Here is a 108925-nt window from a genome sequence, read left to right as displayed (position 1 = left end):
GCCGTGTGCCATGATGATGCCGCGGCAGATCGACAGGCCGATGCCCATGCCGTCCGGCTTGGTCGTCACAAAGGGCTGGAACAGCCGCTCAAGAACAGTCTCCGGAACGCCCGGCCCTGTGTCGGAGACCGTGAAGCGGACCATATCGCCGTCGTCCTCCGCCACGGCGATATGGAGCGCTCTTTTCGGCGCATCCCCCATGGCGTCGATCGCGTTGCGGATCAGGTTTAGGGCGACCTGCTGGACCTGCACCTTGTCGACGATGACGGGGCCGGTGTTCCGGTCAAAGGCGAGATCGACCCGCATCCCCTGGTCCTTGGCGCCCACGAGGGCGAGGGCGCTCGCCTCCTCCATGAGTTTCACGGGGTCCGCCAGCACATGCTCGGTCTCGCCCTTGGCGACGAACTCCCGCAGGCGCTTGATGATGTCGCCGGCCCGCAGGGCTTGATCTCCGGCGGCGGACAAGGCGTTCCGCACCTTGTCCAGGTCCGGCTTCGGCGAGGCGAGCAGGGTCGTTGACCCCATGGTGTAGGAGGCGATGGCGGACAGGGGCTGATTCAGCTCGTGAGCGAGGGCGGTGGCCATCTCCCCCATGGCGGTGAGCCGGGAGACATGGACCAACTCGGACTGCAACTCCTGAAGCCGCCGCTCCTGCGCCCGCCGTTCGGTCAGGTCCCGGACGAATCCGGTGAAGAAGCGGCCGGTTCCGATCCGCGCCTCGCCGACCGCCAATTCCATCGGGAAGGTGGAGCCGTCCTTGCGCTGACCGACGATGATGCGGCCGAGGCCGATGATGCGACGTTCCCCCGTGGTCTGGTAGCGGCTGAGGTAATCATCGTGCTCGTGGCGGTAGGGTTCAGGCATCAGAAGACTGACGTTCCGGCCGATCGCTTCCTCGGCGCTCCAGCCGAACAGGCGCATGGCCGTCGGGCTGAACGACTGCATGATCCCGGCCTCGTCGATGACGATCATGGCCTCCGGCACGGTCTCCAGAATGGATTGCAGTTGCGCCTGCCGGCTTTCGGCCTCGCGGGCGCCTCGCCACAGTCGCTCCCCCACCACTGCGATCGCCGGCCCCATGACGAGGAAGACCAAGGCCTCGATCCGGTTGGCGGGGCCGAGCCAGAAAGCCTCACCCAGGACCAGGACGCTCCCGAGCAGGCACAAGCCTGCGGCCAGTAGCGCCGGGCCTCGTCCGCCCAAGGCGGCCGCCGCGAGCATCACCGGGACGTTGAGCAGCAGGAAGCTTCGGTCATTGAAGACCGGATCAGCCAGTAGACGCAGGAGCAGGGCGATCAGGGCGCCGAAGACCGCCACCGCATAGCCCCAGCGGCCCGGGGTGTGACGCAGGATCGACGACTGAATCTGCAACACCCCTTCCCGTGCTCCACGTCTTGGGGGCGATATAGCACGTTTAGCGGCACGGCGGTTCAGAATGCGGCGCTGGCGGCCAGGCTCGTAGGCCGCACGACGTTGAAACGGCGCGCGCCAGCGAAACGGATCAAGCCCTCTGATTGGAACCGGCTCAGCATGCGTGAGACGGTTTCGATGGTCAGGCCGAGGTAGTCGGCCATGTCCTGCCGGCTCATCGGCAGGATCGCCGCGTCGCCCGAGCACCGCGCCTGGACGTCCAGAAGGAAGCGGGCCACCTTCTCGGCGGCAGTGGTCCGGCCAAGCAGCAGCATGTGAGACTGCGCCCGAGCCAGCTCCGACCCCGCCGCCGCCCACATCAGCCGGTCGACCTGGACGTCACGGCCGGACGCCGGGGAGCTTCGACGGATCATGGCGATTTCACAAGACGTGAGGGCTTCCGCCGAGAACCGGTGCGCCGACGACAACTCCAGGCCGAAAACTTCGCCTTCGTAGTAGAAGTCGCCGATCTGGCGGCGTCCATCTGCCAGCAGGTGTGAGGTCCGCACCGCGCCGCGGATCACGCGGTAGATCAGGTCGGCGTCTTCGTCCTGGGCGTAAATTTCCTTGCCCTCGGCGAAACTCATCCGAGCCGCGCCGATCCAGGCGTCGTGGCCGATCGAACGGGCGGAGGCGAAGCTTTCAGCGGCGCTCATCGTCTGGTTCTCCCTGTCTGACCCGATCTGAGTAGAGAGCCGCCAATCTGCGCGACATTCAGGAGCGGCCCCTAAGGGTCGGTACGGAGGCGATCGAAACGCCCCGCCTTGAGCGAGATCAAGGCCGCCGCCCGTCGGTGGGGCATGGTTGGATCATGACCCAGTCCCTCCACATCGCCGTCATCGCCGCCCATCCTCGCCGCCGCAGCTTCACATTGGCGATGGCGACCGCCTTTGCGGACGCGTGCCGCGCCGACGGGGCGGTCGTGGAGGTGCGCGACCTCTATCGCCTGGGCTTCGATCCGCGAATGCGCGCGCGGGAGATGCCGGACCATCCCGGTTACGCGCCTCGGGCGGATGTCGTGCGCGAGCGCCAGGCGATCGGCGACGCCAATGTTTTCGCCCTGTTCTATCCGCTCTGGTTCAATGCGCCGCCGGCTATGCTGAAGGGCTATGTGGATCGCGTCTTCGGGATGGGCTTTGGCTATTCGCCGATCCAGCGCGGCGGCAATCAACCTCTGCTGGTCGGGCGCAAGCTTGTCAGCTTCACCTCTTCCGGCGCGCCTCAGGACTGGGTGGAGCGCAGCGGTGCCTGGGCCGCCATGCATAAGCAGTTCGATGAGCATCTCTCGCTCATGACCGGCCTGGAGATCGCGGATCGTCACAACTTCGGCGCCATCGGGCCAGGACTGGCTCCCGTACGGTTTAAGGAATGTTGCGCCGAGGTCGACCGCCGCGCCCGCCGACTAATGGCCAGCCACACACCGATCGCCTAGGTTCTGCGCACCCTGGGGCCCTGTTGACCTCCATCAAGTCGCGCCTTCGCTCGAAGTGGCATTGTCCGAACATGCCCGGAAAGGGTCCGCCTGGTCTCAAGCGTCATGTCCTCTCCCTTAGCAGCCTCTGACGTCGCGATCGCCTTCGACATCCAGGGTCTGACCAAGGTCTACGAGACCGAGGCCGGGGCCGTGCATGCGCTGCGCGGCGTCGATTTCCAGATCCGCGAAGGCGAGACCCTGGTGCTGATCGGTCCCTCGGGTTCGGGAAAATCGACTCTGCTCAACATCCTCGGGGGTCTGGATCGTGCGACGGCGGGCTCGGCGAAATTCAGGACCTTCGAGCTGACGGGCGCGTCCGACGCGGCGTTGACCCGCTACCGACGGGCGTCCGTGGGTTTCATATTTCAGTTCTTCAACCTCGTGCCGAGCCTGACGGCTCGGGAGAATGTGGCCCTGATTACCGAAATCGCGATCGACCCGATGTCTCCGGAAGAGGCGCTGGAGCGGGTGGGGCTGGCCGATCGGATGGATCATTTCCCGGCGCAGCTGTCCGGGGGGCAGCAGCAACGCGTGGCGGTGGCCCGCGCCATCGCAAAACGGCCGCAGCTGCTGTTTTGCGACGAGCCGACCGGTTCGCTCGACAGCGAGAGCGGGATCCAGGTCCTGGAAGCCATCGCGGAAGTGACCGCCGCCGTGGGAGCCACCACCCTGATCGTGTCGCACAACGCCGCCATCGCGGACATGGCCGACCGGGTCGTCAAGTTCCGGGATGGACAGATCGCCGAGACGATCCGGAACAGCCGCAAGATCGCGCCGCGGGAGATGCGCTGGTGAAACCTTCGTCGCTGGATCGCAAGCTCCTGCGCGACCTCTGGCGCATGCGGCTGCAGGTGCTCGCCATCGCCCTGCTGATCACATGCGGGGTTTCGGTCGCCGTCATGAGTTTCTCGGCCCAGGAGGCGCTGGTCGTCGCCCAGGGCCGCTACTATGAGACGACCCGGTTTGCGGACGTCTTCGCCCGCGTCAAGCGCGCGCCCCTGGCCGCCGCCCGGGAACTGGCGACCATCGACGGCGTCGTCGCGGTGGACGCCCGCGCGGTGAACTACGGCCTGATGCAGATCCCGGGGCTGACGCGTCCGGCCACGGCCCAATTGATCTCTCTTCCGGACGATCCGCGGCAGGCGCTGAACAAGCTGGTCCTGATCCAGGGCCGGTATCCCGAGCCCGGGCGGACCGACGAGGCCCTGGCGCTCAAGACCTTTCTCGACGCCGCGCACATTCAGATGGGCGAACGGGTGACCATGGTCATCGACGGTCGCCAGGTCGCCTTCAAGGTGGTCGGCGCAGCCCTGTCGCCGGAGTTCGTCTATGTGCCCGGTCCCGCCTCCATGATGCCGGACGAAGCGCACCAGGGCGTGTTCTGGGCGCCGAGGACCACGGTCGAGAAGGTGACGGGCCTGGGCGGCGCCTTCGCCATGGTCTCGCTCAAGCTTGCGGCGGGCGCGCGCGAGGCGGCCGTTCTGGCGGCGGTCGACCGCATTCTCTCTCCCTATGGAGGGGTTCCGGCGGTGGGGCGCGCCGACCAGGTCTCGAACCGGTTCCAGCAGGATCGCATCGACCGGTTCGGCATTGTCGCCTGGGTCATTCCGCCGGTGTTTCTACTGGTGGCGGCGGCTTTGGTGCAGATGGTTCTGGGGCGTCTGGTGCAGAGCGAGCGCGAACAGATCGGCCTGCTGAAAGCCTTTGGTTACGGCGACATCGACGCGGCGGCCGTCTATCTGAAGATGGCTGCGCTGATCGGCGTGGTCGGAGCGATCGGGGGCGGACTTCTGGGCGCCTGGATGGGCCGGGTCATCACCGAGCTTCTGGCGCAGTACATGCGCTTTCCGCGCCTCGACCTGCAGTTTTCCTGGCAGGCCTTTCTTGTGGCCTCGGTCTTCTCCGTCGCGGCCGCCCTGGGCGGATCGCTGTTCGCCGCCAGGCGCGCCGCCCGCCTCGAACCGGCGGTGGCCATGCGCCCGCCGGCCCCGGCGGCCTATCGCAAAGGTTTCCTTGAACGGATTCCGTTGTGGGAGCGGCTGGACCAGTCCAGCCGGATGATCGTCCGCAATCTCGAGCGTTTTCCGACCCGGGCCGTGTCGACGCTGCTGGGCCTGGCGGTGAGCCTGGCTCTGCTGGTCGGTTCGCAATTCATGTTCGGCAGCCTCAACGAGGTGATCGACCAGGCCTATTTCCGGGCGCGCCACTGGACGGACGCCGTGGCCTTCGCCGAGAACCGAGGCGTGGTCGCGGTGGCGGAGGTTCGACGCCTGCCGGGCGTGGTCGCGGCCGAAGGCGAGCGCTACGCCGCCGCGCGCATCCGCGCCCACGGTCGCGAGGAACAGGGGTACGTCGCCGGCCTTGAGCCGGACGCGGTGCTCTCCCTGCCCATCGACGCGGATGATCACCGCGTGCCCTTCAAGGGGCGGGGCTTGATCCTTTCAGAATCGCTGGCGGGGCGTATGGGCGTCAAGCCGGGCGACCTGGTGGAACTCGAGGTCAGCGAGGGCCGGCGTCCCCGGGTGGTGCTGCCGGTTACGGGGACCACGCGGGACTACGCGGGCTTCTCCACCTATATGGACCGCCGGGCGCTCGGCCAGATCATGGGCGAGGGAGACCTGGTCAATCTGGTGACCCTCCAGGTCGCGAGCGACCGTCGCGCCGAATTCTACCGCTCCGTCGTGGGCGCGCCCGCGATCGTGGGCGCCGCGTCACGCGCGGATACGGTCGAGGCGTATCGGACCAATTTCATGCGCATCCTGAACGACGAGATGACCTTCTTCGCGGGCTTCGCCGCCGCCATCGCTTTCGGAGTCGCCTATAATGTCGCCCGGATCGCGCTCGCCGATCGCAGCCGTGATCTGGCCACCCTGCGGGTTCTCGGCCTCGACCAGTCGGAATGCGCCTACATCCTGCTGGGTGAGCTCTTCCTGTTGGCCCTTGTGGCCATGCCTCTCGGCGTCATTGGCGGCGTGGCGCTCGCCAGGACGCTCGTCGCGGCCTTTGCGGAGCAGGAGATGCAACTTCCGATGATCATCACCGCGCACGGCTACGGCGTCGCCGTCTGCGTCTATTTCGCCGCCGTCCTGGCCGCCGCCGTTCTCGTCGGTCAGCGTATCTGGCGCCTTGACCTTGTCGCCGCCCTCAAGACCCGGGAGTAATCATGGCCGCAAAACGCAACACACGCTGGATCGTCATGGGGGGGCTGGCGCTCGCGGCCGCGGCGATTCTGGCGGTCCTGTTCGCGCCCCGTCCGGTCACGGTGGAGGCTGCCGCCGTGCATCGCGGGCCGATCGCGGAAACCGTCTCGGACCAGGGGTGGGCGCGTGTACGTCAGGCCTATGTCGTGTCGGCCCCGGTCAGTGGTCATCTGACCCGGCTGCCGCTTGAGGTGGGCGACGCCGTGATCGCGGGGCGCACGGTCGTGGCGACCCTGCGCCCCGCGCGTTCTGCCTTTCTCGATCCACGCATGCGCGCCCAGGCCGAGGCCTCCATTTCAGCTGCGCGCGCGATGCTGGCCCAGGCCGAGGCGCAGCGCCTTCAGTTCAGGGCCGAGGCTGACCGGGCGGCGAGGGCGCAGGCGCGGCTGGAGCCGCTGGCGGCGCAGGGCGTCGTCTCACGCCAGGGTCTGGAGAACGCCCAGGCGGCGGCCACATCCGCGCGCGAGGCGCTTCGGGCGGGTGACGCGGCGGTTCTCGCCCGGCGCGCGGATGTGGCGGCGGCCCAGGCGGTTTTGACCGGTCCCGAAGCAGCGGGCGCCGGCCTGATCCCCATCACGTCCCCGACATCTGGCGTGGTGACGGCCCTGCTGCAGCAGAGCGAGCGCGACGTCGCCGCCGGCACGCCGCTGGTGGAGGTGGGGGCGACCGCAGGGCTGGAAGCGCAGATCGAATTCCTGTCCCAGGACGCCGTCAGGATCCGGCCGGGCGACCGGGCCGAGATTTATGACTGGGGCGGCGCCGCAGACCTTCCCGCCGAGGTGCGGCTGGTCGAGCCGCAGGCCTTCACAAAGATATCTGCTCTGGGGATCGAGGAGCAGCGGACGCGGGTCATGCTGCGTTTCACTGGTCCTGAATCCGGCCGCGCGGGGCTCGCGCCCGGCTATCGCGTCTGGGGACGGGTGTTCCTGCACGAAACCCCGTCGGCGGTGATCGCCCCGGCCGGTGCGCTGGTGCGCGACAGCGGAGGATGGGCCGTGTTCCGGATTGAGCAGGGCAGGGCGCGTTTGCGTCCGGTCAAGGTCGGGGCGATCACGGACCGGGACGCGGAAATTCTGGAGGGCGCAGCCGACGGCGATTCGTTGGTGGTCTTTCCTTCGGACCAGGTGCGGGACGGCGTCCGGGTGAAGACCCGGCGCGCGGGGTGACGTCCGTCCGAGCTTCGTCGGCCGCACAGCGACGCCATTCCGAACGATGTCAGGGTCGGATACGGGTGCCCGATGCGCCGGCCAGGAGGCCGTCGATGTCGTCCAGCGTCCCGATCAGGGCGGGCCGCCCGGTCTGAAGCGCAAAGCCGCACGCGGCGCGCACCTTGGGCGCCATCGAGCCCTCGGCGAAGTCGCGGCCCAGCAGGTCTTCCGCCCGGGCGTCCCGAACCGCTCGCGCATGGGGCCGCCCCCAGTCGAGGTAGACCGCATCGACATCGGTGAGGATCAGCAGTTCGTCGGCGTCCAGCCGCGCGGCCAGCAGGGCCGCCGCCAGATCCTTGTCGATCACGGCCTCGACGCCATGGCGGGACCCGTCCGGGGCGTCGGCGACCGGAACGCCGCCGCCGCCGGCGCAGACGGTGATCACGCCGGCCCCCACCAACCGGGCGATGGTCGCCGCCTCGGCGATCTCGAGCGGCGTGGGCGAGGCGACGACGCGCCGCAGTCCGGAGCCGTCGGGCGCGAAGGTCCAGCCCCGCGCCGCGCCCAACGCCTTGGCCACGTCCGACGCATAGACCGGGCCGATCGGCTTGGTCGGCCGAAGAAAGGCGGAATCGGCGGAATCCACCCGCGTCTGGGTCAGCACCACGGCGACCTCGCGGGCGGGAAGGGCGTTGCGCAGCGCCTGGGCGATGACATAGCCGACCATGCCCTGGGATTCCGCTCCCAGCACGTCGAGCGGCCAGCCAGGGGCCGCCTCATAGGCTTCCGCCTCCAGCGCCAGGAGGCCGATCTGGGGACCGTTGCCGTGGACCAGGGCGATCTCGTGACCGTCGCACGCCCGGCCCAGCCCCGGGGCGGCCGCCGCCATGGTGCGCCGTTGATTTTCGGCCGACAGCGGCTCGCCCCGGCGCAACAGGGCGTTGCCGCCCACGGCGATCACGCGCCGCATGTCACCGGGGCCGACTTGCGGCGCGCTCGCGCGCCCCCAGCGGTTCCTGCTGGGTGATGCAATGGATGTTGCCCCCGCCCAACAGGATCTCCCGCGCAGGCACGGAGAGGATTCGCCGGTTCGGGAACAGTCGGGCCAATGTCTCCATTGCGGGGGCGTCCTGCGGATCACCGAAGGCAGGCGCGACCACCACCGCGTTGGCGATGTAGAAATTCACATAGGAGGCCGCCATCCGGTCGCCGGGCTCGCGCGGCAGGGTGCCGGCCACCTTGTCGACGCCGGCGGCCTCTTCAGCGGTGATCAGCACCGGCGCCGGTTGGTGCAGCTTGTGCACCTGCAGAGGACGCCCGCGGGCGTCGCGATAACCGGCCAGGCGCTCCAGCGCCGCGGCCGAGCGGGCGTACTGCGGGTCGGCGCGGTCGTCCGTCCAGGTCAGCACCACCTCGCCCGGAGCGACGAAGCGGCACATGTTGTCGACGTGGCCGTCGGTTTCGTCGAGATAGACGCCGTGCTCCAGCCACAGCACGGTTTCGACGCCGAGGTAGTCGCGCAGCGACTGCTCGATCTCCTCACGGGTCTTGCCGGGATTGCGGTTGGGGTTCAGCAGACACTCCTCGGTCGCGAGCACCGTTCCTTCGCCGTCGACGTCGATCGAGCCGCCCTCCAGCACGAAGTCCGGGGCGTAGCGATCGTCGCGCTCAAGTTCGATGACCTTCTCGCCGACGAGATCGTCCTGGTCCCATGGGAAGTAGAGGCCGTCGGTCAGCCCGCCCCAGGCGTTGAATTTCCAGTCGACGCCGCGCACCACGCCCTGGTCGTTGACGACGAAGGTCGGGCCGCAGTCCCGGATCCAGCTGTCGTTGCTGGTCATTTCCACGACCCGCACGGTCGGCGCGAGCAGGGCGCGCGCGATCACATACTGGGCGGGCGAGACGCAGACCGTCACCGGCTCGCCTTCGGCGATCGCGGCCGCCACCGCAGCGAAGGCGTGCTGGGCCGGCTTTGCGCCGCCCCGCCAGTTGTCCGACCGTTCGGGCCACATCATCCAGCAACCGATATGGGGCTCCCATTCGGCGGGCATTCGGAACCCGTCGGCGCGGGGCGTGGTGTCGAGAACCTCAGACATGGCGGACCTTTTCGGAAACGAGAGGGTGGGTTCAGCGGACCGGGCCGGGGGGGGGGCGGTCCGCGCCGGTTGGCCTTCATCACGCCGATGACGATCTCGCCGAGCCCCAGGATCAGCAGCACGCCGGTCAGGATCGGGCCGGTCTTGCGCCAATCCACCGGCTGTCCTGGAACCCAGAGGAAGAAGAAGATCGCCTGAACGATGAACAGGGTGCAGACCAGCGCCATGACGCTGGCCCCGATCGCGCCCCCGGGAACCCGGTAGGGACGGGGCGTCTCCGCGTCGCGGGCTCGGAGACGCAGGAAGGCGGGGAACAGGACCAGATAGGGCAGCAGGAAGATGACCGAGCTGAAGGCGAACAGCGACCAGAACAGGTCCTCGGCGCTGCTGGCGAAGACGCCATAGACGACGATCACGAAGGTCGAGACCAGGCCGGTGAGGAGATAGGCTCCGACCGGGGTCTGGTTGGACTTACGCAGCCGCCCGAACACCGCCGGCAGTTCGCCGTCGGCCGCTGCGGCCTGGGCGGTGCGGTTGGCGCCCATGGACCAGGTGACCAGATTGGCCAGGATGGTGAACACCGCCCCGACGCCGATGAGGGGGATGATCACGTCCAGCCCCGGAGCGCCGGCCATCAGCGACCTCAGGGTGTCGAGCAGGCCTTCGATCAGGCCGATGTCCTTGACGGGCAGGGCCACGAGAATGCCGAAGGTCGCCAGCAGGTAGAAGCCCGAGATCAGCAGGCCGGCCGTGATGACCGCGATCGGCACGTCGCGGGCGGGGTTGCGCATCTCTTCGCCGGCCCCCGAGACCAGTTCGAAGCCCATGAAATTGTAGACAATGACCGGAAGGAAGGCGAGACCGGCGCCCCATTGCGGGATCAGGCTCGGCCAGGACAGGTCGTTGGCCGGTCCCCGGGTGGTCAGGACGTAGATCCCCGCACCGCCGATCAGCAGCATGATGGCGGCCTTGATGACCGCCCCCAGATTGGGCACCCATTTGGCCGTCGCCAGGCTGGTGACGCCGATCAGGACGGTCAGCCAGGTGGCCCCGATCCCGATGCCGATCTTGCCCCACAGGCTCATCTCGACGCCGGTGATCTGGGCGATCAGTCCGGCCATCAGGATGTATCCCGACGGCATCCACAGGGCGACGTTGACCCAGTAGTACCAGGTCGTGCGCGCCGCCCAGCGATCGCCGAAGGCGCGCCGGATCCATTGCTGGATGCCGCCCTCGCCGGGATAGGCCGCCCCCAGTTCAGCGGTGATCAGGCCGTAGGGGATGAAGAACAGCAGGAAGGTGATCACCCACCACGACAGGGCCGAGGGGCCGATCGCCGCCGATGCGGCCAGGGTGTCGATCACCAGGATGGCGCAGACGGTGAACAGGGTGACGTCGAACAGGCCCATGACGCGCTTGAAGCGCGGGCGCGGCGTGGCGGAAACAGCGTCAGACATGGCGGTCGACCTCCGACAGGACAGCCGGCGAAGCCGGCTCGGTGAGGGGATGGTGCTTGAGAAACTCTGCAATGCGCCCGGCATGCCAATGCGAGCGCGCGGCCGACCGCGGCTTCAGGCGCGGGGCGACGAAGGCGGCGAGAATGGCCTTTTCCGCGTGCAGCCGGTTCTCGGACTGGTCGTAGATGATCGAGCGAGGGCCATCCATCACGGCGTCCGTCACCTCGACGCCTCGCGAGGCGGGCAGGCAGTGCATGAATTTGGCGTGCGCCGGGGCATGGGCCAGCAAGGCCTCATTGATTTGGTACCGGGGCATGAAGGCGGCGGTGCGCTCAGGGATTTCGGCCTCCTGGCCGACCCACCACCACAGGTCTGTATAGACGAAATCCGCCCCGGCCACGGCGGCCTGCGGATCCTCGGTGGCCGTGAAGGAGCCGCCGGACGCAGCGCAGTTGGCCCGGGCGATCGCCTGCCACGCCTCGGGGGCCTGGTAGCGGGCGGGCGCGCAATGGGTGAAGTTCAGGCCCAGCCGGGTGCAGATCATCATCAGCGACGAGCAGACATTGGTCGCGTCGCCGATGAAGGCGACCCGCAAATCCTCGAGCCGTTTCCCGTCCGGACTGTGCTCGATCATGGTGAAGACGTCGCACAGCACCTGGGTAGGGTGATTGTAGTCGGTCAGGCCGTTGATCACCGGGACGGTCGCCCAGCGCGCCAGTTCGGTCACCGTGGCGTGTTTCAGGGTCCGCGCCTCGATGGCGTCGACCATCCGGCTCATCACCCGGGCGGTGTCCTTGATGCTCTCGCGAACGCCGAGGTGAATCTCCCCGGGCTTCAGATAGAGGGCGTGCCCGCCGAGCCGCGTCATGGCGACCTCGAACGAGATACGGGTTCGGGTCGAAGGCTCCTCGAAGATCATCCCGAGGGAGGCCCCCGCCAGCAGAGGCGGCAAGCCTCCCTGTTTGTCGGCGGCCTTGAGCAGGCCGGTCAGCTCCAGCAGCGACCGGAGCTCGGTGCTCGTGAAATCTTGCGTGTCGATGAAATGACGCATCGTCCTGTCCCGCGCTTCGAGCCCTGGATACTAGGGGCAAGGTCGGTAGACGATCTGATCCAGATCAAGTCGGTGATCATCGCTCGCTGTCGGCTCGTCAAAGGCAGTAGGTCGTGACCACCGTCGGCAACAGCGTCCAGACCGCCGCGATCAGTCCCACCCAGGCTGTGGCGCGACTGACGAAGCGCACGAACGGCGAGGGCGAACTGAAGCGCGCGGCGTGAAGGGCCAGGATCAGACCCACCTGCAGCAGCACCGCCAGCCCATAGGCGCCCCCCATCAGCAGGCGCGGGACGGAGACCAGGCCGAAAGCCGACCCGCCGATCCCGTGTCCGCAGATCAGCCCGTGCAGGCCGTACACAGCGCTGAAGCTGGCCAGCCAGACCAGGGGCGCGACCAGGATGCGCAGGATATCCCTCACGCCAGCAATCCCGGAAGATGGGCGACGACGAGGATCAGCGTCGAGGCGCCGGCCAGGTAGTCGACCCAAAGGGTCACCACCGGGAATTCGGCCTGACGGCTGGGCGAGGTGAAGCCCCTGACGACGCGGGCGGTGAGGAAGGCGGCCATCAGGGCCGCCAGGACGGCGTGAAACAGGGCGTAGGATCCGAGCACCAGGAGCGTCGCTCCATAGGCGTGGTCGCCGGGCGTCGGGGCCCGCAGGACCACCCCACCCGCCGCCGCCCCGACCCCCAGGGCGGCGACGAAGGTCAGGCCCAGCCAAGGCCGGGCGTCCTGGCCCTTTCGATTGGCCCGCGCGGCGCGTCGGATAGCCACCACGCCAAGCCCGGCCCCGATGAGGCCCAGCGCCAGCTCCGGCGCCGACGACGTCAACCAGGCGGGCGGCGGCCAGGACGGGGCGACCGTCCACAGGAAGGCGAAGCCGAACAGCAGCGAGCCGAAGAAGGTCGCATTGGCGGTCAGCAGGAGGGCCGACCCCCACCAGCTGGGCGAACGTCTGACCTGGGTGGCGTTGGGCAGCATCAGGCCGCGACCGATCGACCGAGGGGGCAGATCGGTCGTGCGTCCCAGCGACCAGGCCCAGCGCCACGTCAGGATCGTCACCCCGACCACCGCCAGCGGAACCGTCCAGTAGAACTTCAGCAACAGGGAGACGAAGAACACCCCGGTGACCGCCGCCATCAGGATCGGCAGGCGGGTGTTGGTCGGGTAGATGATGTGAAAGTCCGGCTTGCCGGTCGCGACCTCGACCGTCAGGCTTTCGCGCCACCCCCGTTCGGGTTCCGAGAGATAGCCTTCACCGCGCGCAAGGCGGAGCGTCAGCCCGGGATCGTCGGCGAGCGGCTGACGGCTGTCGACATGGGGCAGGCTGGCGAAATTATACGCCGGCGGCGGCGTCATCATCGCCCACTCCAGGGTTCCGGCCTGCCACGGATCGCGGCGGCTGCGGCGCGCGGTGAAGGCGTGCAGGACCAGGTCGACGATCACCATGGCGATGCCGATGGCCAGCACGAAACTGCCGATCGACGAGATCAGGTTGACGGTCGTCCAGCCGTCCTCCGGCAGATAGGTCGAGATCCGCCGCCGCTGGCCCAGCAGACCGACCCAGTGCATGGCCAGGAAGGTGACATGGAAGCCGATGAAGACGAGGGCGAAGGCCAGCTCGCCCAGCCGGAAGAACCGCGCACGGCCGCTGACGTGGGGCATCCAGTAGTAGAGCCCGGCCAGGATCGGAAAGACGAAGCCGCCGAACAGGACGTAGTGAAGGTGGGCTGTGATGAAGGCGGTGTCGTGCGCCTGCCAGTCGAACGGCACCACCGCCACCATGACCCCGGTCAGCCCCCCGATCACGAAGGTGAAGAAGAAGCCGAGCAGGTGAAGCATCGGCATGCGCAGGCTGGGCCTGCCCTTCCACATGGTCCCGATCCAGGCGAACAGCTGAACGCCGGTCGGCACCGCGACCAGGGTCGAGGCCGCCGAGAAGAAGGCCAGCCCCATATGCGGGATGCCGGTCGTAAACATGTGGTGGACCCATATCCCGAACGACAGGAAGGCCAGCCCCGTGGCCGAGGCCACGATCCAGCCGTAGCCCAGCAGGGTCGTGCGGCACATGACCGGCAGGATGGTCGAGATCACCCCCGCCGCCGGCAGGAAGATGATGTAGACCTCCGGGTGACCGAACAGCCAGAACAGGTGCTGCCACAACAGGCTGTCGCCGCCGAACTCGGCCTGGAAGAAGGGGAGGCCGAAGGCCCGTTCCAGCTCCAGCAGGATCGAGCCCAGGATCAGCGGCGGAAAGCCGGTCAGAATCATCAGGGCGGTGACCAGGGCGTACCAGGCGAAGATCGGCATCTTGTCCAGCGACATGCCGGGGGCGCGGTATTTGAGGATCGAGACGGTGATCTCGACCGCCGCCGCAATGGCCGAAATCTCGACGAAGGTGATGCCGATCAGCCAGAAATCCGTGTTGATGCCCGGCGAGTAGATCGGTCCGGTCAGCGGGGGATACATGAACCACCCGCCGTCCGGCGCGATGCCCAGCACCATCGACACCAGCAGCATCGTCCCGCCGAAGACATAGCACCAGAAGCCGTAGGCGGAGAGGCGGGGGAAGGCGAGATCGCGCGTGCCCAGCATCTTGGGCAGCAGATACATCGCCAGTCCCTCGAACGTCGGGATGGCGAACAGGAACATCATGATGGTCCCGTGCATGGTGAAGATCTGGTTGTAGATCTCCGGCCCGGCGAAGGCCGAGTGGGGCGTCGCCAGCTGGGCTCGGATCAGCATGGCGAGCACGCCGCCGACCAGGAAGAAGAAGAAGGACACGGCCAGGAACATCCGGCCGAGGTCGGTGTGGTTGACGGTCGAGAACAGGCCGCGAGCGCCGGGTTCGGACGACCAGATTTCGGTCAGGCGGCGGTGGCGCTGGAGCGTGTTCATGGCGTGCCGCTTCGGACGAAGCGCTCCCAGGAGGCGGGGTCGTGGGCGACCACGGTGAAGGCGAAATCGTCGTAGCCGACGCCGCTGAACTCGGCGCTTCGGCCGGCATAGACGCCGGGGGCGTCGGCCTCGATGCGCAGGATGTTAACATGGCCGGGAATGGCGTCGATCTTGCCGGCCAGGCGCGGCGCCCAGAAGCTGTGGATCACGTCCGTCGACGTGATCGCGACATCGACGGGCCGCCCGGCGGGAATGTGCAGCACATGGTCGGTCCTCAGCCCCGCAACATCGGCGTAGCTGAAGGCCCAGGCGGACCGGCGGGCCTCGGCGCCGACGCGGACGACATCAGCGCCCTGCCTGGGCAGCAATCGCTCCCCCGCCGCCAGCCCATAGGCGAGAAGGGCCAGCAGCACGACGACCGGAAAGGCTATGCCCAGCTTGATCACCCACAGGCGCTCGTGCCGCGTCTCGTCAACGGGGCCGCGCGCCCGGAACGCCAGCGCGACCAGGGCCATCACCAGGGCGAAGATGGCGACGGCCCCCACCAGCATCACCCACCAGATCTGGGCGATGGTGCGGGCGGCGGGGCCGGCCGGATCGACGGTCGACAGCGCCCCCTCGCAACCCGCCAGCGCCAGCGCCGTTGTCAGAACCACCATGGAACGCGGCAGGGACGGGATATGACGGACAAGATCGAAGAGGAAGCCGAGGCCCTGATCGACCCGATTGCGGCCGCGCCCGGATTTTCCGCGACCGAGTCGCGCGTCGCGGTTTTCGGTCACCCGATCCATGCGATGAGCGTCGCCTTCCCCGTGGCCCTGACCTTCTGCACCCTGGGTGCGGACGCCCTGTACTGGTGGACGGGCGACGGCTTCTGGGCCCGGGCCGCCCTGTGGTCCGCCGGCACGGGTTTTCTGTTCGGCATGTTGGCGGGCGTTTCCGGCACGGCTGAACTTCTGATGGTGTCGGGCATCCGGGCGCGGGCTCCGGCCTGGACCCATTTCATCATCGCGGTGACCCTGCTGGCGCTGCTCGGGGCGAACTGGGGGCATCGTCTCTATGGATATGAGACGGCCGTTTTGCCTTACGGCATCCTGCTCTCGGCCCTGTGTGTCGGGGTGGTGGCGGTAACGGGCTGGCATGGCGGCAAACTCGTCTTCGACTATCGACTGGGCGTGTCGAACAAGAGCTGACCGCTCCGGGGTTCCGTCAGCCAGTCCGGCAGGACGACCCAGGCCAGCGTCGGCTTGGCCAACACCAGGGTGAGGATCATCAACATCGGCAAGAGAACCAGGGCGATCGGGATATAGGGCCGGGGCGGGGTGTGTTCGTCAGGGGCTTCGCCGATCCGCGCGAGGGTGTGGCCGATCCAGCCATGGGCCATCACCAGCATCGCGACGAACGCCAGTTTGGCGAACAGCCACGGCACATAGACCTCGCGCAGGAAGATCAGCCAGGTGCCGGCGATCACGGCGATGACGGCCGCCGGCGTGACGCACATCGTATAGGTCAGGTGCGAGGCGTTCCGGACGACGCGATAGTCTTCAATCGAGATGTTCGGGTCATGGCGCGTCAACATCAACGGCAGGGCCAGCAGCCCTCCGCACCAGATCACCAGGGCGACGATATGGGCCGCCTTGAACAGCGGAACGGCGGGTGCGAGCCAGTCGATCATGCGCGCGTCGCCTTCAGTCGCGACCAGCCCTGGCGCGCGATCCAGATGGTTGCGATCGCGTAGGGTATCCCCGCCGGCGCCCACATGATCAGCCCTCCCAGGGCCTGATCCTCCAGCGGGGTCATGCCCCAGGCCAGGGGCGCGAATCTGTGCGCCGCATAGAGGGACGTCGGGGCGAAGGTCAGCAGGGCGCCGAGCAGCCCCATCTGGGCGAAGGCGGCGATCACAAACCCGAGGCGATCCACAGGCGCGCCGTCCCCGGCCAGGACCGCCCGCCAGAACAGCATCGCGCTGCCGAGCAGCGAGATTTGCATCACCCAATAGACTGGGATGTTGGTCAGGGCGGCGTCATAGGCTGCGGGAATGTGCCAGATCCAGAGGACGGCGGTCGAGACCACGAAGGGAATCACGATCCCCCCCGGCCGTGGCGCCGGGACCGCCAAGGCCAGAAGCGGTGCGGCGACGGCGATGAGCAGGACGTGGTGCACGACCCGCGCTGAAAACAGGGCCGCCGACAGGGCGCAGAGCGGAGAGACGAAGGCGATCGCCAACACCGCCACGCCGGCCAGTCCGGCCCGGTCGCGCCGCAGGCCCACGCCCAGCGCGAACAGCGCGGCGAGAAGAATCGGGTCCAGATTCCAGCTCGTGGCGAGTTCGCCGGGAAGCGGCGCAGGACCGCAGTAAGTGGCGTGCATTCAGGGCGTTTCCCTGCGATTGATGAGTGTCGTGCGTCCGTGGCCCCGGCATGTCTTCGCGGCCGTCAGATACCTAAGCCGTATCGGACAAGGATGTTCCGACCTGAGTGTTTCGGCGCGATCGGTGTCTCGCCACCCTTCAGGGCTCGGCTATGGTCAAAACCATACCGCGTGGTCGCCCGTGCCTTCCCGACTGAAACGCCGTGAAAGCGCACCCGTTCGATATCGGTCTGTGATCCGCCGCGCCCTCAAGGCGCCACCTGCAAAACTGCAGGGCCAAGTCGTGAAGAGATGGTGCCGGTTGCAGGAATCGAACCCGCGACATCCAGTTTACAAAACTGGCGCTCTACCAACTGAGCTAAACCGGCCCCGGTCTTGAGGACTGGCTGGCCTTATGCGGACGGATTCACGCCTGTGCAAGACGGATCCGCCACGCTCAGGCCAGTTCTGCGGCGATCCGGTCGGCCAGGGGCCTCAAGGCGGCGGCTTCGGCCATGGGCGCGTGGCCGTGTCCCTTCATCGGCCGGTCGGCCCAGCGGGGGATGATGTGGAAATGCAGGTGGAAGACGGTCTGGCCGCCGGCGTCGCCGTTGAACTGCATCACGGCGATCCCGTCGGGCTTCAGCGCCCTTTCGACCGCCACGGCCGTGCGTTGCAGGGCGGCCGTCAGCCGGGCCAGGATGTCCGGCTCGACCTCCAGCAGGTTCCGCGCCTGCGACTGTTTGGCGATGATCAGGACATGGCCTTCCGACTGGGGAAACACGTCCATGAAGGCCAGGACGTGGTCGTCCTCCCACACCTTCACCGAGGGGATCTCGCCGCGCAGGATCTTGGCGAAGATGTTGTCGGGGTCGTATTCGCCGTGAAGGCTCATGGCCGGTCTCCGTATCGTGTCGCGGTCTGGATCAGCGCCCTGATTAGCAGCCGGGGCGGGCGAGGGGGAGCCTTTGCCGGCATGCCGCGTTATGGTGACGCTTCCACATCATTGAGGACAACATGATCCGTTTCATCATCCAGGCCGTCGTCACCATGGCCGGCCTGTGGCTGTCGGCCCAGATCGTGCCGGGCGTCGACTTCACCAATAACGGCTCGCTGATCGCGGCGGCGATCATTCTGGGCCTGGTCAACGCGATCGTGCGGCCGATCATGGTGGTGCTGACCTTCCCGATCACGGTCGTCACCCTGGGTCTGTTCCTGCTGATCGTGAACGCGGCGATGATCGGCTTGACCGCCCTGTTCCTGAACGGCTTCGCCGTGGACGGCCTGTGGGCGGGAATCGGGGCGGCCATCGTCACCGGCGTGGTCAGCTGGATCGCCGGCGCCTTTATCGGCGGTGACGAAAAGCGCGGCTAAAGTCGGGAAAAGGCGCGACCTTCCGCGTCGAACAGATGGGCCTGGTCGGCGGGGACGTGCAGGGTCAGCGATTCGCCGACCCTGGCCGGAGCCCCGCCCGCCAGCTGGACCGTCAGGGTGTCCTGCGACGCCGGATGTTTCAGATGGGCCATGGTCGTCGCCCCCAGGGGCTCGACGAACAGGACCTCGGCGGTCAGCCCGTCGCCCTCGGCCGACAGGCTCAGATGTTCGGGCCGGACGCCCAGGGTGATGCGGTCGCCGGCCTTGGCCGAGGCGGCGTCCACCGCCACGCGGATCGTCTCGCCTGCCGTCGTCCGCACCGTGGCCCCGGCGGCCGAGGCGGCGACCACCTCGCCCGCCAGCAGGTTCATGCGCGGACTGCCGATGAAGCCGGCGACGAACAGATTGGCCGGGCGCTGGTACAGGTCCATCGGCGCCCCGACCTGTTCGATCCGGCCGCCGTTCAGCACCACGATCCGGTCGGCCAGGGTCATGGCCTCGACCTGGTCGTGGGTCACATAGATCATCGTCGTCTTCAGTTCGGCGTGCAGGCGCGCGAATTCGTAGCGCATCCGAACCCGCAGGGCGGCGTCCAGGTTCGACAGGGGCTCGTCGAACAGGAAGACGTCGGGTTCGCGCACGATGGCGCGGCCGATGGCGACGCGCTGGCGCTGTCCGCCGGACATGGCCTTGGGCTTGCGGTCCAGATAGTCGGTGATGCTCAGGGCTTCGGCGGCGGCGCGTACGCGGCGATCGATCTCGGCTCTGTCCGTCTTGGCCAGTTTCAGCCCGAAGGCCATGTTTTCATAGGCCGTCATGTGCGGATACAGGGCGTAGGACTGGAACACCATGGCGATGCCCCGGTCGGACGGCGACAGGTCGTTGACCACCCGGTCGCCGATGGAGACCTGGCCCGTCGTCGCCTCTTCCAGCCCGGCGATGGTGCGCAACAGGGTGGATTTGCCGCAGCCGGACGGGCCGACGAAGACCACGAACTCGCCGTCGGCGATCTCCAGATCGACGCCCTTCAGCACCTCGACGGCGCCGAACGCCTTCTTCACGTCGACCAGACGGACGTTCGCCATGCTTCTTTCCTGAACTGCTTCCATTTTTCTCTACCGTAACCGGTTACATCGCCGGATCAAAGGCTCGCGATATTCCAGAGCGTATGCAGAACCGATAATTTGCAAATCTGCAAAATTGCTCTTTCGCAAAATACACGCCCTCGCTAGAAGCCGCCGTCACGGTTTTGGGGAGCACAGACATGGCGCGGCGTAAAATCCTGATGGCGACGGCTTCGGTCGCCTGGCTGGCGGGCGTCTGTGCGGTTCAGGCGCAGGAGGGGCCGTCTCGCGTGGACGATATCGTCGTCACCGGATCGCGCATCGCCGGCGGCGACCGGATCGCGCCGGTCGAGACTTTGGAGCGGAACGTCATCGCGGCCTCCGGCGTCGCCGACGCTTCGCAACTGGTCCGCCTGATCACCGCCAACTCGGGCTCCGAGGCCCAGGTGGATCAGCTGAATCAGCCGCAGAGCTCCGGCACGGCCCAGTTCAATCTGCGCAATCTCGGCCTGGGTTCGACCCTGGTCCTGGTCGACGGCCAGCGCTGGACGACCAGCGCCGTGGTGGTGACCGACGGCTCGGCCTTCGTCGACATCAACTCGCTCGTTCCCATGATCGCCTTGCAGCGGGTCGAGGTGGCCAGGGACGGCGCCTCGGCCGTCTATGGCTCGGACGCCGTGGCCGGGGTGGTCAACTTCATCACCCGTTACAATGTGGCGGAGCCCGAGATCAGCGCCAAATACGCCGTGGCCGACGGATCGGAAGAGAGCGTGATCCAGGCCATCGGCGGTTTTGCGCTGCTGGGCGGCGACCTGACCCTGGCGGCCTCGCATTTCCACCGGTCGGCGCTCAGCACCGACGAGCGCGACTTCACCCAGGCGGACCGTTACGGCCGCGCGTCCTGGACCGCCGTGACCAGCTACGGTCAGCCGGGCTCCTATTACCGGCCCGGCACGGGGGGCTATGCGCCGGACCCGGCCTGCGACAATCCCGCCTTCGACGCCGCCTATCGCAACAGCGCCGGCGACGCCTTCTGCCGCCTCGACTATTCCGACTTCTTCGACCTGACGCCGGAGGAGACGCGCACCCAGGTCTTCGCCGACTATCGCCGTCCGGTCGGGGACATGAGCCTGTCGCTTCAGGCGGCCTGGTCGACCTCCGAAACCCGCGCCCGCCAGACGCCGTCGCTGCCCATCCTGGCTCAGTCCCTGACCGTGCCGGCCTCGCACCCCGACAATCCGTTCGGCGAGGACGTCCTGTTCCGGGGCCGGCTTCTGGGCGCAGAGGCCGGGGCTTCGACCGCCGTGTTCGAGTATGAGACCTGGCGCCTGGCCGCCGGTCTGGACGGTGACTTCGCCGGCGGCTGGACCTGGAGCCTGGCCGCGACCGCCAGCCGCCAGCATGTCGCCTATGACAAGCCGGACGTGATCGGCAGCGCGCTGCGGAACGCCCTGAATGGTCTGGGCGGCGCCGGCTGCGATGCGGCGACGGGGGCGCCGGGCGTCGGCGCCTGTCAGTATTTCAATCCCTTCGGCAGCGCCTATCTCGGGACCGGCACGGCCAACAGCGCCGAACTGATCGACAGCCTGATCGGCTCCACCGGTCTGCGCGGCGCGTCCAGCCTGATCACGGCCGACGCCTCGACCGGCGGTCAGGCCCTGGCTTGGGCCGGGGGGCGGGTCGATGTGGCCCTGGGCGCCCAGTATCGCCGCAGCGTTTTCCGTCACGACTGGAGCGATCTGGTCAACGCCGGCGAACTGCTGACCGCCGGGTTTTCGCCGGACTTCGAGGGCGACCAGCAAACCCTGGCCGGCTTCGCCGAGGCCCGAATCCATCTGGGCGACCGGATCGAGGCGCAACTGGCCGGGCGTTACGAATCCTATGACGGCGATCAGGGGCGGTTCAGCCCCAAGGCGGCGGTCCGCTGGGACGTGACCGACGCCCTGGCGCTGCGCGCCTCGTGGGGGCAAGGGTTCCGCGCCCCGTCCGTCTACGCCCAGTCCGGCGCCCAGGCCTCTCAGCCGTCGGTGTTCGATCGGGGGGCGTTCGTCTTCGTCAACACCCTGACCTCGGGCGACGCCGACCTGAAACCCGAAAAGTCCGAGAGCCTGACCTTCGGCGCCCTGTGGCGTCCGATCGAGGGGCTGGAACTGGGCCTGGACGCCTGGCGCTTCGACTATGCCGACCAGGTGGTCAAGGAATCGGCCCAGGCGATCATCGATCAGGCGGCGGCCGATACGGCGGCGGGCCGCACCGGCACGGACGCCCAGTCGCGCATCACCCGTTCGGCCGGCGGCGCCTTGACCTTCGTCCAGCTCTATTTCGTCAACGCCTCTTCCATCGAGACGCAGGGGATCGACCTGGCGGCGCGTTACGGTCGCGATCTGTGGGGCGGTCGGGCCTCGGCCTCGGCGACCTGGACCTATGTGGACCGTTACGACATCCGGCTCAGCGACGGCGCGGCCCAGGTGTCGGGCGTGGGCTCGACCAATCTGAACAATATCGGCCGGTCCCTGCCGCGCAATCGCGGCGAGTTCGCCCTGTCCTGGAGCGGCGGCGGTCATGCCCTGACCGGCCTGGTCCACTACACAGCCGGTTATCGTAATGACCGCAGCGGGATCAACGACACCACCATCGCCAGCCAGACCACCGTCGATCTGCTCTACACCCGCACGCTCGGCCTCGATCTCGACTTGGCCCTGGGCTTGGTCAATCTGGCGGACAAGGCGCCGCCTCTGGCCCAGTACGCCTTCGGCTACGACCCGGTCGTCGCCGATCCGCGTGGACGGGTGTTCAGCCTGGGGCTGACAAAACGATTCTGATCAGGGCGCGGGAGTCAGGCGGCCAGCGTGTGGGCGGGCGGCAGGGCGGCGCTCATCGCCTCGATCAGCATATGGATGTCCAGCGGCTTGGCGACGAAGCCGTCCAGACCGGCCTCACGGCCTTGTTCCCGCACCGACGCGGAGACGTCGCCGGACAACAGGATCAGGGGCGTGCGCCGGCCGGGCGTCTCTTCGGCGCGAATCCGGCGCGCGGCCTCGAAGCCGTCGCAGAGCGGCATGCGCAGGTCCAGCAGCACCAGATCATAGGCGCCCTCACGCCAGGCGGCCACGGCCTGGTCGCCGTTTTCGACCACCGTCAGCTCGACGCCCAGACTGGGCAGGATGGCGGACAGAACCTGGCGATTCACGGCGTTGTCGTCGGCCGCCAGGACGTGCAGGTCGGCCAGGCTTCTCGCGCTCTCGGGCTCGGTCGTGGCCGAACGCCCGCGTTGCAGCGGAAGCTCCAGGGTGAAGCAGGAGCCCTGACCGACCGCGCTGGTCACGGTGATGTCGCCCCCCATCATCCGCGCCAGCGAGCGCGAGATCGCCAGGCCCAGGCCGGTGCCGCCGTGCGTATGCGCGGTTTCGGCGCTGGCCTGCGCATAGGGTGAGAACAGGCGGCCCAGGGTGGCTTCATTCATGCCCATGCCGCTGTCACGCACGGCGATCCGAAGCAGGCCTGCGCTCGGGACGTCGACGGACAAGGCCACTTCGCCCTGATCGGTGAACTTCACGGCGTTCGAGATCAGATTGGCCAGGATCTGGCCGATCCGCACCTTGTCCCCGATCCAGTCGCCCGCCGCTTCGGGCGCGATGTCGATCCGCAGCGGCACGCCCTTCTTGCGCGCCGTCTCGCCGAAGGCGGTCTCCATGCGCGCGAGCAGACGCGTCAGGTCGAAATCGGCCTCCAGCAACTCCAGGCGTCCTGCCTCGATCTTCGACGCGTCCAGCAGATCGTTGAGCAGGGCCGTCAGGGTTTCTCCCGATTCAAGCGCGACCTCGAGCCGTTCCTTCTGGGTCGCCGCCATCGGCTCGGCCGCCATGGCCTGCAACATGCCCAGCATGCCGTTCAGCGGCGTGCGGATCTCGTGGCTGACGACGGCCAGGGTTCGCGTCTTGGCCTTGGCGAAGGCCACGGCTTCGCGTTCACGTCGCGCCGAGGCGCGGACGGCCCAAAGACCCAGGCTCGTCCCGAACCCCAGCGCCGCCAGGCCGACACCGCCGACGACGATCCGTGCGGTCGTATAGGCGCGATCACGCGCCTCCTCGCTTTCCTGGGCCGCCAAGGCCTCCTCCGCACGAAGATCGTCCAGCAATTGGCGCACCTCGCCCATCGCGACTCGACCACGCTCCGCCAGGGCGGGATCGGCGATCTGGCTTTGGGGGCGGGCCAGCTGAGGGCTTGCATAGACGGAACGCCAGCGGTTGAGCCCCTCACGCAGGGCGTCCAGTCGGGCTGTCTGCTGCGGACTGTCGCTCGACAGACGGTAGAGGGTCTGCAGTTCTTCGCTGAACTTCGCCTGGCCTGCAAAATAGGGTTCGAGCGCAGCCGGTTCGCCCCTGCTTTCTCCGTATCCCCTGATGCCGGTTTCCTGATCCAGGCTGGACGCCAGAAGATCGGCCGCCGCGGTTTCGACGACCCGGGTGTGGTGAACCGCGCGGTCTGCGGCCTCTATGGTGGACAGGTTCCCGAACACCACGACGATCATGGCGGCCATCATCGCCGTCATCGTCGCCATCATGGAGACTGCGGACAGCGCCGCCCTGGTCCTCATCAAGGCCAGGACACGTTTTGAAGCGGCGCGGATCGACATGGGAAACCGTGTTCTGGCGGGGCGATGAGTATTGGGTTCCCGCTCATGAACAGCGGGTTTCCAAGCTTGTCAGGAGGACTATCTACAGGCACAGCGGCCGCCCCAAGGAAAAGGACCGCCCATGACCGTCGTCCTCTACGGCATTCCCAACTGCGACACCGTCAAGAAGGCCCGCGTCTGGCTGGACCAGCACGGCGTCGAATATGTCTTTCATGACTACAAGAAGGCTGGCGTCGACCCGGTCCAACTGGGCCAGTGGATCGACGACCACGGCTGGGAGACGGTGTTGAATCGCGCCGGCACGACCTTCAGGAAACTGCCCGAGGCCGACCGGGCGGACATTGATCGGGACAAGGCCGTCGCCCTGATGACGGCCCAGCCCTCGATGATCAAGCGGCCGGTTCTGGATCTGGGGGACCGGCGCCTGGTCGGCTTCAAGCCCGAAGCCTACGCCGCCGTCTTTGAATAGGGGCGGGGGCCGTCAGTCTTCGACGTCGGTCGCCGGGCGGTCGTGTCCGTCGGCGCTTTCCGTGACCCAGCGGCCGTCGGAGGTTTCGTATTCGATGGCGGCGTTCTCGTCCGGCACCTTCTGTTCGCGCGCGGCCCGGACCGCAGCGGCCTTGGCGGCCTCGTGGGTGGCGAAGGTCTCGGAATAGGTGCCTCCGGACTGGTAGGCCCACCCGCCGTCGTGCTCGACGATGCGATAGGTGACGTGGGCCATGGGAATCTCCTTCAGGGGGTCAGGCCATGACGTTAGCCCGAACCCGTTGTCGCGTCATGGGCTTCGCTTCGCGACCTTACAAAGATTTCACGTCGGGCCGCGCATCCGTACGCGCATCCCACAGCCTCTTGTGATCAGAAGGCCGCCACATCAGGCTGTCGCATCGGATCAAGAGAGAGTTCATCATGGGCGCTACACCCGTCTTCATCGTCTTCATCGTCTTCACCGCGATCGTCGCCGTGATTGTCGGGCCATCGTTCCTGAAAAATCGGGAGCGCCGCGAGATGCAACTGACGGTAAGGCACGCGGTCGACAAGGGCCAGACCCTTCCGCCCGAGTTGATCGACGCCATGACCAAGGACGTGCAGAAAGGGCTGCCGTCGCGCAGCAAGGACATCCGCAAGGGCGTGCTCAGCCTGGCGAGCGGCGTGGGTATCGCCGGATTTGCGTTCACGGTCGGCGGGTTCACCAGTCAATGGGGCGGAAATGGCGAGGGGCCTCTGCTGGGTCTGGCCTGCATCCCCGTCGCTATCGGCATCGCCTTCATCATCCTGGGCTTGTTCAACCCGAACAAAGACTGACGTCCGCCGGAAGGGGGGAACGTCATGATCAAACCACTCAGAGATCTCCACGACGTCGAGCTGGCCGCCCAGGCGGCGGCCGGCGGACGGCGGGAGTATGGCGAACTGGTCCGTCGGCACGGGTCGGCGGTCCGGGGCCTGCTCCGCCGCATGGGCGCGGCGCCGTCCCTGGCCGACGACGTGGCCCAGGACGCCTTCCTGCAAGGCTTCCAGCGCTGCTCGGAGTTCCGGGGGCAGGGGACTTTCGCCGGTTGGATCAAGAAGATCGCCGCGCGCCTTTATCTGAAGCGCGTCGCGCGCGAGGCCCGCTATGTCGCGGAAGTCGAGGCGGACGAGGCCGACGTCGTGGTCGATCACGCCGGCTTCATGGACCTGGACGAAGCGATGAAGACGCTCAACGAAACCGAACGGGTCTGCGTCTCCCTGTGCCACGGCGCAGGAATGTCCCACCCCGAAATCGCGGCGGCCATGAATTTGCCGCTCGGCACGGTGAAGTCTCATGTCAAACGTGGTCTGGATAAACTCCGCGCCCGGCTTCAGCCGGCGCAGGCATCAGGCGGGAGGTCGACCCATGTCGGCTGATGAATTCGATCCGATGATCGAGCGGCTGTTCGCGCAGAGCCCGCGACTGGCCGACGAGGGCCTGTTTCTGGCGACCGTCCAGGCCAGTATGGAGAAACGGTCGCGCTGGCGCACCCTGGCCCTGACGGGGGCCGGCCTGGTCGGCGGCGTCCTGGCGGTGCGCGAGGGGGTGAATTTCAACTTCTCTGCAGACGGAGAGACGACTCTGACGCAGGGCGTGCGGACGGCGGCGGCGACGGCTCAGGGCGCGGCCCAATCTGGGCTGGAGGGCTTGGGTGTCGGATCGTTCGATCTGATGGACGGGTCGGGCATGATGGCCTTCTGGATCGTGGCTGGAGCCCTCGTCGCCGTGCTGGCGGCGGGCCTGGTGAAACTGTCTCAGGACGTGTGAGGGTGACTTGCGGGATCGCGGGGCTTATCTGACCCGACTTGAAGTCAGGAGCCTCTCGATGTCCGTTCACACCCAGGAGACGATCAAGCGCGTCTCCGTGCCTGATATCGCTGGCCGCAAGGGCGGCGAGCCCATCGTCTGCCTGACCGCCTATGACGCGCCGATGGCGGGCCTGCTGGATCCGCACTGCGATGTTCTGCTGGTCGGCGACAGCCTGGGCATGGCGGTGCATGGCCTGCCGAACACCGTGGGCGTGACGCTGGAGATGATGATCCTGCACGGCCAGGCGGTGGTGCGGGGATCGCGTCGGGCCCTGGTCGTCGTCGACATGCCCTTCGGCTCGTATGAGGGCGGCAAGGAAGCCGCCTATGACAACTGCGTGCGCGTCATGAAGGAAACCGGCGCCCAGGCGGTCAAGCTGGAGACCAGCGTCGAACTGGCCGAGATCGTCGCCTTCCTTGTCAAGCGCGGCATCCCGGTCATGGGTCATGTCGGGCTGCGTCCCCAGGCGATTCTGGCCGAGGGCGGTTTCAAGGCCAAGGGCCGCACCGATTTCGAGCGGGACCGTGTCATGGCGGAAGCCCGGGCCACGGCCGAGGCCGGCGCCTTCTGCATCGTCATCGAGGGCGTGGCCGAATCGCTGGCGCGCGAGATCACCGAGAGCATCGACGTCCCCACCATCGGCATCGGCGCCTCGGCCGCCTGCGACGGCCAGGTTCTGGTGGTCAACGACATGCTGGGACTGTTCGACTGGACCCCGAAATTCGTGCGCAAATACGCGGATCTGCGCACCGAGATCGACCGCGCGGCGGCCGCTTTCGCCAATGATGTGAAAACCCGCCGTTTTCCTGCCGAAGTCGAGACCTACTTCTCGAAAAAGCCGGCTTCGCAGTAACGGGCTACGTTGCGGCGGCAAGGGCGAACCTCTAGGGTCCGCGCCGGTTTGCTTTTAGCGATTTTGGGGCGACGTTTCAGTGGTTGATGTCTTCGAGCAGGTCGAGGAGGAGCTTCGCTCCGACCGGTACAAGCGCCTGGCCCGCACCTGGCTGCCCGTCGTGGGCGTCATTCTGGTGGTCGCCCTGGTCGCCGCCCTGGGCTGGTGGGGCTGGGACAGCCTGAATTCGAGCAAGGCCGCCAAGGGCGCCGAGGCCTATGATCGCGGCATGGAGGCCCTGCGCGCCGAAAAGCCCGCCGAGGCCCGTCTCGCCTTCGAGGAGACGGTCAAGGAAGGCAACGACGCCTACAAGGTCCTGGCCCTGCAGCAGCAGGCCGGCCTGGCCGTGACCGCCGACAAGATCCCTGACGCCGTCCGCCTGTTCGACCAGGCCGCCAAGACCTCCAGCGATCCGATCCTGTCGGACCCGGCGGCGTTCAAGGCGGCCCTGCTGATCATGGACACGGCGCCCTTGGCCGATATCGAGGCTCGCCTGACGCCCCTGGCCGAAGACAAGCGCCCGCTGCACGCCTTCGCCCAGGAAGCCCTGGCCCTGGCCCGCCTGCAACACGGCAAGACCAAGGAGGCCCGCGAGGCCTTCGTCCTGCTGCAACTGGGACAGGACGTGCCTGATGATGTTCGTCAGCGCGCCAACATTGCTGTCGCCACGATCGACGCCGGCACGGCGGGGGCGCTCAAGAGCATCGCCGATGCGGCCAAGAACGCGGCTCCGCCGGCCGCCGGCGCCGCCAATGCGCCCACTCCCATCGCCCCGGCCCAACAGTGACGACCCCCTACAGGACGCCCAAGATGAACCGAGTTCTGAAAGTCGCGCTGATCTGCGGCGTCGCCGCCACCATGGCCTCATGCGGCACGGTCAGCCGTAACCTGCCGTTCGGCCTGGGCAAGAAGGACGACGCCAAGGCGACCGCCTCGGCCGGCGAACGCATCTCGGTGCTCGAGTTCGAACAGCAGCTGGCGCCGTCGGCCGCCCTGTCCGGCCGCGACTACTTCCTGCCGGGACCCCAGGCCGCCACGGCCTGGACCCAGCCGGGCGGGACGTCGGAAAACCTGGTCGAACACGTCATCGCGGCCCCCAATTTCCAGATCGCCTGGAAGCGCAGCGTGGGCGAGGGCTCGGCCCGCGTCGGCAATGTCATGGCGCCCATCGTCGCCGCCGACGGCAAGATCTTCGTGCTGGACGGCGAATCGACCGTCTCGGCCGTCTCGGCCGACAGCGGCGACATCCTGTGGAAGGTCAACGTCAAGGACGCCGAGCGTGACCGCAGCGGCGGCTTCGGCGGCGGCGTCGCCTTCGCCGGCGGCAAGGTCTTCGTCTCGTCCGGCTATCGCTCGGTGACGGCCCTGGACGCCGCCACCGGCGCCGTGGTCTGGACCCAGCAGGTCGATTCCCCGATCCACGGCGCCCCGACGGTCGTCGGCGCCCACGTCTTCGTCGTCGATGTGGACAGCCAGCTGTTCGCCTTCGACGTCAACAGCGGCGCCCAGGACTGGACCTATCGCGGCATCGCCGAGCCGGCGCGCGTCATGCGCGCCTCCAGCCCGGCCGTGACCGGAAACACCGTCATCGCGCCGTTCTCGTCGGGCCAGCTGGTCGCGCTCAGCGCCCTGAACGGTCAGCCGCTGTGGGAACAGACCCTGTCGCGCACCAGCCGCACCAGCGCCCTGTCGGAAGTCCGCGACGTCGCCGGCCGCCCCGTCATCAGCCGGGGCATGGTATATGGCGTCAGCCATTCGGGCGTTCTTTCGGCCCTGGACCTGCGCTCGGGTCAGCCCAAGTGGCAGCTGCCGGTCACCGGCGTGAACGCCCCCCTGCCGGTGGGCGACGTGGTCTTCATCGTCTCCACCTCGGGCGAGCTGATCACCGCCAATCGCGACACGGGCCAGATCTACTGGACCCGCGAACTGAACGAGGGGCGCAAGCGCAAGGTCGGCGGGTTCCTCAACTTCGGCCGTCGGACCATCTATCCCCAATGGTCGGGTCCGTTGCTGGCTTCCAACCGCCTGGTGATGGTCAACTCCTACGGCGAGGCCGTGGCCTTTGATCCCAAGACGGGCGTCGCCCAGACGACGCTGAAACTGGGCGCCCCCGCCTATATCGCCCCCGCCGCCTACAACGGCGCCCTGTACGTGCTGACCGACAACGGCCAGCTGATCTGCATTCGCTGACTCTTCAGCCCGAATTAAGCTAGAAAGCCGAAATGGCTCTGAAGGTCGCGATTGTCGGCCGCCCCAATGTGGGCAAATCGACACTGTTCAACCGCCTCGTCGGCAAGCGCCTCGCGCTTGTCGATGATCGCCCCGGCGTGACCCGGGACCGGCGCTACGCCGACGGCAATATCGGCGACATGGATCTGACGCTGATCGATACGGCCGGCTACGAGGATGTCACCGACGACAGCCTGGAAGCCCGGATGCGCGAGCAGACCGAGGCCGCGCTGGAAGACGCCGAACTGGTCATGTTCATGATGGACGCCCGCGAAGGCGTCACCTCGCTGGACCGGATCTTCGCCGAGCGCCTGCGCAAGGTGCACAAGCCGATCATCCTGCTGGCCAACAAGTCCGAGAGCCGCGAGAGCGGCGGCGGCGTCGGCGAGGCGCACGCCCTGGGCTTCGGCGAACCCGTCGCCATCTCGGCCGAGCACGGCGAGGGCATGGCCGACCTGTACAAGGCCATCCGCACGGCGTCCGAAGACATCTTCATCGAAGAGATCGACGAGCCGGACAAGCCGATCCGCATCGCCGTGATCGGTCGTCCCAACGCCGGCAAGTCCACCCTGATCAACCGTCTGATCGGCGACGACCGCCTGCTGACCGGACCGGAAGCGGGCATCACCCGCGATTCCATCTCGGTCGACTGGACGTTCGAGGGCAAGAACATCCGGCTGGTCGATACGGCCGGCATGCGTCGCAAGGCGCGGGTGCAGGAGAAGCTGGAGAAGCTGTCGGTCGCCGACACCATCCGCGCCATCACCTTCGCCGAAGTCGTCATCCTGATGATGGACAAGGACGACGCCTTCGACACCCAGGACCTGCAGCTGGCGGACCTGGTCGAGCGCGAAGGCCGCGCCCTGGTCTATGTCGCGTCCAAATGGGATCTGGAAGACGAGCCCCAGGCCCGCATGGCCAAGCTGAAGGGCATGGCCGAGGACAAGCTGCCGCAACTGAAGGGCTCGCCCTTCGTGGCCCTGTCCTCGCACTCGGGCCGGGGCGTCGAACGCCTGATGCCGGCCGTGCTCCAGGCCTATGACACCTGGTCGGTCAAGGTGAAGACCAAGGACCTGAACACCTGGCTGTCCATGGCCACCCAGCGGCACCCGCCGCCCGCCGTGGACGGCAAGCGGATCAAGCCGAAATACATCGCCCAGACCAAGGCCCGTCCTCCCACCTTCGTGCTGATGGCCAACCGCGCCGAGTCGATGCCCGAGCATTACAAGCGCTATCTGGTCAACTCGATCCGCGAGAGCTTCGACCTGCCGGGCACGCCGATCCGGCTGAACGTCAAGTCCAGCGGCGTGAACCCCTATGCCGAGGGCGGCGCCAAGTCCGGGCCGGAACGCTACAAGGGCGACGCCAAGACCGCGCCGCGCCGGATCAAGAAGGCCGAGAAGGAAGAGGCCCTGTCCAAGCTGCCCGGCAAGGCGCTGGAGCAGAAGAAGACCCGCAAGGCCCAGCCCAAGGTCCTGGGCGGGCTGAAGTCCAGCGCGTCCAAGAAGGCCGGATCGTCGGTGGCGGTCCAGAAGGGCGCCCGCGGCGGCGCCCGCCAGGTCTCGCGCTCGGGCCGCATCCGCACCGGCCAAAAGGGCGGCGCCAAGAAGTGAGCCTGTGATGCAGGTCGCGCCCGTCCTTCCCGACCGGCCGACCTCGCGCTGGCTGATTCTGGACGGGCAGGGGCGGGTGCTGCTGTTCCGCTTCGTCTACGCCGATGGACCGATCGCGGGCACGGCCTTCTGGGCCACGCCCGGCGGCGGCTGCGAACCGGGCGAGACCTATGCCGACGCCGCGCGTCGCGAACTGTTCGAGGAAACCGGCCTTATCGTCGCTGATCCCGGGCCGGAAGTCGCCCGCCGCGTCGTCGATTTCCGCCTGCCCGACGGCCGCCTGTCCCACGTGGACCAGCGCTTCTTCCTGCTGCGCACCGAACCCTTCGACCCCTCGCCGACCGGCTGGACCGAGGAGGAACGTCGCGTCCTGATCGAGCATCGCTGGTGGACGACGGCCCAGATCACGGCGTCGGAAGATACGATCTGGCCGGACGATCTGCCCGAAATTCTATCGACGCTCTAACCATCCGTCCACAGCATTCGCGAGCGAGTTTCGCTTGCATTTAAACTTCTTGCCACGGCCTAAAAACCGGCGCTTGGATTTTCGCTCTACTGGAGCGATTTATGACAACCACCCCGATTTTCGATCTTCAAGCGGTTCAAAAGGTGCGCAAGGGCGCCGTCCTGATCGCCCTGCTGGCGCTGGTCGGCCTGACCATGGTGTCACAGTCCGCTTCCGGCCTGGACAGCCCCATGCACGAAGGGATCGAGGCCGTGGGTCTGGCCGCCATCGTCTTCGCCATTGTCGGTCGCGCCTGGTGTTCGCTCTATATCGGCGGGCGCAAGAAGGCCGAGATCGTGTCGCGCGGCCCGTATTCGATCAGCCGCAATCCGCTCTACATCTTCAGCTTCTTCGGCGCCTTCGGCATCGGCGCCCAGAGCGGCAGCCTGACCCTGGCGGTGCTGTTCACCCTCGCGTCCCTGGCGGTCTTCTATCTGACCGTTCGCCGCGAAGAGGCCTGGCTGGGCGCGACCTTCGGCGCCGCCTACGCCGCCTACAAGGCCCGCACGCCGCGCTTCCTGCCCAATTTCGCCCTGTGGCGTGACGAGGCCGAACTGTCGATCCGCCCGTCCTTCTTCCTGACCACCATCCGCGACGGCCTGGTCTTCCTTCTGGCCATCCCCCTGTTCGAAGCCATCGACCTGGCCCAGGCCGAAGGCTGGCTGAAGGTGCTGGCGCACCTGCCCTAGGCGGCTCGGATCCCGGCCAAACCCTCGACCGCCAGGGTCTCGCGCATCCGCGCCGCGTCCCGGCCGGGCGGCAGACCGAACTGGCGGGCGTATTCGCGGCTGAACTGGGACGGGCTGTCGTAGCCGACCGCGAAACCCGTCTCCGCCGCCCCGTCGGCGCCGCTCAGCAGGCGGGCGCGGGCTTGTTGCAGCCGCACCTGCTTTTGGAACTGCAACGGGCTCATGGTCGTCACCGTCCGGAAATGCCGGTGGAAGGTCGACCGGCTCATCCCGGCCAGGTCTGACAGGGCCTCCAGCCGCATCGGCTCGGCGTAGTGGGCGCGGATCCAGTTGATGGCGCGGCTGACGCCCGACAGGCGGCTTTCGGCCGAGCCGATCTGGCGCACCGTCGCGGCGTGGCGGCTGTGAAGCAGCCGCCACACCAGTTCCCGCTCGATCATCGGCGTCATCACCGCGATCTCGTGCGGCCGGTCCAGCAGACGCAGCAGGCGCGCCATCGGTTCCAGAAGTTCGTCCTCCAGCTGTGTCACATGGATGCCCGACGGCGGTGACGGGTCCGAGGCGGCGGGGGCGCCGATCTCCACCATCAGGCTGGCGATCGTCGCCGGGTTCAGGTCGAAGCTCAGGGCGCGGTACGGCGCTTCGATGATGCTGCCGCAGACCGGCAGTTCCGCCGACACCACCAGGCAGTCGCCGGCCCGATAGGAAAAGACGGTCTCGCCGAGGATCGTCTGTTTGCCGCCGGACACCACCAGGCACAGCATGGGTTCATAGCCGACCGACACCATCCGCGTCGGCGCGTCGCTGCCATACAGGCGCAGGCCCGGCACGGCCGAGCGCGACAGGTCGGGCGGCGCATGGCGCGCGACGATGGCGCTCATTTCGGGCAAGAGGCTCATGTCCATATCCAACGCCTGTGGTGGCGCCCGCGCAAGCGGCGGTGCGCGCTTTGACAGGATCGTGCAAGACTTCGCCTGGATCGCCCTAACGCCTGGAAGGCGAAGGCGCGTCTTCTCCGTCCCGTCAGACAGAGGAGACATCTCATGACCACCCCATCCCGGAAGACCTGGTTCGTCACCGGCGCCGCCCGCGGCCTGGGCGCCGCCATCGCCCGCGCCGCTCTGGACGCCGACGACCGGGTCGTCGTCGCCGGCCGCAACCGCGACGCCCTGGTCGAGGCCTTCGGTCCCGACAGCGACACGGTCCTGTCCGTGACGCTCGACGTCACCGACCCCGCCGCCATCGCCGCCGCCGTCGAGGGGACGGTCGCCCGCTTCGGCCGCATCGACGTCCTGGTCAACAACGCCGGCTACGGCCACCTCGGCCTGTTCGAGGAGACCCGGCCCCAGGACGCCCGGACCCAGTTCGACACCAATGTCTTCGGCCTGTTCGACATGACCCGCGCCGTCCTGCCGGTCATGCGGGCCCAGCGGTCGGGCCATGTGTTCAACATCTCGTCGATCGGCGGCCTGCGGGGCGGCGAGAGCGGTTCGATCTATTGCGCGTCCAAGTTCGCCGTCGAAGGCTTCACCGAGTCGGTCGCCGCCGAGGTCAGGCCGTTCGGCGTCCGCATGACCATCGTCGAGCCGGGCTTCTTCCGCACCGACTTCCTCGATGCGACCTCGGTCCGTTTCGCCGACAGTCCCATCGCCGACTACGCCGAGGTCTCGGCCGCCCTTCGCGCCTTCTATGAAGGGCGCAACCAGAACCAGGCCGGCGATCCGGCCAAGCTGGGCCAGGCCCTGGTGACCCTGGCGAATGCGGAAAACCCGCCCCTCCGCTGGTCGGCGGGCACGGACGCCGTCGCCGTGGTCGAGGGCAAGGCCGCCGACCTTCTCAGCGAACTCGACGCCTGGCGGTACCTGTCGGCCTCGACCGACGGAAGCTTCGCCTTCCGCGCGGAACCGGGGCTGGACACCGCCTGGAGCTGATCAGACCAGCGCCTCCGTCGTCGGCGCGTCCCGCCAGTCGCGGAACCGCACCGTCAGCGGCGGCGTCAGGTCGCCGCGCGCCAGCTCGACCATCAGCGGGCCGATCTCGGAGGGGTGGGGCAGGGTCTGCGGATCCTCGCCGGGGAAGGCCTGGGCGCGCATCGCCGTGCGCATCCGGCCGGGATCAACGATGCTGACGCGGATCGGGGTGCTCTCCACCTCGTCCGCCCAGGCCTTGACCAGGGCCTCGGCCCCGGCCTTGGTCGCGGCGTACATGCCCCAGAAGGCGCGCGGCGAGGTCGCGACGCTGGAGGTGAGGTGGATGGCCCGCCCGGCGTCAGAGGCCCGCAGCAGCGGCTCCAGCGAGCGGATCATCCGATAGACGGCGGTGAAATTGACCTTCTCGACCTTGGCGAATTCACGCGGGTCGGCATGGGCCACCGGCGTCAGGCCCGACGGCCCCATGGTGGCGGCGGCGTTGACCCAGACGTCCAGCTTCTTGAACCGTTCGAAGATGGCCCCGCCCAGTCGGTCGATCCCGCCGCCGTCGACCAGGTCGAACGGGACCAGGGTCGCGTGCTGGCCGGTGGCGGAGAAGACGGCGTCGTCCAGTTCCTCAAGCCCGCCCTGCGTCCGGGCTGTGACCACCACGTGGGCGCCGGCCTTCGCCAGGGCCAGGGCGCTCTCATAGCCTATGCCGCGCGAGGCCCCGACGACGAGGGCGATACGGTCTTTGAGGGGCAGGTCTGACATAGCCCTGCTTAGCCCGCGTGGGCGGCGGTCGCCAAGCGGGATCAGGCAGAAGGCGACCACAGGCTGATGCTGACGCCCTGATCGTCAACGACCACGACATTGCGTCCCGAGGGCATTCGGATGCGGCTCAGTTTCCGCCGGAGGCTGCCTGGGCGAGGCTGTATGACGCCGCAGCGGCGACCAAGATCATCAGCAACCCGACGCCCAGCCAAACCATAGACGGGACGCGAATGCTGCGCTTGCCGGGGAGTAGCTGCCCCGCGCCCAAGCCCGTCGTCAAACCAGCGAGGGTCCAAGGCGACAGGGCGGCTTGGTTTCCCGCCAGGATCAGGTTGAAGACGAAGAACACCCCGACAATCGCCAAAAGTCGGCCGCCAAATCTGATCAGGAAGAGCCTCCCCTCCTGCAACTGGCTAGTTTGAACAGGGTGGTGCGCCATCAACCCAAGATATCAGGCGCTGACCAGCAGGGAAAGTTGCCGCGCCGAAACCTCCCGGCCGCCTTCCTCGATCTCGCGATCCAGCAGGCGGGTGGGGTAGTCGCCGGTGAAATAGTGGTCGGTGTACTGGGGACGGGCGTTGTTGCGGCCCGTCTCGCCCATGGCGCGGTACAGGCCGTCTATGGACAGGAAGCCCAGCGAATCGACCTCCAGCAGTTCGCGCATCTCTTCCAGCGTCTTGTTGGCGGCCAGCAGCTGGGCGCGTTCCGGCATGTCGATGCCGTAGAAGTCAGGGAAGAGGATCTGCGGACTTGCCGAGCGCAGGTGGACTTCCTTGGCGCCGGCGGCGCGCACGGCGCGGACCAGTTTGACCGAGGTGGTGCCGCGCACGATCGAGTCGTCGATCAGCACGACCCGCTTGCCTTCCAGCGCCGACTTGTTGGGGCTGTGCTTCATGCGCACGCCCTTCTGCCGGGCGCCCTGACTGGGCTGGATGAAGGTGCGGCCCAGATAGTGGCTGCGGATGATGCCCATCTCGTAGGGGATGCCGCTCTCCTGGGCGTAGCCCAGGGCCGCCGGCACGCCGGAGTCGGGCACCGGCACCACGATGTCGGCCTCGACACCCCATTCGCGGGCCAGGCCCCGGCCCATCTCCTTGCGGACCTCATAGACCGAGCAGCCGTTCACGACCGAATCCGGGCGCGAGAAATAGACGTATTCGAACAGGCAGGGACGGGCGGCGCGGGCCGGGAAGGGCTTGATCGATTCCAGGCCGTTTTCGTCGATGACCACGACCTCGCCGTGTTCGACGTCGCGCACGAAGGTGGCGCCCATCATGTCCAGGGCGCAGGTCTCGGACGCCAGCACCCAGGCCTCGCCGACCTGGCCCAGCACCAGCGGGCGGATGCCCAGCGGGTCGCGGGCGCCGATCATCTTGTGACGGGTCTGGGCGACCAGGGCGTAGCCGCCCTCGATCCGCGCCAGGGCGTCAATGAAGCGGTCGACGATCTTGGCCTTACGGCTGCGGGCGATCAGGTGAAGGATGACTTCCGAGTCCGACGTCGACTGGAAGATGGCGCCTTCGCTGACCAGCTGGCCGTGCAGGAATTTGAAGTTGGTCAGATTGCCGTTGTGGGCGATGGCGATGCCGCCCTGGTCCAGATCCGCGAACATCGGCTGGATATTGCGCAGGAAGCTGCCGCCGGCGGTCGAATAGCGGGTGTGGCCCACGGCCGCGCGGCCGGGCATGCGGGTCATCAGGTCGGCGCCGCCGAAGGCCTCGCCCACCAGGCCCTGGTGGCGTTCGGTGTGGAAACGCTCGTCCTTGACGCTGGCGATGCCGCAGGCTTCCTGGCCGCGATGCTGCAGGGCGTGGAGGCCCAGGGCGACGATGGCCGAGCCTTCGTCCTCGTCCGCCCCCCAGACGCCGCAGACGCCGCACTCCAGCCGCAGCTGGTCGTCCTCCGGCTCGCGCCAGTGCTCGCGGTGGACGACAGGATCGGCGATATGGTGGCGCATCGTGGGGCTCCGATGACCGGGGGAAACTTAAGGGGCGGCTTCGCGCGGCGAGTTAGTCTCGGATTGCGTCCGAGGCAAGGCTTCGTCGTTCGAAAACCCTTTGCGCACGGATGAATCGACCACGGGCGTGATCGCATCGGCGCCCCGCCCGATGCCGGGCAGGATGATCTGGATGGCGCGGGCGCCTACGGCGCTGACCTTGTAGAGGGCCGCCTCGCTCAGCCAGCGCGGCGTCCGTTCGCCCGGCATGGCCGCGACGATGACCAGATGGACGGCCCCCAGCAGCACCAGGGCCCGGCCCGCGCCGACAAAGACGCCGATGAACCGGTCGATCCCGCCCAGCTGCGGATGCGCCTGCGCCCGCTTCGACAGGAAGGAGCCGAACAGCCGGACGCCGAAATAGACGATGAAGAAGGCGACCACCGCCGCCAGTACGGTCCCCGCCCAGTCAGGATTGACCAGGGCGCGCCCCAGGATCGCCGTCCACGGCAGGGTCACCAGCGCCACCAGCGCGGCCAGCAGGGCGCTGAGCAGGGTGATGATCTCGCGCACCCCGCCGCGCACCCAGCCGGCGGCGGCGGAGAACAGGATCACCACGATGGCGAAGACGTCGTAACCGGTCACTCAGGGGTCCAGCGGCTGTTGCGTGCGTCTAATAGCGGTTTTGCGAGATTCGTTCGACCACATCCGTCAAACGCGTCGCCGACGTCACCTTGACCCCCTTGGTCTTGCCGCCGTTCTGGGCCAGGGGCGGGCAGAGCACATGTTCAAAGCCCAGTTTCTGGGCCTCCCGAACCCGCGCCTCGGCCCGGCCGACGCTGCGGACCTCGCCTGACAGGCCGATCTCGCCGAACACGACACAGCCCTGGGGCAGGGGCATGTCCAGGGCCGAGCTGATCAGGGCCGCCGCCGCCGCGAGGTCGGCCGCCGGCTCGTTGATCCGCAGGCCGCCGGCGACGTTCAGATAGACGTCCTTGTCCCCGAACCCCAGGCCGCACCGGGCCTCCAGCACCGCCAGCAGCATGGCCAGGCGACCGGAGTCCCAGCCCACCACCGCCCGCCGCGGCGTGCCATAGGCGGACGGGGCCACCAGGGCCTGAATCTCGACCAGCACCGGCCGCGATCCCTCGATCCCGGCGAAGACGGCCGCGCCGGGCGCCCGGTCCTTGCTGTCGCCCAGGAACAGGGCTGACGGATTGGCGACTTCCCTCAGGCCGCTGTCGCCCATTTCGAACACCCCGATCTCGTCGGTGGCGCCGAACCGGTTCTTGCCGGCGCGCAGGATGCGGAACGGATAGCCGCGCTCGCCCTCGAAGGTCATGACGGCGTCGACCAGGTGTTCGACCACGCGCGGCCCCGCGACCTGGCCGTCCTTGGTGACATGCCCGACCAGAACCACCGCCACCCCTTGGGTCTTGGCCAGCCGCACCATCTCGCCGGCGCAGGCCCGGACCTGGGTGATCGAGCCCGGCCCGCTCTCGTGAACGTCGGACCACAGGGTCTGGATCGAATCGACGATGACGATGTCGAACTGTTCGCGCTTCAGCGTGCCCAGGATGTCGCGCAGCGCCGTCGCCGCCGCCAGATTGACCGGCGCCTGTTCCAGCCCCATCCGCTTGGCCCGCGCCCGGATCTGTTCGACCGCCTCCTCGCCCGAGATATAGGCGATGCGCGCCCCCCGCAGGGCCGCCTTGGCCGCCACCTCCAGCAACAGGGTGGACTTGCCCACCCCGGGATCGCCGCTCAGCAGGATGGCCGAACCGGGCACCACGCCGCCGCCGCAGACCCGGTCGAACTCGGCCACGCCCGTGGTGATGCGGGGCGGTTCGGGGGTGTCGGATTGAAGCGTCTCGAACTGCAGGCCGCGCCCGCGCGCCGAGGCCGCCGCCGACGGTTTGATCGCGCCCGGCGGCGCCGACCGGCTCTCTTCCGTCAGGGTGTTCCACTGGCCGCACGACGCACACTGGCCCGACCATTTGCCGTGGACCGAGCCGCAGGACTGACAGACATAGAGGGCGGAATCGCGAGCCATGGGCATCCTTTAGCAGGCCGAAGGGCGGACGGACCGCTCAATCCGGTGGCCCTTTGCACCGTCGTCACGTCATTTCCGGTCGCAACCGCAACCTTTGCCGTAGTTCCGGGTTGAGATCGTGTCGCAAATGGCTTGCGTCGTCAGGTGACGTGACGTCAATATTCCGCTTCGCCCCCACTGTTTTACAGGCCCTTGTCCATGACCGAACCCTCCACCCCGTCGACGCAACCCGCCGTCGATCCGGCCCTGATCGCCCGGGTCAAGGGCATCATCCTGCAGCCGAAGACCGAATGGGCGCGCATCGACGGCGAGTTCGCCACGACCCGCAGCCTGTTCACCCGCTACGCCATGATCCTGGCCGCCATCGGCCCGATCTGCAGCCTGATCGGCGGCCAGCTTCTGCCCCTGTTCGGCACGCCCATGTCGATCCTCGGCGCGCTTCTGGTCGCGGTGGTCAGCTATGGGCTGTCCCTGGTCGCCGTCTATCTGCTGGGCCTGATCATCAACGCCCTGGCCCCCAGTTTCGGCGGGGCCAGCGATCCGGTCCAGGCGATGAAGGTGGCGGTCTATTCCTATACGGCCATGTGGCTGGTCGGGGTCTTCGGCCTGATCCCGATGCTGGGCGTCCTGGCCATCCTGGGCCTGTACAGCTTCTATCTGCTGTACCTGGGTCTGCCGATGCTGATGAAGGTTCCGGCGGACAAGGCTGTCGGCTACTTCATCGTCACGGTGATCCTGGGCCTGGTCATGACCTTCATCATCAACGCCATCGTCGGCATGATCGGCGCCAGTTTCTTGGTCGCCGGCGCCGGCATGGCGGCCATCACCGGCGGTTACTGACCGACATAGGCGCGGGGAACGCGGACGGTGACGGCGGTCAGCAGTTCATAGCTGATGGTCCCCGCCGCCGCCGCCGCCGCATCGATGGGGCGATGCGCCCCGAACAGTTCGACCCGGTCGCCGACCGCGACCTCCAGCCCGGTCACATCGACCGTGCAGACGTCCATCGAGATCCGGCCCAGCAGCGGCCGGGTCTCGCCTGCGACCCAGACCGCGCCGCGCGGCCCATAGGCCCGCAGAACCCCGTCGGCATAGCCCGCCGCGACCACAGCCGCCCGCATCGGTCGTTCGGCCACGAAACCGCGCGAATAGCCGACACTCTCGCCCGCCCGCACGTCGCGCACCAGCAGGACCTCCGCCGTCAGGGCGGCGACGGGGGCGATCCGCTCGTCCGGCCGCCCCTCAGGTCCCCCGCCGTACAGGCAGACGCCCGGCCGCACCGCGTCGAAGGCGAAATCCGGCCCCAGGAAACAGCCGCCCGAATTGGCGAAGGACCGCGTCACGCCCGGATAGCGTTCAACCACGCCCGCGAACCGGTCACGCTGACGGCGGTTCATCGGCTGGTCCGGTTCGTCGCCGCAGGCCAGGTGGCTCATGACCAGGCTCAGCCCGTCAAAGGCCTCGGGCGCATCCTCCGGCCGGAAGCCCAGCCGGTTCAGGCCGGTGTCGATCTGAATGCCGCAGGCTCCGCCGCCGGCCTCGGCCCACGCCTTCATCTGCGCCGGCTGGTTCAGCACGGGCCGCAGGTCCGCCGCCTTCAACAGCCCCGCCGCCTCGCCGTGACAGCCGTCCAGCACATAGAGGACGGGTTCCGGGCCCAGCGCCGTCCGCAGGGCTGCGCCTTCGCCGGCCCGCGCCACGAAAAAGGTCCGCGCCCCTTCCGCCATCAAACGTTTCGCACAGGCCTCGGCCCCCAAGCCATAGGCGTCGGCCTTGACCACCGGATGCACCGGCACGCCGGTCACGGCCTCCAGGGTGTGAAAATTGCGGGCGAGCGCGTTCAGATCGACGGACAGCAGGGCGGGGGAGGGCATGGCGGCCCTTATTGGCGCAACTTCCCGACGATGGAAGGCCTGACCCGATCAATCCTCGTCGCTGAACGGCGGCGGCAGTCGCCCGGACTTGAAGATGATGGTCGGCTGTTCGTCGTAGTCGCCCATCTCGGTGTCCGCCGAGACCGAAAAGGCCACAACGCCCAGCCGCAGGGGCGCCAGCCGCTCGGCCTTGCGCCGCGCCTCCTCGGCGTCCTTGCAGCCCACCTGCGGCTCGGCCTTCAGCCCCTTGCCGCGCCCCTGAACATAGGTCTGAAGAATATAGACGGTTTCGCTGGCCATCCGCACCCAAGGGGCCTGTTCGCGGCCGAGGTCAACCGCCGCCGTCTATTCGTAGCTGACTTCCTCATAGCCGTGCGCCAGGTTGCCGAACCGCACCGTCTCGGCGTCGAAGGCCAGTTTGACGATGCCGATGGGGCCGTGGCGTTGCTTGCCGATGACGACCTCGGCCTGGCCTTGCAGCCGGTCCATGTCCTGCTGCCATTGCAGGTGTTCCTCGGTGCCTTCGCGCGGCTCGGCCCGGCCCAGGTAGTAGCTTTCGCGATAGACGAACATCACGCAGTCGGCGTCCTGCTCGATCGAGCCGGATTCGCGCAGGTCGGACAACTGCGGCCGCTTGTCCTCGCGCTGCTCCACCTGACGCGACAACTGCGACAGGGCGATGATCGGCACCGACAGCTCCTTGGCCAGGGCCTTCAGGCCGCCGGTGATCTCGGACACCTCCTGCACCCGGTTCTTCTGCCCGCCGCTGTCGCCGGTCGTGACCAGTTGCAGATAGTCGACGATGATCAGGTCCAGCCCGTGCTCCATCCGCTTCAGCCGCCGCGCCCGGGCCGCCAGCTTGGACATGGACAAACCGCCGGTGGCGTCGATGTACAGGGGGCTCTCGCCGATCTCGACCGCTGCGTCGCGCAGCTTGCCGAAGTCGGTGGCGTCGATCTCGCCCTTGCGCAGCTTGTCGGAGGACACGCCCGAGGCGTCGGCCAGGATCCGCATGGCCAGCTGTTCGGCGCTCATTTCCAGCGAGTAGAAGGCCACCACCCCGCCGTTGACCGTCTTGCGGCCCTCCGGCGTCGGCTCCCACTGATAGGCGCGGGCCACATTGAAGGCCATGTTGGTGGCGAGCGCGGTCTTGCCCATCGACGGACGGCCGGCGAGGATCAGAAGGTCGGAGGGGTGCAGCCCGCCCAGCTTCCGGTCCAGGTCGTTCAGGCCCGTCGCCAGACCCGCCAGCTTGCCTTCGCGCTGATAGGCTTCTGCCGCCATCTGAACGGCGCCGGACAGGGCGTGGGAAAAGCTGACGAAACCGGACGACGGCTTGCCGGTCTCGGCGAGCGAATACAGGGTCTGTTCCGCCTGTTCGATCTGTTCGTCGGCGGGCGTCTCGGGATTGGGCGCCTCCTTGATGATCTCGCCGCCGATACGGATCAGGTCGCGCCGCAGGGCCGTGTCATAGACCACCCGCGCATAGTCCGGCGCATTGGCCGCCGGCGGGGCCCGGTCCACCAGATCGGCGAAATAGCGCAGGCCGCCGAACTCCTGGAAGGCGGGGTCCTGCTTGAACCGCTCCATCAGGATGGTCGGCTCGGCCAGCATCCCCTGGCGGATATGATCCTCGATCGCCTCGAACAGCCGCTGGTGGAAGGGCTCGTAGAAATGCTGGCCGCGCAGCCGGTCGCTCAGGCGTTCGAACACGCCGTTGTCGAACATCAGCGCGCCCAGCAGCGCCTGTTCCGCCTCCAGATTGTGGGGCATCGAGCTGACGCCGCTGGAGTCCATCGGCGAGGACGAGAAGGGCATGGGGGCGAACGCGTTCATTGTCTTAACGCTCTAGCCCTGACACGCGCCTGCGTCAGTCGTGGACGTCGCTTCGACCGTGGACAGATCGTCCACCCTGTGGGCGAACGGGAATTCCTCAGTCGGGGCGATCAGGCGCCGGCGGTCAAGACTGCCATGGCGAAGATCCAGAACGTCCATTTCAGCCCGATCGCCTGACAGGCCGCTCGACCGCGCGATACGGGGCGCTCCAGCAGATAGGCGCCGGTCACGACGCCCCATATCCAGCTTGAGACCGCCAATCCCAGCCAGCCGTTATTCCAATGGATTCCGATGACATAGACGGCGAAACCCGCTGCGACGCCCGGCCAGGCGCGTTTCAGGAACCGTTGCGACAGTTCTATCGGAACGAGGGTGAACAGCGCAGCCTCGGCGGTCATCAGGGCCAGGCCCAGTGCGAACAGGGCGGCGGGATGAAGTCCCTCCGGCGTCTGCACGGCGTCGACCTCATCCGGCCCCAGAATCAGCCCGAGCCCGGTCAAGCCGCCCACTATCAGCAGCGCGCCTCCGATGAATATGATCGCGGATCGAGGCGCGGACGTTCGCACCGTCCTGCCTTGGGTCATGCGGGGCAGGGATATTTCTCGGCCATCCACTCACGCACGGCCTGGGTCGTGCTGATGCCGCGCCGCTCGGCGGGGATGGCGTTGAACCGGGCCAGAATGGCGTCGGCTGACAGGCCTACCTTGTCCGGCATACAGGTGGCCGAGCGGCGACCGGCCGCTGTGGCCGCCGTCTGTTCCGCGCGCACCGTCTGCACTGCCCCGCGAAACTCGCCCATCAGCCGCCGGGTGTCGGGCCGCAACAGGGCGGTGGGGTTGCGGGGAATGCCGTTCGCCGTCGTCAGAAACTCCTGCACCGTCATGGCGCGCGCCGTCCCGGCCACGAGCGACAGGGCCAAGGCCCCCGCGATGATCCTGGTCTTCATTGATCCCCTCCGAACAAGAGGGCCAGATTGAGCGGCGATATGTGGCGCAACGGCGGCGCGAATCTCGTGTGGTTCTGAAGCTTCGGTAATGTTTCCGCTCGGCATTCTCATCACGAAAAAGGAGCGCTCCGGCGAGCGCCTCTTTCGTTGCTCCAGATTGGATCAGAAGCTGTAGCTGAGCCGCGCGTACAGGAACCGACCGTTGAAGCCGAACGGCGAATAGCTGGGGAAGCCCACCGACCCGGTCGCCCCGTTCAGGGCCGCCGGCGTATATTCCGGATACTCGTCGAACAGGTTGTTCACCCCCACCGCAAGACCGACCCCGTATGGGAACTGATAGCGGCCTTCCAGATCGATCAGGGTCTTGTCGCCGGTCTCGTAGTCCAGGCTGGCGGCGTTGTTGGCGACCAGGACGCTGGCGTAATAGGTCGCCTTGGCCGACACGCCGAAACCGCCCAGGCTCCAGTCGATCCCGCCGACCACCTTGGTCTTGGGCGTGCCCTTCTCGAACGCCAGGATGTTGGACCGGTCGAACAGGAAGAAATCCGACGTCGGAATGCCGATGGAGGGCGTCTCCGGCGTCTTGTCCACCGTCGTCTCGTTGTAGTTTCCGGCCAGGGTGAAATCGAACCGGCCGAGCGTGTCTGTCGGCAGGCGATACCGACCGACCACGTCGATTCCCTTGGTCGTCGTGTCGACGCCGTTCAGGAAGAAGCGGGCGGCGCTGACGCCGAAGGGCGCCAGCAGGGTCTGGACCGCCGTGGTGGTCGCTGCCGACTGGCTGGGGCGCGTCGTCCCCAGGCTCTCGGAATAGATGATCCGGTCTTCAAGCTCGATCTGATAGGCGTCGATGGTCAGTTCGAATCCGCCGGACCGGAACACCGCCCCCACCGAATAGTTGACCGAGGTCTCGGGCTCGAGCGGCTTGGAGCCGAGGGCCAGGGCTACGGGGTCGTCCACGCGGAAGGTGCCGGCCTGGATCAGGCTGGTCACGGGCAGGCCGCCGATCAACTGGGTCACCAGATTGGTGGCGGTATAGCTGAAATACTGCTGCTGCAGGGCCGGGGCGTGGAAGCCGGTGGAGACCGCGCCGCGCAGGGCGAAGGCCGGCGAGAAGTCGTAGCGCGCCGAGACCTTGCCGGTGAACTGGTCGCCGAAATCGGAATAGTCTTCGTAACGGCCGGCCACGCCGACCGTCAGCCCCTGGGTCAGCTTGCCTTCCAGATCGACATAGGCGCTCCAGTTGTTGCGGTCCTCGTCCGCCGCATTGGCCGGCGAGAAACCGGGGAAGCCCTGGGCTCCGCCGCCGCCGGCGCTGGGTCCGCGATTGTAGGAGGCGGGCTCACCGGCATAGACCTCGAAACGCTCGGTCCGGTATTCGACCCCGAAGGCCAGATTGACCGGTTCGATCAGCCCGAACTCCAGCGGCCTGACGCCATCGACGCCCAGCGTCAGTTGGTCGTACTTCAGCCCTCCGGCCTCGAACTCCTGCTGCGACGCCGCGCCATACGAAGCGTTCAGCGAGTTGGTGACGCGATAGTCCAGCACATTTCGCCCGTAGCCGACCGAGACGTCCCAATCGATCCCGGCCGCCTCGCCCTTGACCCCGCCGTACAGGTTGTAGTCGACGATCTGGGTGTTGATCAGCGGCAGGAAGCCGTTGGGATAGATGGCCAGGACATTGTTGGCGTTGTTGTAGGCGCGGGCGGTCGCGCCGGATTCGCTTTCCTTGTGTTGGATGCCGCCGAAGGCATAGGTCTCCCAGTCGGCGTTGATCGGCTTGCCGGCGTTGAACCACAGCGACTGGGATTCCACCGCCGGATCGCCGAACCGGCCCAGGACCGTGTTCGTCGACGTATTGCCGACCACGGCCGACGGCGCGGCGTAGTCCGAACGGTTGGTCGGATCGCGTTTCTGCAGTTCGCCCGACACGGTGACGAACCCGTCCTCGCCCAAGGGCAGGCCGATCCAGCCGGACAGGGACGTCTGTTCGCCGTCCGTGGCCTCGTGCGATCCGCGCGCGGTGTCGTATTCGGTGTCGTAACGCCCATGGTTCAGCGTCAGTCCGCCGCCGTCGCGGGCCTGGCGCAGACGCAGGTTGATCACCCCGGCGATGGCGTCGGAGCCGTACTGGGCCGAGGCGCCGTCGCGCAGCACCTCGACGGATCCCAGGGCGACCGAGGGAATGGTGTTCAGATCGAAGGCCGTGGATCCGCGTCCCAGGGCGCCGTTCACATTGACCAAGGCGCCGACGTGGCCCCGCTGTCCGTTGATCAGCACCAGGGTCTGGTCAGGGGCCAGACCGCGCAGGGTCGCCGGGCGGACGTGGTCGGAACCGTCCGAGATGGCGGGGCGGGGGAAGTTGATCGACGGAGCGGCGGCGGCCAGGGCGGCGGCGGTCTCCGTACCCGTCCCGCTGCGGGTCAGGGTCTCGCCGGTGATCACGTCCACGGGAGCGATCGTGTCCAGCCGGGTTCGACCTATGGCGCGGGTGCCTGTCACCACGATCTCGCCGATGTCGGCGGCGTCCTCCGCCGGTGTCGCCTCCTGGGCGAAGGCGAGCGGCGCGGACATCAGCGCGCTGGTGGAGACAAAGGCCAACAAGACGGAACGACCGGAATTCAGCTTCATGACTATCCCCAAACGACAGCGGCCTGTTGGGAGGGGCGACGACCGGCCACGATTTCGACACCCGGGCCGGGATGGGAGACGCAATAAAATGGTCGCGTCGTCGACAAAGCTCAGCCTTAGTTGAGAGTGTTCACCGGTATTTACATCGGTCAAGAAAGGAGTTTGCGCAAACTCTCATCGCCGCCCCAAACCTTCGTGGCTGTTGCAAACTTGTCATGGATTGCGTGAAGGCGCGCCCGGCCTCCTGCCGAGGGCCCACGCAGCAAAAAGGGCGCGTTCCTTGCGGAACGCGCCCCTGATGTTTCCGGCGATCCGGCCTCGAAAGGCCGGCGGGATCAGGCTTCGTCGCCGAAGCCTTCCTGTTGACCGGCGCCGCCTTCGATCAGTTCCTGGGCCGATTGCTCGGCGGCCTGGCGCTCATCGTCGAACTGGCTGCGGATCACGTCCTCGCCCTTGGCTTGACGCTCGGCTTCATCCATCGAACGGGCGATGTTGATCTTGACCGATGCGCGGACCTCGGCGTGCAGGCGAACCGGCACTTCGTGGACGCCCAGGTTCTTGATCGCCGTGTTCAGGACGATTTGCGAACGCTCGACCTTGCCGCCTTCGGCCTGGATGGCCTCGGCGACGTCGCGGCCGGCGACCGAACCGTACAGGTGACCGGTTTCACCGGCCTGACGGATCATGATGTAGGTCTGGCCGTCGATCTTGTCGGCGACCTTCTGTGCATCGGCCTTGTTCTTCTCGTTGCGTTGCTCGATGGCGACGCGGTCGAGTTCGAACGCCTTCAGGTTGGCGGCGGTGGCCCGACGGGCCTTGTCGCGCGGCAGAAGGAAGTTACGGGCGAAGCCGTCCTTGACGGACACGACGTCGCCGATGGCGCCGAGATTCTCGACGCGTTCCAGCAGAACGACCTTCATCTTACTTCACCACATACGGCAGGAGGGCCAGATAGCGGGCGCGCTTGATGGCCTTGGCCAGTTCGCGTTGCTTCTTCTGGGAGACGGCGGTGATGCGCGAAGGCACGATCTTGCCGCGTTCGGAGACGTAACGCTGCAGCAGCTTCACGTCCTTGTAGTCGATCTTCGGCGCATTGGCGCCCGAGAACGGGCAGACCTTGCGGCGGCGATAGAAGGGGCGGCGGCCGGCGGCGCCGGAGCCGGCCGGGGCGCCCGGGGTCGGGGCGGTGGTGTCGGTCATGTTCCGGTTTCCTTATTCGGCGTCAGCGGCGGCGTCGTCGCGCGGGGTGCGCTCGCGCTCACGCTCGCGTTCACGCTCGCGGCGGGCCAGCAGCGGCGACAGTTCCAGGTCGAGTTCCTCGACGCGGACGGTCAGCCAGCGCAGCACGTCTTCGTTGATGCCCAGCTGACGCTCGACTTCGGCCATGGCGGCCGGAGGGGCGTCGACGGCCAGCAGCGAATAGTGAGCCTTGCGGTTCTTCTTCACGCGGTACGTCAGGTTGCGCAGACCCCAGTACTCGATCTTGGCGACGGAACCGCCACCTTGCACGATCAGGTCCTTGATGGTGTCGTTCAGCGCTTCGGCCTGCTGCGCCGAGATATCCTGGCGCGTCATGACCGTGTGCTCGTAAAGAGCCATGCGGTAGTCTCCCTTGTGGGCGTCGGCGTGGAAACGACCGGGTAAGTCGATCCCCACGATGGCTCCTGGCGCGGCGGCCGGACCGAACGTCCAACCCTTTGGTGTTCCACGACAGGACCGAAGCCCTGGAAAGGCGGGGCCTATAGGGGAAAAGGGGGCGATGCGCAACATTTCTCCCTCCCCCTCGGGGGAGGGTGGTCGAGCCGCAGGCGAGACCGGGTGGGGAGGGCGGGGCGACCCATCACAGATCTGTCCCGATTCCGGCAGTGCGCCCCTGCCGGGCCGCCCCCGCCCCGTCGCTGCGCGATCGTCCCTCCCCATGAAGGGGAGGGAGAATTCCTTGTGACGTCCCGCGACCCCGCCTAAACCAACCCCATGCCGAAGTTGACGTCCGCGGTCGATCCGCAAAGCCCCAAATACAAGTCCCTGCACGCGCACAACAGCGCCCTGGTCGCCGAACTGCGCGACCATGTGGCCCACGCCGCGCGCGGCGGGTCCGACAAGTCGCGCGAACGGCATGTGGCTCGAGGCAAGCTGCTGCCCCGCGACCGGGTCGAGCGTCTGCTGGATCCCGGCTCGCCCTTCCTGGAGATCGGCCAGCTGGCCGCCCACGCCATGTACGACGGCGAGGCCCCCGGCGCCGGCCTGATCACCGGAATCGGCCGCGTCTCGGGCCGCGAGGTGATGATCGTCGCCAACGACCCGACGGTGAAGGGCGGCGCCTACTTCCCCATGACGGTGAAGAAGCATCTGCGCGCCCAGGAGATCGCCGAGCAGAACCGCCTGCCCTGCGTCTATCTGGTCGATTCCGGCGGGGCCAACCTGCCGCACCAGGCCGAGGTCTTCCCCGACCGCGACCATTTCGGCCGCATCTTCTTCAACCAGGCCCGGATGAGCGCCAAGGGCGTCGCCCAGATCGCCTGTGTCATGGGCCTGTCCACCGCCGGCGGCGCCTATGTGCCGGCCATGTCGGACGAGACGATCATCGTGCGGAACCAGGGCGCCATCTTCCTGGCCGGCCCGCCCCTGGTGAAGGCCGCCACCGGCGAGGTCATTTCGGCCGAGGAACTGGGCGGGGCCGAGACCCATGGCCGTCGTTCGGGCGTGGTCGACCATGTGGCCGAGAATGACGAACACGCGCTGGAGATCGTCCGCTCCATCGTCGCCAATCTGAACACGACCAAGTCCGTGGACATGGACGTGCGCGAACCTCGCGCCCCGGCCTTCGCCGCCGAAGAGCTGTACGGCCTGATCCCCGACGACGTCCGGGCCCCCTATGACGTGCGCGAGGTCATCGCCCGCCTGGTCGACGGCTCCGAGTTCGACGAGTTCAAGACCCTGTACGGCTCGACCCTGGTCTGCGGTTTCGCCCGCATCTGGGGCTATCCGGTCGCCATCCTGGCCAACAACGGCGTCATCTTCTCCGAAAGCGCCCAGAAGGGCGCCCACTTCATCGAACTGGCCTGCAAGCGCAAGATTCCGCTGCTGTTCCTGCAGAACATCTCGGGCTTCATGGTCGGCGGCAAATATGAGGCCGGCGGCATCGCCAAGGACGGCGCCAAGCTGGTCACCGCCGTCGCTTCGGCTGAGGTGCCTAAATTCACTGTCCTGATCGGCGGCAGTTTCGGGGCCGGAAACTACGGCATGTGCGGCCGCGCCTATTCTCCGCGCTTCCTCTTCACCTGGCCCAACAGCCGGATCGGCGTCATGGGCGGCGAACAGGCGGCCAGCGTCCTGGCCACCGTCCACCGCGACGCCGAGACCTGGAGCGCGGAAGACGCCGAGGCCTTCAAGGCCCCGATCCGCCAGAAATACGAGGACGAAGGCAATCCCTATTACGCCACCGCCCGCCTGTGGGACGACGGCGTCATCGACCCGGCCCAGACCCGAGACGTCCTGGGCCTGGCCATTTCCGCCAGCCTGAACGCCCCGATCCCGGAGACCACGTTCGGCCTGTTCCGGATGTAACCTATTCTTCCGCCCCCCGTTGCAACGCGGACCCTCAGTTTGGAGATGACCATGGCCGATCAACCCACCGACGCCGACCTCAACGCCCTGGACGTCACCGACGCCGAGGAAGCCGAGATCAACCGCATCGCCCATCCGCTGCTGGCCGACGCCGCGCCGGACGCCAATGACGACCTGGTGCGGATCGACGCCACCAGCGACGGGGTGGTCTTCATCACCCTGGACCGGCCCGAGAAGAAGAACGCCTTCGACGCCGCCACCATCGCCGCCCTGCACGAGGCCTTCGAGACCCTGCACGGCGCCGACCACGTCCGCCTGGTCTTCATCCGCGGCGCGGGCGGGACCTTCAGCGCCGGGGCTGACCTGAACTGGATGCGCGACGCCGCCGACTGGTCCGAGGCCGACAATCGCGACGACGCCCTGGGTCTGGCCCGGATGCTGAAGGCCCTGCACGACGTCCCCGCCCTGACCGTCGCCCTGGTCGAGGGCGCCGCCATGGGCGGCGGGGCCGGCATCGTCGCCGCCTGCGACATGGCCGTGGCGGTCGAGGGCGCGCGTTTCGCCTTTTCCGAGGTCAAGCTGGGCCTGATCCCCGCGACCATCGCCCCCTATGTCATCGAGGCCATCGGCGCGCGGCGCGCGCGCCAGCTGTTCCTGACCGGCAACAGTTTCGACGCCGACTACGCCGCCCACGCCGGCCTGATCGACCTGGTCCTGCCCGAGGGTTCGGTGGATGAGTTCGTCGCCATGCTGACCGACAGTCTCAGCGGCAACGCCCCCGGCGCCATGGGCGAGGCCAAACGCCTGGTCAACGACATCGCCGGCCACAAGATCGACAGCGGCCTCTTGGACGACACCGCCAAACGCATCGCCCGCGCCCGCGTCTCCCCCGAGGGCCAGGAAGGCGTCCGCGCCTTCCTGGACAAGCGCAAACCCGACTGGGCGGTTTAGGGGCAGGGCAAGCCTCACAGGCCCCCTCCGTCTCGCCGGCTTCGCCGGCGATCCGCCTCCCCCAAGGGGGGAGGAATGCGAGCACCGAAATCCTCCCCCCTTGGGGGAGGTGGCGCGGCGCAGAGCGCCGTGACGGAGGGGGCCCGAACGGCGCCAACTGTCACAATGACGCTGGTCTCACCCCAGCGATTCCAACCGCTTGTCAGATTCTCGCCCCGACTTCCCCGCCTGGGCTTCCCCACCCCCTATAATCACGCCCGGTCTCGTCGCTTGGAGGGCTCGCTTGGCCTGCGACCTTGCGGCGGCGGGAGCGGATGGAACGGGAGCGGGGGTGCAACTCCTCCGCGCCGACGGCGTCTCAGGACGTCGCCGGAGGGTCGAGGGGGATACTCGATCGCACTCGGGACGGGGTTTCGCAGACCCTGCCGACCCGTCGCAGGCTTATGGGGTTAGGCGATAAGACCGCCACCGCTCGGCGCCCCGAGCTTGCAGGCCAACCAACCGCGCGGGGCGTCAAACCTTCGTCGAAACGGTATTTCTAGATCAAACTCCGGGCGAAGGCCCGGCGCCCCGCCCAGCCCTCCGCTTCCAAAGGGCCTCCAACTCCGCCGAAGGGACGGAGCGCCTCCGTTCGTCTGCACGACGCTGCGGGAACGGGCTGAAAGCTTGTCCGTTGATGTCGCGCCGACGCCTTGATCCGGCCCGAAACACGGTGCGGTATGGTGTGGCTTGAAGCCTGTTCTCCTCGGATGATTATGCAGACCCGATCGATCGTGCTCGTCGCCGCCCTGGCCCTGTCGGCCTGCGGCAACCCCACCAATTCCAAGGCGCAGGAGGGCGAGTTCGCCCAGCCGACGCGCACCGCGCCCAGCGATGCGGCGGGGATGAAGTCCAGCTTCGCGCCGGTGGTGCGATCCGCCGCCCCGGCCGTGGTCAATATCTCGGCCCGCAGCGTCCAGCGGGTCCAGGCCGATCCCTTCTTCCAGTTCTTCGGCGGCGGCATTCCCCAGGCGCGGGTGGCGGAATCGGTCGGGTCGGGCGTGATCGTCCGCTCGGACGGGATCGTCGTCACCAACAACCACGTCATCGACGGCGCCCAGCAGATCAAGGTCGTGCTGAACGACCGGCGCGAGTTTCCCGCCACCGTCATCCTGGCCGACGAGCGCAGCGACATCGCCGTGCTGCGGCTGGAGAACGTCAGCGACCGGCTGCCGGTCCTGGCCATCGACGATCAGGAGGAACAGCAGGTCGGCGATCTGGTCCTGGCCATCGGCAATCCGTTCGGCGTGGGCCAGACGGTGACCAACGGCATCATCTCGGCCCTGAACCGGACCGAGACCGGCATTTCCGACAGCGGCTCCTTCATCCAGACCGACGCGGCCATCAACCCCGGCAATTCGGGCGGGGCCCTGGTGGACATGGACGGCGACCTGATCGGCATCAACACCGCCATCTTCTCCCGCTCGGGCTCGTCCGCCGGGGTCGGCTTCGCCGTGCCCGCCGCCATGGTCAAGCGCGTGGTCGATTCGGCCCTGGGCGGCGCCAAGGCCGTGGTTCGTCCCTGGCTGGGCGTGAAGGGCGACACCGTCACCGGCGACATCGCCGGCAGCCTGGGCCTCAGCCGGCCGCAGGGACTGGTCGTCACCGACGTCTACGCCAACGGTCCCGCCGCCCGCGCCGGTCTGCGCCAGGGCGATGTGATCACCGCCGTGGACGGTCAGGAGATCAACGACCAGAACGGGCTGAACTACCGCATCGGCTCACGCAATCCGAACGATCAGGTCCAGGTCGCCATCCTGCGCGACGGCCGGCCCCAGACCCTGACCGCGCGGGTCCAGACCCTGCCCGGCGACGCCGACCCCCGCCAGGGCGTCGTGATCCAGTCCGGCCCCTTCGCCGGGGCCCAGGTCGTGGCCCTGAACCCGGCCCTGGCCGACCGCCTGGGCGGCGACCCGTTCGCCACGGGCGTCATCGTCACCGGCGTGTCGGGCCGGGGCTACGCCGCCCGCGCCGGCTTCCGCCAGAACGACCTGATCGTCAGCATCAACGGCCGCGCGATAGCTTCGGCGCGCGACGTCGAAGCCGCCGGCGCCGGTCGCGGCCCGTGGGAAATCGTGGTCAATCGCGGCGGGCGCCAGATTCGGGGCGTGTTGCGCTAAGAAGGCTTGCTCTGCGCTGTCCGGCGATTACCTTGGATTGGCGACCTGCTCGCTGAGGTCGTGGCGAATTCAGGGGAAGGGAGCGGCGTGAACCACGGGGTTGGTCTGACCTGCGCGATGGGACTGGCTCTCTCGCTTTTGAGCTTTGGAGGCGCCGAGGCCGCCTACCGTGACGATCTGTGCCATCAGGCCACGCCGGAGACGTTTGTTCTGTCCGGGCCCATCGATGCGGCCATGACCGCCTGCGTCGAAAGCCGTTTCGCCCCTACGACAACCGAACTGATTCTGACCAGTCGTGGCGGCTCGGCGGATCAGGCGATGCGGATCGCCGAGGGGTTTGAGGGGCGGCGTCTGACCATGACGGTCAAGGAGGAGTGCAACTCCTCCTGCGCCAACTATTTCCTCCCTCTGGCGGGTCGGCTGATCGTTGAGCCGGGCGCGGTGATCGTGATCCACGGCGGTATTGATCCCAGCCTGATCTCGCGACAGTTGGTTCCGGACGGCGGAATGGCCGCTGCCGGGGTCGATCTCCAACCGATCGCGGAACGTCAGCGAGCCTTCGTTGCGCGTAACGGAATCAATCCCGGTTGGCTCATGTACCGAGAAGCCAACTCCTTGAGCGTCCAACGTCTGGACGGCGAACTGGCGAATGCCGATGCGCGCACCAAGGCCTGGCTGGTCGAGGAGACGATGGCGAAATCCTGCCTGCCGAATACGGTGGTCGAATACCGGACCGACCGGCGCGGCGAATGGCTCAGCGAATCCCGTCGGCGTGCCCTCCGGCGTCAGAATATCGCCCGCTCCAACACCGTAGGTTGCAACTGATGACGCTTGAGCTCAACGTTCTTGAAGTCGAGGCTGAGCCAAGCCGTCTGTTGTCGCAGCCATGAGCGAACCAACCGCCTTCGAGTTTTTCATTGCGGCGGTCGGCCTTGCGGTCTTCCTAGTCGCCGCCTGGAAACTTGCCTCCTGGTTCACCAGACGGGGCCAAATCATACGCCCTCTCACTCTGATGGATTCCCTCATGACAAAGACGGAGAAGGTTGCAGCCAAGAAGAGACGGGCGTTGGGGTCTTCTGAAAAGGACGTTTGACCTCCTCTCAGCCCCTCTTCGGTCCGCCGATCAACCAGGTGTGGCCGAAGGGGTAGCACGTCCTGAATGCCGGTGTATTCCGGGAACTCGTCGTTCAGCATCAGGCTGGCGCCGTTGATCTTCAGATGGGCGTGGATCAGCCGTTCGCCGTCGTCGGCTAAGCGTCGATCCAGCACCTCGGCCCCGAAGGCGATGATGTAGAAGTCCACGGCCGCCGAGGCCCCGCGCGACGGAATCGTCAGGTGCGGGGTCAGTCCTGCGGTCGGGCCTTGGTTCGGATGGGCGTCGGTCATGATCGATCTCTGTAGCGCTGACCCATACTAACGGGTGAAAACCGCTTTAGGCACGACTACATAGGTCGCAATGACCGACCTGTTCGAAGCCTCCGGCATATTGCCCCCCGACGCGCCCCTGGCCGACCGTCTGCGCCCGCGCACGCTGGACGAGGTGGTGGGGCAGGATCATCTGCTGGGGCCGGGCGGGCCGATCCGCCGGATGATCGAGGCGGGGCGTCTGGGCTCGATGATCCTGTGGGGGCCGCCCGGCACCGGCAAGACCACCATCGCCCGGCTGCTGGCCCAGGCGGCGGGCTATGAATACCAGTCGATCAGCGCCGTCTTTTCCGGAGTCGCCGACCTGAAGAAGGCGTTCGAGGCGGCGCGGATGCGGCGGGCGGCGGGGCAGAGCACCCTGCTGTTCGTCGACGAGATCCACCGCTTCAACCGCGCCCAGCAGGACGGCTTCCTGCCCTTCGTCGAGGCCGGGGTCGTCACCCTGGTCGGGGCCACGACCGAGAACCCCAGTTTCGAGCTGAACGGGGCGCTGCTGTCGCGGTCCCAGGTCTATGTGCTGAAGCGGCTGGACGATGCGGCGCTGGATCAACTGTTGAGCCGCGCTGAGGCCCATATGGAAAGAGGCCTGCCGCTGTCGCCGGAAGCGCGCCAGGCCATGCTGGCCCTCGCCGACGGCGACGGACGCTATCTGCTGACCATGTCGGAGGTGCTGTTCGACCTGCCCGCCGGCGAAACCCTGGACGTACAAGGGCTGGCCGGTGTGCTGCAGCGCCGCGCGCCCGCCTATGACAAGAGCCGGGAAGAGCATTACAACCTGATCTCCGCCCTGCATAAATCGGTGCGCGGGTCGGACCCGGACGCGGCCCTGTACTGGCTGGCGCGGATGCTGAACGGGGGCGAGGACCCGCTGTATCTGGCGCGGCGGATCGTGCGGATGGCGGTCGAGGACATCGGCGAGGCGGACCCCCTGTCGATCCTGGTCGCCAATGCGGCCAAGGACACCTATGACTTCCTGGGCAGCCCCGAGGGCGAACTGGCCCTGGCCCAGGCCGTGGTCCACCTGGCCACCGCGCCCAAGTCGGTCGGGGTGTACGAGGCTTTTAAGGCAGCCAGGAAAGCGGCCTATGAGACGGGATCGCTGACGCCTCCCGCCCATATCCGCAACGCTCCGACCAAGCTGATGAAGTCTCTGGGCTACGGCAAGGGCTACCAGTACGACCCGGACACGCCCGAGGGCTTTTCCGGCGCGAACTTCTTCCCCGACGAGATGGAACGCCGCACCTTCTACAAGCCCAAGGGCGAGGGGCATGAGGAGAAGGTCAAGGCGCGGCTGGAGCGCTGGGCCGAGATGCGGGCGCGGCTGGCGAAAGATGCGGCGGTGGACGGGGCGGGGGACTGACCTCTAGAAGCCCCCGATGACAACCCGCCAGCCCGTCGCCCTGTCCGAGGATGAGATCGCCGCCGTCCGGTCGTGGGTGATCCATGAGGACGCCCATGTCATCGCCTTCTCGAAACCGTCCGGCCTGTCCAGCCAGGGCGGGCGGATCCAGGCGCATACGCTCGACGATCTGTTGTGGGCCTTCGCCCGGTCGAACGGCAAGCGGCCGGAACTGGTGCATCGGCTGGACCGCGACACCTCGGGCGTCATTCTGGCGGCCAAGACCAAGCCGGCGGCGGGGTTCCTGGGCAAGGCGCTGCAGATGCGGCGGTTCCGCAAACAGTATCTGGCCCTGCTGTCCGCCGCGCCGGAGCCGGCGTCCGGGACCATCGACGCCCCGCTGCGGCGCGAGGAGATCGGGCGCGAGTCCTATATGCGGGTCGTCGCCTTCGACGCGCCCGGCGCCCAGGGTTCGCAGAGCCGATATCGGACCCTGGCCGCCAACGACCAGGGGGCGGTGGTCGAGCTGGAGCCGCTGACGGGGCGGATGCACCAGCTGCGGGTTCACATGGCCCATCTGGGCCGTCCGCTGATCGGCGACGTCCGCTATGGCGGGGCGCTGACGACAGAGGTCGGCCCGGCGCCCCGCCTGATGCTGCACGCCGCCAAGCTGAGCTTTCCTCATCCCGAAGGCGGGACCACCACGGTCGAGGCGCCGCCGCCGGCCGATTTCGCGCGTTTGCGTTCGGCGCTTGGCCTCTAGTCTGGGCCTCTAGACGGAACGCTACGGCTCAAGCAACGCTATCTCCGTCAAAGGGAGACAACGCCATGAAGCGCCTCGCCATTCTCAGCCTCGCCGCCTCGACCCTCGCCCTGGCCGCCTGCGCCAGCCTGGCCCCCTACGGCGCCCAGCGCGCGCCGGGCGGGCAGGGCTATTCGGAGCAGAGGATCGAATCCAACCGTTACCGTGTCACCTACAACGGTGTCGGGGCGCCGGGCGCTGTCGCCGACTATGCGCTGGTGCGGGCCGCCGATCTGACCACGGACCAGGGCTATGACTGGTTTGAAGTGACTCAAAGCTGGACCGACGGCCGTCCCGGCGGCGCGGGCGGCGTGCGGCCCAGCGTCTCCATCGGCGGCGGATCCAGCCGATACGGCGGCTATTCGGCCTCGGGCGTCGGCGTGGGGTTGGGCCTGAACTTCAGCGGCCCCAGCCCGACCTCGACCTCGCTGGAGATCATCATGGGGCGGGGCCCAAAGCCCGACCGTCCGAACGCCTATGACGCCCGATCGGTCCAGGCCTCCATCCCGCGCTGATCAGCGCCCTCGCGTCAGGGCGCGGTATTCGACCAGCCGTTCCTTGTCGCGCCGCACCTGGTCGCCGACGGTGTTGTCCACGTCCAGCGACGCGTAGCGGACCCAGCCCTCGGCCCCCAGCTTGTCCTGGATCGCCTGGGCGGGCGTCTGCCAGCGGAAATAGGATAGCCAGGTCACGCCGCATGCCAGCAGGACGGCGATGATCTGAAGGATGCGGAAGCCGATCTCGTTGGCCGCCGGGGCGGGGAAGAATATGAAGACGATCAGCCAGATCACCAGCACGGCTGGCGTGGTGATCCGCCCGAACCAGCGCATCCAGTAGCGTTCCCGCCGCACGCGCCACAGCTCCATCTGGATGAACTTCTCCAGATACTCCATCCGCGCCCCGATCCACATGACCAGCCGGGTCAGATAGAGGGCGCGCTGGCCCCAGGCCTTGCCGTCCATCTGGTAGGTGGTCTCTGCCTGGTCCGACAGGGCGCGGGCGTTGGTGAACAGATTCTGCAGTTCCCGCGTCCGCTGCACGATCTCGCGCGACAGCTCGTAGGAATCGTTCTCCAGCCGGAACCGGTACTGGATGAACAGAATGGTCGAGACGCCGAAGAAGATCCCGCCCGTGACGAGCATGGCCAGGAGGCCCAGGCCCAGACCGGCCGGTTGCCCGCCGGCCCATTCGGCGAACAGGGTCGGTCCCATCTCGGCCAGGACGGCGAAGGCGATCAGGGCCAGGGCCTGGGTCAGCCGCTTGACGCCGACATGGACGCACAGGGCGCGGAAGATGCGTCGGCCATAGGCGTGAACCCGACCGCGGATGTCGCGGTCCGCCGGGAACCATTCTTCGATCTGGCGCGCGAACAGGACGTGGAAACGGTCCGGCTTCTTCTCGTTCTCCCAGAAGGGAAAGATATCGAGCGGCTGGTTGAAGTAGAGGTCGATATTCCCCGATATCTTGGCGATCGAGGCGTCGTCCAGGGTGAAATAGTCGCTCTCCTGAATGGGGCGCAGCACGCCTTCGTCGGACACGGCCGGGGTGTCGGTAGGCGTCGGGTTCGGCGGCGCGGCGCGCGCCGTCTCGGGCGCATCGGCGGGGACCAGATCGTGCGGCTGTTCGACCGACTGCGGTTCGGGTTCCGGGGAGGGCGGCGGCGACGTCATGGTCGGCGCGATCACCGGGCTCTGGCTGTCTTCCTGCGACATGACGTGGCTTCCCCCAACCCGCTGACGGTTCGCCTCGGATATCGCCGTTAACCCTGTCGCAGGGCAAGTGAAGTTTCAGTCAGACGGCCACGAACGCGCAGGATGCTTCGCTTTCGGCCAAGGCGGCGTATATAGCGCCGGATCATGACACGGTTTCTTCTCGTCGCCGCCGGGGGCGCGCTCGGTTCGATGGCGCGCTATGGCCTCGTCCTCCTGATGTCCCGGCTGACGCCCGGCGCCGGCTGGCCGCTGGCGACCTTTACGGCCAATGTGCTGGGCGGTCTGGCCATGGGGCTGCTGGTCGGCTGGCTGGCCTTCAGGGGCGACGCGCACCAGGAGACGATCCGCCTGTTCGCCGCCGTCGGCGTGCTGGGCGGGTTCACCACCTTCTCGACCTATTCGCTTGAGGCGGCGCTGATGCTGGAACGTCGCGACTACGGACTGGCTGCGGCCTATATCGTCGGTTCGGTGGTCCTGGCCGTCGTCGCCCTGTTTATCGGCATGGTGGTCGCCCGCCGCGCCTTCGGAGCCGCCATTTGACCGACCAGCCGCCCATCGAGGACGCGCCCAAGCGCGAAGTCCTGACCATCTACGTCGCCGAGGACGAGGACGGCATCCGCCTGGACCGCTGGTTCCGCAGGCGTTGGCCGCATCTGTCGAACATCCAGGTGCAGAAGATGGCCCGCAGCGGCCAGATCCGCGTGGACGGCGCCCGCATCAAGCCGGAAGGCCGCCTGACCGCCGGCGCCGCCGTGCGCGTGCCGCCGATCCCGGACGACACCTCGCGTCAGGCCGGGGATCTGCACACCCTGTCGGAACGCGACATCGCCTTCGCCAAGTCGCTGGTCCTTTATGAGGACGACATGGTGATCGCCATCAACAAGCCGCACGGCCTGGCGGTTCAGGGCGGCACCAAGACCAGCCGCCACGTCGACCGTCTGCTGTCGGCCTGGGGCGAGGGGATGGATCGTCCGCGCCTGGTCCACCGCCTGGACCGCGACACCTCGGGCGTCCTGTTGCTGGGCAAGGGGCCTGAGGCGGCCAAGCGTCTGGCCGGCGCCTTCGCCCGTCGTCAGGCCAAGAAGACCTACTGGGCCATCGTCATCGGCAATCCGAAACCCTATTCGGGCCAGATCGACATGCCGTTGAAGAAGACCGGCATCAACGACTTCGAGATGATGCGCCCGGCCGAGCGCAAGGACCCCAAGGCCGAGCCGGCCGAGACGGCCTTCAGCACGATCTCCCGCGCCTCGCACCGCGCCTCATGGATGGCCCTGCGGCCCTTCACCGGCCGGACCCACCAGCTGCGCGCCCATATGGCCGGGATCGGCCACCCGATCCTGGGCGATCCCAAATACGGGGATGAGAAATCCAGGGAGTTGTCCGGCCCGCTGAAGCTGCAGCTCCACGCCCGCAGCATCGAACTGGACCACCCGCGCGGCGGCCTGCTGAAGGTCACGGCGCCTCTGAGCCCCGAAATGAAAGCCGGCTTCGCCCACTTCGGCTTCTCCGAGGACGAGGCTGAGGACGATCCCTTCCTGGGCGTGAAGAGAATTCGATGAGCCATATCCCCCCGCTCGATCCCATGGTCGCCGCCCGCAAGGGGTTCCGCGAAACGCAGGAGACGGTGCGTCGCTTCTGGACGGCCGTCTCGGTCGGGCCGCATGCAGCCCATTCGTCTGAGGGGGGCGGCTGGGCCGTACTGCTGGACGGACGGACGCCCAAGACGCCGGCCAAGGCGCCGTTGGTGCTGCCGACCGAGGCCGCCGCCCGACTTGTCGCCGGGGAATGGGCGGCGCAGGGTGAGATCGTCCAGCCGTCGACCATGCCCGCGACCCGACTGGCCTCAACCGCCATCGACCGCATCGGCCAGGCGCGTGAGCCGGTGGCGGAAGAGATCGCCGCCTACGCCGGGTCGGACGTGGTCTGCTACCTAGCCGAACATCCGACGCCGCTGGTCGAGCGCCAGCGCCGTGAATGGGAGCCGTGGCGTGATTGGGCGGCGCGCGAGATGGGGCTGGCTCTGGAGCCAGTCGCGGGCATCGTGCATCGGCCCCAGTCGCCCGACGCCATCGCGCGGGTGAAGGCGCACGCGATGGCGATGGACGATTTCCGCCTGACAGGCCTTGCGACCGCCGTGCCGCTGCTCGGGTCGGCGGTGCTGGCCTTGGCCGTCGAGCAGGGCGCGCTGGCAGGCGTCGCGGCGTTTGAACTGTCGCGTATCGACGAACTGTTTCAGGAGGAGCAGTGGGGCGTGGACGCGGAAGCCGCGGAACGCACCGGGGCGCGTCGCGCCGAGGCGGAACTGCTGGACCGGTGGTTCAGGACGTTGGACTAGCCGTCGAGGCGGCGATGAGCGCGGCGCGCTCCTGATCGGTCAGGTGACGCCAGCGGCCCTCGGGCAGGTCGCCCAACTCCAGCGGGCCGATGCGAATACGGTACAGGTCCACGACTTCCAGCCCGACCAGTTCGCACATGCGGCGGATCTGGCGATACTTGCCCTCCGTCAGGACGAAGCGCAGGCGCTGGGGCTCGATTTGGGTGACGCGGGCGGGCTTGAGCGGCTTGTCGTTCAGCACGAGGCCGTGGCGCAGGCGGCTGAGCTTGGCTTCGGTGATCACGCCGTCGACGACGACCAGATATTCCTTGTCCAGTTCGGACGCCGGCCCGATCACCGCCTTGGCCACGACGCCGTCCGACGACAGCAGCAGCAGGCCGCGGGAGTCTTCGTCCAGCCGGCCTATCGGGGGCAATGAGGCGTCGCGCGCCGGTGTCTCGCCCTCGCCGATGCGGTTGGGGGTCTTCAGCAGGCGCACGGCGGGAATCTTGCCCGGATCCGGCTGGCCCGAAACGTAGCCGACCGGCTTGTGCAGAACCAGGGTCATGCCCGAGGCCAGGGCTTGCTGGGCCGTGTCGTTCAGCGTCAGCGTCTGGCCCGGCTCGATCTTGCGGCCCGCGTCGCTGATGGTCTCGCCGTCGATGGAGACCAGGCCTTCGGCGATCAGGCTCTCGGCTTCGCGGCGCGAACAGACGCCAGTCTGGCCCAGCCATTTGTTTACGCGGACGGGCTCGTCGCCGTCATAGGTGCGGGTGAAGGCCATCGGATTCCGTCGCTCGATCAATGCCGCTGTCTAGGGCCGGGCGCCGATGCGAGCAAGCGGGTCAAGGCCGTCAGGATCACTCTGCGCACATGCGGGGGTGTCCAAGGTTGATCCTGCCGGATTTTTCACTATATCAGGCGGCATTCCACAAACGATCCAGAGTGCGGGACGACCATGGTCGGACCCGTCGATTTTCGTTTTTCTGGTTCTTCGTGTCGATGGTTCGGCGGCCTTTGTCGCAGAATCTCGATGTTTATTGAAACCCTAGAAGGAGACGTCTTGTACGCTCAAAGCAAATCTTCCGCCGGACCCCGTCGCACTGGTTACAACCGTCCCGTTCCGACCCGGCTGCGCATGGGACTGGTGATGCGACGTGACATGGAATTCGGCGAACTGGGCGACGTCGAAGGGGCGCTGCGGGCTGAAGGCGTGGGCCTGGCGCCCATCTCGACCGGCGACGCCAGCCTGATCACCGGCGGCGTGACCGTTCTGGCGACGGCGACGGCGACCGACATCGTCGAGGGCCGTCTGAAAGGCCTGGTCGTGCCCGGCGGGTCGCAGGACGAGGCCGGCCTGGCCGCCGTGCGATCGCTGATCGACCTAGCGCGCGCCCATGATCTGCTGGTCATCGCCTTCGCCGACGGCGTCGCCGTTGCGGCTGAAAGCTTCGGCGTGACGGTCGAGGCCCAGGGCGCCCTGTTCAAGGACGGCAAGACGACCTTGCTGAACGAGCGCGCCCAGCTGTCGGCCGCCATCGGCGCGCTCTGAAATCAGACGCTTCTGAACAGCAGGGTCAGGTTGTTCGACGGCATCGGAGCCCGGCGCGTGGCCGGAAGGCCATGCGACCGGGCCAGAGCCTCGACCGCCGCGCGGTCCCGCAGGCCCCAGGCCGAGTTTCGCGCCTTCAGACTCTCGTCGAAGGCGGCGTTCGAGGCCGCCAGCGGAACCTCGGCCTCTCGATAGGGGCCATATAGAACCAGCAGACCGCCGGGGCGTCGCAGGACCCGACCGGCCAGATCCATCAGCCCCTCGGTCGCCGACCAGGGGCTGATGTGCGTCATGTTCGCACAATAGACGACGTCGAACCGATCTTGCGGCCACGTCGCCGGATCGGCGGCGTCCACCGACAGGGGCGGGCGCAGATTCGACGGGCCGGCGCGCCGCCAGGCCGAGAGGCTGTCGCGCGCCTGGGGGCTGGGATCGCTGGGCGTCCAATCCAGACCGGACAGGGCCGAGGCGAAGGCCAGGGCGTGGTCGCCCGATCCGCCCGCAATCTCCAGCACCCGCCCCCGCGCCGGCAGATGCGTCCGCAACACGTCCAGGATGAAGGCGGCGTTGCGCTGGGCCGCAGGCGACGACAGGGCGCCCGCAGGCAAGGCGTCGAGGTGATCCAGGGTCTGCATGGCTTTCTCTTAGACGTCCGGCACGGGGAAGGGGAAGAAAGCCAGGGTGCGGTTTTCCCCTGAGCGGGGCGCCAGCTTGCCGGAAAGTTAAGCGATCGTTTATGTCTGTCATCGACGTTAAGCGATTGGCAACCACGATGCGGCGCGCAATTCATATCGGACTGTTCATCGGCACCGTGCTCGGCCTGTGCGCCTGCGCGTCGCAATATGACGCGAACGGACGCCCGGTTTCCGGCGCCTATGGCTCGATCGAGCCCGGCCGGGCGGGCTGACACGCAAGGAAAGCGTGGCGCAAAGCGCCGCCGTGCTCTAGTGTCTTTGCGCGGACGCCGTCTGTTGCGCCGCGTTGGTCTCCAAAAACCCCTAGATGTTACTCATCGCTATTGTCGTCGTTCTGCTCCTGGTGGTGCTCAACGGCCTGTTCGCCATGACCGAGTTGGCGGTCGTTTCCTCCCGGAGATCCAAGCTTCAGAGCCGGGCGGAGAAGGGGGATCGCGGGGCGCGCAAGGCGCTGAAACTGGCCGAGGAACCGACCCAGTTCCTGTCGGCGGTCCAGGTCGGCATCACCCTGATCGGCATTCTGGCCGGCGCCTACGGCCAGGCGACCATCGCAGGCGAGTTGGACCGGATCCTCGAGACCAGTTTTCCGGCGCTGGCCGCCTATACCGAAATCTTCTCCACGGCCCTGGTCGTGGTCTGCATCACCTATATCTCGCTGATCGTCGGCGAGTTGGTGCCCAAGCGTCTGGCCCTGATCTTCCCCGAGACCATCGCGGCCAAGATGGCGCCGCCGATCTCGACCCTCGCGATCGTGCTGAAACCCTTCGTGCTGCTGCTGACGGCCTCGACCTCGGGCATCCTTAAACTTCTGGGCGTCAAGGATCGCGATGGCTCGGACGTCACCCAGGAAGAGGTCGCGACCATCCTGGCTGAAGGCACCTCGGCCGGTCTGATCGAGCCCGAAGAACAGGTGATGATCGAGGAAATCCTGCGTCTGGGCGACCGCCCGGTCCGGGTGGCCATGACGCCGCGCCACGACGTCTTCTGGATCGCCCTGGACGATCCCGAATCGGTGCTGCGCGAGGAAATCCGCACCTGTCCCTATTCGCGTATCGTGGTGGCGCGCGAGAGCGACGTCGATAATCCCCTGGGCGTGGTCCACAAGAAGGACCTGCTGGACGCCTTGCTGACTGACGGACGTTTCGACATCGAACCCCTGGTGGCCGAACCGGCCTTCATCCCCCAGTCGACCTCGGTGCTGAAGGCGCTTGAGATCCTGAAAGGGTCCAAGGTCCACATGGCCTTCATTGTCGATGAGTTCGGCGCCTTCGAAGGCGTTGTCACTGCGACCGACATCCTGGAAATGATCGCCGGCGACTTCAACGAGGGTCACGACGAGGAACAGGCCTGGATCCATCAGCGCGCTGACGGCAGTTGGCTGGTCGACGGCCAGACGGACCTGGACGATCTGGCTGACACCCTGGGCGAGGACTTCGGCGAACACGACGGCTTCCACACGGTCGCCGGTCTGATTCTGCACCAGCTGTCGCGCGTGCCGGATGAGGGCGAGGTGGTGCAGGTCGGCCGATTCGAGGTCGAGGTCGTCGATATGGACGACCGCCGCATCGACAAGCTGATCTTCAAGGAACTGATCCAGGCCCAGGACGAGCGGGCCGCCATTGCGGCGCATCTGGAAGACTAGTCACAAGTGTCACATCGCCCTTGAAATGCGGGGCGGTGTCGGGCATACGCCCCCCTCTGGCGAACGCACGGACCCGAGGGTTCGCGCGATTGTCTAGGAGTTTAGCTCAGCTGGTAGAGCACCGGTCTCCAAAACCGGGGGTCGTGGGTTCGAGTCCCCCAACTCCTGCCAATCCCCCCTGTCGCTTCCGGATGGGACTTCCCATCTGGGGCGACAGGAACAATTGTGTGAAGAGCAACTGATGGCCAAGGCCAAATCTCCCGGCAAGCGGCCCCAGGCGGGCGCAAAGCCCCAGACTGCTGCGGCCGCCGCCGCCATCACCATCGATGCGCCCGCGCCCAAGAAGCCGCGCACCAGCCCCAGCGACTTCTACAAGCAGGTCATGGCTGAGGGCCGCAAGATCGTGTGGCCCAGCCGCAAGGAGACCTGGATCACTTCGGTGATGGTCTTCATCATGGTGGTCATCGCCGCGATCTTCTTCTGGGTGGTCGACACCGGTCTCGGTTTCGCCTTCCGCTACATCATCGCTCTCGGATCCTGAGAAAGACGCGCCCATGACCGATGCAGCGCCCGCAAAGCCCGCCAATCCCCGCCACAAGTGGTATATCGTCAACGCCTATTCGAACTTCGAAAAGAAGGTCGCCGAACAGGTGCGTGATCAGGCCAAGCAGCAGGGCCTGGAAGACGCCTTCTCCGAAATCCTGGTTCCGACCGAGGACGTCGTCGAGATCCGTCGTGGGCGCAAGGTGAACTCGGAACGCAAATTCTTCCCCGGCTATGTGCTGGTGAAGATGGAAATGACCGACCAAGCCTATCACCTGGTCAAGAACACGCCGAAGGTCACGGGCTTCCTGGGCGCCGCCGGCGGCACAAAGCCCCTGCCGGTCTCGGAACGTGAAGTTCAGAACATCATCGGCCAGGTGGAAGAGGGTGTCGAACGTCCGAAGCCCACCATCCGCTTCGACATCGGCGAGAAGGTCAAGGTCATCGACGGCCCGTTCGCCAGCTTCGACGGTTCGGTCGAGAGCGTGGACGAAGAACAGGCCCGCCTGCGCGTCGCCGTGTCCATCTTCGGCCGCGCCACGCCGGTCGAGCTGGAATACGCTCAGGTGGAGAAGGTCGCGGGCTGACGCTCAGGCGCCTGTTGAGATTTGAAGCCGCGTCCGAAAGGGCGCGGCTTTTTTCGTTTCGCCTCCCCATGCGCTGAGGCGCCTGTCCTCCCCATTGGCCTTCGCCGACGGGGAGGTGACGCCGCCCGTTTGCCTTTCCGTCCCCCCTCTGTTACACGCGCGCCTTCGCTCGGCGGGCCTAGGCCTGTGGAGCGTCAAATCCGTGGGAGGCAGCCATGCCGCACCACGGCTCACCGGCCCGCCGTTAAGTCGTCGGGTCATTCATAGGAGAGACCAATGGCCAAGAAGATTCTCGGCTATATCAAGCTGCAAGTGCCGGCCGGTTCGGCCACGCCTTCGCCCCCGATCGGCCCGGCTCTGGGTCAACGCGGCGTGAACATCATGGGCTTCTGCAAGGAGTTCAACGCGCGCACCGAGAAGGAAGCCAAGGGCACCCCACTTCCGACCGTCATCACCGTCTATCAGGACAAGTCGTTCACCTTCATCACCAAGACGCCGCCGGCAACCTGGTACCTGAAGCAGGCCACGGGCCTGAAGTCGGGTTCGAAGCTGGTCGGCCGTGAAGTCGCCGGCAAGATCACGCAGGCGCAACTGCGCGAGATCGCCGAAAAGAAGATGAAGGATCTTAACGCCAACGACCTCGACGCGGCGGCCAAGATCATCGAAGGCTCCGCCCGCGCGATGGGCCTCGAAGTGGTGGAGGGCTAAACCATGGCCAAGCAAACCAAGGCTCAAAAGGCCCGCACCGGCGTCACCCAAGACCTGCTGCCGTTCACCGACGCCATCAAGCTGGCCAAGGAAAACGCCAAGTCGAAGTTCGACGAATCCCTTGAGATCGCCGTCAACCTGGGCGTCGATCCGCGTCACGCCGACCAACAGGTCCGTGGCGTTGTGAACCTGCCGTCGGGTACGGGCCGTGACGTTCGCGTCGCCGTCTTCGCCAAGGACGCCAAGGCCGCCGAAGCCACCGCAGCCGGCGCCGAACACGTCGGCGCCGAAGATCTGTACGAAAAGATCGCCGGCGGCTTCATGGAGTTCGATCGCGTGATCGCGTCGCCGGACATGATGGCCCTGGTCGGCCGTCTGGGTAAGGTGCTGGGCCCGCGCGGCCTGATGCCGAACCCGAAGGTCGGCACCGTGACCCCGAACGTCGCCCAGGCCGTCAAGGACGCCAAGGGCGGCGCCGTCGAGTTCCGCGTCGAGAAGGCGGGCATCGTCCACGCCGGCATCGGCAAGGTCTCCTTCACCCAGGACGCCCTGGAAGCCAACGTGAAGGCCATCGTGGACGCCCTGGTGCGTTCCAAGCCGGCCGGCGCCAAGGGCACCTATGTGAAGCGCATCAGCCTGTCTTCGACGATGGGCCCGGGCTTCAAGGTCGACCCGGCCTCGCTGGGCGCCTAAGCGCTCGACGTTCCAGAATGATGAAGGCCCCGGAGAGCGATCTCCGGGGCCTTTTTCTTGATCGGTGTCTGTCGCGTCAGTAGGCGGCGGTGAACCGGGCGTGGCTGTGTTTGTGCTGTTCCAGTTCGTCCACCATGGCGATGGCGTAATCCGCGAAGCTGATCTTGCTCTCGCCCTTGTCGTCGGTGATCAACTGGTCCCCGCCCGTTCGGAAGGCCCCCAGACGCGGCCCCTCCTCGATCAGGGCAGGCGGAGAGAAGAAGGTCCAGTCGATCTGGGTCTCGCCGCGCAGATCGTCCAGGAAGGCGACGCCGGGCAGGGCGTAGGGCTTGAACGCCTCGGGGAAGTCCGGGGTGTCGATCAGACGCACGCCCGGCGCGACCTCCAGACTGCCTGCGCCGCCCGTGACCAGCAGTCGGGGCACGCCGGCTGCCTTCAAGGCGGACAGCAGGGTTTCGGCCGTGACGTCATGATGCAGGGCGCTGATCACTGCGTCTGAGCCCTTGATGATCTCCGCCAGGGCGGCGGAGTCGGAGGCGTCGCCCGCGACCGGGGTGACGCCGGACAGGGCAGGGATGGCTTCGGGCTTGCGGGCGACGGCGACGACGGCATGACCGCGCGCGGCCAGTTCCTTGGTGATTTCCGAGCCGGCGCGACCGCTGGCGCCGAGGACTGCGACTTTCATGGATGATCTCCTGTGGTATCCAACGGGTACCAGGTGTTATGAAGTGCAGCATGTCACAAGAAGGCACTTTACTCTCATCTGGTCACCCGGCGGAAACCCGTCCGCCCGACGTCTATTCGGCCGCTTGCCCGACGCGGCAACTGCTGGATCGGGTCGCCGACAAGTGGACGACGCTGGTTCTGACGCTGCTGCGGGACGAACCGATGCGGTTCAACGCCTTGCGTCGGCGTGTCGAGGGCGTTTCGCAGAAGATGCTGAGCCAAACTGTCCGCCAGCTTGAGCGGGACGGACTGGTCACCCGCACGGTGACGCCGACCGTGCCGGTCTCTGTCTCCTACGCCCTGACGCCGCTGGGCGGCACACTGGTCGATGCGCTCCAGGCCATGATCGATTGGGCCGAGGACAATATGGCCGAGGTCAGCAAGGCTCAGACCGCCTATGATGAAAGGCGGCTCGGCTGAACTTTCCGGACGCGGAGCGGTTGACGGAGCGACGTAAACCGCGTTTTGCAAGCCGCGCCGGACGGGGATAGAGAATGGCCAAAGCCGCGAAACGCACAGGCCGGTCGGAAACGCGTCAGGTCGCCGCCCTGCCGTGGCGACGCGGCGAGGCGGGTCTGGAAATCCTGATGATCACATCGCGCGAAACGCGGCGCTGGGTCATTCCCAAGGGCGGTCGTATGGCCGGAAAGACCGACGCCGAAGCGGCGGCCCAGGAAGCGCTGGAGGAGGCGGGCGTTCGTGGTCCCATAGACGACGCGACCATCGGTCATTTCCGCTATGCCAAGATCGTTCGCAGCGGTGATCTGAGACGCCATGTCGTCGCCGTCTATCCGATGGAGGTGGTGCTGCAACTGGGCGATTGGCCCGAGGCGCACCAGCGCGATCGGCGCTGGATGACGCCTGAGGCGGCTGCGGACAGCGTTCACGAAGCCGACCTCGCCCTGCTGATCCGCGACTTCGCCGCCACGCCACCGAGCGATTGAGCAACCGAGAGGCGATTCCCTCTGGCCACCTGCACGCCGTGCTCGGATAAGAAGGGCAAGGGGGACGATATGCGTATCATTGGGCTTTTGACGGTTGCGGCTCTGTTCGGCCTGTTTGCGGTCGGACCTGTCGCAGCGCAAGATCGCGGCCTGGCTCAGCGGACGGCGCTGGCGGAGCGGGTTATCCGACTCTCGGCCGGGCCGAACTTCACCAAGGTCATGGAGGCGATGATCGCGGACCAACTGGCCAAGGCGGACACGGAGGGGCAGGGCGCCGAGGAAGCGGCTTGGCTGCGGAGTAATGCGCCGCGCATGCTGACCGCCATGGTCGATGACATGATGGCGGACATGGTCCCCCACTACGCGTCGACGTTCACAGTCGAAGAGCTGGAGGCCCAGATCGCCTTTTATGACAGCCCCGTAGGCCGCCAGGTCGCGACGAAAACTCTCCAGCTAAGCGCGGTGATGAACGAGATCACTATCGAACATCTGACGGCCTTCACCGAAGACTTGATGACCAAATATTGCGCCCAATTCGACTGCGAGACGGGTGGCCAAACAGGGCGCAAGTCCGGGCGCCGGTAAGCCTCAGCCGTCCAGTTCGGGATAGCGACGGAATATGCCGTCCTCGTTGAACGGGATGCGGCGGTCGCTCTTTAGATAGGTGCTGACACGGGGCAGAGCGGCGACCCTGTCGCGGACGGCGACAATATGCGGCGTGGTGTTGAGCACGGCTTCGGTCGCCTTGGGGAAGGCATAGCGCAAGCCCTCCACCACCTGGAACAGAGACAGATCGGCATAGGTGAGATGGTGGCTGACCAGCCAATCCGGGCCGGAGGGATTGGCTATGAGGACCTGTTCGGTCCAGCGCAGGAATTTCCCGATTCGCTGCTCCCGGAAGGCCTTGGACCGGCGGGCGGCCTCGGATTTCTGCTCGTCGTAGTAGGCCATCAGATCGACCGGGTGGTGGGTGTCGTGGGCCTCGGCGACCAGGTCGGCGAAGGTCAGCTGAATCTGGTTCAGCCAGGCGCGGTCGCTGTCGCCGTTCGGGCTGAGCCCCAGCTGCGGACCCAGCCAGGCCAGGATGGCGGCCACCTGACCGACGGTGCGATCCCCCAGGCGCAGGAAGGGCGGGGCGAAGGAGGGCGTGGCTGCGGTCTCCATCAGCGTCATCATCGCCTTTCCATTGTCCTGGCGCGAGACATCGACATAGTCCGCGCCGGCGGCTTCGAGCGCCAGGCGGACGAACTCGCCTCGCCCCTGGATTGTGGGCCAGTAGTAGAGTTCATAGGCCATGCGCTCGGCTCCTTGATTTCCTGTTGGGCTCCCTGTATGAGCGCCGCTTCCCGTCAGAGGTTCAATCCTTTGACGGTCCTGTCCGAGAACTTCGGGGCGTGGGGGGCACCCAGGCCATAACTGTCAGAGAGCCCTCTGACGCCGTGGGGAGATGGGGACGCGACCTAGCGCTGTCAGCCCGCATTCCGGGACGGACGCCGTCAGACGCATCCTTCGGACAATACGACCGGCCTGAACGCTTCGCAGCGATGCGCGGCGCTTTGGCCAATCCGTCGTCGGGAATAAGCCCGGCGGCGAATGCCAAGACTGGAGACCGCAATGGACCGCGCACAAAAGGCCGAGTCGATCGAGACGCTCAAGGGCGTATTCGCCGACGCCGGCTCCGTGGTCGTGACCCACAACCTGGGTCTGACCGTTGCGGAAATGGAAGATCTGCGCGGCCGTCTTCGTAAAGAAGGCGGCGCGTTCAAGGTGGTCAAGAACCGCCTGGCGCTGAAGGCGCTCGAAGCCGAAGAAGGCAGCGACTACCACGGCCTGTTCAAGGGTCCCGTGGGCATCGCATACGCCGAGAACCCCGGTACGGCCGCCAAGGTCGCCACCGAGTTCGCCAAGGCCAATGATCGTTTCAAGATCATCGGCGGCTTCATGGGCGAAACCGTCGTCGACGTGAAGGGCGTGGAAGTTCTTTCCAAGCTCCCGACCCTCGACGAGGTCCGCAGCCAACTCATCGGCCTGCTCAATGCGCCCGCGACCAAGATCGCCGGCGTGCTGCAAGCACCCGCCGGTCAGCTGGCTCGCGTGTTCAACGCCTACGCCACCAAGGAAGCCGCGTAAGCGGCACAGCCTTTCATCTCTGCATCACTCCCTAATCCCAATCCTCCGAAGGAAAACTGACAATGGCTGACCTCGCCAAGATCGTCGAAGACCTGTCCGCTCTGACCGTTCTCGAAGCTGCTGAACTGTCGAAGCTGCTTGAAGAAAAGTGGGGCGTCAGCGCCGCTGCCCCCGTCGCCATGGCCATGCCGGCCGGTGGCGGCGCTGCTCCGGCTGAAGCCGCCGAAGAGCAAACCGAGTTCACCGTCGTCCTGATCGACGGCGGCGACAAGAAGATCAACGTGATCAAGGAAGTCCGCGGCGTGCGTTCGGACCTGGGTCTGAAGGAAGCCAAGGACCTGGTCGAAGGCGCTCCGCAGAACGTCGTCGAGAACGTCTCCAAGCAAGCCGCCGACGAAGTCGCCAAGAAGCTGACGGAAGCCGGCGCCAAGGTCCAGATCAAGTAAGATCTGACTTTCGGCATTTGCTGAATATCGGAAAGGCCCGGCGGGAAACCGCCGGGCCTTTTCTTTTTGGGCCTATCGCGCTTCGCGCTGCTTGAGGCCCGTGGGCGGCGCTACGGCTGGGGCTTGGTCTGTATCAGTTCTGCGGGCGTGTCCGCGCGGCGAAGAAGGCCCACATGGCTTCGTTGTCGGCGACCCAGCTGTGGCCGCCGTCGCGGGTGATGCGGCCGACGACCTCGGCGCCGGCTCGGCAGTCGGCGTAGCCTTCCTCATAGACCGAGGCCGAGACCCAAAGCGTCGGGCGTGTCGTGGCGCAGCCGTTCAACTGGGCCCAGCGCTGCTCGGCCGCGTGCATCGTATAGCTCCAGTAGGGGGCGCCCCCGCCCTGGATCGGATTGGTCGTGTCGGCGTCGCCGGCGAAGGCGATGACCGGCATGGGGCGGGACGGCCGGCAGGTGGCCGCATCGGGCCGTTCAGGCGAGCCTTTGCGAGGGTTGCCCGCTCGCAGGCCGACGACCGGCGCGATGGCGGCGAAGCGGTCGGCGGCCACGCAGCCCAGCCAGGACGTCATCCGACCGCCGCCCGACAGGCCCGTGGCGTAGACCCGGCTGTCGTCGACGCAGCCCTGTGAAGCCAATTCCTCGACCGTCTCCACCAGGAAGCCGACGTCGTCGGCGTCGTCTGGACCCGGCACGTCGCCTGTGATGGTCGGCACGCCGGGGACGTTCCAGACGAAGCCCCGGTCGACCGGGATGCCCGCGTCGGGGGCGGCGACGATGAAGCCGTGCCGGTCGGCGGTCTCGGCCAGTTTGGAATCTCTCAGGATCGCCGCGCCCGTGCCGCCGCTGCCGTGCAGGACGAAGACAAGGGGAGCGGGCCGAGCGGGGTCGAAGCCGCGCGGAACATGGATCTGCACCGTACGCCGGTCGGGACCGAAAGCGACGCTGCGGGTGGCGCCGGGCTCGCCGATCACGCAGTCGGCCTTGGCGATGGACGCCAGTCCAAATGCGCCCAGTCCGAACGCCAAGGCTCCGAGCCAATGTCTCATGCCGTGTGTCTCCCTGTGTACTGGCCGCAGCGTGAAGCGATTCCTGGATGCGCCACACAGGCCGGTCGCCGACCATTGGAGGGATCGGTCTGGCTTCCCATTTGTTAGGCCTGAAAAGGAGATCCCCCACATGAAGATCCTGACGGTTCTGACCTCGCACGATCAACTCGGCGACACCGGCAAGAAGACCGGCTTCTGGCTCGAGGAACTGGCTGCGCCCTATTATGCGATGAAGGATGCGGGCGCGGAGATCGTCCTGGCCTCGCCCAAGGGCGGTCAGCCGCCGCTGGACCCCAAGAGCGACGACGCGGACGCCCAGACCGAAGACACGCGCCGATTCAAGGCCGACGCCGAGGCTCAGGCCGCCCTGGCCGCGACTGTCGAACTGGCCTCGGTGAAGGCCGATGATTTCGACGCCGTCTTCTATCCCGGCGGGCACGGGCCGTTGTGGGACCTGGCGAACGACGCCGACTCCATCGCCCTGATCGAGGCCTTCGCCAAGGCGGACAAGCCGACTGGCTTCGTCTGTCACGCGCCCGGCGTGCTGAAGTCGGTTCATGGGCCGGACGGCAAGCCGCTGGTCGAGGGTCGCAAGGTGACGGGCTTCACCAACTCGGAAGAGGAGGCTGTGGGCCTGACCGAGGTGGTGCCCTTCCTGGTCGAGAACGTCCTGAGCGCCAACGGCGGCGACTATTCCAAGGGGCCGGACTGGGGGTCGTATGTCTTGGTCGACGGCAAGCTGGTGACGGGGCAGAACCCGGGCTCGTCGCGTGAAGCGGCTGAGGCCCTGCTGGGGTTGTTGAAGGGGTGATGCTCACCTCTCCGCGCGCGAAGGCGCGTGGGGAGGACAGATCGCGGTAGCGATCAGGAGGGGGCGACTCCGACAGTGGGGATGACCCCAAGAGCTTCAGCCACCGAGTCGCCCCCTCCTGGCGCTCGCTGACGCTCCCGCCTGTCCTCCCCGCCGGCCTTCGCCGACGGGGAGGTGTCCCGTCTAGCGCCGACGCGGAGCGAGGATGTCCGACAGGCGGTCCGGTGTGCCCTCGATCCGTTCCAGGCGCGGATAGCGCAGGCCGTCGCGGTAGTCGAAGGCGACGGTGCGGAAGCGGTCGCCGGACTTGATCAGCAGTTCGAGCGGGGCGTCGGTCCCCTTGGCGGCGGTGACGGCGTTGCGCAGCACCTCGGCCGAACCGGCCTTGCCGTTGACGGCGACCAGGCTCCAGCCCGCGCCGATGCTCTGCTCGAAGGCGGGACCGCCCCAGCGGACGTTGGCGATCTTGTCGCCGGCCAGGGTGAAGCCCAGCGAATACTGGAAATCGTTGGCCCAGCCGGTGTTGACGGCCTTCTCGTCGGCGGTGGGGGTGTCCGTATAGATCAGGCGCCAGCCGCCGCGCTCGATCCCCGCCAGGGGGGCGCGGGCGTCGGGGCCGACGGCGTCGAGCCGGTCGCGCAGGAAGGTCGCCCAGTCATGCGGGTGGACGGCGTTCAGGGCGGCGACGACCTGATCGAAGGTATAGCCCTGGGGCGCCCAGGAGCCGTCGTCATGGCCGAAGAAGCCCTTGGCGAAATCGTCGAGGGACTTGCGGCCGTTGGTCTCGGCCCGGATCAGGGTGTCGGCGTCCAGCCAGACCAGCAGGCTTTCCCGGTAATAGTCGCCCGTGCCGCGCATCCACGAGGGGTACTGGCCGGGGACGCGGTAGCCGAGGAGGTTGTGGTTGTTGGTGTCCTGCAGCGCGCGCCACTGACGGCCCGGCTGGTTGTCGTAGAAGGCGGCGACATTGGCCAGGGTAGCCAGGGCGACGGGCTTGGAATGAAGGCCGGCGCGGGCGGCCAGGACGTCGCCCCAATATTCGGTCTGGCCCTCATAGACCCACAGCAGGGTGTTCTGGGTCGGGACGTTGTGGTTGGCGGTCAGTTCATCCGCCGGGCGCATGAACTTGCCGTTCCACGAGTGGGTGTACTCGTGCGGCAGCAGGCCGCGGTCGCCGGCGCTCTTGGACCAGTCGGTGAAGAAGCCGGGGGCGCCTGTGTTCTCGGAGCTGCGGTGATGCTCAAGGCCGATGCCGCCCATCTGGTCGGTCAGGGCGAACAGGAACTCATAGTTGTCGAAGTGGCGGGCGCCGAACAGGCGGTCGGCCTGCTGGACCATGTTCTCGTAGAGCTTCAGCTGCTCGTCGGTGGCGGCGAGGCCCTTCTCCTCGTCGGCCAGCAGGTTCAGGTGAACCCGGTCGCCGGTGGGGTCGATGTCCACGCGGCGGTAGTGGGCGCCGGCGAACATCGGACTGTCGATCAGGGTGTAGAGGTCGGTCGTCTCGAAGGCGGCGACGTCGCCGTTCCGGGACTCCGTGGTCAGGGCCGTGCCGTACTTCCAGCCAGAGGGCAGGGCAACGGAGGCGGCGACCGGGATCTGGCGGCTGTAGTAGCCGGCCGGATAGAGGATGGCCTTCTCCCACTGCAGATTGACCATGGCCGGGGTCATCAGGACGCGCCAGTTGGAACTGTCCGGCTGGGTCAGCTGCTGGAAGGCGACGTCGATGCTGGTCACGCCGGCGGGGATGTCGAGATGGAAGGCGTAGGGCTCGAGGGTGTCGCGCAGCCACTCGATCCGCTGTCCGTTCGCCGTGACCGTGAGGCCGGCCAGCAGTTGGATCGGGCCGGTGTCGGCGTGGTTGCCCGGCAGGTATTTCGGATAGAGCAGGGTCAGGGGACCGGGGCCGGCGACGGGTATGGTCTGGCTGACGCGGATGATGCGGCGGTCGAGGTCGGTGATGTCGGCCCGGTACTGGATGACGCCAGGATAGGGGGTGTCGGCTGGGGCGGGGATGGCCGGCTGAGACCGGGGCAGGGCCAGGGCGGCCTGGGTCGGGTCAGTGACCACCGGCGTGGACTGGAAGTCCTGGGCCAGGGCCGGGGCGGCGGTCATCAAGGCGGCGAGGCAGGCGGCGGCGGTCAGGCGGGTACGCGGCATCAGATCATCCGAACGGGAGGGCAGGCCTGCACCGTCGGGGAGCGGGGGAGAGGCGTCAAGGGACAGATGGTCACCTCCCCGCGCGCGAAGGCGCGCGGGGAGGACAGATCGCGCCAGCGATCAGGAGGGGGCGACTCCGAAAGTAGGGATGACCCCAAGAGCGTCTGATACCGAGTCGCCCCCTCCTGGCGTTCGCTGACGCTTCCGCCTCACCTCCCCGTCGGCCTTCGCCGACGGGGAGGTGAGTTGGGTTCAGCGCTTGCGGGGCGTCAGGATGTCGCTGAGGCGGTCGGGGGTTCCCTCGATCCGCTCCAGGCGGGGGTAGCGCAGGCCGTCGTGGTAGGGCAGGGCGACGGTCTTGTACTGGTCGCCGTCCTTGACGATCAGGGTCACGGACACGGCCGGATCCTTGGCGGCGGTGACGGCGGCGGCGATGCGGTCAGGGTTGGAGGCCTGGCCGTTGACGGCGACGATCTCCATGCCCGGCGCCAGGCCAGCGTCGAAGGCGGGGCTGCCCCACTGGACGCTGCCGATGGCGTTGTTCTCGCCCGTCTGGAAGCCCAGCGAATAGGTGAAGTCGTTGCGTTTGAACTCCCCGTACAGGGTCTTCTGATAGGCGGTCGGGGTCTCGGTATAGACCAGCCGCCAGCCGCCGCGCGTCAGGCCGTCCAGAGGCGCATGGGCGTCCGGGCCGGTGGCGTCGAGGCGGGTGCGCAGGAAGGTCGCCCAGTCGTTGGCCACGACGCCGTTCAGGGCCGCCACCACATCCTCGAAGGTATAGGGGGCCGGTTCGAAACTGCCGTCCTGGACGCCGTAGAAGGCCTTGGCGAAATCATCCAGCGACTTGCGGCCGCCGGTCTTCTCGCGGATCGTCGTATCGACGTCGAGCCAGATCAGCTGGCCTTCCGAATAATAGTCCTCGTTCCGCTGCCATGACAGCCAGCCCTTGGGCCGGCGCTGGCTGATGATCGGGTCGTTGGTCGTGTCCTGAAGCGCGCGCCACTGACGGCCGACGCGGGCGTCATAGGTCGCGGCCGTCAGGGCCAGGGACTCAATGGCCTGGTCCTTGGTCAGCAGACCCGAGCGGGCGGCGATCACCTGCCCGTAATACTGGGTCTGGCCTTCATAGACCCAGAGCAGGCTGTTCTGCATGGGGCTGTTGAAGTTGGGGACGTACTGGTCGGCGGGGCGTCGCCATTTGCCGTCCCAGGAGTGGTTCATCTCGTGGCTGAGCAGGTCGCGGTCGCCGAGATGGGTGTCCCAGCCCGTGAAGAACTCGGGATCGACCGAGTTCTCGGAACTGCGGTGATGCTCCAGACCGATGCCGCCCAGCTTGTCGGTCATGGCGATCAGGAAGTCGTAGTGGTCGAAATGGCGGGCGCCGTAGAGGCGGTCCATCTGGGTCACGAGGTTGCGCAGGATCTGGATCTGCTCGTCGGTGGCTTCCAGGTTCTTGGCCTCGTCGGCGACGATGTTGGCGCGAACCGGAGAGCGGCCGCCGGGATCGAGATCGATCTGGCGATAGTGGAGGCCGGCGAAGACAGGGCTGTCGACCAGGACTTCCAGATTGACCGGCTTGAAGGTCTGGAGGTCGCCGTCCTTGCTCTCGGGCTCCAGCGCCGTGCCGAACCGCCAGCCGGTCGGGAACTTGACCGTCGGCTGGACCATGATGTTCCGCGACCAGTGGCCGGCGGGATAGAGCAGCATCTTCTCCCACTGGATGTTCAGCATCTCGGGCGTCATCGTCACCCGGCCTTGGTTGCCGGTGGTGGGCGACAGGTGCTGCATCCTGATCTTCAGCTCGGTCGCGCCGGCCGGAACGGTGATGTGGTAGGCGAAGGGGGACAGGGTGTCGCGCACCCATTCCACGCGCTGACCATTCGCCGTGATCTCGATCCCCGCCAACTGCACGATGGGCCCCACGGGGCCGTGGTTGCCCGGCAGCCATTCGGGGAAGAACAGGGTCATCGGCCCCGCCTGGGCCACCGGAATGGTCTCTGTGACGCCGAAGACGTGCTGGGCCAGGTTGGTGGCGTCGATATCCAGGGCGATCACGCCCGGATAGGCGACGTCCCGCGCCTCGGGGATCGGCGGCTGGGGCGCGGGCAGGGCGGGCGGATAGGTCGAAGCCTGCTGCGCCAGGGCGGCGGGCGCGGCCGAGACCAGCAGAAGGGCGAGGCCGGCGGCGCTCAGGCGGGATCGGATCATTGACGAGGTCTCATGCCGCTTGGGGAGGTTGCGACAGTCCGCCGCAGCGGCGGAGGCGTCAAGCCGGCGATGTCGGACTTTGGCGAAAACAGTCCGATGGGGGCAAGCCGGTGCGGGAATCGAGCCGGGGGTTCAGACCGACGCCGTCGTCGCCGGTCGCGCAAAAGGCTTAAGCGAGGTCCGGCGGCTTCCTGCCGTTGCCCGACTCCGCGCGGGCGGGTAGAGCGTTCGGCTTCTCCCGCCCAGCCGAAGTTCCAGACCATGCACGACATCAGAGCCATTCGCGAGAACCCCCAGGTTTACGTGGCCGGTTGGTCGTCGCGCGGGGTGGACGAGGCCGACGGGCTGGTGGCGGACATCCTGCGGCTGGACGCCGAACTGCGCCACGCCCAGACCACGGGCCAGGACGCCCTGGCCAAGCGCAACGCCGCCTCCAAGCTGATCGGCGCCGCCATGGGCAAGAAGGACATGGCCGAGGCCGACCGCCTCAAGGCCGAGGTGGAGGCGCTGAAGGGCGATATCGCGGCGGCCGCCGAGATCGAGGCGCGCGTCGGCAAGGAATTGCGCGACCTGCTGGCGGGGTTGAAGAACCTGGCCGCCGAGAACGTGCCCGACGGCGAGGACGAGGCGGGCAATGTCGAGGTCTCGCGCTGGGGAACCCCGCGTGAAGGCGGCCCGGCCAAGGATCACGCCGACCTGGGCGAGGCCCTGGGGATGCTGGACTTCGAAGCGGCGGCCAGGATGTCGGGAGCGCGGTTCGCGGTGCTGAAGGGCCAGCTGGCGCGGCTGGAACGGGCCGTGGGCCAATTCATGCTGGACCTGCAGACGGACCAGCACGGCTATCTGGAAGTGAACCCGCCGCTGCTGGTGCGGGACGAGGCGATGTTTGGCACGGGGCAGTTGCCGAAGTTTGAGGAAGATTTGTTCAAGGCGTCTTCAGTATCGAACGAAGTTGCAAAGAGTTTGCTGTCCCAAGCCATCACTGACGTGATTGATCAAAACCGCGCACAGGTGGAGTTTGAGGCGACAAGAGTTTATCCGAAGGGATGGGATGAAAGCTCGGCAAACTGGGATTCTACTCCTCAAGGAGCGATCAAGTTCTTTGAGGAGGCGCTTGATTACGTCTCAGGGCAGTATCGTTACCTCATCCCCACCGCCGAAGTCTCCCTGACCAACCTCGTGCGCGATCAAATCCTGTCCGAGGACGACCTCGCCACCCCGATGCGGATGACGGCCCTGACGCCGTGCTTCCGCGCCGAGGCCGGGTCGGCCGGGCGGGATACGCGCGGGCTGATCCGTCAGCACCAGTTCTCCAAGGTCGAGATGGTGTCGATCACGCGGCCGGAGGACTCCGAGGCCGAGCACGAGCGGATGACGGGCTGCGCCGAGGCGGTGCTGAAGGCGCTGGAGCTGCCGTTCCGGCGGATGCTGCTGTGCAAGGGCGACATGGGCTTCTCGGCCCAGAAGACCTTCGACCTGGAGGTCTGGCTGCCCAGCCAGGGGGCCTATCGCGAGATCAGCTCCTGCTCGAACTGCGGCGACTTCCAGGCGCGGCGGATGGACGCCCGGTTCAAGCGCGCCGGCGAGAAGAAGACCGAGTTCGTCCATACGCTGAACGGCTCAGGGCTGGCGGTCGGCCGGACCCTGGTGGCGATCATGGAGAACTACCAGCAGGACGACGGGCGGATCGCGGTGCCGACGGTGTTGCAGCCCTATATGGGAGGTTTGACCCATGTGGGCGCTTAATCCTCCCCCGTTGGGGGAGGGGGACCGCGAAGCGGTGGAGGGGGCCTGCCGCCCCCGTGCCGGTTCCGCCTGGCCCCCCTCTGGCGCGCTTCGCGCGCCTGTCTCCCCCCAAGGGGGGGAGATGGCATGAGAATCCTCCTGACAAACGACGACGGGATCGAGGCGGAAGGTCTTGAATCCCTTGAGCGGATTGCGCGAACGCTGAGCGACGACATCTGGGTGTGCGCCCCCGCCGTCGAACAGTCGGCCAAGGGCCGGGGCATCACCCTGAGCGAGCCGTTGCGGGTGCATAGGCACGGCGAGCGGCGGTTCTCGGTGACGGGGACGCCGACCGACTGCGTCATCCTGGCGGTCAACGACCTGATGCCGGAGCGGCCGGACCTGGTGCTGTCCGGCGTGAACCGGGGGCATAATATCGGCGAGGACGTCAGCTATTCGGGCACGGTGGCGGGCGCGCTTCAGGGCATGGCCTTCGGCATCCGCTCCATCGCTCTGAGCCAGAGCCTGGAGCGGTTCCACGACGAGGTGGTGGCCCACTGGGAGACGGCCGAGGCGTTCGCGCCGGCCATCATCACCAAGCTGCTGGACCAGAAATGGGCCAATGGGGTGGTGATGAACCTGAACTTCCCCAATCTGCCGCCGGAACGGGTCGAGCAGATCGAGGTGACGACGCAAGGGTTCCGCGACGTGGGCGAGATGCACGCGGTGCGACGCACCGACCTGCGCGGGCGCGACTACTACTGGATGAGTTTCCGCGGCGAGAAGCAGGAACATGCCGAGGGGACGGACCTGAGGGCCATCGAGGCGGGGCGGATCTCGGTCACGCCGCTGCACATCGACCTGACCCACATGGCCAGCGTCCATGACCTGAAGAAGGTGCTGGGCGGGGCGCCGCCCAAGAAGACGGAGCGCGCTGCGTGATGAGGCCGGCTGTCTCGCGCCCCCTCCACCACGACGCAAGGGCGTCGCGGTCCCCCTCCCCCAGGGGGGGAGGAAAATGAACCTGCACGACGACCGCGCCGGACGGCTGATCCTGTCGCTGCGCCAGCAGGGGGTGACGGATCCCCGGGTGCTGGCCGCGATGGAGAGCATCGACCGCGCGGTCTTCGTGCACGAGAAATTCCTGGACCAGGCCTGGGAAGACCAGGCCCTGCCCATCGACTGCGCCCAGACCATCAGCCAGCCCTATATCGTCGGCCTGATGACCCAGGCCCTGGACGTCCAGCCCCGCCACCGGGTGCTGGAGATCGGCACCGGCAGCGGATACCAGTGCGCGGTGCTGAGCCGGCTGGCCCGCTATGTCTATTCGGTGGAGCGGTATCGCAGCCTGCTGGTCGAGGCGGAGGCCAAGCTGCGGACGCTGGAGATCGACAATGTCATCACCAAACATGGCGACGGCGGCCTGGGCTGGATCGAACAGGCGCCCTTCGATCGCATCATGGTGACGGCGGCGTCTCCGGCCGAGCCGACCGAACTGTTGAAACAGTTGAAGCCGAACGGTGTTCTGGTCGCGCCCGTTGGCCGGACCTCGGTGCAGATGCTGCACCGCTATGTCGGTCAGGGCGACGGGTCGTTCCGGCGCGAGAGCCTGACGGAGGTGCGGTTCGTGCCCCTGGTCGAGGGGACGGCGAAGGAGGGGTAGGGGCGTGAGTGGTGAATCGTGAGTCGTGACTGAATGTCGCCCTCGATTCACCTCACGATTCACCTCTCACGAGTCACGCCGTCTCGCCGTTAACCTTAGCGCCCAACTTTGGCGATGATTGCGGGCTTGGCTTAAGCGGCGCGAGCGGGCACACCGGGCGGGCAGTTTTAACCATCTAAGGAGCGGCCGGTGGCGGTGATATCGGGCTGGATCAGAGCGGTTGTAATCGCGGGGGCGTCGCTGAGCGCGGCGGCCTGTATGACCTATCCGTCCGAGCCGCAGTATTCGACGCGACCGACGGTGGGCGGGCAGGGCGCCTATCCGCCGCCGGCGCAGCAAGGTCCGTATGGTCAGCCGACCTCTCCGCAGGCTCAGCCTTATCCGCAGCCGCAAGCGACGGCGCCGGTCGGCCAGGTGGATGGGGGATATCTGCCGCCGCCGGTCGCGGTGACGCCGACGCAGCCGACCTATGCTCCGCCTGCGCCCTCCTATCCGACCCCCTCGGGCGTGGTCACGCCGGGCGCCGCCTATGAGATTCAGCCGGGCGACACCATCTCGGGCGTCGGCCGGCGGTTCCAGACGCCGGTTCAGACCCTGATCGATCTGAACGGCCTGGGGCCGCGCGGCGCGATCACGACGGGCCAACGAATCATTCTTCCCGATGCGGCGGTCGATACAGGCCGCGATCCCTATGCGACCGGGCCTTCGCCGGCTGGAGTTCTGGTGCCGAATAGCGGCATGGCCCCGCCGCCGCCGCCGCCTCCGCCTTCGGGCAACGCCGCGCTGCCCGCCCAGACCCGTCCGACGGCCCCGGCCGTCGGCGCGGCTCGCCCGCCGGTCAGCGCCGCGCCTTCCGCGACGCCCGTTGCGGGCGGTCCCATCGCCCTGTTGTGGCCGGTGCGTGGCGATATCCTGCGGCGGTTCGGCCCGGTCGGGATGGGCGAGCGCAACAACGGGATCAACATCGGCGCCTCGGCCGGCGCCTCGGTCGTGGCCTCGGCCGGGGGACGCGTGGCCTATGTCGGCGACGATCTGGTGGGGCAGGGGCTGACGGTGCTGGTGGTCCACAACGGCGGCTGGCGCACGGTTTACGGCCATCTGGGTTCGGCCACGGTCAAGGATGGCGACGACGTGCGTGCGGGCCAGCAGATCGGCACGGTCGGTCTGACGGCCGGCGACGGACGCCCGTCGATCCATTTCGAAACCCGCCAGATGCGCGGCGACGACCCGGTCGCGGTCGATCCCCTGACCGTATTGCCACGCTGAACGTTTAGCCGCGTTGCAATCCGCGAGACGGAGCCCTAGGTTCCGCGCCTCGTTTTAATGGGGGCCGGCGAGGGCTGTCCCCCTTGTGTTCGGAGACTACCCATGGGCGCCCCAGCTGACGGCGGCATGATGGCCGTGATCATGCAGTTCCTGCCGATCGTCGCCATCTTCATCCTGTTCTACTTCCTGCTGATCCGTCCGCAGCAGAAGCGCGCCAAGGAACATGCGGCGGCCATCGGCGCCGTGAAGCGCGGCGACACCGTCGTGCTGTCCAGCGGCATGATCGGCAAGGTGACCCGTGTCGAAGAGGCCGAGGTCAACGTCGAGATCGCGCCCAGCGTCAATGTGCGCGTCGTCAAGACGATGATCGCCGAGGTGCGCAACCGCACCGCCATCGCCGCCAACGATTCCAAGGCCTGATACTTCGCGTATCGCTGAACCGAGACCGCCCTCATGATTCAGCTCTCGCGCTGGAAAGTCATCCTCGTCGTCGCCTCGGCGATCCTCGGCTGCCTGCTGGCCTTCCCCAACCTGCTGAGCTCGGCTCAGCGGGAGGCGCTGCCCGGCTGGCTGCCGAAGAACGCCCTGAACCTCGGGCTCGACCTGCAGGGCGGGTCGTATCTGCTGCTGGAAGTCGATGTGCCGGCGATGCGCGAAAAGCGCGTCACCAACCTGATCGAGGATGTACGGGTCACGCTGAACGGCGAGGGGATCGCCACCAACGGCTTCCAGCGCGAAGCCGGCGGGGTGATCGTGACCCTGGCCAATCCGGGGCAGCAGACGGCGGCCTTCGAGGCCCTGCGCCAGCTGGCCGGGGCCGCGGGCCCCTCGGGGCAGGTCGAGCGCACCGCGACGCGTGTGGGCGGCGACCGGATCCGCTTCGCCTATACGGACACGGCCCTGGCCGGCATGGGAGCGACGGCGGTGGACCAGTCGATCGAGGTGGTGCGCCGCCGGATCGACAGCCTGGGCACGCGTGAACCCTCCATCACCCGCCAGGGCGCCGACCGGATCGTGGTCCAGGCCCCGGGCGAGAGCGATCCTCGCAAGCTGGAGGAGGTCATCGGCCAGACGGCGCAGCTGACCTTCCAGATGGTGGATACCGAGAATTCGGTGACGGACGCCATGGCCGGACGGGTTCCGCCGGACGCCGAACTGCTTATGGACGAGCAGGGCACGCCCTATCTGGTCAAGAAGCGGGTGCTCGTCTCGGGCGAGAACCTGACGAGAGCCTCGGTCGATGCTGACCAAAGCGGTCGGCCGGCTATCGGCTTCCGCTTCGATGGCGCGGGCGCTCGCCGGTTCGGCGAGGCGACGTCCGCCAACATCGGCAAGCCCTTCGCCATCATCCTGGACGGCAAGGTCATCTCGGCGCCGCGCATCAACAGCGCCATCACCAACGGCTCGGGCATCATCGAAGGCCAATTCTCGATCCAGGAAGCCGCGACGATGGTGAACCTGCTGAACGGGGGCGCCCTGCCGGCGCCGCTGAACGTCGAGGAACGCCGGACCGTCACCGCCGAACTGGGCGCCGACGCCGTGACGGCGGGCGCCCTGTCGACCGCCGTCGGCTTCGCCATCATCGTGGTCTTCATGATCCTGGCCTACGGCTTCCTGTTCGGGGGCGTGTCGGTCATCGGCCTGGTGCTGAACGGGGTGCTGATCGTGGCGGCCATGTCGCTGACCCAGGCGACCCTGACCCTGCCGGGCATCGCCGGTCTGATCCTGACCTTCGCCGTGGCCGTGGACGCCAATGTGCTGATCTATGAGCGGATGCGCGACGAGGCCCGGTCGGGCCGCAGCGTGATCGCCAGCATGGACGCCGGCTTCTCCAAGGCCTGGGGCACGATCCTGGACGCCAATGTCACCACCCTGGTGGCGGCGGCGATCATGTTCGTCTTCGGCGCCGGTCCGGTGCGCGGCTTCGCCTGGACGCTGAGCATCGGCGTCTTCACCTCGGTGTTCTCGTCGGTTCTGGTGGCCCAGGTGCTGCTGGCCTACTGGCTCAAGACCGCCAAGCCCAAAAAACTGCCGATCGCGGAGTGATGGCGATGCGTGGATGGCCCTTCATCAAACTGCTGCCGCAGAAGACGAATTTCCATTTCGTCAAATACGCCCGGTTCGCCGCGGTGCTGTCGGTGGTTCTGTGCGTCGCCTCGATCGTGGCGTGTTTCGTTCCCGGCCTGAACATGGGCATCGACTTCCGGGGCGGCGCCTCGATGGAGGTGTCCAAGCCGGCCGGTCAGGCTATCGAGCTGGACCGCGTGCGTGAGGCGGTCAACAGCCTGAACCTGGGCGACGTCCAGGTGCAGGGCATCGCCCGGCGCGACACCAATGTGGATGACGGCTCGACCGCCATTCTACGCTTCCAGGTGCCGGAAGGCCGCGACCAGACCCAGGTGGTCAACCAGGTCGAGACCGCAATCAGCCAGACCGTGGGCGAGGTCCAGTATTCGGGCGTCAGCGTCGTCGGCTCCAAGGTCTCGGGCGAGCTGTTCACCTCGGGCCTGCTGGCCCTGGGCGTCGCCATCGGCCTGATGTTCCTCTACATCTGGTTCCGGTTCGAACCGCAGTTCGGCTTCGGCGCCGTGATCGGCCTGCTGCACGACGTGGTGCTGACCTTCGGTCTGATCGTGCTGTTCCGGCTGGAGTTCAGCCTGAACATGGTCGCCGCCATCCTGACCGTCATCGGCTATTCGATGAACGACACCGTGGTGGTGTTCGACCGTCTTCGCGAGAACCTGCGCAAGTATAAGACCATGCCATTGCGTGAGGTGATCGATCTGTCTCTGAACGAGACCCTGTCGCGGACCATCATCACCGGCGTGACCGCCGTCATGGTGCTGGCGGCCCTGGCGATCTTCGGCGGCGAGGCCCTGTTCGGCTTCTCGATCGCCCTGATGTTCGGCATCATCATCGGCACCTATTCGTCCATCTATGTCGGCGCGCCGATCATCCTGCTGTGGGGCGTCAAGCGCGGCGCCCTGGCCGACGACGCCAAGCCGATCAAACTGGGCATGGCCAGCCGGCCCTGATCATCGCATCCTCTCCCGGAAACGGGGGAGGGCGTGATGAGGCGAAGTTTCGTGCTGGCGGCGTTTCTGGCGCTTGGCCTGGGCATGGGCGCCGAGGCCCAGACCCATGTTGGCAAGGACGCCTATCAGGGACTGCACTGGTCGGTCGCCGCACCCCAGGGCGCGTCCTGGACCCTGGTCTGTCGATTTCGCCCTGTGACGGTCTGGGTCAGTCCCTATGAGCGGGACCGCTGGATGAACATCATGACTCAGGATGGCCGAGGCAGCCGCCATGGCCGCCTGCCCGGCGACAACGGCCGCTGCTCCCTGACCAAGACCGGCGGCGAGGGCTCGGTCGGGATCGCCCTGGTCAAGAACGGCATGGCGACGTCGGCGGGCACGCGCGATCAGGCGAACCCAGCGAAGGTGACGGTGTTCTGAACCTGATCGCGCTCTACGCGATTCCCACCCTCTCGCCCGTCACCCCTCGGAACGAGCCCGAGGGTGACGGGCAGTGGAACGGAATCGTCAGCGCAGCGAGGCGGCGAAGCGCTGGATGCGGGTGCAGGCTTCTTCCAGCACGGCGTCGGAGGTGGCGTAGCTGATGCGGAAATAGGGCGACAGGCCGAAGGCCTCGCCCTGGACCACGGCGACGCCCTCGGCGTTCAGCAGTTCGGCGGCGAAGGTGCTGTCGCCGTCGATGACCACGCCCGATTCCGTCGTCTTGCCGATCAGGCCGGCGATGGACGGATAGACGTAGAATGCGCCTTCCGGCACAGCGCAGGTGAGGCCGGTCGCCTGGTTCAGCATCGAGACGACCAGGTCGCGACGCTTCTCGAAGGCGGCCTTGCGCTCGGGGATGAAGTCCTGGGTTCCGTTCAGGGCCTCGACCGCCGCCCACTGGCTGATGCTGGTGGGGTTGGAGGTGGTCTGGCTGGCCACCTTGCGCATCAGGTCGATCAGCGCCTTCGGCCCGCCGGCGTAGCCGATGCGCCAGCCGGTCATGGCATAGGCCTTGGACACGCCGTTGACCGTCAGGGTGCGATCGATCAGGTCGGGCGCGACCTGGGCGATAGTGGTGTAGTCGAAGTCGCCATAGACGAGGTGCTCGTACATGTCGTCGGTCAGCACCCAGACGTGCGGGTGGCGACGCAGGACGTCGGCCAGGGCCAGCAGCTCCGCCTGGGTGTAGGCGGCGCCGGTCGGGTTGGACGGGCTGTTCAGGATCAGCCACTTGGTGCGGGGCGTGATGGCGGCCTCCAGCACCTCGGGACGCAGTTTGAAGCCGTCCTTCTCCTCGCCGACCACGGTGACGGGCTCGCCGCCGGCCAGCAGGACCATGTCGGGGTAGGAGACCCAGTAGGGGGCGGGCACGATGACCTCGTCGCCGGGGTTCAGGGTGGCGACCAGGGCGTTGAAGATGACCGGCTTGCCGCCCGGCGCGACGTGGATCTGCGACACGTCATAGTTCAGACCGTTCTCACGCGCGAACTTGGCCACGATGGCCTTCTTCAGCTCGGGCATGCCGTCGGCGTCGGTGTATTTGGTCTCGCCGCGATGGATCGCGTCGATCGCGGCCTGTTTGATATTCTCGGGCGTGTCGAAGTCCGGCTCTCCGGCGCCGAGGCCGATCACGTCGCGGCCCTCGGCTTTAAGCTTCCGGGCCTGGGCGGTCACGGCGATGGTGGCCGAGGGCTTGACGCGGGCGAGGGCGGAAGATTGCAGGCTGGACATGGGTATCCCGTCGATCTTGGAAGGTTCGTGCCGGGGAAGGCGAGGTTCCTTACGCGCCGTCGCCGTTCGGGACAATCCGCCGACGCTCGCTAATCGCCGGACAGGATGATAAGCGGCGCTCCTGATGCGCTGGATCATCGATTTCCTGTCGAATATGGAGGCGCGTCGCTGGCGCGCCGTGCTGGCGACGGCCCTTCTGCTGGGCGCCATGATCGCCCTGTTCGCCGTGGGCAAGAGCCAGTTGGGCCTGGACGCCGAGGTGAGGCTGGAGGCCTGGCTGGGCGGGTTCAGGCATGGGCCTTGGGGACTGCCGGCCGCCATCGTCGTCTTCACAGTCGCGGCCTTCTTCGGGGCGCCGCAGTTCATCCTGATCGCCGCCTGCGTCGTGGCCTTCGGGCCGTGGTTCGGGTTTCTGTACAGCTGGATCGCCACGGTCGCCTCGGCCGCCGTCACCTATTGGATGGGGCGCGGGCCGACGGCGCGCCTGCTTGAACGGCACGGGGGCAGGACGGTGGGGCGGCTGACTCGGTTCGTGGGTCAGAACGCCTTCTACGCCAGCTTCATGATCCGCAACGTGCCGTCGGCGCCCTTCATCGTCGTCAACATGGCGTTCGGCGCGGCGCGGGCGTCGTTTCCCGGCTTCCTGGCCGGTTGCGCGCTCGGAGTGCTGCCCAAGACGGCCCTGGTGGCCTTCTTCGGCGGATCCTTCATGACGGCGGTCAGCGGCGACGGGATCTGGACCTCGGCCATACTGGCGGGCGTGGCCCTGGCCTGGCTGGCTCTGATGCTGGGTGTTCGCGAATGGGTGAAGCGGCGCGAAGTCGCGCGCGGCGACTGATCCGGCAAGCGAAAGGCAGCATGTTTCACAGGCTGTTTCCCACCCTCATGACGCTAACGTGAACACCCCCAAGCGCGGCTGTTCCACAGGGTTGGGGGTGAACTTGGATACGGTGCGCTAAGGGGGTTGTATTCCCTGTTTCATACGGGCACACGGGCCAACGGTAGACGTGGCGAAGACGATCAGGAAGCTGTCCGGCAAGGGGATGTCAGGGCAGCGGGGCGTCGCCAGGTCAACTGCGAAACTGACGCCCTCGGTCAAAGAACAACGGTATCGATTCCCATGAGCTTTTCCCTTTTCGGCGCGATCTCCAACGACATCGCGATGGACCTGGGCACCGCCAACACCCTGATCTACATGAAGGGCAAGGGCATCGTCCTGAACGAGCCTTCGGTCGTGGCCCTACGCAATGTCGGCGGACGCAAGATCGTCCACGCCGTAGGCATAGAGGCCAAGCAGATGCTGGGCCGCACCCCGGGCCACATGGAAGCCATCCGCCCGATGCGTGACGGCGTCATCGCTGACTTCGAAGTCGCCGAAGAGATGATCAAGCACTTCATCCGCAAGGTGCATAACCGCAAGGGCTTCGTGAACCCGAAGATCATCGTCTGCGTGCCGTCGGGCGCCACGGCGGTCGAGCGTCGCGCCATCAACGACTCCTGCTTGAACGCCTCTGCGCGCCGCGTGGGCCTGATCGACGAGCCGATGGCCGCCGCGATCGGCGCAGGCCTGCCGATCCACGAGCCGACCGGCTCGATGGTCGTCGACATTGGCGGCGGCACGACGGAAGTGGCTGTCCTGTCGCTGTCGGGCATCGTCTATTCGCGTTCGGTCCGCGTCGGCGGCGACAAGATGGACGACAGCATCATCAGCTACATGCGTCGCAACCATAATCTGCTGATCGGCGAGACGACCGCCGAACGCATCAAGAAGGACATCGGCACCGCCCGTATCCCGGCCGACGGCGAAGGCCTGTCGATCGAGGTCAAGGGCCGCGACCTGATGCAGGGCGTGCCGCGCGAGGTCCGCATCTCGGAACGTCAGGCGGCCGAAGCCCTGGCCGAGCCGGTGACCCAGATCATCGAGGCGGTGAAGGTCGCGCTGGAGGCCACCCCGCCGGAACTGGCCGCCGACATCGCCGACAAGGGCATCATGCTGACGGGCGGCGGCGCTCTGCTGCGCGGCCTGGACATCGAGATCCGCGACCATACCGGCCTTCCGGTTTCGGTGGCTGACGATCCGCTGTCGTGCGTCGCCATCGGTTGCGGCCGCGTTCTGGAACATCCGCGCTGGATGAAGGGCGTGCTCGACTCGGCGCTCTGATCAATTCGTCTGCAGCCGGGTGAGAACCTGGCTGCAAATCCTTTCGGGCCTTCGCGATCAACGGTTCCATTCTGGCCCCGATTTTGCGATAGGCAGGCATGACGGCAGGGGCGCCTGCCGATTCCAACCCCTTATGTGGAAGGTCGCCCGTGGCGTTTCGCGACGGCCCTTTTGAAAACCTGAAGGTGCCGCTGGCCTGGACCGCCGCGGTGGTCGCAGTCGTGGCCATGGCGGGCGCGGCTCTTCTTCTTGTCAGCGATCGCACGACGCCGGACGGCGGCTCCAGCTATGGCGCGGCGCGGGGGGCTGCGGCCTCTGTGACCGGGCCGGTCAGCGGCGTCTTCGCCGCGCCGGTGCGCTGGGTCGGCGCCGTCACCGATTACATCGGCGGGTATTTCTTTGCAGTGTCCGAGAACCGGCGGCTGAGGGCCGAGGTGGCCGAGTTGGAGCCCTGGCGCGACCAGGCCATCGCCTTGAAGAACGTCAACGCCCGTTATGAAGCCATGCTGGGTCTGCGGACCGAACCGGCCGTGCCCATGGTCACGGCGCGCGCCATTTCGGATGCCCGCGGCCCCTTCAATCGCGCCAAGCTGGTGGATGTCGGCGCGTCGAAAGGCGTGCGGATCGGCAATCCGGTCATTAACGAGCACGGTCTGATCGGCCGCGTCACCGGCGTCACCGGCGGCGTCAGTCGCATGGTGCTGCTGACCGACGTCGCGTCCCGTACGCCGGTTCTGGTGGACCGCACCGACGCCCGCGCCCTGCTGACCGGCGACGGCAGCGACAACCCCCGGCTGGAGTTCGTGCGCGGGGCCGGTTCTGTGCAGGCGGGCGACCGGATCCTGAGTTCCGGCGATGGCGGCGGCCTGCCGCGCGGCATTCCCATCGGCGTGGCGGCCAAGGGGATCGACGGCAGCTGGCGCGTGAAACTGTTCAGTGATCGCGGCGCCATCGACTATGTGCGGGTTCTGCTGTTCCAGGACTTCGGCCAACTGATCGATCCGAATGCGCTCAATGCGCCGCCCCTGGCCGGTTTGACCACGGCGCCTCCGCCGAACGCTGAACAGGCGGGCGCCATAGGCGACGCGGCAGCACGCCGTCAGGCGGCCGCGGAGGCCCAAGCGGCACGGGCGCGCGCCGCCGCCGCCGTCGCCGCGACACCGCCTGCAAAAACACCGGCGGCGCCCCAGGCGCGTCCCGTTCAGACTCGTCCGGCGCAAACTCGACCCGCCGCCGAGGCGCCATCGGCGGCGACGTCTCCACAACCAACGCCCGCACAGGCGCCGGAGGGCGTGACGTGAGACGTCCGGTCGCGGTCCGCGTCGTCGGACCTCTGCAATGGATCGTCTATCCGGCCCTGGCGGCGATCGCCGCCACCATCATCTTCGCCACGCCTGTGCAACTGTTCGGCTTGATGCTGCCGGAGCCGGTGTTTCCGATGGTGCTGGCCTTCGCCTGGCCGCTGATCCGGCCGTCGATGACGGCGCCCGCAGTACTCTTCGGGCTTGGTCTGTTCCTGGACCTGTTGTGGAACGGACCTCTGGGCCTTTGGGCTCTGTGTCTGATGGGCGTCTATGTCGTGATCCTTTTGTCGCGCAATCTGCTGGCTGGGCATGAGGGGGTGATCCGCTTCGCCTGGTATATGGCCTGCACCTTGGCCGCCTTCCTGGTCGCCTATGTGATCGTGGCGGTGAGGGCGGGCAATCCGCCGGCGATCCTGGCCCTGATCGGCCAGATTCTGCCGACCCTGATCCTGTATCCGATCGCCGACTGGATGCTGGAACGGTTCGACGACGGGGATATCCGGTTCCGATGAGCGGCGAACCCTCCATCTTCTTCGCCGACGTCAACGAGCGCCAGGGCTCCTTCCTGCGCCGCACCTTCGTGTTCGGCGGGCTGACGGCCCTGGGGGTCACGGCCCTGGTGGGGCGGCTGGCCCAGCTTCAGGTCGTCCAGGCCCAGGAATATGCGACCCTGTCGTCGCAGAACCAGTTCAACTTCCGCATGGTCCCGCCGCCGCGCGGCCTGATCAAGGACCGCAACGGCGTGGTCATCGCCGGCAACCGGCCCAGTTTCCGGGTGCTGGTGATCCGTGACGAGACCAAGGATCTGGATCAGACGCTGGATCTTCTGGGCCGTCTGCTGCCCGACACGCTGGAACGTCGACGCGCGATCATCCGCGAGGTCAACGCCTCGCCCAAATTCAACCCGGTGCCGGTCAAGAGCGACCTGACCTGGGAAGAGTTCGCCAAGGTCAACCAGTACGCCAACGAACTGCCCGGCGTCATGGCCGACATGAACGAGGCCCGCTACTATCCGTTCGGCGGCGCCTTCGCCCATGTGATCGGTTATGTCGCCAAGGTGTCTGACCGCGACGTCAAGGCGATCCGCGATAAGGGCGAGACGGTGCCGCCGCTGCTGTTCAACCCCGGTTTCCGGATCGGACGCCAAGGCGTCGAAAAAGCGCTGGACGAAGCCCTGCGCGGAGAGCCGGGCGGCAACCGGGTTGAAGTGGACGCCCGGGGCCGGGTGGTGGCCGAGGATATCGGCGGTTCACGCACCGCCGTGCCGGGCAAGGAGGTTGTTCTTACTCTGGACGCCGATGTCCAGAACCGGGCGCTGGAGGTGTTCGGCGAAGAGTCCGGCGGTTGCGTGGTGATGGACGTCCGCAACGGCGACATCCTCTGCATGGTGTCCGCGCCCTCGTTCGACCCCAACCTGTTTGTTGGCGGTATTCCCTCCAACGTCTACAGCGCTCTCCGCGATTATGAGCGCAAGCCGCTGCTCGACAAGGCCATCGGCGGCGTCTTTCACCCCGGGTCGACGTTCAAACTGACAACCTCGCTGGCCTTGCTGGAGGCTGGGGTCGATCCTGACGAGCGGGTGGTCTGCACCGGCGGCTATCGCTTCGGGTCACGGACGTTCCGCTGCTGGAAACCCGGCGGCCACGGCCCCATGAACATGCATGATGCGATCAAGACGTCGTGCGATGTCTATTTTTATCACATGTGCAATCGGGCCGGCGTCGACAAGATTCAGGAGGTCGGCAAGAAGATCGGCTTCATGCAGACCTACGACATCGGGGTCGGCAACCAGAAGGCCGGATCGATTCCCAGTCGGGCCTGGAAGGCGAACTACAACAAGAACAATCCCAACCCTGATTCTCGGACCTGGTATCCAGGCGAGACCTTGTCGGTTGCGATCGGGCAGGGCGACGTGAACGTCACAGCTCTGCAACTGGCCGTGACGACCGCGCGCTTCGCCAATGCACGAAAGGCGATCATGCCGCGTCTGATCAAGTCGGTCGGCGGGGTGGATCAACCCAGCGGCGCTGCGGTGCCCGATCTGCCCTTCCCGCCCGAACACCTCGAAATCGTTCGTCAGGGCATGGTGGCGGTGGCCAATGACGTCGGGGGCGGCGCCTATCGCCAGAGCCAGCTAGGGCTCGGCGACATCAAGATGGCCGGCAAGACAGGCACGGCGCAGGTGCGCAACTACGGAACAGGCTCTCGCAAGAGCGCCGACGTCACCTGGGCGCTGAAGGACCACAACCTATTTGTGGCGTTCGCCCCTGTGGACGAGCCGCGCTACGCTATCGCCGTCATCATTGAGCATGGCGGCTTGGCCGGATCGACCGCTGCGGCTCCACGTGCGCGCGAAATCATGCGCACAGTGCTGCTTAAGGACCCGGACATGGTGGCGCGTATGACGCGACCACCACCACCGGAGCCTACAGCCTCGGCCGAGACAGCCGAACTAGAAGGCGCTGCGCCTCCCGAGCCGGATGTCGTGGGGGCTGAGACGGCACGTCGCACCCGTCAGATGCCGACCGTCACCACGGGTCCACGCCCCTATCTGTCCGAGCCGCGCTGATGACCGCTTCCGCCCTGTCCCGTCCCGGCGAGCGCGAGCGCGTTTCGATCAAGATCAGTCAGATCGACTGGCGTCTGCTGGCTCTGATCTGCGTGGTGTCCGGCACCGGCGCATTGATGCTCTATTCCGTGGGCGGAGGGTCCTGGTCGCCGTGGGCGGCGAAACACCTGATCCGCTTCGGCATGTGCGTGGCCCTGATGCTGGCCCTGTCCATGGTCAATATCCGCTTCTGGTTCGGCCTGGCCTATCCGGTCTATGGGGTGGCCCTGCTGATGCTGGCCCTGATCGAGGTTCCGGGCCTGGGTTATACGGCCATGGGCGCGACCCGCTGGCTGAACCTCGGCGTGACGCGCATCCAGCCGTCCGAGATCATGAAGATCGGCGTCGTTCTGGCCCTGGCGCGCTGGTATCACGGCGCTTCGGCCAAGGAGGCCAGCTTCCACTGGAAGCTGATCTATCCGGTCGCCATCATCGGCCTGCCCTTCCTGCTGGTGGCGCACCAGCCGGACCTGGGCTCGGCCATGCTGATCGGCCTGACCGGCGCGGCCATTATGTTCATGGCGGGGCTGAGCTGGAAGATCATCGCTGCTGTGGGCGCCGCCGCCGTGGCGCTGATTCCGCCCTATGTGATGTTCGGCATGCACGAGTATCAACGCCACAGGGTGCTGACCTTCCTGAACCCGGAGGCCGATCCGTCGGGCACGGGCTATCACATCATGCAGTCCAAGATCGCCCTGGGCTCCGGCGGCTTCCTGGGCAAGGGGTTCGGCCTGGGCAGCCAGAGCCAGCTGGAATTCCTGCCCGAAAAACACACTGATTTCATCTTCGCGGCGGTGTCCGAGGAGTTCGGTTTCGTCGGTTCCTTCACCATCCTGGCCTGTTATGCGGCGATCATCCTGATCTCGCTGCGGATCGCATCCCTGTCGCACAGCCATTTCGGCCGTCTGGCCGCGTCGGGGGTGACCGCGACCTTCGCCATGTATGTGCTGATCAACGGCGCGATGGTCATGGGGCTGGCGCCCGTCGTGGGGGTGCCGATGCCGCTGCTGTCCTATGGCGGCACGGTGATGCTGACGGTGATGATCGGTTTCGGCCTGGTGATGGCCACGCGCGTGCACCGTTACGCCGAACTGCCCAAGGGCCAAGGCCTGATCTGACGCCGTTCGCGCGTTCGGAAGCGCGGGTTTTGGGGCGTCGCCTGCACAGCGTCTTACAGCGACGGATTTCCACCACCAGATCAACACCTTCAATTCGGCGGGCCGAATCATGAGCGAAACGAAGCCGACCTCCCCGGAACTGGTCTGGGACGTCCGGGCGGAGCTGGGCGAGGGGCCAGTATGGGACGCCGAGCGCAAGGCGGTGTGGTTCGTCGACATCAAGGGTCGAAAGCTGCATCGTTATACGTCCGGGAGCGGCGAGACCGCCTTGTGGGACTCGCCGGACCAGACCGGCTTCGCCCTGCCGGCCGAGGACGGTTCGCTGGTCTACGGCGTCGGTGGCGGCCTGCATCGATTCGACCCGGAAACGGGCGTCTTCACCATGATCCAGCCGGTCGAGGCGGACCGGCCGCAGAACCGCGTCCGTCCGTGAGCGCCGAAGCCGTAATCCAATTGCGCGCCGGAGACTGGCGCGCCTCCCTGACGCCGGGTCTGGGCGGCGCGATCCTAGACCTGAGCCTACATGGCCGATCGGTGTTGCGGCCAACGCCGAAGGGGGCGACCGACCTGCTGGAAACCGCCTGTTTCCCGCTAGTCCCCTACGCCAACCGGATCGCCGACGCGCGGTTCGTGTTCGAGGGGCGCGAGGTCAGGCTGACCGCGCTGGACCGGTTCGCCCCCCACGCCCATCACGGAGACGGCTGGCTGAAGCCCTGGGCGGTCGAGGCCGTCGACGATGCGAGCGCCGACCTGAGGCTGGACTGGTCGGACCAGGCTGCGGCCCAAGCAGGCGGCTGGCCTTGGCCGTGGCGGGCGCGTCAGGCGGTCAGGCTGACGGACCAGGGGCTGGAGATCAGCCTGTCGGTGACCAACACCGGCGATACGGTCATGCCCGCCGGCCTGGGCCTGCATCCCTATTTCCCCAGACATCCAGACACCCGGCTCAGGCTTTCGGCGACGGGGGTGTGGCTGACCGACGCGCGCGGAATTCCCGAACGGCTGGCGGCGCCGGATGCGGTGGCGGACTGGGGCGACGGCCTGGCCCTGGCCGAGGCCCCCTTTGTCGATCACGCCTACGCCGGCTGGACCGGCGAGGCCCTGCTGGACGGGGACGGGCACCGCATCGTGCTGAACGGCGGCGCGGGCGCGGACTGGGTCCAGGTCTATGCTCCCGTCGGGGCCGACTTCTTCTGTGTCGAGCCGGTGACGCACCGACCGGACATTCTGAACGGGACGCCGGGCGAGGCCGGCGGGCTGGCGCGACTGGCGCCAGGCGAACACCTTACCCTGGTCATGCGTCTGACGGCCGAAGCGATCTAGAGGCCGTTCCGCGCGCCGCCCGTTCCAGGCCGTCACGAAGGCGGCGGCGTTGCGACCGACCTGCTCGGGCGATTGGCCGGGCTTGAACACGGCAGAGCCGAAGCCGGAGGCAGCCGTGCTGGACCCGTGATAGAATATCGGATCGTCGACAGGTTCGGTCTGCCGCACGACCGCCGCTGACGCACCGCCGCGGCGGCGACAAAAAAGCCCCGGTCCCGCCTGGCGAGACCGGGGCTTTCCGATCCGGCTGAAGCGGATCACGCCTTGGGGGCGGGGGTCTTGTCCGAGGAACTGCGGGCCAGTTCGCGGTTGAGCCACAGGGCGACCAGGGTGCAAATCGCGCCGGACAGCAGATAGGCGCCGGCGGCGATCAGGCCGAACTGGCTCGAGATCCACAGGGCGACCAAAGGGGCGAAGCCGGCGCCGAACAGCCAGGCCAGGTCCGAGGTCAGGGCCGACGATGTATAGCGGTTGGCCAGGGAGAAGCTGGACGCCACCGGACCGGAGGCTTGACCGAACGACAGGCCCAGCAGGATGAAGCCGGAGATCATGAAGGTCAGCTCGCCGATCGCCCCGCCGTTCAGCAGCTGGGGGGCGAAGCCCGAGAAGGCGGCGATGCCGGCGGCGGTGACCGCCAGCAGGGCGCGTCGGCCATAGCGATCGGCCAAAACGCCCGAAGCGAGGATGGCCAGCAGGCCGAAAACGGCCCCGACCATTTCGATCAGCAGGAAGCGGACCGGCGTTTCCTGGGTGAACAGGAAGACCCAGGACAGGGGGAAGACGGTGACCATGTGGAACATGGCGAAGCTGGCCAAGGGGGCGAAGGCGCCGATGGCGATCCGGGGGCCTTCCGCCTTGATGGCGGTGTGGACCGGAGTGGGCTGCAGCTCGCGGGTCTCGAACAGCTTCTGGAAGCTGGGGGTCACGACGATGCGAAGGCGGGCGAACAGGGCCACGACGTTGATGGCGAAGGCCACGAAGAAGGGATAGCGCCAGCCCCAGTCCAGGAAGTCGGCCGCCGACAGGGTGTTCAGGAAGAAGGCGAACAGGGCAGAGGCGACGATCAGGCCGATGGGCGCGCCCAGTTGGGGAATCATGGCGTACCAGCCGCGGCGATTCTCGGGGGCGTTGACCGCCAGAAGCGAAGCCAGGCCGTCCCAGGCGCCCCCCAGCGCGACGCCCTGACCGATGCGGAAGACAGCGAGCAGTACGGCGGCGGCGATGCCGATGGTTTCATAGCCGGGCAGGAAGGCCACGGCCACGGTCGAGGTGCCCAGCAGGAACAGCGCTATGGTAAGCTTGGCGCCGCGCCCGAATTTCTGGTCGATGGCGATGAACAGGGCCGTGCCGAAAGGGCGGGCCAGGAAGGCCAGGGCGAAGATCGCGAAGGACAGCAGCGTGCCGCCGATCGGCCCGGCGAACGGGAAGATCAGTTGCGGAAACACGACCACGGAAGCGATGGCGTAAACGAAGAAGTCAAAGAACTCCGACGTCCGGCCAATGATCACGCCGATGGCGATTTCGCCGGCGTCCACCTTGCCGTGATCGGAGTGGAGGGCTGCGGCGTCGCGTTCCAGCGACTCTGACGAAGGGGTCGTCGAGACGGACATGGGCTGGGATCGCTCCGTGAAATTTGAGATTTGGGCATGCGTCGGTAATGCCGCATTATGACCGGGCGCCCTTTGCGACGAAAGTCGCGATCTGAGGATAGGACAGATTGTCCAATGTCGTTTCTGATCGAAGCTGACTATCCGGCCCAGTTCGAACGCCAACCGTCGCGACTCCTCCCTGTTGTCCGATGTTTCCCGATTGGAGCCGCCTTGCGCCGTCTGCGCCTACTCCTGCTCGTGCCCATGGTGGCGCTTCTGTCGGCCTGTAATCTGGTCGTGCTGAAACCCGCCGGCGACATCGCCCAGCAGCAGGGCGACCTGCTGATGATCTCCACCCTGCTGATGCTGATCATCATCGTTCCGGTGATGGCGCTGACCGTATTCTTCGCCTGGAAGTACCGGGCGTCGAACAAGGACGCGGAATACCAACCGGACTGGGACCACTCGACCCATCTGGAGGTCGTGATCTGGGCTGCGCCCCTGCTGATCATCATCTGCCTGGGCGCCCTGACCTGGGCCGGCACTCACCTTCTCGATCCTTACCGCCCCATTGACCGGATCAAGCCGGGGCAGGCGGTGGACGAAAGCGTTGAGCCGCTGCAGGTCAATGTGGTCGCGCTCGATTGGAAATGGCTGTTCATCTATCCGCAGTACGGCGTCGCCACCGTCAACGAACTGGCCGCGCCTGTGGATCGCCCCATCCGCTTCCACATCACCTCGTCCTCGGTGATGAACTCCTTCTATATTCCCGCCCTGGCCGGCCAGATCTACGCCATGCCGGGCATGGAGACGAAGCTGCACGCCGTCATCAACCGTCCGGGCGAGTATGAAGGCTTCTCGGCCAACTATTCCGGCGACGGCTTCTCGCACATGCGTTTCGCCTTCCACGGTATGGACCAGGCAGGCTTCGACGGCTGGATCGCCGGGGTTCGCCAGGGCGGTCAGGCGCTGGATCGCGACCGTTACCTCGAACTGGAAAAGCCCAGCGAGAAGGTGCCGGCGATGCGTTTCTCCACGGTCGACGGCGGCCTGTGGGACGCGATCCTCAACATGTGCGTCGAGCCGGGCAAGATGTGCATGGGCGAGATGATGGAAATCGACCGCAAGGGCGGCCTGACCATGGCCTCGGTGCGCAACACCATGCCGCTGGTCTATGACAAGTACGCCGGTCGCGGAAAGAACGCGGCGATCTTCGGCTCGAACGACAGCTATGTCATGACCATCTGCACGCCGCTGCAGGCTGAGGCTGCGGCCGCTGATCGCATCCGTCGGGCCGAACTTGACGCAGCCAGCGCCCCTGTCAGCCTGGCGCCTTTGTCGGGCCTGGGTTGACCCAGGGCGTGCCGATGGCGTCGCTGTCCACAGACAAACAATCTACGGGGGCGGTTTCGACCGACGTCCGTTCCTCCCCCAACGCCTGAGCGAACACAGTCGATGAACGCTGACACCCTCATTCCACTCATCTTCGGGCGGTTGACGCTCGAGGCTCTGCCGTTGCACGAGCCGATCCTGGTCGTGACCATGATCGTGGTCCTGCTGGGCGGCGTCGCCCTGCTGGGCGCCCTGACCTATTTCAAGCTCTGGGGCTATCTCTGGAAGGAATGGTTCACGACCGTGGACCACAAGAAGATCGGGATCATGTACATGATCCTGGGTCTGATCATGTTCGTGCGCGGCTTCGCCGACGCTATCATGATGCGCCTGCAGCAGGCGATGGCGTTCGGCGGGTCCGAAGGCTATCTGAACGCACACCACTATGATCAGGTCTTCACCGCTCACGGGGTGATCATGATCTTCTTCGTGGCCATGCCGATGGTGACGGGGATCATGAACTATGTCGTGCCGCTGCAGATCGGCGCGCGCGACGTCTCCTTCCCCTTCCTCAACAATTTCAGCTTCTGGATGACGACGGCCGGCGCCATCATCGTCATGGCCTCGCTGTTCGTCGGCGAGTTCGCCCGCACGGGCTGGCTGGCCTATCCGCCGCTGTCCGGCATCGGCTACAGCCCCGGCGTCGGGGTGGACTATTACATATGGGCGCTGCAGATCGCGGGGGTGGGGACGACCCTGTCCGGCATCAACCTGATCGCCACCATCGTGAAGATGCGGGCGCCGGGCATGGGCATGATGAAGATGCCGATCTTCACCTGGACGTCGCTCTGCACCAACGTCCTGATCGTGGCGTCCTTCCCGGTCCTGACCGCCGTCCTGGCCTTGCTGACGCTTGACCGCTATGTCGGCACCAACTTCTTCACGAACGACTTCGGCGGCAACCCGATGATGTACGTGAACCTGATCTGGATCTGGGGCCACCCTGAGGTCTACATCCTGATCCTGCCGCTGTTCGGCGTCTTCTCGGAAGTCGCCTCGACCTTCTCGGGCAAGAAGCTGTTCGGCTACACCTCGATGGTCTACGCGACGGTCGTGATCACGATCCTGTCGTACCTGGTGTGGCTCCACCACTTCTTCACCATGGGTTCGGGCGCGTCGGTGAACTCCTTCTTCGGCATCACCACGATGATCATCTCGATCCCGACGGGGGCGAAGATCTTCAACTGGCTCTTCACCATGTATCGGGGCCGTATCCGTTTCGAACTGCCGATGATGTGGCTGGTCGCCTTCATGCTGACCTTCGTGATCGGCGGATTGACCGGCGTGCTTCTGGCCGTGCCGCCGGCCGACTTCGTGCTGCACAACTCGCTGTTCCTGGTCGCCCACTTCCACAACGTCATCATCGGCGGCGTGTTGTTCGGCCTGTTCGCCGCCATCAACTTCTGGTGGCCGAAGGCTTTCGGCTTCAGACTCAACAAGTTCTGGGGGCTGGTCAGCTTCTGGTGCTGGGTGCCGGGCTTCTGGCTGGCGTTCGCGCCCCTGTATGTCCTGGGTCTCATGGGCGTGACGCGCCGGATGCGGGTGTTCGACGACCCGTCCTTGCAGATCTGGTTCGTCATCGCCGCCATCGGCGCAGGCGTCATCGCCCTGGGCATCGCGGCCATGTTCATCCAGTTCGCGGTCTCCATCATCAATCGCGACAAGCTGCGTGACATCACGGGCGATCCGTGGGGCGGCCGCACCCTGGAATGGGCCACCTCTTCACCTCCGCCCGCCTACAACTTCGCCTCCACGCCGGTCATTCATGACTCCGACGCCTGGTGGGACATGAAGAAGAAGGGCTATCAGCGTCCGCTGTCCGGCTATCGCGCAATCCACATGCCCTCGAACACGGGCACGGGGGTCATCATCTCGGGCCTGTGCCTGGTGATGGGTCTGGCGCTGATCTGGTACATCTGGTGGCTGGCGGCCCTGACCTTCGTGGGCGTGCTGGCGGTCTCGATCGCCCACACCTTCAACTACAAGCGCGACTACTACATCCCTGAGGATGAGGTGCGCGAAACCGAAGAGGCGCGCACGCGCGCCCTGGCCGGAACGGAGGCCTGATCCATGAGCGTGACCGCGACTGAGATCGACCCGAACGTCTTCCATCTGGAAGAGGAGCCGCATCACGAGGAAGGCTCCAGCACCATGCTGGGCTTCTGGCTCTATCTGATGAGCGACTGCCTCATCTTTGCGATGCTGTTCGCCGTGTTCGGCGTCCTGGGCGGCAACTACGCCGCCGGGCCGGGACCCAAGGAGCTGTTCGACCTGGAGCTGGTGGCGGTCAACACCGCCATGCTGCTGTTCTCGTCGATCACCTACGGCTTCGCCATGCTGGCGATGGACAAGAACAACAGGACCCAGACCCTGATCTGGCTGGCGATCACCGGCCTGTTCGGCCTGGCCTTCCTGGGAATCGAACTCTACGAGTTCGCGCACCTGATCCATGAAGGCGCCACGCCGCAACGCAGCGCCTTCCTGTCTGCCTTCTTCACCCTGGTGGGCACCCACGGCCTGCACGTGACCTTCGGCATCATCTGGCTGGTGACGCTGATGGTTCAGGTCAGCTGGAAGGGCCTGATCCCCGCCAACAAACGCCGCCTGATGTGCCTGTCGATGTTCTGGCACTTCCTCGACGTCATCTGGATCGGCGTCTTCACCTTCGTCTATCTGCTGGGCATGGTTCGATGAGCGCCGACAAGAACGATCACTCGCCCGAGTCGCACGAGGTGGACCACCTGGGTCACGAGGCGCACAATCACGGCTCCTTCAGGAGCTATATGATCGGTTTCGTGCTGTCGGTGATCCTGACGGCCATCCCGTTCGCCCTGGTGATGACCGGCGCCTTGCCGCCCCAGGCGACGGCCCTGATCGTCATGGCGTTCGCCGTGGTGCAGATCGTGGTCCACATGATCTACTTCCTGCACATGAACTCCAAGTCGGAGGGCGGCTGGACCATGCTGGCCCTGATCTTCACGATCATCGTGGTGGTCATCGCCCTGTCGGGTTCGCTGTGGGTGATGTACCACCTGAACACCAACATGATGCCCGCCACCCACGAAATGAGCCAGATGTCCTCCTGAGGACAGGCCCGGGAGATCGCCATCAAGGCCCAAGGCCCAATCGCGCCGCGTCTGTCGCCGACCCTGTTCTGGGCCGGCGTCGGCGCGGCGTTGCTGTTTGCGGGCTTCGTCGCCCTGGGCGGATGGCAGTTGCAGCGACTGGCGTGGAAGACCGACCTGATCGCCCAGGTCGAAGCGAGTGTGCACGCCGCGCCGCAACCCGCGCCGGAGCCGGACGCCTGGCCGACGGTGTCGAGAGAGACGGACCAGTATCGTCACGTCACGGCGCGGGGCGTTTTCCGACATGACCGGGAGACCCTGGTCCAGGCCGTCACGGATTACGGCGCCGGATTCTGGGTCATGACGCCGCTGCAGACCGACGCCGGCGCCACGATCCTGATCAATCGGGGCTTCGTCACGCCACAGCGTCGTTTGCAGAAGGATCGACCGGGCGGGCAGGCGACGGGCGAACAACAGGTGACCGGCCTGTTGCGCATCACAGAACCCAGGGGCGGTTTTCTGCGCACGAATGATCCGGCGGGCGACCGCTGGTACTCTCGCGACATTGCGGCCATCGCTGCGGCCCGGGGGCTGTCCAATGTCGCGCCCTATTTCATAGACGCCGACGCGACGCCCAATCCCGACGGCTGGCCCAGGGGCGGTCTGACCATCGTGAAATTTCCCAATAGCCATCTCGTCTACGCCCTGACCTGGTTCGGCATGGCCCTGATGACCCTTGTCGGCTTCGGGCTCTTGGTCCGCGAAGTCCGGCGCCGCCGATCCGCGCAATGACCAAGACGCTTCAACGGCTGCTGGGCATCGGCGACTGGCGCGAGACGGCGGTGTCGCAGGAAACCGCGAACCGGCGAAATCTTCGCCTGCTGATCCAGTTGCGCTGGCTGGCCGTCGCCGGTCAGGTCGCCACCATACTGCTGGTCCATTTTGTCATGGGCATCCGCCTGCCGGTCTTCTGGCTGCTGATCGCACCCGCCGGCCTGGCCCTGGTCAATCTGGTCAGCGTCCCGCTGACGCAGCGCCGGGACGCCATCTCGGATCAGGAACTCATGCTGGCCCTGCTGGCCGATGTCGCGGCCCTGACGTGGCAGCTTTTCCTCACCGGCGGCGCGGCCAATCCGTTCGTGGCCCTCTATCTGCTGCAGGTCGTGCTCGGCGCGGTGCTTCTGGCCCCCGTCTACGCCTGGTCGCTGATCGGCGTCACCAGTCTGTGTTTCGCCGGCCTTGGCGTATTCAACCGGCCGCTGAACCTGCCGCCCGACAGCGAGGATGCTCTGTTGAGCCTCTATATGCAGGGCAGCCTGATCTGTTTCCTGCTGATGGCGGTGCTGCTGGTGCTGTTCATGACGCGGATCAACGACAATCTGCGCGCCCGCGACGCATATGTCGCCGATGTGCGCCAGCAGGCGACGGAACAGGATCACATCGTGCGCATGGGCCTGCTGGCTTCGGGGGCGGCGCACGAACTGGGCACGCCCCTGGCGTCGCTGTCGGTCATACTGAGCGACTGGCGAAGGATGCCGATGCTGAAGGCTGATGCGGACCTGAAGCAGGACATGGACGTGATGCAGGCCGAGGTCGAACGCTGCAAGGCCATCGTCACCGGCATCCTGATGTCGGCGGGCGAGGCGAGAGGCCAGGCGCCGATGCGCACGACCATGGGCCGGTTTCTGAACGAGGTGGTTCAGGGCTGGAGCGCCCGTGACGCCCGTGTCCGGGTCGAGGTCACGGCATGGACCGGACCCGATCCGAGCGTCATCGCCGACCCCGCCCTGCGTCAGGTCTTCGGCGTCCTGTTCGACAATGCGGTGGAGGCGGGGGCTCGCCGCATCTTCGTGTCCCCGGTCGTTCGCGACGGGCAGCTGGAATTTGCGATCCGCGACAATGGGCCCGGCTTTCCAGCCACGATTCTGGAGCGGCTGGGCAAACCCTATAATTCGACGAAGGATCGCCCCGGCGCGGGTTTGGGCTTGTTTCTTCTGGTGAATGTGATGCGTTCGCTGGGCGGCGCGGTTGAAGCGTCCAATCCCCCAGCTGGCGGCGGCGAGGTGCGGTTGATCCTCCCCATCGCTGCCCTGGCGCCGCAGGAGATGTCCGATGACTGATGAAACCCCGACCCTGTTGATCGTTGAGGACGACGAATCCTTTTCGCGCACCCTGCGCAAGTCCTTCGAACGGCGGGGCTATATGGTGGTCAGCGCGGACGGCCCCGATCAGATGGCCGAGGTGCTGAAAATTCACCGGCCGGGCTTCGCCGTGGTCGATCTCAAACTGGGCGGCGCCTCCGGCCTGGGGTGCGTCTCGACCCTTCGCGCCTTTGACGCCGACATGAACATCGTCGTCCTGACCGGCTTCGCCAGTATCGCCACGGCGGTGGAGGCGATCAAACTGGGCGCCCGTCACTATCTGGCCAAGCCGGCCAGCACCGATGACATCGAAGCCGCCTTCGGCAAGGCGTCGGGCGACGCCGCGACGCCCCTGACCAGCCGCCCGACCTCGATCAAGACCCTGGAATGGGAACGGATCCACGAGACCCTGGTGGAGACGGACTTCAACATCTCCGAAGCCGCTCGCCGCCTCGGCATGCATCGCCGCACCCTGGCCCGGAAGCTTGAGAAGCGTCGCGTGACCTGAACCTGGTCTCTCAGTGGGATCGTCGGCAGGAATGGCGGAAGCGGTGGGATTCGAACCCACGGACGGCTCTCACCGTCGCTGGTTTTCAAGACCAGTGCCTTAAACCACTCGGCCACACTTCCTTGCCGCGCTGAGCGGAGGCGGACGCCATAGCAGGCGAACGGCGCATTAACCAAAGCGGAAATGTCTTCGGTCATCCTGTTTTTGAGGATCGAGGCGAGGTGCGACCGATGACGACCGGACAATGGATGCGCAGCGGCCTGATCCTGGGCCTGTTCTCGCTGCTGGCGGCCTGTTCGACCGTCGGCGGCAAAGGCGGCGCGAGCGGAATTCCCGTGGTCAAGGATCCGGCGCCGATCGTGTCGGGGACGATGCGGCCCTATCAGGTGCGCGGACGCTGGTACACGCCCAAGGAGCAGCCGGACTACGAGGAGGTCGGTATGGCCTCCTGGTACGGGGACGCCTTCAACGGGCGGCCGACCTCAAGCGGCGAGCGGTTCGACATGCACCAGCTGACGGCGGCGCATAAGACCCTGCCGCTGCCGGGGCTGGTCGAGGTCACCAACCTGGAAAATGGTCGTCGGCTGGTGGTCCGGGTCAATGATCGGGGCCCGTTCGTTGACAGTCGGATCATCGACCTGTCGCGGGAGGCGGCGCAGGAGCTGGGGATGCTGTCGCAGGGCGTCGGGCGGGTGCGGGTCCGGTATCTGGGCCGCGCGCCCCGACAGGGCGGCGGGACGATCCTGCGGGCGGAAGGGCCGGCCAGAGCGCCAAGCTCGGCCCCGGCGCCCGCGCCTTCGCCCGTTCCGGTGGCTGTCGTTGCGGAGGTCGCGAGCTTCTGGGTGCAGGCGGGGACTTTCTCGGACCAGGGCGAGGCGAGCCGAATCGCGGAGCATTTGAGCGGATGGGTGCGCGCCGACCGGAATGGCGGGCGGTATAATGTCGTGGTCGGTCCGTGGGAGAGCGCCAACGCGGCCGAGGTTGCGCGCCAATCCGTCGTGGCGAAGGGTTATGTCGGCGCCCTGTTGATATCGGGCAGTTGATCGCGCGCACGGGCTTGCGTCCGGCGGGCCGCGCGCGCCATGAAGGCGCGTGACCCGTGGAAAATTCATCAGCTTCGAAGGCGGCGAGGGCTCCGGCAAGTCGACTCAGGTCGGACGGCTGGTCGAGCGGCTGCAGCCCGTCCTGGGCGATCGCGCTGTGGTGCGGACGCGTGAACCGGGAGGTTCGAAAGGGGCGGAGGTGATCCGCAACCTGGTCGTGGCCACCGACGCCGAGCCCTGGTCGGCCATGACCGAGACCCTGCTGATGTACGCCTCGCGTTCGGACCATCTGGAGCGGACCATCCGGCCGGCGCTGGAGGCCGGCGACTGGGTGGTGTGCGACCGGTTCGCCGATAGCAGCCGGGCCTATCAGGGCGCCGGCGGCGGGGTTGCCCAGAGCTTTATCGAACAGATCGATGCGGGCGTGGTCGGAGACGATCAGCCGGACCTGACCCTGGTGTTCGACCTGCCGGTCGAGGTGGGGCTGGAGCGGGCGTTCGGGCGCGGCCTGTTCGAGACGCGGTTCGAATCCAAGGGGCTGGAGTTCCATCAGCGACTGCGCGAGGGTTTTCTGAGGATCGTCGAGGCCCATCCGGAGCGGTGCGTGCTGATCGACGCCGTGGGGTCGCTGGACGAGGTGGAGGCGCGCGTCTGGCGGGCGGTTCAGGACCGGCTGCTGTGAGCGACGATCATCCCCGCGACCGGTTCGACCTGGTCCCTGATGCGGCGGCGGAAGCGGCCTTTCTGGACGCCTGGGAGCGGGGACGGCTGCACCATGCCTGGCTGCTGTGCGGGGTCGAGGGGACGGGCAAGGCGACCTTCGCCTATCGCGCGGCGCGGCGGTTGCTGGGGGCGGCGGCCGATCCGGCGCGCGGGCCGCTGGGCGCGCGACGCGAGGATCCGGTCAGCCGGCTGATCTCGGCCCAGTCCCACCCGGACCTGCTGGTGCTGGAACGGCTGGTCGAGGGGGGCAAGACCAAGAAGTCGATCTCGGTCGATCAGTCGCGCGACCTGCCCGAGTTCTTCTCCAAGAGCCCGTCCCAGGCCCAGCACCGGGTGGCGATCATCGACGCGGCCGACGACCTGAACCTCAACGCGGCCAATGCCTTGCTGAAGGTTCTGGAGGAGCCGCCCGAGCGGGGCGTGCTGTTCCTGGTCACCCATGCGCCGGGGCGGCTGCTGGCTACGATCCGGTCGCGCTGCCGGCGGCTGAGCTTCCCCATCTGGACGCCGGAGCGGCTGGAGACCCTGGTCCGGAACCGGACAGGGGCGGAGCCGGAGGAGGCCGAGCATGCGGCGGCCATGGCGGGCGGATCGCCGGGCGCGGCCCTGGCCCTGGCGTCGGGGGCGACCTTCGAGATGGACCAGTTGGCGCGGCGCTGGGTCGAGGGCGATGTGGACCGGGCCGAGGCCCTGGCCGTCGCCGACAAGTTCCGGGGCGCGGAGGGGCAGGAGCGGTTCGAGACCCTGATGGACCGGCTGATCGCGGCGGTGCGGATGCGCGCCTTGAGCAGTCCCGCCGGCGCAGGCAACCGCTGGGCCGAGCTGTGGGAGCGGCTGCAGCCCTTGCCGGAGCGGGCGGCGGGGCTGAACCTGGACAAGGCCGATGTGCTGGCCGGGGCGCTGGCGGACCTGAGGCGGGTCCAGGCCCAGCAGGAACGGATGGGCTGATGCTGATCGACAGCCATGTGAACCTTCACGCCCCCCAGTTCGACGAGGACCGGGACGCGGTGATCGCCCGGGCGCGCGAGGCCGGGGTCGGCCTGATGGTCGAGATCTCGGACAAACTGACCAGCTTCGAGGCGACCCACGGGATCGCCATGGCCAACCCCGACATCTGGTGCACGGTGGGGGTGCATCCGCACGAGGCCAAGGATGCGGCGGAGCTGACGGCGGCGACCCTGATCGAGCTGGCGCAGCGGCCCAAGGTGGTGGGGATCGGGGAGTGCGGGCTGGACTTCCACTATGACTTCAGCCCGCGCGAGATCCAGGCGGCGGTGTTCCGCCAGCATGTGGCGGCGGCGCGGGAGACGGGTCTGCCGCTGGTGATCCATACCCGCGAGGCAGATGAGGTCATGGGGGCGATCCTGAAGGAGGAGCACGCCGCCGGGCCGTTCAAGATGCTGATGCACTGCTACACCAGCGGGGCGGAACTCGCGGGAATCGCAGCGGAACTGGGAGCCTGGTTCTCGGTGTCGGGGATCGCCACCTTCAAGGCGGCCGAGGATGTGCGGGCGGTGATCCGGGACATGCCGGCCGAGCGTATAATCGTCGAGACCGACTGCCCCTATCTGGCGCCCATCCCGCATCGGGGGCGGCGTAACGAGCCGGCCTATATCAGCCATGTGCTGGACAAGCTGGCCGAGATCCGGGGCTGGAGCGCCGAGGAGGCGGACCAGAGAACCACCGAGGCCTTCTTCGGCCTCTTTGACCGGATACCGAGACCCGCATGAGCTTCGAAGTCGTCATCCTGGGCAGCGGATCCTCGGGCGGGGTGCCGCGGGGCGATGGCGACTGGGGCGTCTGCGACCCGGCCGAGCCGAGGAACCGGCGCACGCGCTGCTCGATGCTGGCGAGGAAGACCGGGCCGGAGGGGATGACCAACATCCTGATCGACACCTCGCCGGATCTGCGCGAACAGATGCTGGCCAGCGGGACCCGGCATGTGGACGCGGTCCTCTATACCCACGACCATGCGGACCAGACCCACGGGATCGACGATCTGCGGACCTTCGCGACGCGGGCGCGCAAGCGGATCCCGGCCTGGATGGATGAGGCGACCCTGAACTCCCTGTCGCACCGGTTCGACTATATCTTCGAGAGCAAGTTCGGCTATCCGCCGCTGCTGGACGCCCAGGTCATTCCGCCGCACGGGACGGCCTGGTCGGTGGAGGGGCCGGGGGGCGCGATCCCGGTCGTGACCTTCGATCAGGGGCACGGGCCGATCCGGTCGGTCGGCTATCGGCTGGGCGACATGGCCTATTCCAGCGACGTGTCGGACCTGGACGAGGCGGCGATCCGGGCGGTGGCGGGGTGTCAGGTCTGGATCGTCGACGCCCTGCGCTACACCCCTCATCCGACCCATGCGCATTTGGACCGGACGCTGGAGTGGATTGCGGCGGCGGACGTCGAGCGGGCGGTGCTGACGAACCTGCATATCGACATGGATTACAAGGAACTGTCGGCGATTGTTCCGGCCAATGTTGAGGTCGGGTTCGACGGCTGGCGCTGCATGATCGGCTGAGGCCGGTCGGTTTGGCGTAAAAACAGGGTGACAAACCGCCAAACCGCCAAATGGGCCAAATGCGCCATGGGGCACCTGCTGCGGCGTTAGGATCGGCTGAGGCCGGTCGGTTTGGCGCGAAAACAGGGTGACAACCGTGCCAAAGGCGCCAAACGCGCCAGGGAGCGCCTGCTGTGGCGTTGATGGGGGGCGGACGGCGGCGCACGCCCGATGTCAAAGACCGGACGACGAGGCTAACACAGTCTGGATGTGTGGTTGGTCGATTGCCGTCTGGGCGCGTTAGGGTGTTGAAATTATTAGTTTCAGTTCACCAAATTAGGAGAGATGATCTTCGTTTTCCTTCCTTGGCCCATCTATACAAACCGCTCTCCTCACGTTTGCATTCAGCAGGGCCGCGCTGGAAAGCGGACGTCCCGAACATCTTTTCGGGGTGATGGGGTGGACGCCCCCCGACGGCATCTATGTGCCAGAGTGAGGTGTTGAACAGCACTCGAAGGAGGCGTCCG

The 108925-nt window shown here is 67.0% G+C and carries 112 protein-coding genes and 3 tRNA genes (1 of these 115 cut by a window edge); 72 read left to right on the top strand and 43 right to left on the bottom strand.

The features are described 5' to 3' along the window. Together AC1RSI_RS07520 and AC1RSI_RS07515 are read right to left on the bottom strand one after the other, a co-directional pair. A protein-coding gene (locus tag AC1RSI_RS07520) for a sensor histidine kinase (protein ID WP_008259660.1) crosses the window boundary here: on the bottom strand, positions 1-1371 show its 5' portion. Its footprint begins 90 nt before the window's first position; 1371 of the gene's 1461 nt are visible here — the first part of the coding sequence; the start codon lies at positions 1369-1371; its stop codon lies beyond the left edge, outside the window. A gap of 59 nt (positions 1372-1430) precedes the next feature. Next, positions 1431-2066, bottom strand: a complete 636-nt coding sequence (locus AC1RSI_RS07515) for a helix-turn-helix domain-containing protein (protein ID WP_052004819.1) — start codon at positions 2064-2066, stop codon at positions 1431-1433. Between the two features lie 155 nt (positions 2067-2221). Between AC1RSI_RS07515 and AC1RSI_RS07510 the strand changes: the two genes are divergently transcribed. The 4 genes from AC1RSI_RS07510 to AC1RSI_RS07495 all read left to right on the top strand — a co-directional run bounded on the left by AC1RSI_RS07510 (position 2222) and on the right by AC1RSI_RS07495 (position 7250). Beyond that, positions 2222-2842, top strand: a complete 621-nt coding sequence (locus tag AC1RSI_RS07510) for an NAD(P)H-dependent oxidoreductase (RefSeq protein ID WP_035306588.1) — start codon at positions 2222-2224, stop codon at positions 2840-2842. A gap of 105 nt (positions 2843-2947) precedes the next feature. Continuing rightward, positions 2948-3679 carry an ABC transporter ATP-binding protein gene (locus AC1RSI_RS07505; protein ID WP_154726044.1) on the top strand — a complete coding sequence of 244 codons (732 nt, stop codon included), beginning with the start codon at positions 2948-2950 and terminating at the stop codon, positions 3677-3679. Then, positions 3676-6045, top strand: a complete 2370-nt coding sequence (locus AC1RSI_RS07500; RefSeq protein WP_154726045.1) for an ABC transporter permease — start codon at positions 3676-3678, stop codon at positions 6043-6045. The genes AC1RSI_RS07505 and AC1RSI_RS07500 overlap by 4 nt, the downstream gene beginning before the upstream one ends. 2 nt (positions 6046-6047) lie before the next feature. After that, positions 6048-7250, top strand: coding sequence for an efflux RND transporter periplasmic adaptor subunit (locus tag AC1RSI_RS07495; RefSeq protein ID WP_035306581.1), 1203 nt, complete (start codon positions 6048-6050; stop codon positions 7248-7250). A gap of 49 nt (positions 7251-7299) precedes the next feature. Here the strand turns inward: AC1RSI_RS07495 and AC1RSI_RS07490 are convergent, their stop codons facing one another. The 7 genes from AC1RSI_RS07490 to AC1RSI_RS07460 all read right to left on the bottom strand — a co-directional run bounded on the left by AC1RSI_RS07490 (position 7300) and on the right by AC1RSI_RS07460 (position 15396). Beyond that, the gene (locus AC1RSI_RS07490; RefSeq protein ID WP_154726046.1) at positions 7300-8202 is read right to left on the bottom strand and encodes a carbamate kinase; all 903 of its coding nucleotides are present in this window, start codon (positions 8200-8202) and stop codon (positions 7300-7302) included. A gap of 1 nt (position 8203) precedes the next feature. After that, positions 8204-9328 carry an agmatine deiminase gene (gene aguA, locus AC1RSI_RS07485; RefSeq protein WP_447941536.1) on the bottom strand — a complete coding sequence of 375 codons (1125 nt, stop codon included), beginning with the start codon at positions 9326-9328 and terminating at the stop codon, positions 8204-8206. Further along, a complete protein-coding gene (locus AC1RSI_RS07480; RefSeq protein WP_291757067.1) occupies positions 9244-10785 on the bottom strand; it encodes an APC family permease in 1542 nt (513 codons plus the stop codon). The genes aguA and AC1RSI_RS07480 overlap by 85 nt, the downstream gene beginning before the upstream one ends. Further along, positions 10778-11836, bottom strand: a complete 1059-nt coding sequence (gene ptcA, locus AC1RSI_RS07475; protein ID WP_052005175.1) for a putrescine carbamoyltransferase — start codon at positions 11834-11836, stop codon at positions 10778-10780. The genes AC1RSI_RS07480 and ptcA overlap by 8 nt, the downstream gene beginning before the upstream one ends. A gap of 97 nt (positions 11837-11933) precedes the next feature. Beyond that, a complete protein-coding gene (locus tag AC1RSI_RS07470; RefSeq protein WP_035311122.1) occupies positions 11934-12257 on the bottom strand; it encodes a hypothetical protein in 324 nt (107 codons plus the stop codon). Next, on the bottom strand, positions 12254-14737 hold the full coding sequence (ctaD, locus tag AC1RSI_RS07465) for a cytochrome c oxidase subunit I (RefSeq protein ID WP_447941534.1): 2484 nt from the start codon (positions 14735-14737) through the stop codon (positions 12254-12256). The genes AC1RSI_RS07470 and ctaD overlap by 4 nt, the downstream gene beginning before the upstream one ends. Beyond that, positions 14734-15396 carry a cytochrome c oxidase subunit II gene (locus AC1RSI_RS07460; RefSeq protein ID WP_052004885.1) on the bottom strand — a complete coding sequence of 221 codons (663 nt, stop codon included), beginning with the start codon at positions 15394-15396 and terminating at the stop codon, positions 14734-14736. Before AC1RSI_RS07460 ends, ctaD begins: the two co-directional genes overlap by 4 nt. Before the next feature lie 21 nt (positions 15397-15417). Here AC1RSI_RS07460 and AC1RSI_RS07455 point away from each other — a divergent pair, with 21 nt between their 5' ends. Continuing rightward, entirely contained in the window at positions 15418-15930 is a 513-nt protein-coding gene (locus AC1RSI_RS07455) for a DUF2231 domain-containing protein (RefSeq protein WP_008264091.1), read from the top strand. Here the strand turns inward: AC1RSI_RS07455 and AC1RSI_RS07450 are convergent. The 4 genes from AC1RSI_RS07450 to AC1RSI_RS07435 all read right to left on the bottom strand — a co-directional run bounded on the left by AC1RSI_RS07450 (position 15900) and on the right by AC1RSI_RS07435 (position 17981). After that, positions 15900-16412, bottom strand: a complete 513-nt coding sequence (locus AC1RSI_RS07450; RefSeq protein ID WP_154726142.1) for a CopD family protein — start codon at positions 16410-16412, stop codon at positions 15900-15902. The two genes, AC1RSI_RS07455 and AC1RSI_RS07450, sit on opposite strands and share 31 nt — an antisense overlap. After that, positions 16409-17107, bottom strand: a complete 699-nt coding sequence (locus AC1RSI_RS07445; protein WP_035307395.1) for a cytochrome c oxidase assembly protein — start codon at positions 17105-17107, stop codon at positions 16409-16411. Before AC1RSI_RS07445 ends, AC1RSI_RS07450 begins: the two co-directional genes overlap by 4 nt. Before the next feature lie 292 nt (positions 17108-17399). Then, a tRNA-Thr gene (locus AC1RSI_RS07440) sits at positions 17400-17475 on the bottom strand. A gap of 68 nt (positions 17476-17543) precedes the next feature. Continuing rightward, positions 17544-17981, bottom strand: coding sequence for an HIT family protein (locus AC1RSI_RS07435; RefSeq protein WP_008263758.1), 438 nt, complete (start codon positions 17979-17981; stop codon positions 17544-17546). Positions 17982-18103: 122 nt separating this feature from the next. Between AC1RSI_RS07435 and AC1RSI_RS07430 the strand changes: the two genes are divergently transcribed. Continuing rightward, complete coding sequence (locus AC1RSI_RS07430; RefSeq protein WP_008260563.1) at positions 18104-18460, top strand: phage holin family protein; 357 nt, start codon at positions 18104-18106, stop codon at positions 18458-18460. Here AC1RSI_RS07430 and AC1RSI_RS07425 read toward each other — a convergent pair. Further along, a complete protein-coding gene (locus tag AC1RSI_RS07425) occupies positions 18457-19545 on the bottom strand; it encodes an ABC transporter ATP-binding protein (protein WP_154726143.1) in 1089 nt (362 codons plus the stop codon). The two genes, AC1RSI_RS07430 and AC1RSI_RS07425, sit on opposite strands and share 4 nt — an antisense overlap. Before the next feature lie 179 nt (positions 19546-19724). Between AC1RSI_RS07425 and AC1RSI_RS07420 the strand changes: the two genes are divergently transcribed. After that, complete coding sequence (locus tag AC1RSI_RS07420; RefSeq protein WP_154726144.1) at positions 19725-22346, top strand: TonB-dependent receptor domain-containing protein; 2622 nt, start codon at positions 19725-19727, stop codon at positions 22344-22346. 14 nt (positions 22347-22360) lie between these two features. On the opposite strand, the gene AC1RSI_RS07415 is transcribed toward AC1RSI_RS07420, so the two are convergent. Beyond that, positions 22361-24064, bottom strand: a complete 1704-nt coding sequence (locus AC1RSI_RS07415) for an ATP-binding protein (RefSeq protein WP_447941533.1) — start codon at positions 24062-24064, stop codon at positions 22361-22363. Here AC1RSI_RS07415 and AC1RSI_RS07410 point away from each other — a divergent pair. Then, positions 24054-24188: a hypothetical protein gene (locus tag AC1RSI_RS07410; RefSeq protein WP_255343239.1), complete on the top strand. Its 135-nt coding sequence runs from the start codon at positions 24054-24056 to the stop codon at positions 24186-24188. The two genes, AC1RSI_RS07415 and AC1RSI_RS07410, sit on opposite strands and share 11 nt — an antisense overlap. Before the next feature lie 93 nt (positions 24189-24281). Beyond that, positions 24282-24629: an ArsC family reductase gene (locus AC1RSI_RS07405; RefSeq protein ID WP_008260879.1), complete on the top strand. Its 348-nt coding sequence runs from the start codon at positions 24282-24284 to the stop codon at positions 24627-24629. A gap of 12 nt (positions 24630-24641) precedes the next feature. Here the strand turns inward: AC1RSI_RS07405 and AC1RSI_RS07400 are convergent, their stop codons facing one another. Next, positions 24642-24881: a DUF2188 domain-containing protein gene (locus AC1RSI_RS07400; protein WP_008259809.1), complete on the bottom strand. Its 240-nt coding sequence runs from the start codon at positions 24879-24881 to the stop codon at positions 24642-24644. 185 nt (positions 24882-25066) lie between these two features. Between AC1RSI_RS07400 and AC1RSI_RS07395 the strand changes: the two genes are divergently transcribed. The 9 genes from AC1RSI_RS07395 (at position 25067) to AC1RSI_RS07355 (ending at position 32405) form a co-directional block, all read left to right on the top strand. Further along, positions 25067-25462, top strand: a complete 396-nt coding sequence (locus tag AC1RSI_RS07395; RefSeq protein ID WP_008264372.1) for a DUF6249 domain-containing protein — start codon at positions 25067-25069, stop codon at positions 25460-25462. Between the two features lie 24 nt (positions 25463-25486). Then, the gene (locus AC1RSI_RS07390; RefSeq protein WP_008263098.1) at positions 25487-26044 is read left to right on the top strand and encodes an RNA polymerase sigma factor; all 558 of its coding nucleotides are present in this window, start codon (positions 25487-25489) and stop codon (positions 26042-26044) included. Beyond that, positions 26034-26435 carry a hypothetical protein gene (locus tag AC1RSI_RS07385; protein WP_035307401.1) on the top strand — a complete coding sequence of 134 codons (402 nt, stop codon included), beginning with the start codon at positions 26034-26036 and terminating at the stop codon, positions 26433-26435. Before AC1RSI_RS07390 ends, AC1RSI_RS07385 begins: the two co-directional genes overlap by 11 nt. 58 nt (positions 26436-26493) lie before the next feature. After that, positions 26494-27330 (top strand): 3-methyl-2-oxobutanoate hydroxymethyltransferase, encoded by an 837-nt coding sequence (gene panB / locus AC1RSI_RS07380; protein WP_035307403.1) that lies wholly within the window; start codon positions 26494-26496, stop codon positions 27328-27330. A gap of 79 nt (positions 27331-27409) precedes the next feature. Then, positions 27410-28156, top strand: a complete 747-nt coding sequence (locus tag AC1RSI_RS07375; RefSeq protein ID WP_154726146.1) for a tetratricopeptide repeat protein — start codon at positions 27410-27412, stop codon at positions 28154-28156. A gap of 23 nt (positions 28157-28179) precedes the next feature. After that, positions 28180-29559, top strand: a complete 1380-nt coding sequence (locus AC1RSI_RS07370) for a PQQ-binding-like beta-propeller repeat protein (protein WP_035307407.1) — start codon at positions 28180-28182, stop codon at positions 29557-29559. Positions 29560-29591: 32 nt separating this feature from the next. Continuing rightward, positions 29592-31211: a ribosome biogenesis GTPase Der gene (der, locus tag AC1RSI_RS07365; RefSeq protein WP_008259997.1), complete on the top strand. Its 1620-nt coding sequence runs from the start codon at positions 29592-29594 to the stop codon at positions 31209-31211. 7 nt (positions 31212-31218) lie between these two features. Next, positions 31219-31677 (top strand): NUDIX hydrolase, encoded by a 459-nt coding sequence (locus tag AC1RSI_RS07360; protein WP_154726147.1) that lies wholly within the window; start codon positions 31219-31221, stop codon positions 31675-31677. Positions 31678-31778: 101 nt separating this feature from the next. Next, positions 31779-32405, top strand: coding sequence for a methyltransferase family protein (locus tag AC1RSI_RS07355; RefSeq protein ID WP_154726148.1), 627 nt, complete (start codon positions 31779-31781; stop codon positions 32403-32405). Here the strand turns inward: AC1RSI_RS07355 and AC1RSI_RS07350 are convergent. Next, on the bottom strand, positions 32402-33304 hold the full coding sequence (locus AC1RSI_RS07350; RefSeq protein ID WP_230307621.1) for an AraC family transcriptional regulator: 903 nt from the start codon (positions 33302-33304) through the stop codon (positions 32402-32404). The genes AC1RSI_RS07355 and AC1RSI_RS07350 overlap by 4 nt on opposite strands. A gap of 144 nt (positions 33305-33448) precedes the next feature. Here AC1RSI_RS07350 and AC1RSI_RS07345 point away from each other — a divergent pair, with 144 nt between their 5' ends. Then, positions 33449-34336 carry an oxidoreductase gene (locus AC1RSI_RS07345; RefSeq protein WP_154726150.1) on the top strand — a complete coding sequence of 296 codons (888 nt, stop codon included), beginning with the start codon at positions 33449-33451 and terminating at the stop codon, positions 34334-34336. Here the strand turns inward: AC1RSI_RS07345 and AC1RSI_RS07340 are convergent, their stop codons facing one another. The 5 genes from AC1RSI_RS07340 to radA form a co-directional block, all read right to left on the bottom strand. Further along, the gene (locus tag AC1RSI_RS07340; protein WP_154726151.1) at positions 34337-35089 is read right to left on the bottom strand and encodes an SDR family NAD(P)-dependent oxidoreductase; all 753 of its coding nucleotides are present in this window, start codon (positions 35087-35089) and stop codon (positions 34337-34339) included. Between the two features lie 127 nt (positions 35090-35216). Beyond that, a complete protein-coding gene (locus tag AC1RSI_RS07335; RefSeq protein ID WP_372704594.1) occupies positions 35217-35528 on the bottom strand; it encodes a hypothetical protein in 312 nt (103 codons plus the stop codon). Positions 35529-35540: 12 nt separating this feature from the next. Beyond that, a complete protein-coding gene (gene purF / locus AC1RSI_RS07330; protein WP_008260342.1) occupies positions 35541-37046 on the bottom strand; it encodes an amidophosphoribosyltransferase in 1506 nt (501 codons plus the stop codon). Between the two features lie 27 nt (positions 37047-37073). Beyond that, on the bottom strand, positions 37074-37670 hold the full coding sequence (locus AC1RSI_RS07325; RefSeq protein WP_008258948.1) for a CvpA family protein: 597 nt from the start codon (positions 37668-37670) through the stop codon (positions 37074-37076). 28 nt (positions 37671-37698) lie between these two features. After that, on the bottom strand, positions 37699-39078 hold the full coding sequence (gene radA / locus AC1RSI_RS07320; protein WP_035307418.1) for a DNA repair protein RadA: 1380 nt from the start codon (positions 39076-39078) through the stop codon (positions 37699-37701). A 198-nt stretch (positions 39079-39276) separates the two neighbouring features. Here radA and AC1RSI_RS07315 point away from each other — a divergent pair, with 198 nt between their 5' ends. Next, positions 39277-39918 (top strand): Yip1 family protein, encoded by a 642-nt coding sequence (locus AC1RSI_RS07315; protein ID WP_154726153.1) that lies wholly within the window; start codon positions 39277-39279, stop codon positions 39916-39918. On the opposite strand, the gene alr is transcribed toward AC1RSI_RS07315, so the two are convergent. The 9 genes from alr to rpsF all read right to left on the bottom strand — a co-directional run bounded on the left by alr (position 39912) and on the right by rpsF (position 47964). Next, positions 39912-40952 carry an alanine racemase gene (gene alr / locus AC1RSI_RS07310; protein WP_035307421.1) on the bottom strand — a complete coding sequence of 347 codons (1041 nt, stop codon included), beginning with the start codon at positions 40950-40952 and terminating at the stop codon, positions 39912-39914. The two genes, AC1RSI_RS07315 and alr, sit on opposite strands and share 7 nt — an antisense overlap. 48 nt (positions 40953-41000) lie before the next feature. After that, positions 41001-41252 (bottom strand): hypothetical protein, encoded by a 252-nt coding sequence (locus AC1RSI_RS07305; protein ID WP_154726154.1) that lies wholly within the window; start codon positions 41250-41252, stop codon positions 41001-41003. A gap of 45 nt (positions 41253-41297) precedes the next feature. Continuing rightward, positions 41298-42788, bottom strand: coding sequence for a replicative DNA helicase (locus tag AC1RSI_RS07300; RefSeq protein WP_035307425.1), 1491 nt, complete (start codon positions 42786-42788; stop codon positions 41298-41300). A 110-nt stretch (positions 42789-42898) separates the two neighbouring features. After that, positions 42899-43288, bottom strand: a complete 390-nt coding sequence (locus tag AC1RSI_RS07295; protein ID WP_154726155.1) for a hypothetical protein — start codon at positions 43286-43288, stop codon at positions 42899-42901. Positions 43289-43368: 80 nt separating this feature from the next. Beyond that, entirely contained in the window at positions 43369-43734 is a 366-nt protein-coding gene (locus AC1RSI_RS07290) for a hypothetical protein (protein WP_035307429.1), read from the bottom strand. A gap of 162 nt (positions 43735-43896) precedes the next feature. Then, positions 43897-46365, bottom strand: a complete 2469-nt coding sequence (locus AC1RSI_RS07285; RefSeq protein WP_154726156.1) for a TonB-dependent receptor plug domain-containing protein — start codon at positions 46363-46365, stop codon at positions 43897-43899. A 335-nt stretch (positions 46366-46700) separates the two neighbouring features. Beyond that, positions 46701-47285, bottom strand: coding sequence for a 50S ribosomal protein L9 (rplI, locus tag AC1RSI_RS07280; protein ID WP_008261897.1), 585 nt, complete (start codon positions 47283-47285; stop codon positions 46701-46703). 1 nt (position 47286) lies between these two features. Next, the gene (rpsR, locus tag AC1RSI_RS07275) at positions 47287-47565 is read right to left on the bottom strand and encodes a 30S ribosomal protein S18 (RefSeq protein ID WP_008259463.1); all 279 of its coding nucleotides are present in this window, start codon (positions 47563-47565) and stop codon (positions 47287-47289) included. Positions 47566-47577: 12 nt separating this feature from the next. Next, on the bottom strand, positions 47578-47964 hold the full coding sequence (gene rpsF, locus AC1RSI_RS07270; protein WP_040349448.1) for a 30S ribosomal protein S6: 387 nt from the start codon (positions 47962-47964) through the stop codon (positions 47578-47580). Positions 47965-48339: 375 nt separating this feature from the next. Between rpsF and AC1RSI_RS07265 the strand changes: the two genes are divergently transcribed. The 4 genes from AC1RSI_RS07265 to AC1RSI_RS07250 all read left to right on the top strand — a co-directional run bounded on the left by AC1RSI_RS07265 (position 48340) and on the right by AC1RSI_RS07250 (position 53867). Then, on the top strand, positions 48340-49932 hold the full coding sequence (locus AC1RSI_RS07265) for a carboxyl transferase domain-containing protein (protein WP_154727077.1): 1593 nt from the start codon (positions 48340-48342) through the stop codon (positions 49930-49932). 51 nt (positions 49933-49983) lie between these two features. Then, positions 49984-50883 carry an enoyl-CoA hydratase-related protein gene (locus tag AC1RSI_RS07260; RefSeq protein WP_040350026.1) on the top strand — a complete coding sequence of 300 codons (900 nt, stop codon included), beginning with the start codon at positions 49984-49986 and terminating at the stop codon, positions 50881-50883. A gap of 755 nt (positions 50884-51638) precedes the next feature. Next, a complete protein-coding gene (locus AC1RSI_RS07255) occupies positions 51639-53042 on the top strand; it encodes a Do family serine endopeptidase (RefSeq protein WP_035308170.1) in 1404 nt (467 codons plus the stop codon). 87 nt (positions 53043-53129) lie between these two features. Beyond that, complete coding sequence (locus AC1RSI_RS07250) at positions 53130-53867, top strand: hypothetical protein (RefSeq protein WP_492793334.1); 738 nt, start codon at positions 53130-53132, stop codon at positions 53865-53867. Positions 53868-53879: 12 nt separating this feature from the next. Here AC1RSI_RS07250 and AC1RSI_RS07245 read toward each other — a convergent pair whose 3' ends face one another. Continuing rightward, positions 53880-54428, bottom strand: coding sequence for a VOC family protein (locus AC1RSI_RS07245; protein WP_230307667.1), 549 nt, complete (start codon positions 54426-54428; stop codon positions 53880-53882). 70 nt (positions 54429-54498) lie between these two features. Between AC1RSI_RS07245 and AC1RSI_RS07240 the strand changes: the two genes are divergently transcribed. From AC1RSI_RS07240 to AC1RSI_RS07230, 3 genes are all read left to right on the top strand, one after another. Continuing rightward, positions 54499-55827 carry a replication-associated recombination protein A gene (locus tag AC1RSI_RS07240; RefSeq protein WP_154726445.1) on the top strand — a complete coding sequence of 443 codons (1329 nt, stop codon included), beginning with the start codon at positions 54499-54501 and terminating at the stop codon, positions 55825-55827. A gap of 16 nt (positions 55828-55843) precedes the next feature. Next, positions 55844-56569 (top strand): RluA family pseudouridine synthase, encoded by a 726-nt coding sequence (locus AC1RSI_RS07235; RefSeq protein ID WP_154726446.1) that lies wholly within the window; start codon positions 55844-55846, stop codon positions 56567-56569. A gap of 65 nt (positions 56570-56634) precedes the next feature. Further along, a complete protein-coding gene (locus AC1RSI_RS07230; protein WP_040349454.1) occupies positions 56635-57123 on the top strand; it encodes a CC0125/CC1285 family lipoprotein in 489 nt (162 codons plus the stop codon). Here the strand turns inward: AC1RSI_RS07230 and AC1RSI_RS07225 are convergent, their stop codons facing one another. Further along, positions 57124-58320 carry a hypothetical protein gene (locus AC1RSI_RS07225; protein ID WP_291755714.1) on the bottom strand — a complete coding sequence of 399 codons (1197 nt, stop codon included), beginning with the start codon at positions 58318-58320 and terminating at the stop codon, positions 57124-57126. 144 nt (positions 58321-58464) lie between these two features. Between AC1RSI_RS07225 and crcB the strand changes: the two genes are divergently transcribed. Genes crcB through AC1RSI_RS07210 form a run of 3 tightly spaced genes read left to right on the top strand, consistent with a single transcriptional unit; the run spans position 58465 to position 60658 of the window. Then, positions 58465-58860 (top strand): fluoride efflux transporter CrcB, encoded by a 396-nt coding sequence (crcB, locus tag AC1RSI_RS07220; RefSeq protein ID WP_008263747.1) that lies wholly within the window; start codon positions 58465-58467, stop codon positions 58858-58860. Continuing rightward, a complete protein-coding gene (locus AC1RSI_RS07215) occupies positions 58857-59882 on the top strand; it encodes an RluA family pseudouridine synthase (protein WP_154726448.1) in 1026 nt (341 codons plus the stop codon). Before crcB ends, AC1RSI_RS07215 begins: the two co-directional genes overlap by 4 nt. Further along, on the top strand, positions 59879-60658 hold the full coding sequence (locus AC1RSI_RS07210) for an ATP12 family chaperone protein (protein WP_035308158.1): 780 nt from the start codon (positions 59879-59881) through the stop codon (positions 60656-60658). The genes AC1RSI_RS07215 and AC1RSI_RS07210 overlap by 4 nt, the downstream gene beginning before the upstream one ends. On the opposite strand, the gene AC1RSI_RS07205 is transcribed toward AC1RSI_RS07210, so the two are convergent. After that, on the bottom strand, positions 60642-61421 hold the full coding sequence (locus AC1RSI_RS07205) for a pseudouridine synthase (protein WP_035308156.1): 780 nt from the start codon (positions 61419-61421) through the stop codon (positions 60642-60644). The genes AC1RSI_RS07210 and AC1RSI_RS07205 overlap by 17 nt on opposite strands. Positions 61422-61787: 366 nt before the next feature. On the opposite strand from AC1RSI_RS07205, the gene AC1RSI_RS07200 reads away from it, so the two are divergent. Next, the gene (locus AC1RSI_RS07200) at positions 61788-62189 is read left to right on the top strand and encodes a hypothetical protein (protein ID WP_035308171.1); all 402 of its coding nucleotides are present in this window, start codon (positions 61788-61790) and stop codon (positions 62187-62189) included. A gap of 2 nt (positions 62190-62191) precedes the next feature. Here AC1RSI_RS07200 and AC1RSI_RS07195 read toward each other — a convergent pair whose 3' ends face one another. Further along, positions 62192-62824 carry a DUF938 domain-containing protein gene (locus tag AC1RSI_RS07195; protein ID WP_447941531.1) on the bottom strand — a complete coding sequence of 211 codons (633 nt, stop codon included), beginning with the start codon at positions 62822-62824 and terminating at the stop codon, positions 62192-62194. Between the two features lie 101 nt (positions 62825-62925). On the opposite strand from AC1RSI_RS07195, the gene AC1RSI_RS07190 reads away from it, so the two are divergent. The 7 genes from AC1RSI_RS07190 to rplA all read left to right on the top strand — a co-directional run bounded on the left by AC1RSI_RS07190 (position 62926) and on the right by rplA (position 67057). Next, on the top strand, positions 62926-63096 hold the full coding sequence (locus AC1RSI_RS07190) for a hypothetical protein (RefSeq protein ID WP_154726450.1): 171 nt from the start codon (positions 62926-62928) through the stop codon (positions 63094-63096). Positions 63097-63191: 95 nt separating this feature from the next. Further along, positions 63192-64526, top strand: a complete 1335-nt coding sequence (locus tag AC1RSI_RS07185; RefSeq protein WP_196066388.1) for a hemolysin family protein — start codon at positions 63192-63194, stop codon at positions 64524-64526. Positions 64527-64621: 95 nt separating this feature from the next. After that, positions 64622-64697 (top strand) — tRNA-Trp (locus tag AC1RSI_RS07180). A 70-nt stretch (positions 64698-64767) separates the two neighbouring features. After that, complete coding sequence (gene secE / locus AC1RSI_RS07175) at positions 64768-65067, top strand: preprotein translocase subunit SecE (RefSeq protein ID WP_008264085.1); 300 nt, start codon at positions 64768-64770, stop codon at positions 65065-65067. A gap of 13 nt (positions 65068-65080) precedes the next feature. Beyond that, a complete protein-coding gene (gene nusG / locus AC1RSI_RS07170; protein ID WP_008264196.1) occupies positions 65081-65656 on the top strand; it encodes a transcription termination/antitermination protein NusG in 576 nt (191 codons plus the stop codon). Positions 65657-65932: 276 nt separating this feature from the next. Next, positions 65933-66364, top strand: a complete 432-nt coding sequence (gene rplK, locus AC1RSI_RS07165) for a 50S ribosomal protein L11 (RefSeq protein ID WP_008259841.1) — start codon at positions 65933-65935, stop codon at positions 66362-66364. Between the two features lie 3 nt (positions 66365-66367). Then, positions 66368-67057, top strand: coding sequence for a 50S ribosomal protein L1 (gene rplA, locus AC1RSI_RS07160; RefSeq protein WP_008260414.1), 690 nt, complete (start codon positions 66368-66370; stop codon positions 67055-67057). A gap of 76 nt (positions 67058-67133) precedes the next feature. Here rplA and AC1RSI_RS07155 read toward each other — a convergent pair whose 3' ends face one another. Then, positions 67134-67742 carry an NAD(P)-dependent oxidoreductase gene (locus AC1RSI_RS07155; protein WP_154726451.1) on the bottom strand — a complete coding sequence of 203 codons (609 nt, stop codon included), beginning with the start codon at positions 67740-67742 and terminating at the stop codon, positions 67134-67136. A gap of 50 nt (positions 67743-67792) precedes the next feature. On the opposite strand from AC1RSI_RS07155, the gene AC1RSI_RS07150 reads away from it, so the two are divergent. The 3 genes from AC1RSI_RS07150 to AC1RSI_RS07140 all read left to right on the top strand — a co-directional run bounded on the left by AC1RSI_RS07150 (position 67793) and on the right by AC1RSI_RS07140 (position 69312). After that, on the top strand, positions 67793-68203 hold the full coding sequence (locus AC1RSI_RS07150; protein ID WP_154726452.1) for a winged helix-turn-helix transcriptional regulator: 411 nt from the start codon (positions 67793-67795) through the stop codon (positions 68201-68203). Between the two features lie 74 nt (positions 68204-68277). Next, positions 68278-68727, top strand: a complete 450-nt coding sequence (locus AC1RSI_RS07145; protein WP_154726453.1) for an NUDIX hydrolase — start codon at positions 68278-68280, stop codon at positions 68725-68727. Between the two features lie 69 nt (positions 68728-68796). Further along, positions 68797-69312: a DUF2059 domain-containing protein gene (locus AC1RSI_RS07140; RefSeq protein WP_291755694.1), complete on the top strand. Its 516-nt coding sequence runs from the start codon at positions 68797-68799 to the stop codon at positions 69310-69312. A 3-nt stretch (positions 69313-69315) separates the two neighbouring features. Here AC1RSI_RS07140 and AC1RSI_RS07135 read toward each other — a convergent pair whose 3' ends face one another. After that, positions 69316-70023 (bottom strand): glutathione S-transferase, encoded by a 708-nt coding sequence (locus tag AC1RSI_RS07135; RefSeq protein WP_008263625.1) that lies wholly within the window; start codon positions 70021-70023, stop codon positions 69316-69318. A gap of 318 nt (positions 70024-70341) precedes the next feature. Here AC1RSI_RS07135 and rplJ point away from each other — a divergent pair, with 318 nt between their 5' ends. After that, the gene (gene rplJ / locus AC1RSI_RS07130; RefSeq protein WP_008264370.1) at positions 70342-70857 is read left to right on the top strand and encodes a 50S ribosomal protein L10; all 516 of its coding nucleotides are present in this window, start codon (positions 70342-70344) and stop codon (positions 70855-70857) included. 62 nt (positions 70858-70919) lie between these two features. Beyond that, on the top strand, positions 70920-71303 hold the full coding sequence (gene rplL / locus AC1RSI_RS07125; RefSeq protein ID WP_008259470.1) for a 50S ribosomal protein L7/L12: 384 nt from the start codon (positions 70920-70922) through the stop codon (positions 71301-71303). Between the two features lie 133 nt (positions 71304-71436). On the opposite strand, the gene AC1RSI_RS07120 is transcribed toward rplL, so the two are convergent. Further along, a complete protein-coding gene (locus AC1RSI_RS07120) occupies positions 71437-72348 on the bottom strand; it encodes a CE1 family esterase (RefSeq protein ID WP_035308144.1) in 912 nt (303 codons plus the stop codon). A gap of 130 nt (positions 72349-72478) precedes the next feature. Between AC1RSI_RS07120 and AC1RSI_RS07115 the strand changes: the two genes are divergently transcribed. Next, positions 72479-73159 (top strand): type 1 glutamine amidotransferase domain-containing protein, encoded by a 681-nt coding sequence (locus tag AC1RSI_RS07115; RefSeq protein ID WP_008263932.1) that lies wholly within the window; start codon positions 72479-72481, stop codon positions 73157-73159. 183 nt (positions 73160-73342) lie between these two features. On the opposite strand, the gene AC1RSI_RS07110 is transcribed toward AC1RSI_RS07115, so the two are convergent. Together AC1RSI_RS07110 and AC1RSI_RS07105 are read right to left on the bottom strand one after the other, a co-directional pair. Next, the gene (locus AC1RSI_RS07110) at positions 73343-75316 is read right to left on the bottom strand and encodes a M61 family metallopeptidase (RefSeq protein WP_035308141.1); all 1974 of its coding nucleotides are present in this window, start codon (positions 75314-75316) and stop codon (positions 73343-73345) included. Positions 75317-75568: 252 nt separating this feature from the next. After that, entirely contained in the window at positions 75569-77524 is a 1956-nt protein-coding gene (locus tag AC1RSI_RS07105; RefSeq protein WP_447941530.1) for a M61 family metallopeptidase, read from the bottom strand. A 261-nt stretch (positions 77525-77785) separates the two neighbouring features. Between AC1RSI_RS07105 and serS the strand changes: the two genes are divergently transcribed. The 8 genes from serS (at position 77786) to AC1RSI_RS07065 (ending at position 85633) form a co-directional block, all read left to right on the top strand. Continuing rightward, positions 77786-79270 (top strand): serine--tRNA ligase, encoded by a 1485-nt coding sequence (gene serS, locus AC1RSI_RS07100; RefSeq protein WP_154727078.1) that lies wholly within the window; start codon positions 77786-77788, stop codon positions 79268-79270. Between the two features lie 126 nt (positions 79271-79396). Next, entirely contained in the window at positions 79397-80191 is a 795-nt protein-coding gene (gene surE, locus AC1RSI_RS07095; RefSeq protein WP_447941529.1) for a 5'/3'-nucleotidase SurE, read from the top strand. A gap of 76 nt (positions 80192-80267) precedes the next feature. After that, positions 80268-80912, top strand: a complete 645-nt coding sequence (locus tag AC1RSI_RS07090; RefSeq protein WP_008264048.1) for a protein-L-isoaspartate(D-aspartate) O-methyltransferase — start codon at positions 80268-80270, stop codon at positions 80910-80912. Positions 80913-81170: 258 nt separating this feature from the next. After that, entirely contained in the window at positions 81171-82178 is a 1008-nt protein-coding gene (locus AC1RSI_RS07085; protein ID WP_154726181.1) for a peptidoglycan DD-metalloendopeptidase family protein, read from the top strand. Positions 82179-82280: 102 nt separating this feature from the next. Further along, positions 82281-82598, top strand: coding sequence for a preprotein translocase subunit YajC (gene yajC, locus AC1RSI_RS07080; RefSeq protein ID WP_008262385.1), 318 nt, complete (start codon positions 82281-82283; stop codon positions 82596-82598). A 33-nt stretch (positions 82599-82631) separates the two neighbouring features. After that, positions 82632-84224 carry a protein translocase subunit SecD gene (gene secD, locus AC1RSI_RS07075; RefSeq protein ID WP_035306253.1) on the top strand — a complete coding sequence of 531 codons (1593 nt, stop codon included), beginning with the start codon at positions 82632-82634 and terminating at the stop codon, positions 84222-84224. Beyond that, positions 84224-85213: a protein translocase subunit SecF gene (secF, locus tag AC1RSI_RS07070; protein ID WP_008261126.1), complete on the top strand. Its 990-nt coding sequence runs from the start codon at positions 84224-84226 to the stop codon at positions 85211-85213. Before secD ends, secF begins: the two co-directional genes overlap by 1 nt. A 36-nt stretch (positions 85214-85249) precedes the next feature. Continuing rightward, complete coding sequence (locus tag AC1RSI_RS07065) at positions 85250-85633, top strand: hypothetical protein (RefSeq protein ID WP_008261029.1); 384 nt, start codon at positions 85250-85252, stop codon at positions 85631-85633. 87 nt (positions 85634-85720) lie between these two features. Here the strand turns inward: AC1RSI_RS07065 and AC1RSI_RS07060 are convergent, their stop codons facing one another. Next, the gene (locus AC1RSI_RS07060) at positions 85721-86926 is read right to left on the bottom strand and encodes a pyridoxal phosphate-dependent aminotransferase (RefSeq protein WP_008263621.1); all 1206 of its coding nucleotides are present in this window, start codon (positions 86924-86926) and stop codon (positions 85721-85723) included. A gap of 124 nt (positions 86927-87050) precedes the next feature. On the opposite strand from AC1RSI_RS07060, the gene AC1RSI_RS07055 reads away from it, so the two are divergent. The 8 genes from AC1RSI_RS07055 (at position 87051) to AC1RSI_RS07020 (ending at position 95437) form a co-directional block, all read left to right on the top strand. Then, positions 87051-87764: a TVP38/TMEM64 family protein gene (locus tag AC1RSI_RS07055; RefSeq protein WP_008262957.1), complete on the top strand. Its 714-nt coding sequence runs from the start codon at positions 87051-87053 to the stop codon at positions 87762-87764. A 282-nt stretch (positions 87765-88046) separates the two neighbouring features. Beyond that, complete coding sequence (locus AC1RSI_RS07050; RefSeq protein WP_008260883.1) at positions 88047-89087, top strand: rod shape-determining protein; 1041 nt, start codon at positions 88047-88049, stop codon at positions 89085-89087. 149 nt (positions 89088-89236) lie between these two features. Beyond that, entirely contained in the window at positions 89237-90388 is a 1152-nt protein-coding gene (gene mreC / locus AC1RSI_RS07045) for a rod shape-determining protein MreC (RefSeq protein ID WP_035306262.1), read from the top strand. Continuing rightward, positions 90385-90903, top strand: coding sequence for a hypothetical protein (locus AC1RSI_RS07040; RefSeq protein WP_035306265.1), 519 nt, complete (start codon positions 90385-90387; stop codon positions 90901-90903). The genes mreC and AC1RSI_RS07040 overlap by 4 nt, the downstream gene beginning before the upstream one ends. Beyond that, positions 90900-92960, top strand: coding sequence for a penicillin-binding protein 2 (gene mrdA / locus AC1RSI_RS07035; protein WP_154726180.1), 2061 nt, complete (start codon positions 90900-90902; stop codon positions 92958-92960). The genes AC1RSI_RS07040 and mrdA overlap by 4 nt, the downstream gene beginning before the upstream one ends. Next, entirely contained in the window at positions 92960-94117 is a 1158-nt protein-coding gene (gene rodA / locus AC1RSI_RS07030) for a rod shape-determining protein RodA (protein ID WP_154726179.1), read from the top strand. The genes mrdA and rodA overlap by 1 nt, the downstream gene beginning before the upstream one ends. A gap of 109 nt (positions 94118-94226) precedes the next feature. Continuing rightward, complete coding sequence (locus AC1RSI_RS07025) at positions 94227-94550, top strand: SMP-30/gluconolactonase/LRE family protein (RefSeq protein WP_008259108.1); 324 nt, start codon at positions 94227-94229, stop codon at positions 94548-94550. Further along, positions 94547-95437 carry an aldose 1-epimerase gene (locus tag AC1RSI_RS07020; protein ID WP_154726178.1) on the top strand — a complete coding sequence of 297 codons (891 nt, stop codon included), beginning with the start codon at positions 94547-94549 and terminating at the stop codon, positions 95435-95437. The genes AC1RSI_RS07025 and AC1RSI_RS07020 overlap by 4 nt, the downstream gene beginning before the upstream one ends. A gap of 257 nt (positions 95438-95694) precedes the next feature. Here AC1RSI_RS07020 and AC1RSI_RS07015 read toward each other — a convergent pair whose 3' ends face one another. Beyond that, the gene (locus AC1RSI_RS07015; protein WP_008260602.1) at positions 95695-97047 is read right to left on the bottom strand and encodes an MFS transporter; all 1353 of its coding nucleotides are present in this window, start codon (positions 97045-97047) and stop codon (positions 95695-95697) included. Positions 97048-97257: 210 nt separating this feature from the next. Between AC1RSI_RS07015 and cyoA the strand changes: the two genes are divergently transcribed. From cyoA to AC1RSI_RS06980, 7 genes are all read left to right on the top strand, one after another. Then, positions 97258-98379, top strand: a complete 1122-nt coding sequence (gene cyoA, locus AC1RSI_RS07010; protein ID WP_230307625.1) for a ubiquinol oxidase subunit II — start codon at positions 97258-97260, stop codon at positions 98377-98379. 102 nt (positions 98380-98481) lie between these two features. Beyond that, on the top strand, positions 98482-100485 hold the full coding sequence (cyoB, locus tag AC1RSI_RS07005; RefSeq protein ID WP_040349468.1) for a cytochrome o ubiquinol oxidase subunit I: 2004 nt from the start codon (positions 98482-98484) through the stop codon (positions 100483-100485). Between the two features lie 3 nt (positions 100486-100488). Then, on the top strand, positions 100489-101112 hold the full coding sequence (gene cyoC / locus AC1RSI_RS07000; protein WP_008262479.1) for a cytochrome o ubiquinol oxidase subunit III: 624 nt from the start codon (positions 100489-100491) through the stop codon (positions 101110-101112). Then, a complete protein-coding gene (cyoD, locus tag AC1RSI_RS06995) occupies positions 101109-101504 on the top strand; it encodes a cytochrome o ubiquinol oxidase subunit IV (RefSeq protein WP_035306277.1) in 396 nt (131 codons plus the stop codon). The genes cyoC and cyoD overlap by 4 nt, the downstream gene beginning before the upstream one ends. Positions 101505-101594: 90 nt before the next feature. Beyond that, a complete protein-coding gene (locus AC1RSI_RS06990; RefSeq protein ID WP_035306279.1) occupies positions 101595-102275 on the top strand; it encodes an SURF1 family protein in 681 nt (226 codons plus the stop codon). Beyond that, complete coding sequence (locus AC1RSI_RS06985; RefSeq protein ID WP_008261611.1) at positions 102272-103603, top strand: ATP-binding protein; 1332 nt, start codon at positions 102272-102274, stop codon at positions 103601-103603. The genes AC1RSI_RS06990 and AC1RSI_RS06985 overlap by 4 nt, the downstream gene beginning before the upstream one ends. Further along, on the top strand, positions 103596-104132 hold the full coding sequence (locus AC1RSI_RS06980; RefSeq protein ID WP_035306281.1) for a response regulator transcription factor: 537 nt from the start codon (positions 103596-103598) through the stop codon (positions 104130-104132). Before AC1RSI_RS06985 ends, AC1RSI_RS06980 begins: the two co-directional genes overlap by 8 nt. 32 nt (positions 104133-104164) lie before the next feature. On the opposite strand, the gene AC1RSI_RS06975 is transcribed toward AC1RSI_RS06980, so the two are convergent. Continuing rightward, positions 104165-104254 (bottom strand) — tRNA-Ser (locus AC1RSI_RS06975). 108 nt (positions 104255-104362) lie between these two features. Here AC1RSI_RS06975 and AC1RSI_RS06970 point away from each other — a divergent pair. From AC1RSI_RS06970 to AC1RSI_RS06950, 5 genes are read left to right on the top strand one after another with little or no spacing between them, the layout of a single operon-like run. Then, a complete protein-coding gene (locus AC1RSI_RS06970) occupies positions 104363-105175 on the top strand; it encodes a septal ring lytic transglycosylase RlpA family protein (protein WP_035306284.1) in 813 nt (270 codons plus the stop codon). A 49-nt stretch (positions 105176-105224) separates the two neighbouring features. Further along, the gene (tmk, locus tag AC1RSI_RS06965) at positions 105225-105857 is read left to right on the top strand and encodes a dTMP kinase (protein ID WP_154726177.1); all 633 of its coding nucleotides are present in this window, start codon (positions 105225-105227) and stop codon (positions 105855-105857) included. Beyond that, entirely contained in the window at positions 105854-106846 is a 993-nt protein-coding gene (locus tag AC1RSI_RS06960) for a DNA polymerase III subunit delta' (RefSeq protein WP_154726176.1), read from the top strand. Before tmk ends, AC1RSI_RS06960 begins: the two co-directional genes overlap by 4 nt. Continuing rightward, the gene (locus AC1RSI_RS06955; RefSeq protein ID WP_154726175.1) at positions 106846-107628 is read left to right on the top strand and encodes a TatD family hydrolase; all 783 of its coding nucleotides are present in this window, start codon (positions 106846-106848) and stop codon (positions 107626-107628) included. Before AC1RSI_RS06960 ends, AC1RSI_RS06955 begins: the two co-directional genes overlap by 1 nt. Continuing rightward, positions 107625-108419 carry an MBL fold metallo-hydrolase gene (locus AC1RSI_RS06950; RefSeq protein WP_154726174.1) on the top strand — a complete coding sequence of 265 codons (795 nt, stop codon included), beginning with the start codon at positions 107625-107627 and terminating at the stop codon, positions 108417-108419. The genes AC1RSI_RS06955 and AC1RSI_RS06950 overlap by 4 nt, the downstream gene beginning before the upstream one ends. Positions 108420-108925: the final 506 nt, after the last annotated feature.

This window comes from Brevundimonas sp. GW821-FHT10E09 (genome assembly GCF_058809375.1).
This window is presented reverse-complemented; position numbering and strand designations above follow the sequence as displayed.

Bases quoted from the DNA above. Each gene is read 5' to 3' on its own strand.
- AC1RSI_RS07515 (WP_052004819.1), bottom strand. From the start codon at position 2,066: ATGAGCGCCGCTGAAAGCTTCGCCTCCGCCCGTTCGATCGGCCACGAC.
- AC1RSI_RS07510 (WP_035306588.1), top strand. From the start codon at position 2,222: ATGACCCAGTCCCTCCACATCGCCGTCATCGCCGCCCATCCTCGCCGC.
- AC1RSI_RS07505 (WP_154726044.1), top strand. From the start codon at position 2,948: ATGTCCTCTCCCTTAGCAGCCTCTGACGTCGCGATCGCCTTCGACATC.
- AC1RSI_RS07495 (WP_035306581.1), top strand. From the start codon at position 6,048: ATGGCCGCAAAACGCAACACACGCTGGATCGTCATGGGGGGGCTGGCG.
- AC1RSI_RS07490 (WP_154726046.1), bottom strand. From the start codon at position 8,202: ATGCGGCGCGTGATCGCCGTGGGCGGCAACGCCCTGTTGCGCCGGGGC.
- aguA (WP_447941536.1), bottom strand. From the start codon at position 9,328: ATGTCTGAGGTTCTCGACACCACGCCCCGCGCCGACGGGTTCCGAATG.
- AC1RSI_RS07480 (WP_291757067.1), bottom strand. From the start codon at position 10,785: ATGTCTGACGCTGTTTCCGCCACGCCGCGCCCGCGCTTCAAGCGCGTC.
- ptcA (WP_052005175.1), bottom strand. From the start codon at position 11,836: ATGCGTCATTTCATCGACACGCAAGATTTCACGAGCACCGAGCTCCGG.
- ctaD (WP_447941534.1), bottom strand. From the start codon at position 14,737: ATGAACACGCTCCAGCGCCACCGCCGCCTGACCGAAATCTGGTCGTCC.
- AC1RSI_RS07460 (WP_052004885.1), bottom strand. From the start codon at position 15,396: ATGGTGGTTCTGACAACGGCGCTGGCGCTGGCGGGTTGCGAGGGGGCG.
- AC1RSI_RS07455 (WP_008264091.1), top strand. From the start codon at position 15,418: ATGACGGACAAGATCGAAGAGGAAGCCGAGGCCCTGATCGACCCGATT.
- AC1RSI_RS07450 (WP_154726142.1), bottom strand. From the start codon at position 16,412: ATGATCGACTGGCTCGCACCCGCCGTTCCGCTGTTCAAGGCGGCCCAT.
- AC1RSI_RS07445 (WP_035307395.1), bottom strand. From the start codon at position 17,107: ATGCACGCCACTTACTGCGGTCCTGCGCCGCTTCCCGGCGAACTCGCC.
- AC1RSI_RS07435 (WP_008263758.1), bottom strand. From the start codon at position 17,981: ATGAGCCTTCACGGCGAATACGACCCCGACAACATCTTCGCCAAGATC.
- AC1RSI_RS07430 (WP_008260563.1), top strand. From the start codon at position 18,104: ATGATCCGTTTCATCATCCAGGCCGTCGTCACCATGGCCGGCCTGTGG.
- AC1RSI_RS07425 (WP_154726143.1), bottom strand. From the start codon at position 19,545: ATGGCGAACGTCCGTCTGGTCGACGTGAAGAAGGCGTTCGGCGCCGTC.
- AC1RSI_RS07420 (WP_154726144.1), top strand. From the start codon at position 19,725: ATGGCGCGGCGTAAAATCCTGATGGCGACGGCTTCGGTCGCCTGGCTG.
- AC1RSI_RS07410 (WP_255343239.1), top strand. From the start codon at position 24,054: ATGGCGGCCATCATCGCCGTCATCGTCGCCATCATGGAGACTGCGGAC.
- AC1RSI_RS07415 (WP_447941533.1), bottom strand. From the start codon at position 24,064: ATGGCCGCCATGATCGTCGTGGTGTTCGGGAACCTGTCCACCATAGAG.
- AC1RSI_RS07405 (WP_008260879.1), top strand. From the start codon at position 24,282: ATGACCGTCGTCCTCTACGGCATTCCCAACTGCGACACCGTCAAGAAG.
- AC1RSI_RS07400 (WP_008259809.1), bottom strand. From the start codon at position 24,881: ATGGCCCACGTCACCTATCGCATCGTCGAGCACGACGGCGGGTGGGCC.
- AC1RSI_RS07395 (WP_008264372.1), top strand. From the start codon at position 25,067: ATGGGCGCTACACCCGTCTTCATCGTCTTCATCGTCTTCACCGCGATC.
- AC1RSI_RS07390 (WP_008263098.1), top strand. From the start codon at position 25,487: ATGATCAAACCACTCAGAGATCTCCACGACGTCGAGCTGGCCGCCCAG.
- AC1RSI_RS07385 (WP_035307401.1), top strand. From the start codon at position 26,034: ATGTCGGCTGATGAATTCGATCCGATGATCGAGCGGCTGTTCGCGCAG.
- panB (WP_035307403.1), top strand. From the start codon at position 26,494: ATGTCCGTTCACACCCAGGAGACGATCAAGCGCGTCTCCGTGCCTGAT.
- AC1RSI_RS07370 (WP_035307407.1), top strand. From the start codon at position 28,180: ATGAACCGAGTTCTGAAAGTCGCGCTGATCTGCGGCGTCGCCGCCACC.
- der (WP_008259997.1), top strand. From the start codon at position 29,592: ATGGCTCTGAAGGTCGCGATTGTCGGCCGCCCCAATGTGGGCAAATCG.
- AC1RSI_RS07360 (WP_154726147.1), top strand. From the start codon at position 31,219: ATGCAGGTCGCGCCCGTCCTTCCCGACCGGCCGACCTCGCGCTGGCTG.
- AC1RSI_RS07355 (WP_154726148.1), top strand. From the start codon at position 31,779: ATGACAACCACCCCGATTTTCGATCTTCAAGCGGTTCAAAAGGTGCGC.
- AC1RSI_RS07350 (WP_230307621.1), bottom strand. From the start codon at position 33,304: ATGAGCCTCTTGCCCGAAATGAGCGCCATCGTCGCGCGCCATGCGCCG.
- AC1RSI_RS07345 (WP_154726150.1), top strand. From the start codon at position 33,449: ATGACCACCCCATCCCGGAAGACCTGGTTCGTCACCGGCGCCGCCCGC.
- AC1RSI_RS07340 (WP_154726151.1), bottom strand. From the start codon at position 35,089: ATGTCAGACCTGCCCCTCAAAGACCGTATCGCCCTCGTCGTCGGGGCC.
- AC1RSI_RS07335 (WP_372704594.1), bottom strand. From the start codon at position 35,528: ATGGCGCACCACCCTGTTCAAACTAGCCAGTTGCAGGAGGGGAGGCTC.
- purF (WP_008260342.1), bottom strand. From the start codon at position 37,046: ATGCGCCACCATATCGCCGATCCTGTCGTCCACCGCGAGCACTGGCGC.
- radA (WP_035307418.1), bottom strand. From the start codon at position 39,078: ATGGCTCGCGATTCCGCCCTCTATGTCTGTCAGTCCTGCGGCTCGGTC.
- AC1RSI_RS07315 (WP_154726153.1), top strand. From the start codon at position 39,277: ATGACCGAACCCTCCACCCCGTCGACGCAACCCGCCGTCGATCCGGCC.
- alr (WP_035307421.1), bottom strand. From the start codon at position 40,952: ATGCCCTCCCCCGCCCTGCTGTCCGTCGATCTGAACGCGCTCGCCCGC.
- AC1RSI_RS07305 (WP_154726154.1), bottom strand. From the start codon at position 41,252: ATGGCCAGCGAAACCGTCTATATTCTTCAGACCTATGTTCAGGGGCGC.
- AC1RSI_RS07300 (WP_035307425.1), bottom strand. From the start codon at position 42,788: ATGAACGCGTTCGCCCCCATGCCCTTCTCGTCCTCGCCGATGGACTCC.
- AC1RSI_RS07290 (WP_035307429.1), bottom strand. From the start codon at position 43,734: ATGAAGACCAGGATCATCGCGGGGGCCTTGGCCCTGTCGCTCGTGGCC.
- AC1RSI_RS07285 (WP_154726156.1), bottom strand. From the start codon at position 46,365: ATGAAGCTGAATTCCGGTCGTTCCGTCTTGTTGGCCTTTGTCTCCACC.
- rplI (WP_008261897.1), bottom strand. From the start codon at position 47,285: ATGAAGGTCGTTCTGCTGGAACGCGTCGAGAATCTCGGCGCCATCGGC.
- rpsR (WP_008259463.1), bottom strand. From the start codon at position 47,565: ATGACCGACACCACCGCCCCGACCCCGGGCGCCCCGGCCGGCTCCGGC.
- rpsF (WP_040349448.1), bottom strand. From the start codon at position 47,964: ATGGCTCTTTACGAGCACACGGTCATGACGCGCCAGGATATCTCGGCG.
- AC1RSI_RS07265 (WP_154727077.1), top strand. From the start codon at position 48,340: ATGCCGAAGTTGACGTCCGCGGTCGATCCGCAAAGCCCCAAATACAAG.
- AC1RSI_RS07260 (WP_040350026.1), top strand. From the start codon at position 49,984: ATGGCCGATCAACCCACCGACGCCGACCTCAACGCCCTGGACGTCACC.
- AC1RSI_RS07255 (WP_035308170.1), top strand. From the start codon at position 51,639: ATGCAGACCCGATCGATCGTGCTCGTCGCCGCCCTGGCCCTGTCGGCC.
- AC1RSI_RS07245 (WP_230307667.1), bottom strand. From the start codon at position 54,428: ATGACCGACGCCCATCCGAACCAAGGCCCGACCGCAGGACTGACCCCG.
- AC1RSI_RS07240 (WP_154726445.1), top strand. From the start codon at position 54,499: ATGACCGACCTGTTCGAAGCCTCCGGCATATTGCCCCCCGACGCGCCC.
- AC1RSI_RS07235 (WP_154726446.1), top strand. From the start codon at position 55,844: ATGACAACCCGCCAGCCCGTCGCCCTGTCCGAGGATGAGATCGCCGCC.
- AC1RSI_RS07230 (WP_040349454.1), top strand. From the start codon at position 56,635: ATGAAGCGCCTCGCCATTCTCAGCCTCGCCGCCTCGACCCTCGCCCTG.
- AC1RSI_RS07225 (WP_291755714.1), bottom strand. From the start codon at position 58,320: ATGTCGCAGGAAGACAGCCAGAGCCCGGTGATCGCGCCGACCATGACG.
- crcB (WP_008263747.1), top strand. From the start codon at position 58,465: ATGACACGGTTTCTTCTCGTCGCCGCCGGGGGCGCGCTCGGTTCGATG.
- AC1RSI_RS07210 (WP_035308158.1), top strand. From the start codon at position 59,879: ATGAGCCATATCCCCCCGCTCGATCCCATGGTCGCCGCCCGCAAGGGG.
- AC1RSI_RS07205 (WP_035308156.1), bottom strand. From the start codon at position 61,421: ATGGCCTTCACCCGCACCTATGACGGCGACGAGCCCGTCCGCGTAAAC.
- AC1RSI_RS07200 (WP_035308171.1), top strand. From the start codon at position 61,788: ATGCGACGTGACATGGAATTCGGCGAACTGGGCGACGTCGAAGGGGCG.
- AC1RSI_RS07195 (WP_447941531.1), bottom strand. From the start codon at position 62,824: ATGCAGACCCTGGATCACCTCGACGCCTTGCCTGCGGGCGCCCTGTCG.
- AC1RSI_RS07190 (WP_154726450.1), top strand. From the start codon at position 62,926: ATGTCTGTCATCGACGTTAAGCGATTGGCAACCACGATGCGGCGCGCA.
- AC1RSI_RS07185 (WP_196066388.1), top strand. From the start codon at position 63,192: ATGTTACTCATCGCTATTGTCGTCGTTCTGCTCCTGGTGGTGCTCAAC.
- secE (WP_008264085.1), top strand. From the start codon at position 64,768: ATGGCCAAGGCCAAATCTCCCGGCAAGCGGCCCCAGGCGGGCGCAAAG.
- nusG (WP_008264196.1), top strand. From the start codon at position 65,081: ATGACCGATGCAGCGCCCGCAAAGCCCGCCAATCCCCGCCACAAGTGG.
- rplK (WP_008259841.1), top strand. From the start codon at position 65,933: ATGGCCAAGAAGATTCTCGGCTATATCAAGCTGCAAGTGCCGGCCGGT.
- rplA (WP_008260414.1), top strand. From the start codon at position 66,368: ATGGCCAAGCAAACCAAGGCTCAAAAGGCCCGCACCGGCGTCACCCAA.
- AC1RSI_RS07155 (WP_154726451.1), bottom strand. From the start codon at position 67,742: ATGAAAGTCGCAGTCCTCGGCGCCAGCGGTCGCGCCGGCTCGGAAATC.
- AC1RSI_RS07150 (WP_154726452.1), top strand. From the start codon at position 67,793: ATGTCACAAGAAGGCACTTTACTCTCATCTGGTCACCCGGCGGAAACC.
- AC1RSI_RS07145 (WP_154726453.1), top strand. From the start codon at position 68,278: ATGGCCAAAGCCGCGAAACGCACAGGCCGGTCGGAAACGCGTCAGGTC.
- AC1RSI_RS07140 (WP_291755694.1), top strand. From the start codon at position 68,797: ATGCGTATCATTGGGCTTTTGACGGTTGCGGCTCTGTTCGGCCTGTTT.
- AC1RSI_RS07135 (WP_008263625.1), bottom strand. From the start codon at position 70,023: ATGGCCTATGAACTCTACTACTGGCCCACAATCCAGGGGCGAGGCGAG.
- rplJ (WP_008264370.1), top strand. From the start codon at position 70,342: ATGGACCGCGCACAAAAGGCCGAGTCGATCGAGACGCTCAAGGGCGTA.
- rplL (WP_008259470.1), top strand. From the start codon at position 70,920: ATGGCTGACCTCGCCAAGATCGTCGAAGACCTGTCCGCTCTGACCGTT.
- AC1RSI_RS07120 (WP_035308144.1), bottom strand. From the start codon at position 72,348: ATGAGACATTGGCTCGGAGCCTTGGCGTTCGGACTGGGCGCATTTGGA.
- AC1RSI_RS07115 (WP_008263932.1), top strand. From the start codon at position 72,479: ATGAAGATCCTGACGGTTCTGACCTCGCACGATCAACTCGGCGACACC.
- AC1RSI_RS07110 (WP_035308141.1), bottom strand. From the start codon at position 75,316: ATGCCGCGTACCCGCCTGACCGCCGCCGCCTGCCTCGCCGCCTTGATG.
- AC1RSI_RS07105 (WP_447941530.1), bottom strand. From the start codon at position 77,524: ATGATCCGATCCCGCCTGAGCGCCGCCGGCCTCGCCCTTCTGCTGGTC.
- serS (WP_154727078.1), top strand. From the start codon at position 77,786: ATGCACGACATCAGAGCCATTCGCGAGAACCCCCAGGTTTACGTGGCC.
- surE (WP_447941529.1), top strand. From the start codon at position 79,397: ATGAGAATCCTCCTGACAAACGACGACGGGATCGAGGCGGAAGGTCTT.
- AC1RSI_RS07090 (WP_008264048.1), top strand. From the start codon at position 80,268: ATGAACCTGCACGACGACCGCGCCGGACGGCTGATCCTGTCGCTGCGC.
- AC1RSI_RS07085 (WP_154726181.1), top strand. From the start codon at position 81,171: ATGACCTATCCGTCCGAGCCGCAGTATTCGACGCGACCGACGGTGGGC.
- yajC (WP_008262385.1), top strand. From the start codon at position 82,281: ATGGGCGCCCCAGCTGACGGCGGCATGATGGCCGTGATCATGCAGTTC.
- secD (WP_035306253.1), top strand. From the start codon at position 82,632: ATGATTCAGCTCTCGCGCTGGAAAGTCATCCTCGTCGTCGCCTCGGCG.
- secF (WP_008261126.1), top strand. From the start codon at position 84,224: ATGGCGATGCGTGGATGGCCCTTCATCAAACTGCTGCCGCAGAAGACG.
- AC1RSI_RS07065 (WP_008261029.1), top strand. From the start codon at position 85,250: ATGAGGCGAAGTTTCGTGCTGGCGGCGTTTCTGGCGCTTGGCCTGGGC.
- AC1RSI_RS07060 (WP_008263621.1), bottom strand. From the start codon at position 86,926: ATGTCCAGCCTGCAATCTTCCGCCCTCGCCCGCGTCAAGCCCTCGGCC.
- AC1RSI_RS07055 (WP_008262957.1), top strand. From the start codon at position 87,051: ATGCGCTGGATCATCGATTTCCTGTCGAATATGGAGGCGCGTCGCTGG.
- AC1RSI_RS07050 (WP_008260883.1), top strand. From the start codon at position 88,047: ATGAGCTTTTCCCTTTTCGGCGCGATCTCCAACGACATCGCGATGGAC.
- mrdA (WP_154726180.1), top strand. From the start codon at position 90,900: ATGAGCGGCGAACCCTCCATCTTCTTCGCCGACGTCAACGAGCGCCAG.
- rodA (WP_154726179.1), top strand. From the start codon at position 92,960: ATGACCGCTTCCGCCCTGTCCCGTCCCGGCGAGCGCGAGCGCGTTTCG.
- AC1RSI_RS07025 (WP_008259108.1), top strand. From the start codon at position 94,227: ATGAGCGAAACGAAGCCGACCTCCCCGGAACTGGTCTGGGACGTCCGG.
- AC1RSI_RS07015 (WP_008260602.1), bottom strand. From the start codon at position 97,047: ATGTCCGTCTCGACGACCCCTTCGTCAGAGTCGCTGGAACGCGACGCC.
- cyoB (WP_040349468.1), top strand. From the start codon at position 98,482: ATGAACGCTGACACCCTCATTCCACTCATCTTCGGGCGGTTGACGCTC.
- cyoC (WP_008262479.1), top strand. From the start codon at position 100,489: ATGAGCGTGACCGCGACTGAGATCGACCCGAACGTCTTCCATCTGGAA.
- cyoD (WP_035306277.1), top strand. From the start codon at position 101,109: ATGAGCGCCGACAAGAACGATCACTCGCCCGAGTCGCACGAGGTGGAC.
- AC1RSI_RS06985 (WP_008261611.1), top strand. From the start codon at position 102,272: ATGACCAAGACGCTTCAACGGCTGCTGGGCATCGGCGACTGGCGCGAG.
- AC1RSI_RS06980 (WP_035306281.1), top strand. From the start codon at position 103,596: ATGACTGATGAAACCCCGACCCTGTTGATCGTTGAGGACGACGAATCC.
- AC1RSI_RS06970 (WP_035306284.1), top strand. From the start codon at position 104,363: ATGACGACCGGACAATGGATGCGCAGCGGCCTGATCCTGGGCCTGTTC.
- AC1RSI_RS06955 (WP_154726175.1), top strand. From the start codon at position 106,846: ATGCTGATCGACAGCCATGTGAACCTTCACGCCCCCCAGTTCGACGAG.
- AC1RSI_RS06950 (WP_154726174.1), top strand. From the start codon at position 107,625: ATGAGCTTCGAAGTCGTCATCCTGGGCAGCGGATCCTCGGGCGGGGTG.